The 115,343-nt window shown below is 41.7% G+C and carries 108 protein-coding genes, 1 tRNA gene and 1 pseudogene (2 of these 110 cut by a window edge); 64 read left to right on the forward strand and 46 right to left on the reverse strand.

The features are described from left to right. A protein-coding gene (locus CQ839_RS05230) for a leucyl aminopeptidase (RefSeq protein ID WP_103667225.1) crosses the window boundary here: on the forward strand, positions 1–407 show its final stretch. The gene continues 1,123 nt to the left of window position 1, outside the view; 407 of the gene's 1,530 nt are visible here — the last part of the coding sequence; the start codon falls outside the window, past its left edge; the stop codon is at positions 405–407. A 29-nt stretch (positions 408–436) separates the two neighbouring features. Here CQ839_RS05230 and CQ839_RS05235 read toward each other — a convergent pair whose 3' ends face one another. Further along, positions 437–949, reverse strand: a complete 513-nt coding sequence (locus CQ839_RS05235; protein WP_258040630.1) for a gamma carbonic anhydrase family protein — start codon at positions 947–949, stop codon at positions 437–439. Positions 950–1,026: 77 nt separating this feature from the next. Here CQ839_RS05235 and CQ839_RS05240 point away from each other — a divergent pair, with 77 nt between their 5' ends. Then, the gene (locus CQ839_RS05240; protein WP_103667226.1) at positions 1,027–2,832 is read left to right on the forward strand and encodes an ABC transporter ATP-binding protein; all 1,806 of its coding nucleotides are present in this window, start codon (positions 1,027–1,029) and stop codon (positions 2,830–2,832) included. Between the two features lie 113 nt (positions 2,833–2,945). Here CQ839_RS05240 and CQ839_RS05245 read toward each other — a convergent pair whose 3' ends face one another. From CQ839_RS05245 to CQ839_RS05255, 3 genes are all read right to left on the reverse strand, one after another. Next, positions 2,946–4,778 (reverse strand): polysaccharide deacetylase family protein, encoded by a 1,833-nt coding sequence (locus CQ839_RS05245; protein WP_258040631.1) that lies wholly within the window; start codon positions 4,776–4,778, stop codon positions 2,946–2,948. A 205-nt stretch (positions 4,779–4,983) separates the two neighbouring features. After that, entirely contained in the window at positions 4,984–5,823 is an 840-nt protein-coding gene (locus CQ839_RS05250; protein WP_103667228.1) for a YdcF family protein, read from the reverse strand. A 206-nt stretch (positions 5,824–6,029) separates the two neighbouring features. Further along, the gene (locus tag CQ839_RS05255) at positions 6,030–6,344 is read right to left on the reverse strand and encodes a hypothetical protein (RefSeq protein WP_103667229.1); all 315 of its coding nucleotides are present in this window, start codon (positions 6,342–6,344) and stop codon (positions 6,030–6,032) included. Between the two features lie 846 nt (positions 6,345–7,190). Between CQ839_RS05255 and CQ839_RS05260 the strand changes: the two genes are divergently transcribed. The 9 genes from CQ839_RS05260 (at position 7,191) to purL (ending at position 19,299) form a co-directional block, all read left to right on the forward strand. Continuing rightward, positions 7,191–8,483 (forward strand): response regulator, encoded by a 1,293-nt coding sequence (locus CQ839_RS05260; protein WP_103667230.1) that lies wholly within the window; start codon positions 7,191–7,193, stop codon positions 8,481–8,483. A gap of 231 nt (positions 8,484–8,714) precedes the next feature. After that, on the forward strand, positions 8,715–9,074 hold the full coding sequence (locus tag CQ839_RS05265; protein WP_103667231.1) for a response regulator transcription factor: 360 nt from the start codon (positions 8,715–8,717) through the stop codon (positions 9,072–9,074). 69 nt (positions 9,075–9,143) lie between these two features. Further along, entirely contained in the window at positions 9,144–9,503 is a 360-nt protein-coding gene (locus CQ839_RS05270) for a response regulator transcription factor (protein ID WP_103667232.1), read from the forward strand. Between the two features lie 4 nt (positions 9,504–9,507). Further along, positions 9,508–10,020: a chemotaxis protein CheW gene (locus CQ839_RS05275; protein WP_103667233.1), complete on the forward strand. Its 513-nt coding sequence runs from the start codon at positions 9,508–9,510 to the stop codon at positions 10,018–10,020. Positions 10,021–10,080: 60 nt separating this feature from the next. Further along, complete coding sequence (locus CQ839_RS05280) at positions 10,081–12,396, forward strand: methyl-accepting chemotaxis protein (RefSeq protein ID WP_103667234.1); 2,316 nt, start codon at positions 10,081–10,083, stop codon at positions 12,394–12,396. Between the two features lie 64 nt (positions 12,397–12,460). Next, positions 12,461–15,376, forward strand: coding sequence for a hybrid sensor histidine kinase/response regulator (locus CQ839_RS05285; protein WP_103667235.1), 2,916 nt, complete (start codon positions 12,461–12,463; stop codon positions 15,374–15,376). 48 nt (positions 15,377–15,424) lie between these two features. Further along, the gene (locus tag CQ839_RS05290; RefSeq protein WP_103667236.1) at positions 15,425–15,940 is read left to right on the forward strand and encodes a chemotaxis protein CheW; all 516 of its coding nucleotides are present in this window, start codon (positions 15,425–15,427) and stop codon (positions 15,938–15,940) included. A gap of 130 nt (positions 15,941–16,070) precedes the next feature. After that, positions 16,071–16,838, forward strand: coding sequence for a Uma2 family endonuclease (locus tag CQ839_RS05295; protein ID WP_103667237.1), 768 nt, complete (start codon positions 16,071–16,073; stop codon positions 16,836–16,838). Between the two features lie 148 nt (positions 16,839–16,986). Continuing rightward, positions 16,987–19,299: a phosphoribosylformylglycinamidine synthase subunit PurL gene (gene purL / locus CQ839_RS05300; protein WP_103667395.1), complete on the forward strand. Its 2,313-nt coding sequence runs from the start codon at positions 16,987–16,989 to the stop codon at positions 19,297–19,299. A 150-nt stretch (positions 19,300–19,449) separates the two neighbouring features. Here purL and CQ839_RS05305 read toward each other — a convergent pair whose 3' ends face one another. Continuing rightward, entirely contained in the window at positions 19,450–20,490 is a 1,041-nt protein-coding gene (locus CQ839_RS05305) for a glucokinase (protein ID WP_103667238.1), read from the reverse strand. Between the two features lie 62 nt (positions 20,491–20,552). After that, a complete protein-coding gene (locus tag CQ839_RS05310; protein ID WP_103667239.1) occupies positions 20,553–21,233 on the reverse strand; it encodes a HEAT repeat domain-containing protein in 681 nt (226 codons plus the stop codon). A gap of 447 nt (positions 21,234–21,680) precedes the next feature. Between CQ839_RS05310 and CQ839_RS05315 the strand changes: the two genes are divergently transcribed. Continuing rightward, positions 21,681–23,315 carry an iron uptake porin gene (locus CQ839_RS05315; RefSeq protein WP_103667240.1) on the forward strand — a complete coding sequence of 545 codons (1,635 nt, stop codon included), beginning with the start codon at positions 21,681–21,683 and terminating at the stop codon, positions 23,313–23,315. Between the two features lie 153 nt (positions 23,316–23,468). Here CQ839_RS05315 and CQ839_RS05320 read toward each other — a convergent pair whose 3' ends face one another. Beyond that, positions 23,469–23,885: a hypothetical protein gene (locus CQ839_RS05320; RefSeq protein ID WP_258040632.1), complete on the reverse strand. Its 417-nt coding sequence runs from the start codon at positions 23,883–23,885 to the stop codon at positions 23,469–23,471. A 238-nt stretch (positions 23,886–24,123) separates the two neighbouring features. On the opposite strand from CQ839_RS05320, the gene CQ839_RS05325 reads away from it, so the two are divergent. From CQ839_RS05325 to CQ839_RS05335, 3 genes are all read left to right on the forward strand, one after another. Next, complete coding sequence (locus CQ839_RS05325) at positions 24,124–29,400, forward strand: hypothetical protein (RefSeq protein ID WP_146048700.1); 5,277 nt, start codon at positions 24,124–24,126, stop codon at positions 29,398–29,400. A gap of 114 nt (positions 29,401–29,514) precedes the next feature. Beyond that, positions 29,515–30,288 (forward strand): imidazole glycerol phosphate synthase subunit HisF, encoded by a 774-nt coding sequence (gene hisF / locus CQ839_RS05330; RefSeq protein ID WP_103667243.1) that lies wholly within the window; start codon positions 29,515–29,517, stop codon positions 30,286–30,288. A gap of 72 nt (positions 30,289–30,360) precedes the next feature. Beyond that, a complete protein-coding gene (locus CQ839_RS05335; RefSeq protein ID WP_103667244.1) occupies positions 30,361–31,344 on the forward strand; it encodes an FkbM family methyltransferase in 984 nt (327 codons plus the stop codon). Between the two features lie 54 nt (positions 31,345–31,398). On the opposite strand, the gene CQ839_RS05340 is transcribed toward CQ839_RS05335, so the two are convergent. After that, the gene (locus CQ839_RS05340) at positions 31,399–33,015 is read right to left on the reverse strand and encodes an NAD(P)H-quinone oxidoreductase subunit 4 (protein ID WP_103667245.1); all 1,617 of its coding nucleotides are present in this window, start codon (positions 33,013–33,015) and stop codon (positions 31,399–31,401) included. Positions 33,016–33,389: 374 nt separating this feature from the next. On the opposite strand from CQ839_RS05340, the gene CQ839_RS05345 reads away from it, so the two are divergent. The 6 genes from CQ839_RS05345 to CQ839_RS05370 all read left to right on the forward strand — a co-directional run bounded on the left by CQ839_RS05345 (position 33,390) and on the right by CQ839_RS05370 (position 37,605). Further along, positions 33,390–34,571 carry an aspartate aminotransferase gene (locus tag CQ839_RS05345; protein ID WP_103667246.1) on the forward strand — a complete coding sequence of 394 codons (1,182 nt, stop codon included), beginning with the start codon at positions 33,390–33,392 and terminating at the stop codon, positions 34,569–34,571. Positions 34,572–34,633: 62 nt separating this feature from the next. Further along, positions 34,634–35,485 (forward strand): prolipoprotein diacylglyceryl transferase, encoded by an 852-nt coding sequence (gene lgt, locus CQ839_RS05350; protein WP_103667247.1) that lies wholly within the window; start codon positions 34,634–34,636, stop codon positions 35,483–35,485. Next, a complete protein-coding gene (locus CQ839_RS05355; protein WP_103667248.1) occupies positions 35,482–36,108 on the forward strand; it encodes a DUF2232 domain-containing protein in 627 nt (208 codons plus the stop codon). Before lgt ends, CQ839_RS05355 begins: the two co-directional genes overlap by 4 nt. A gap of 171 nt (positions 36,109–36,279) precedes the next feature. Then, positions 36,280–36,612 carry a helix-turn-helix transcriptional regulator gene (locus tag CQ839_RS05360; RefSeq protein ID WP_103667249.1) on the forward strand — a complete coding sequence of 111 codons (333 nt, stop codon included), beginning with the start codon at positions 36,280–36,282 and terminating at the stop codon, positions 36,610–36,612. Then, positions 36,605–36,880: a hypothetical protein gene (locus CQ839_RS05365; RefSeq protein ID WP_103667250.1), complete on the forward strand. Its 276-nt coding sequence runs from the start codon at positions 36,605–36,607 to the stop codon at positions 36,878–36,880. The genes CQ839_RS05360 and CQ839_RS05365 overlap by 8 nt, the downstream gene beginning before the upstream one ends. Positions 36,881–36,918: 38 nt before the next feature. Next, a complete protein-coding gene (locus tag CQ839_RS05370) occupies positions 36,919–37,605 on the forward strand; it encodes an HAD family hydrolase (RefSeq protein ID WP_103667251.1) in 687 nt (228 codons plus the stop codon). A gap of 53 nt (positions 37,606–37,658) precedes the next feature. Here the strand turns inward: CQ839_RS05370 and CQ839_RS25055 are convergent, their stop codons facing one another. From CQ839_RS25055 to CQ839_RS25635, 7 genes are all read right to left on the reverse strand, one after another. After that, complete coding sequence (locus CQ839_RS25055; RefSeq protein WP_181016115.1) at positions 37,659–37,832, reverse strand: hypothetical protein; 174 nt, start codon at positions 37,830–37,832, stop codon at positions 37,659–37,661. A gap of 562 nt (positions 37,833–38,394) precedes the next feature. Further along, on the reverse strand, positions 38,395–39,069 hold the full coding sequence (locus CQ839_RS05375; RefSeq protein WP_103667396.1) for a triacylglycerol lipase: 675 nt from the start codon (positions 39,067–39,069) through the stop codon (positions 38,395–38,397). 63 nt (positions 39,070–39,132) lie between these two features. Continuing rightward, positions 39,133–39,336 (reverse strand): hypothetical protein, encoded by a 204-nt coding sequence (locus CQ839_RS05380; protein ID WP_103667252.1) that lies wholly within the window; start codon positions 39,334–39,336, stop codon positions 39,133–39,135. A gap of 5 nt (positions 39,337–39,341) precedes the next feature. Continuing rightward, positions 39,342–40,238: a glycosyltransferase family 2 protein gene (locus CQ839_RS05385; RefSeq protein WP_103667253.1), complete on the reverse strand. Its 897-nt coding sequence runs from the start codon at positions 40,236–40,238 to the stop codon at positions 39,342–39,344. A 290-nt stretch (positions 40,239–40,528) separates the two neighbouring features. Further along, on the reverse strand, positions 40,529–42,151 hold the full coding sequence (locus CQ839_RS05390; protein WP_103667254.1) for a glycosyltransferase: 1,623 nt from the start codon (positions 42,149–42,151) through the stop codon (positions 40,529–40,531). A 303-nt stretch (positions 42,152–42,454) separates the two neighbouring features. Next, positions 42,455–43,174: a ribonuclease III family protein gene (locus CQ839_RS05395; RefSeq protein ID WP_103667255.1), complete on the reverse strand. Its 720-nt coding sequence runs from the start codon at positions 43,172–43,174 to the stop codon at positions 42,455–42,457. Then, positions 43,158–43,472: a hypothetical protein gene (locus CQ839_RS25635; protein WP_258040633.1), complete on the reverse strand. Its 315-nt coding sequence runs from the start codon at positions 43,470–43,472 to the stop codon at positions 43,158–43,160. Before CQ839_RS25635 ends, CQ839_RS05395 begins: the two co-directional genes overlap by 17 nt. Between CQ839_RS25635 and CQ839_RS05400 the strand changes: the two genes are divergently transcribed. The 13 genes from CQ839_RS05400 to CQ839_RS05455 all read left to right on the forward strand — a co-directional run bounded on the left by CQ839_RS05400 (position 43,465) and on the right by CQ839_RS05455 (position 55,983). Further along, positions 43,465–44,565: an ABC transporter substrate-binding protein gene (locus tag CQ839_RS05400; protein ID WP_258040634.1), complete on the forward strand. Its 1,101-nt coding sequence runs from the start codon at positions 43,465–43,467 to the stop codon at positions 44,563–44,565. The genes CQ839_RS25635 and CQ839_RS05400 overlap by 8 nt on opposite strands. Before the next feature lie 304 nt (positions 44,566–44,869). Further along, the gene (gene ebsA / locus CQ839_RS05405) at positions 44,870–45,262 is read left to right on the forward strand and encodes a type IV pilus biogenesis protein EbsA (protein ID WP_103667257.1); all 393 of its coding nucleotides are present in this window, start codon (positions 44,870–44,872) and stop codon (positions 45,260–45,262) included. A gap of 155 nt (positions 45,263–45,417) precedes the next feature. Beyond that, positions 45,418–45,681, forward strand: coding sequence for a hypothetical protein (locus CQ839_RS05410; protein ID WP_103667258.1), 264 nt, complete (start codon positions 45,418–45,420; stop codon positions 45,679–45,681). A 192-nt stretch (positions 45,682–45,873) separates the two neighbouring features. Next, a complete protein-coding gene (locus tag CQ839_RS05415; RefSeq protein WP_103667259.1) occupies positions 45,874–46,314 on the forward strand; it encodes a hypothetical protein in 441 nt (146 codons plus the stop codon). Between the two features lie 39 nt (positions 46,315–46,353). Further along, on the forward strand, positions 46,354–47,226 hold the full coding sequence (locus tag CQ839_RS05420) for a hypothetical protein (RefSeq protein WP_103667260.1): 873 nt from the start codon (positions 46,354–46,356) through the stop codon (positions 47,224–47,226). Positions 47,227–47,420: 194 nt separating this feature from the next. Next, entirely contained in the window at positions 47,421–48,353 is a 933-nt protein-coding gene (locus tag CQ839_RS05425) for a hypothetical protein (RefSeq protein WP_103667261.1), read from the forward strand. Between the two features lie 37 nt (positions 48,354–48,390). Further along, positions 48,391–49,647 (forward strand): glycoside hydrolase family 19 protein, encoded by a 1,257-nt coding sequence (locus CQ839_RS05430; protein ID WP_103667262.1) that lies wholly within the window; start codon positions 48,391–48,393, stop codon positions 49,645–49,647. 58 nt (positions 49,648–49,705) lie between these two features. After that, positions 49,706–49,840: a hypothetical protein gene (locus CQ839_RS25640; protein WP_258040635.1), complete on the forward strand. Its 135-nt coding sequence runs from the start codon at positions 49,706–49,708 to the stop codon at positions 49,838–49,840. A 15-nt stretch (positions 49,841–49,855) separates the two neighbouring features. Continuing rightward, positions 49,856–50,437, forward strand: a complete 582-nt coding sequence (locus CQ839_RS05435; RefSeq protein WP_103667263.1) for an AAA family ATPase — start codon at positions 49,856–49,858, stop codon at positions 50,435–50,437. 65 nt (positions 50,438–50,502) lie between these two features. Then, positions 50,503–51,069, forward strand: a complete 567-nt coding sequence (locus CQ839_RS05440; protein ID WP_308455510.1) for a type IV pilin-like G/H family protein — start codon at positions 50,503–50,505, stop codon at positions 51,067–51,069. Between the two features lie 167 nt (positions 51,070–51,236). After that, complete coding sequence (locus tag CQ839_RS05445) at positions 51,237–51,887, forward strand: type IV pilin-like G/H family protein (RefSeq protein ID WP_103667264.1); 651 nt, start codon at positions 51,237–51,239, stop codon at positions 51,885–51,887. Positions 51,888–52,003: 116 nt separating this feature from the next. Further along, the gene (locus CQ839_RS05450; RefSeq protein WP_103667265.1) at positions 52,004–54,151 is read left to right on the forward strand and encodes an O-linked N-acetylglucosamine transferase, SPINDLY family protein; all 2,148 of its coding nucleotides are present in this window, start codon (positions 52,004–52,006) and stop codon (positions 54,149–54,151) included. Continuing rightward, on the forward strand, positions 54,151–55,983 hold the full coding sequence (locus tag CQ839_RS05455; protein WP_103667266.1) for a tetratricopeptide repeat protein: 1,833 nt from the start codon (positions 54,151–54,153) through the stop codon (positions 55,981–55,983). Before CQ839_RS05450 ends, CQ839_RS05455 begins: the two co-directional genes overlap by 1 nt. 45 nt (positions 55,984–56,028) lie before the next feature. Here CQ839_RS05455 and CQ839_RS05460 read toward each other — a convergent pair whose 3' ends face one another. Together CQ839_RS05460 and CQ839_RS05465 are read right to left on the reverse strand one after the other, a co-directional pair. Further along, on the reverse strand, positions 56,029–56,610 hold the full coding sequence (locus CQ839_RS05460; RefSeq protein WP_103667267.1) for a bifunctional 2-polyprenyl-6-hydroxyphenol methylase/3-demethylubiquinol 3-O-methyltransferase UbiG: 582 nt from the start codon (positions 56,608–56,610) through the stop codon (positions 56,029–56,031). Then, positions 56,597–57,649, reverse strand: a complete 1,053-nt coding sequence (locus tag CQ839_RS05465; RefSeq protein WP_219817726.1) for a glycosyltransferase family 1 protein — start codon at positions 57,647–57,649, stop codon at positions 56,597–56,599. The genes CQ839_RS05460 and CQ839_RS05465 overlap by 14 nt, the downstream gene beginning before the upstream one ends. Before the next feature lie 180 nt (positions 57,650–57,829). On the opposite strand from CQ839_RS05465, the gene CQ839_RS05470 reads away from it, so the two are divergent. The 3 genes from CQ839_RS05470 to CQ839_RS05480 all read left to right on the forward strand — a co-directional run bounded on the left by CQ839_RS05470 (position 57,830) and on the right by CQ839_RS05480 (position 59,472). Next, positions 57,830–58,150, forward strand: coding sequence for a methyltransferase domain-containing protein (locus CQ839_RS05470; protein ID WP_103667269.1), 321 nt, complete (start codon positions 57,830–57,832; stop codon positions 58,148–58,150). 113 nt (positions 58,151–58,263) lie between these two features. Beyond that, the gene (locus tag CQ839_RS25060) at positions 58,264–58,581 is read left to right on the forward strand and encodes a hypothetical protein (RefSeq protein ID WP_181016116.1); all 318 of its coding nucleotides are present in this window, start codon (positions 58,264–58,266) and stop codon (positions 58,579–58,581) included. Positions 58,582–58,638: 57 nt separating this feature from the next. Next, entirely contained in the window at positions 58,639–59,472 is an 834-nt protein-coding gene (locus CQ839_RS05480) for an FkbM family methyltransferase (RefSeq protein ID WP_103667270.1), read from the forward strand. A 36-nt stretch (positions 59,473–59,508) separates the two neighbouring features. On the opposite strand, the gene CQ839_RS05485 is transcribed toward CQ839_RS05480, so the two are convergent. Genes CQ839_RS05485 through CQ839_RS05495 form a run of 3 tightly spaced genes read right to left on the reverse strand, consistent with a single transcriptional unit; the run spans position 59,509 to position 63,365 of the window. Next, positions 59,509–60,405 (reverse strand): DUF2887 domain-containing protein, encoded by an 897-nt coding sequence (locus CQ839_RS05485; RefSeq protein ID WP_103667271.1) that lies wholly within the window; start codon positions 60,403–60,405, stop codon positions 59,509–59,511. A 5-nt stretch (positions 60,406–60,410) separates the two neighbouring features. Continuing rightward, the gene (locus tag CQ839_RS05490) at positions 60,411–61,997 is read right to left on the reverse strand and encodes an FkbM family methyltransferase (protein WP_103667272.1); all 1,587 of its coding nucleotides are present in this window, start codon (positions 61,995–61,997) and stop codon (positions 60,411–60,413) included. Positions 61,998–62,033: 36 nt separating this feature from the next. Next, entirely contained in the window at positions 62,034–63,365 is a 1,332-nt protein-coding gene (locus CQ839_RS05495) for a class I SAM-dependent methyltransferase (RefSeq protein ID WP_103667273.1), read from the reverse strand. A 130-nt stretch (positions 63,366–63,495) separates the two neighbouring features. Here CQ839_RS05495 and lnt point away from each other — a divergent pair, with 130 nt between their 5' ends. Continuing rightward, positions 63,496–65,043, forward strand: a complete 1,548-nt coding sequence (gene lnt / locus CQ839_RS05500) for an apolipoprotein N-acyltransferase (RefSeq protein WP_103667274.1) — start codon at positions 63,496–63,498, stop codon at positions 65,041–65,043. Position 65,044: 1 nt separating this feature from the next. Here lnt and CQ839_RS05505 read toward each other — a convergent pair whose 3' ends face one another. The 4 genes from CQ839_RS05505 to CQ839_RS05520 all read right to left on the reverse strand — a co-directional run bounded on the left by CQ839_RS05505 (position 65,045) and on the right by CQ839_RS05520 (position 70,881). Beyond that, on the reverse strand, positions 65,045–66,295 hold the full coding sequence (locus tag CQ839_RS05505) for a family 3 adenylate cyclase (protein ID WP_103667275.1): 1,251 nt from the start codon (positions 66,293–66,295) through the stop codon (positions 65,045–65,047). Positions 66,296–66,396: 101 nt separating this feature from the next. Further along, complete coding sequence (locus tag CQ839_RS05510; RefSeq protein ID WP_219817727.1) at positions 66,397–68,295, reverse strand: lipoxygenase family protein; 1,899 nt, start codon at positions 68,293–68,295, stop codon at positions 66,397–66,399. A gap of 82 nt (positions 68,296–68,377) precedes the next feature. Beyond that, positions 68,378–69,067: a response regulator transcription factor gene (locus CQ839_RS05515; protein WP_103667276.1), complete on the reverse strand. Its 690-nt coding sequence runs from the start codon at positions 69,065–69,067 to the stop codon at positions 68,378–68,380. A 245-nt stretch (positions 69,068–69,312) separates the two neighbouring features. Then, complete coding sequence (locus CQ839_RS05520) at positions 69,313–70,881, reverse strand: hypothetical protein (protein ID WP_103667277.1); 1,569 nt, start codon at positions 70,879–70,881, stop codon at positions 69,313–69,315. A gap of 133 nt (positions 70,882–71,014) precedes the next feature. Between CQ839_RS05520 and CQ839_RS05525 the strand changes: the two genes are divergently transcribed. The 5 genes from CQ839_RS05525 (at position 71,015) to CQ839_RS05540 (ending at position 73,769) form a co-directional block, all read left to right on the forward strand. Continuing rightward, a complete protein-coding gene (locus CQ839_RS05525; RefSeq protein WP_103667278.1) occupies positions 71,015–71,299 on the forward strand; it encodes a hypothetical protein in 285 nt (94 codons plus the stop codon). Between the two features lie 34 nt (positions 71,300–71,333). After that, a complete protein-coding gene (locus tag CQ839_RS05530; RefSeq protein WP_103667279.1) occupies positions 71,334–72,668 on the forward strand; it encodes an ATP-binding protein in 1,335 nt (444 codons plus the stop codon). A gap of 108 nt (positions 72,669–72,776) precedes the next feature. Beyond that, on the forward strand, positions 72,777–72,839 hold the full coding sequence (locus CQ839_RS25950; RefSeq protein WP_374937731.1) for a hypothetical protein: 63 nt from the start codon (positions 72,777–72,779) through the stop codon (positions 72,837–72,839). 16 nt (positions 72,840–72,855) lie between these two features. Further along, a complete protein-coding gene (locus CQ839_RS05535; RefSeq protein ID WP_374937732.1) occupies positions 72,856–73,080 on the forward strand; it encodes a hypothetical protein in 225 nt (74 codons plus the stop codon). Positions 73,081–73,424: 344 nt separating this feature from the next. Further along, the gene (locus CQ839_RS05540) at positions 73,425–73,769 is read left to right on the forward strand and encodes a hypothetical protein (protein WP_103667281.1); all 345 of its coding nucleotides are present in this window, start codon (positions 73,425–73,427) and stop codon (positions 73,767–73,769) included. Positions 73,770–74,527: 758 nt separating this feature from the next. On the opposite strand, the gene CQ839_RS05545 is transcribed toward CQ839_RS05540, so the two are convergent. Together CQ839_RS05545 and CQ839_RS05550 are read right to left on the reverse strand one after the other, a co-directional pair. Continuing rightward, positions 74,528–74,812 carry a type II toxin-antitoxin system mRNA interferase toxin, RelE/StbE family gene (locus tag CQ839_RS05545; RefSeq protein ID WP_103667282.1) on the reverse strand — a complete coding sequence of 95 codons (285 nt, stop codon included), beginning with the start codon at positions 74,810–74,812 and terminating at the stop codon, positions 74,528–74,530. Continuing rightward, positions 74,809–75,033, reverse strand: a complete 225-nt coding sequence (locus tag CQ839_RS05550; RefSeq protein WP_103667283.1) for a hypothetical protein — start codon at positions 75,031–75,033, stop codon at positions 74,809–74,811. Before CQ839_RS05550 ends, CQ839_RS05545 begins: the two co-directional genes overlap by 4 nt. A gap of 262 nt (positions 75,034–75,295) precedes the next feature. Between CQ839_RS05550 and CQ839_RS05555 the strand changes: the two genes are divergently transcribed. The 3 genes and pseudogenes from CQ839_RS05555 to CQ839_RS05565 all read left to right on the forward strand — a co-directional run bounded on the left by CQ839_RS05555 (position 75,296) and on the right by CQ839_RS05565 (position 75,818). After that, complete coding sequence (locus tag CQ839_RS05555) at positions 75,296–75,502, forward strand: hypothetical protein (RefSeq protein ID WP_103667284.1); 207 nt, start codon at positions 75,296–75,298, stop codon at positions 75,500–75,502. Continuing rightward, positions 75,475–75,612, forward strand: a pseudogene (locus CQ839_RS25955) (type II toxin-antitoxin system VapC family toxin); the annotation flags it as partial. The gene CQ839_RS05555 and the pseudogene CQ839_RS25955, both read left to right, overlap by 28 nt. 132 nt (positions 75,613–75,744) lie before the next feature. Next, positions 75,745–75,818, forward strand: a tRNA-Pro gene (locus tag CQ839_RS05565). A gap of 44 nt (positions 75,819–75,862) precedes the next feature. Here CQ839_RS05565 and CQ839_RS05570 read toward each other — a convergent pair. The 3 genes from CQ839_RS05570 to CQ839_RS05580 are packed head-to-tail and all read right to left on the reverse strand — an operon-like array spanning position 75,863 to position 78,101. Beyond that, positions 75,863–76,381 (reverse strand): rhodanese-like domain-containing protein, encoded by a 519-nt coding sequence (locus CQ839_RS05570; RefSeq protein ID WP_103667285.1) that lies wholly within the window; start codon positions 76,379–76,381, stop codon positions 75,863–75,865. Continuing rightward, positions 76,368–77,147: a sterol desaturase family protein gene (locus tag CQ839_RS05575; RefSeq protein ID WP_258040636.1), complete on the reverse strand. Its 780-nt coding sequence runs from the start codon at positions 77,145–77,147 to the stop codon at positions 76,368–76,370. The genes CQ839_RS05570 and CQ839_RS05575 overlap by 14 nt, the downstream gene beginning before the upstream one ends. A gap of 27 nt (positions 77,148–77,174) precedes the next feature. Further along, positions 77,175–78,101 carry a pentapeptide repeat-containing protein gene (locus CQ839_RS05580; protein ID WP_103667287.1) on the reverse strand — a complete coding sequence of 309 codons (927 nt, stop codon included), beginning with the start codon at positions 78,099–78,101 and terminating at the stop codon, positions 77,175–77,177. A gap of 674 nt (positions 78,102–78,775) precedes the next feature. Between CQ839_RS05580 and psbD the strand changes: the two genes are divergently transcribed. After that, positions 78,776–79,843: a photosystem II D2 protein (photosystem q(a) protein) gene (psbD, locus tag CQ839_RS05585; protein WP_103667288.1), complete on the forward strand. Its 1,068-nt coding sequence runs from the start codon at positions 78,776–78,778 to the stop codon at positions 79,841–79,843. Positions 79,844–80,061: 218 nt separating this feature from the next. Continuing rightward, on the forward strand, positions 80,062–81,453 hold the full coding sequence (gene psbC / locus CQ839_RS05590; protein WP_103667289.1) for a photosystem II reaction center protein CP43: 1,392 nt from the start codon (positions 80,062–80,064) through the stop codon (positions 81,451–81,453). 85 nt (positions 81,454–81,538) lie between these two features. On the opposite strand, the gene CQ839_RS05595 is transcribed toward psbC, so the two are convergent. After that, entirely contained in the window at positions 81,539–81,838 is a 300-nt protein-coding gene (locus tag CQ839_RS05595; RefSeq protein WP_094530228.1) for a 30S ribosomal protein PSRP-3, read from the reverse strand. A 60-nt stretch (positions 81,839–81,898) separates the two neighbouring features. Between CQ839_RS05595 and CQ839_RS05600 the strand changes: the two genes are divergently transcribed. From CQ839_RS05600 to CQ839_RS05615, 4 genes are all read left to right on the forward strand, one after another. Continuing rightward, on the forward strand, positions 81,899–82,702 hold the full coding sequence (locus tag CQ839_RS05600) for a TIGR01548 family HAD-type hydrolase (RefSeq protein ID WP_103667290.1): 804 nt from the start codon (positions 81,899–81,901) through the stop codon (positions 82,700–82,702). Between the two features lie 55 nt (positions 82,703–82,757). Further along, complete coding sequence (locus CQ839_RS05605) at positions 82,758–83,099, forward strand: MgPME-cyclase complex family protein (RefSeq protein WP_103667291.1); 342 nt, start codon at positions 82,758–82,760, stop codon at positions 83,097–83,099. A 91-nt stretch (positions 83,100–83,190) separates the two neighbouring features. Continuing rightward, positions 83,191–84,183, forward strand: a complete 993-nt coding sequence (locus CQ839_RS05610; protein ID WP_103667292.1) for a hypothetical protein — start codon at positions 83,191–83,193, stop codon at positions 84,181–84,183. Beyond that, complete coding sequence (locus CQ839_RS05615) at positions 84,180–86,108, forward strand: pentapeptide repeat-containing protein (RefSeq protein ID WP_103667293.1); 1,929 nt, start codon at positions 84,180–84,182, stop codon at positions 86,106–86,108. The genes CQ839_RS05610 and CQ839_RS05615 overlap by 4 nt, the downstream gene beginning before the upstream one ends. A gap of 80 nt (positions 86,109–86,188) precedes the next feature. Here the strand turns inward: CQ839_RS05615 and CQ839_RS05620 are convergent, their stop codons facing one another. Further along, positions 86,189–86,698: a GNAT family N-acetyltransferase gene (locus CQ839_RS05620; protein ID WP_103667294.1), complete on the reverse strand. Its 510-nt coding sequence runs from the start codon at positions 86,696–86,698 to the stop codon at positions 86,189–86,191. A 398-nt stretch (positions 86,699–87,096) separates the two neighbouring features. Here CQ839_RS05620 and grpE point away from each other — a divergent pair, with 398 nt between their 5' ends. From grpE to accD, 3 genes are all read left to right on the forward strand, one after another. Further along, positions 87,097–87,855 (forward strand): nucleotide exchange factor GrpE, encoded by a 759-nt coding sequence (gene grpE, locus CQ839_RS05630; RefSeq protein WP_103667296.1) that lies wholly within the window; start codon positions 87,097–87,099, stop codon positions 87,853–87,855. A 115-nt stretch (positions 87,856–87,970) separates the two neighbouring features. After that, on the forward strand, positions 87,971–89,830 hold the full coding sequence (gene dnaK / locus CQ839_RS05635) for a molecular chaperone DnaK (protein WP_103667297.1): 1,860 nt from the start codon (positions 87,971–87,973) through the stop codon (positions 89,828–89,830). A gap of 286 nt (positions 89,831–90,116) precedes the next feature. Continuing rightward, positions 90,117–91,085, forward strand: coding sequence for an acetyl-CoA carboxylase, carboxyltransferase subunit beta (gene accD / locus CQ839_RS05645; protein ID WP_103667299.1), 969 nt, complete (start codon positions 90,117–90,119; stop codon positions 91,083–91,085). Positions 91,086–91,134: 49 nt separating this feature from the next. Here the strand turns inward: accD and nagA are convergent, their stop codons facing one another. From nagA to CQ839_RS05670, 4 genes are all read right to left on the reverse strand, one after another. Beyond that, the gene (gene nagA, locus CQ839_RS05650) at positions 91,135–92,205 is read right to left on the reverse strand and encodes an N-acetylglucosamine-6-phosphate deacetylase (RefSeq protein WP_103667300.1); all 1,071 of its coding nucleotides are present in this window, start codon (positions 92,203–92,205) and stop codon (positions 91,135–91,137) included. Positions 92,206–92,634: 429 nt separating this feature from the next. Further along, positions 92,635–95,112 (reverse strand): dynamin family protein, encoded by a 2,478-nt coding sequence (locus CQ839_RS05660; protein WP_181016117.1) that lies wholly within the window; start codon positions 95,110–95,112, stop codon positions 92,635–92,637. Between the two features lie 148 nt (positions 95,113–95,260). Beyond that, the gene (locus CQ839_RS05665) at positions 95,261–95,479 is read right to left on the reverse strand and encodes a hypothetical protein (RefSeq protein ID WP_103667302.1); all 219 of its coding nucleotides are present in this window, start codon (positions 95,477–95,479) and stop codon (positions 95,261–95,263) included. A gap of 299 nt (positions 95,480–95,778) precedes the next feature. Continuing rightward, positions 95,779–96,882 carry an alkene reductase gene (locus tag CQ839_RS05670; protein WP_308455511.1) on the reverse strand — a complete coding sequence of 368 codons (1,104 nt, stop codon included), beginning with the start codon at positions 96,880–96,882 and terminating at the stop codon, positions 95,779–95,781. Positions 96,883–96,985: 103 nt separating this feature from the next. On the opposite strand from CQ839_RS05670, the gene CQ839_RS05675 reads away from it, so the two are divergent. Continuing rightward, positions 96,986–97,309 (forward strand): helix-turn-helix transcriptional regulator, encoded by a 324-nt coding sequence (locus CQ839_RS05675; RefSeq protein WP_258040637.1) that lies wholly within the window; start codon positions 96,986–96,988, stop codon positions 97,307–97,309. Between the two features lie 376 nt (positions 97,310–97,685). On the opposite strand, the gene CQ839_RS05680 is transcribed toward CQ839_RS05675, so the two are convergent. Both CQ839_RS05680 and CQ839_RS05685 read right to left on the reverse strand, forming a co-directional pair. Further along, positions 97,686–98,480 (reverse strand): carbonic anhydrase, encoded by a 795-nt coding sequence (locus CQ839_RS05680; protein WP_103667305.1) that lies wholly within the window; start codon positions 98,478–98,480, stop codon positions 97,686–97,688. A gap of 157 nt (positions 98,481–98,637) precedes the next feature. Then, complete coding sequence (locus CQ839_RS05685; protein ID WP_146048701.1) at positions 98,638–98,943, reverse strand: hypothetical protein; 306 nt, start codon at positions 98,941–98,943, stop codon at positions 98,638–98,640. A gap of 181 nt (positions 98,944–99,124) precedes the next feature. Here CQ839_RS05685 and CQ839_RS05690 point away from each other — a divergent pair, with 181 nt between their 5' ends. Beyond that, complete coding sequence (locus CQ839_RS05690; protein WP_103667307.1) at positions 99,125–100,510, forward strand: glycerol acyltransferase; 1,386 nt, start codon at positions 99,125–99,127, stop codon at positions 100,508–100,510. A gap of 184 nt (positions 100,511–100,694) precedes the next feature. On the opposite strand, the gene tsaD is transcribed toward CQ839_RS05690, so the two are convergent. Beyond that, entirely contained in the window at positions 100,695–101,720 is a 1,026-nt protein-coding gene (gene tsaD, locus CQ839_RS05695) for a tRNA (adenosine(37)-N6)-threonylcarbamoyltransferase complex transferase subunit TsaD (protein WP_103667308.1), read from the reverse strand. A gap of 192 nt (positions 101,721–101,912) precedes the next feature. Here tsaD and CQ839_RS05700 point away from each other — a divergent pair, with 192 nt between their 5' ends. Then, positions 101,913–102,488 (forward strand): Photosystem I reaction center subunit III, encoded by a 576-nt coding sequence (locus tag CQ839_RS05700; protein WP_103667309.1) that lies wholly within the window; start codon positions 101,913–101,915, stop codon positions 102,486–102,488. Between the two features lie 101 nt (positions 102,489–102,589). Next, positions 102,590–102,706, forward strand: a complete 117-nt coding sequence (locus CQ839_RS05705) for a Photosystem I reaction center subunit IX (RefSeq protein ID WP_103667310.1) — start codon at positions 102,590–102,592, stop codon at positions 102,704–102,706. A gap of 257 nt (positions 102,707–102,963) precedes the next feature. On the opposite strand, the gene gshA is transcribed toward CQ839_RS05705, so the two are convergent. The 3 genes from gshA to guaA form a co-directional block, all read right to left on the reverse strand. Continuing rightward, on the reverse strand, positions 102,964–104,109 hold the full coding sequence (gshA, locus tag CQ839_RS05710) for a glutamate--cysteine ligase (protein ID WP_103667311.1): 1,146 nt from the start codon (positions 104,107–104,109) through the stop codon (positions 102,964–102,966). 123 nt (positions 104,110–104,232) lie between these two features. After that, positions 104,233–105,402 (reverse strand): DUF3095 domain-containing protein, encoded by a 1,170-nt coding sequence (locus CQ839_RS05715; RefSeq protein ID WP_103667312.1) that lies wholly within the window; start codon positions 105,400–105,402, stop codon positions 104,233–104,235. A 248-nt stretch (positions 105,403–105,650) separates the two neighbouring features. Beyond that, complete coding sequence (gene guaA / locus CQ839_RS05720) at positions 105,651–107,201, reverse strand: glutamine-hydrolyzing GMP synthase (RefSeq protein ID WP_103667400.1); 1,551 nt, start codon at positions 107,199–107,201, stop codon at positions 105,651–105,653. A 240-nt stretch (positions 107,202–107,441) separates the two neighbouring features. Here guaA and CQ839_RS05725 point away from each other — a divergent pair, with 240 nt between their 5' ends. From CQ839_RS05725 to CQ839_RS05735, 3 genes are all read left to right on the forward strand, one after another. Beyond that, entirely contained in the window at positions 107,442–108,062 is a 621-nt protein-coding gene (locus tag CQ839_RS05725; RefSeq protein WP_103667313.1) for a DUF2808 domain-containing protein, read from the forward strand. Positions 108,063–108,262: 200 nt separating this feature from the next. Next, entirely contained in the window at positions 108,263–108,727 is a 465-nt protein-coding gene (locus CQ839_RS05730; RefSeq protein WP_103667314.1) for a YbjN domain-containing protein, read from the forward strand. Positions 108,728–108,785: 58 nt separating this feature from the next. Then, positions 108,786–109,520, forward strand: a complete 735-nt coding sequence (locus tag CQ839_RS05735) for a lipoate--protein ligase family protein (RefSeq protein ID WP_103667315.1) — start codon at positions 108,786–108,788, stop codon at positions 109,518–109,520. On the opposite strand, the gene CQ839_RS05740 is transcribed toward CQ839_RS05735, so the two are convergent. Continuing rightward, positions 109,476–110,078, reverse strand: coding sequence for a pseudouridine synthase (locus CQ839_RS05740; protein WP_103667316.1), 603 nt, complete (start codon positions 110,076–110,078; stop codon positions 109,476–109,478). The two genes, CQ839_RS05735 and CQ839_RS05740, sit on opposite strands and share 45 nt — an antisense overlap. Before the next feature lie 163 nt (positions 110,079–110,241). Next, positions 110,242–110,787: a CAP domain-containing protein gene (locus tag CQ839_RS05745; protein WP_103667317.1), complete on the reverse strand. Its 546-nt coding sequence runs from the start codon at positions 110,785–110,787 to the stop codon at positions 110,242–110,244. A gap of 194 nt (positions 110,788–110,981) precedes the next feature. On the opposite strand from CQ839_RS05745, the gene CQ839_RS05750 reads away from it, so the two are divergent. Further along, positions 110,982–111,740: an EAL domain-containing protein gene (locus CQ839_RS05750; protein ID WP_103667318.1), complete on the forward strand. Its 759-nt coding sequence runs from the start codon at positions 110,982–110,984 to the stop codon at positions 111,738–111,740. Positions 111,741–112,024: 284 nt separating this feature from the next. After that, positions 112,025–112,207, forward strand: coding sequence for a hypothetical protein (locus CQ839_RS05755; RefSeq protein WP_103667401.1), 183 nt, complete (start codon positions 112,025–112,027; stop codon positions 112,205–112,207). Between the two features lie 68 nt (positions 112,208–112,275). Here CQ839_RS05755 and CQ839_RS05760 read toward each other — a convergent pair whose 3' ends face one another. From CQ839_RS05760 to CQ839_RS05770, 3 genes are all read right to left on the reverse strand, one after another. Next, positions 112,276–112,650 carry a DUF1257 domain-containing protein gene (locus tag CQ839_RS05760; RefSeq protein WP_103667319.1) on the reverse strand — a complete coding sequence of 125 codons (375 nt, stop codon included), beginning with the start codon at positions 112,648–112,650 and terminating at the stop codon, positions 112,276–112,278. A gap of 2 nt (positions 112,651–112,652) precedes the next feature. Then, positions 112,653–114,275, reverse strand: coding sequence for an AAA family ATPase (locus tag CQ839_RS05765; RefSeq protein ID WP_103667402.1), 1,623 nt, complete (start codon positions 114,273–114,275; stop codon positions 112,653–112,655). A gap of 281 nt (positions 114,276–114,556) precedes the next feature. Then, positions 114,557–115,343 carry the 3' portion of a transaldolase gene (locus tag CQ839_RS05770; RefSeq protein ID WP_258040638.1) on the reverse strand. It continues 254 nt past the right edge of the window, so 787 of the gene's 1,041 nt are visible here — the last part of the coding sequence; its start codon lies off the right edge, out of view; the stop codon is at positions 114,557–114,559.

Below are 115,343 nucleotides of genomic sequence, written 5' to 3' on the forward strand. Positions count from 1 at the left end.
CCGATAAACTGGGTGTGGATGCGATCGTCGATCTGGCGACGCTGACAGGTGCTTGTGTGGTCGCTTTGGGCGAGGATATTGGAGGGATGTGGTCGATTGATGATGACTTTGCCGAGGCGATCGCTAAAGCCGCTAAGGATGCTGGTGAGAAATTCTGGCGGATGCCCCTCGAAGAACCCTATTTTGATCAATTAAAGTCAGTAGTTGCTGATTTTAAAAATACAGGTTCGCGGGCTGGTGGTGCGATTACAGGGGCTTTATTCTTGAAGCAATTTGTCGAAAAGACTACTGCATGGGCGCATCTTGATGTGGCTGGACCAGTCTGGACTGAGCGCGATTCTGGTTACAACAATGCTGGAGGCACTGGTTTTGCCGTTAGGACTTTGGTGAATTTAATCCTGAATTAAGTAAAAAGCGGCACATTGTGCCGCTTTTTTTACTGCACATGCAACAGCGATAACTGATAATAATTTTCTGCATGGGCGATCGCATTTTGTTGTTCCTCTTCCGAAAGCTCGCGCATCACCTTCGCAGGCACGCCCGTTACCACCACACCCGCAGGCACATCCTTAGTAACAACAGCCCCCGCCCCGACAATACTCCCCGCCCCAATTTTCACTCCTTCTAATAGAATTGCTCCCATCCCGATCAAGCAACCGCGCCCAATTTCTGCACAGTGAATCACCGCCCGATGCCCGATCGTCACATATTCACCAATTATCAAAGGTTGGTCAGGATCTCCATGCAAAATCGCTCCATCCTGAATATTTGTGCAGTAGCCAATATCCATGCGATTGACATCAGCCCTGATCACCACCTTGTACCAAATATTCACGCGATCGCTGAGATGCACATCGCCAATTACCACAGCATCACTAGCTATAAAAGCCGCGCGATCGCGATCGGGTGTAAGTAGTTGCGAATAGGGAAGATGCATATTATTAATCATTCATTAACTAGGAAAGCATTAAGCTCTCTCCTAATAATTCTCCTATAATAATGAATAATTCTGCCAGCTAATAATCTATGTCACAATCCCCCGCTTTAGCCCAAGATCCAGTCCAGACTGAAGATTTATTGCTTTCGGTGCGTAACTTACAGGTTTCCTTTAGGGGCGATGAAGGTATCGTCAAGGCAGTCAAAAATATTTCTTTTGATCTTGCCCAAGGACAAACCCTTGGCATTGTTGGTGAATCTGGCTCTGGCAAATCAGCAACAGCTTTAGCAATCATGGGCTTATTGGGGGAATCTGGCAAAATTACCAATGGTGAAGTCATATTTCGCCCCAGTGACGAAGTACCTCTTGATCTAGTGCGAGTATCGCCACAAAAAATGCTGAAATACCGAGGCGATCGCATATCAATGGTATTTCAAGAACCAATGACATCGCTCAATCCTCTATTTACCTGTGGCTATCAAGTCATCGAAGCGATTCGCTTACACCAAAAAGTTTCTAAGCAGGAAGCCGAGACACGCACGATCCAGCTATTTCAGGAAGTGCAGTTACCCAATCCTGAGCAATTAATAGAACGCTATCCCCACGAGCTTTCAGGCGGTCAATTGCAGCGCGTGATGATCGCGATGGCGATTTCCTGCAATCCCCAATTGATTATTGCCGATGAGCCAACAACAGCGCTTGATGTAACCGTACAGGCAACTATTCTCGAACTGCTAAAAGAGATTCAGAGATCGCGTCAGATGTCGATGATTTTTATTACTCACGACTTAGGGATTTTGGCAGCGATCGCGGATCATGCGATCGTTATGAATCAAGGAGAAGTCGTCGAAAGTGGCGATACACAAGCCATCTTCCAATCGCCAAAACATCCCTATACTAAGGGCTTAATCGCTTGCCGTCCTCAACCCGATCGCCAGTTACGCTTATTACCAACGGTGAGCGACTTTATGGAAATTCAAAATGGGCAAATGGTTGAGAAAGAACCCAGTGATTCTCGTTATTTAGAAGTTGTTCCCCCCGAAGAAACAGTTGCTCGTTTAGCGGAATTGCAAAAGCAAGCCCCAATTCTCTCTGTCCAGAACCTCAGAATCGAGTTCCCAATTCGTAGCATTTTAGGACTCAAAAAACGCTATCTAGTCGCCGTCAACAATATTAGTTTTGATGTCTATCGTGGCGAAACCCTTGGACTAGTTGGCGAGTCAGGTTGCGGTAAAACTACCGCAGGTAGGGCAATTCTGGGCTTGACCAATGGCGTGATGGGTTCAGTCAAATTTGAAGGACGGGAAATCTCAAAATTAAAAGGAGAAGCCCTACAAAAGTTACGCTGCGATCTGCAAGTTATATTTCAAGATCCTTACGGCTCACTAAATCCGCGTATGAGTGTTGGCGATGCGATCGCTGAGCCATTAATCGTCCACAGCCATCAAGAACGCTTTGAGCGTTATCGCAAAGCTGAAGCCAGAAGAGAAAGAGTCGCCTATTTACTAGAGCGCGTTGGTTTAACCAAAAGCGCGATGCGCCGCTATCCCCATGAGTTCTCTGGTGGTCAGCGGCAACGTATTTGTATTGCGAGAGCCTTGGCACTTAATCCCAAATTAATCATTGCCGATGAACCTGTTTCTGCTCTTGATGTATCGGTACAGGCCCAAGTTCTCAACCTATTAAAGGAACTACAAGCAGAATTTGGATTAACTTATATTTTTATTTCCCACGATCTCGGTGTAGTTAAATTTATGAGCGATCGCATTATGGTGATGAACAAGGGCGAAATTGTCGAACTGGACACCGCTGAATCCATCTACACCAATCCTCAAAAGCCATACACCCAAAAGCTGATCAGCGCCATTCCCAAAGCTTTAGTTTTTTCCCCTTAAATAAACTATTTATCCCAAAGCAAAAAATGGCGCAGCCATTTTTTGCTTTTAGAACCCTTTCTGGGTTTGGTTTTCAATTCACAAAAGCGCCGTCACACTTTTGTGAATTGATATTATGGATTTAAGCTCACTGGGCAATTAGGCTTTTCAGCAGTTTCCACAGGAGCGGGATCGGGTGGTAAAAGTGCCACAATGTGCGGAACAGGTCGAGGCTCGTAAGCCATGACTGACTTGCCCCGATAGGCAAGCGATGCACTTGCGCCAGAGTCGAGCATGACTACATCTCTCAACCCAGCTTTCGCCAAGATTTTCCCTAAGCCGACGGAATCGATCATTTCCATAGTTACGCCGATTGTCGGTCTACCTGAACGATCAATTCCCCAAAAAGCGCGATCGCGACTTGCGTCAAATCCATAAAGCTTACCAAAGGATTCTGCTGATTGTGGTTTACCATCGCGGACTAGCCAACCTGCGGCGACAAAGGCATCAGTGACATCAGGCAATTCTGCTCTTACAGCTTCTAGAGAAGTGTGCTTAGCGGCATTAAAGGGAATGAATTTGACTGTCGTAGGGCTAATCAAAACCAGAGGACGACCATTGAGAAGGGGGTTTTCGCCTTTATTCCCAGTGTTAAAAACTCCTGCATAGCTGGAAAACTGACTCATTACGGGTCCAATCATCGTATTGCCATCAATACGTTCGAGGGAGAAAAAGCCGCCATCAACCGCCGCGATCGCATTGGGAGTCATGGCAAGAATCTCAGCAACCTGAGCGCGTTTATCAGCATGAGTTGTGACTGCGCGGCCGCCATGTACAAGAGTAAGTGGCAGTCCATCAATAGTAACAGTGCGCTTCTCTACAGGAGTAGTAAAATTGATTACTCCATTACTTACTGTTGGCAAAAGTGAAACTTGACTTGCAGAGGTTCCTCCAGAAGCTTGCTCGATCGCTTCACTAAAACGTGATTGACCAAAACGCATAATAGACATCAAATCTTCTGATTCATTAGCTGAGCGCTCTTGACGAGGATCGAGGCTCATTGAAAGTGCGGCTTTATAACCAACATCCTTAACTTTGTCCTTGGCTCGTTCCGTAAATTCTCCTTCAGGATAAGTGAAGTAATCTATAGGAATCCCTAATTCTTTTTCAAGTACTTTCTTCGATTCCAACACTTCTCGTTCAATTTCAGAATCGCTCAAGTTCTTCATGTTTAAGTGATTAACTGTATGGGAAGCAACGGTGATCAAACCACTTTTTTGCATTTCCCGAAGTTGATCCCATGTAGCTTTAGGTTTTTTCCCACCTGTGCCGACAAAGCGAGTGTGAACAGACCATACTGCTGGATAGTTATATTTTTTTAGCAGTGGAAACGCATATTTGTACTGTCCGACATAGTTGTCATCGAAGGTGAGCAATACAGGCTTCTCTGGCAATTGCGCACCTGTACGCAGATGATTAACCATGCGATCCATCGTAATCGGTGTATACCCACCTTCTTGGAGTGTTTGAAAATGTTTTTCGAGATCTTCAGGTGTGACATCCCAATCTACGTCTTTTACCGCAGTGATGTCGTGATACATGATGATCGGGATTTTGGCAGTACGGGCGCGATCGCTGATTTGAGGAAATGGGGCGGGGGTAAAACTAGCGATCAGATCAGCATTAATACTGCTGCTCAGACTTGATAAAACTGGTAATGGGTCGTTGGCGATCGCATTGATCGATCTGACCTGATAGAGGGAAGCCGTCACCGACTCCAAAGCATTGTATTGACAAAAGGCTCGCGATTCATTACTTGCAACAGGATTCGCAGGGTTTAAAGCTGATTCATTTGTGGCTGTGGCTATCTCCGTAGAGGATGTTCGGGAGACCAATCGCGAAGCGATCGCTGCACCCATGCCAGTTCCGAGGGCAGCTAATCCCAGCACGAGCCAAATCGTGTTCATGCTGCTGCTATTTTTGCCGTTGCCCCTGCTCATAAGGATTTATAAATTTTGTGATATTACTAGCGCCTATTTAATCAGAGAGCCATCATGTGCACAAGTACCTACGGTAAATGGTGGTATTTATTACGTTGAAATCAAAAGGCAAGTTTTCTTAAAAGTGCTGCTTTGCAGGACTTTTAAGAAAACTTGCCTTTTCTTTTGGCAGTTAAGCCCATCCTGCTAATTGATAAACAAGTAAGCCAATGTACTCTTTGATCGCATTGGTGGAGTTTTTGAGCGCATCCACACTTGGCAATAACTCAAGTATTGAGGCGAAACCTTTGTTGTTGTCATTTTGCACCGATAAAAAGTCAGTTGGGACAGCAATAGACTCAACGCCGACTTTCCGAAATATTTCCATCGATCTCGGCATATGCAGAGCCGATGTTACTAGCAATATTTTATTGATTCCCTTTTTAGCAAGGATTTCCTTTGTGTTAATCGCGTTATCGCGGGTATTAAAAGATTGCGATTCTTGGATAATGGCATCAGAGGGCACACCCATAAATTCAGCGATCGCAGCCATATCCTCGGACTCAGGGTTACCGCCCTCGCCTAACCATTCGGCTCTGCCACCAGTGACGATCATTAAGGGAGCCTTGCCCTGCTTATAGAGCCACGAGCTATACAAAATGCGATCTCCAGCTTCATTGACCTCGTACCAAGGTCTCGGCGCTATGCGTGGTCTTGTACCGCCGCCCAAGACTACGATTGCTTCAGCTTTGGGGATATCCCCATTTGGCAGATATTGCCATTCCAGCGATCGCACTAACCACTTAGAAAAAATTTCATTGCTGCTTAACAATAAAATTACTAGTGCGATGCCTATTAGGGTTGAGGCAAAACGATTTTTTTTAAATAAGCTGATTAATTTACTAGAGTTACTAGCATTACGCGATCGCTTGGTTCTCCATAACAAAATTACTAAGGCGATCGTAATTAATAGACTGGATAATCCAAGTGGATAAAAAAACAGAGGCAAAAGTTTCGATAAAAAAAGCGACACAGTTTTAAGACCATTTGTTAGGGTTCTATATTTTAGTAATCCTATAGCAATGTAAGCTTTGCTTAGGACTTAAAACCCAAATTAATAAAGGCGGAGCTTCGCTCCGCCTTTATTAATTTGGGTTTTGATTTGTCCTAGCTATCTCTTACATTGCTATAAATCATTAACAGTGACGACGCAAAGGATGAAACAGATTCCAGCAATTCTCATAATGAGAATTGCTGGTCAGTATCGAGATGGAATCCCAAATCGGCTCGATTCTGGTTCCATCCCAAGTTCGCCGAGTTGAAGAAAGCGATCGGATATTGGGAAAGTGATACCGTAATTGGTTGCAACCATTCGGTTATTGTGTTTACGAATGTTGACAAAGCATCGAAGTATTTACTTGCTGGTTTAGCCCAAAAAAGACGATGACAGAAATAAATAGAGTGAGGGAAAGTGAGGACTAAACTCTTTATTTCTGCAAAACCAGCATTCCTAAAGACGAGGGCATTTGATAATCGAAGAGATCCTGCTAGCATGAGAAGTTGTCTGAAAGCATAAAACTAGTGTCTTTCTTCGCCAATTTGTATCATTCATAGGAGCGTGGATTGGATGGACATACAAAAGAACTAACTAGAGGGTTTTATCCCAAAAGTATAAACTTCAAAATAGTGAAGATAGATTATTCCTAAAAGATAGTGAATTTGATGAATCGCCAACCGAGAAAACCTCTTGGTCATCTCTCCCTTGTGAAGTATTTTTTGCTTCATTAGAACCCATTGCAGTTCATCTTTGAATTGGCGTTGTTCGATAGGAAAAACTATTTTGATCAGCCAAATGGCTTAAATATTGCGGCTTGAAAATTGAAAACTAGTAACATTTAGACTAGGGTAACTGCATATATCCATGAATATTTTGCTTGGGTTTGTCTTTGAGGTAAGAATAGCTTGATCCTAGTATTTTATGGCTGCGATTTTCATAATAAATGCATGATTAAAACTTTATAAAATCATTTTTTGTTTCGCATCCATTTTTGTTGAAATCTTTGCCTGGCAAGTGTTTATGGCTTGTTTGTTAATCGTTCGGAATGTATAGGGTTGCTTTACAGGAAATATTGCCTTCGATGCTAAATTCCTTGTATGCAATTGTTTCCTGTCATGACATATGTCTTACTCTTATTAAGGTTTTGTTGAAATGTCTGCAAAAAAACAATCAACTAATTTTAATTTCGACGAGAATATGCTTTAATAACTATTAAGGGGAATTAGAGATGCCTTAATTAAAAAGATTAACGCATGGTTAAATACAAGTTGACAAGGTGCGAAGTTATACTAGCTAGTAGGATTACGATCAAAGTTCATACCTAAAAATCGGCAATTAATGTTATGCGTGCTGGGATAGATTTAGATGAAACGTGTAAAGAGCACGAGGAATCGGCTCGGAACTTATTAAAAAGTTTAGAGCTAAGTAGATCTGGATGTGTATATGTTGTCCGAGATCGCATTCGTTGGTCTTTCTATATTGATCGCGGGAAATTGGTCTATGCTTCCCACTCATTAGATAGTTTTGAAAGATTAGAAAGACACCTACGAAGTTTAAGTCGCGAAGTTCCTGAACTGAACGACAAATTGCGATCTCAGCTTCGGCTAATGTTTGATGACCCATCTCCAGATAATGCGAAGTACAAAGTTACTAGCGAAATTCTTTGTATTGAATATCTTGCAATTTTGTGGCTAGTTGATGAAAACTATCTGTCAAAACCTATTGCTGGGAAACTAGTAGCACGGATCATCCAAGAAGTTGTCGAAGCATTCTTGTGTTTGCCAGAAGGTGATTTTGAGGGTATCTATTATGAACACTTTTTGAAAGAAACTTATTGCAGCTTATCGATTGATCGGATTTTAGAAGTTGTGACGCAGCGACTTCAAGCTTGGTATAAATTTGGACCGATGATTGTTTCCCCCTACCAATGTCCCTATTTAGTCAGCCAAAAAAGTGCGGAAAAACGGATGTCGGCTGATACTGTACAGCGACTTGGGCGAGTTTTACGTGGTTTTAACTTCTGTCAGTTGGGTGCATTATTCGGTAAAGATCCATTGGCGATCGCAAAGCAACTCGCTCCCCTTATTAGTGATGGCTCCATCATATTGAGAGAGCCTTTATCTCCTTTTGATATGTTGCCGCACACCTATTATCTGGCTCCTGCCGAAGAGCAAGAAAATATCGAAAAACTTTCAAAATCTTTTGTGAATGTAGCTAGTTTAGGTGGAGATATAGCTGGGATCTCACAGATTTTTCCACAACAATCATCAAAAATCTGGAAGATAGCCTGTATTGATGATAGTGAATCAATGCTCAGTATGATCAGCACTTACTTAGGTAGTGAAGATTTTCAAGTTACGTTGATTCAAGACTCCATAAAAGCTTTGTTGAAAATCACTTCTATTCGTCCTGATTTGATTTTGCTAGACATTGGAATGCCCACTGTTGACGGCTATCAACTTTGTTCTCTAATTCGTAAATCTTCGGTTTTAAAAGATATTCCCATTGTGATGGTGACTGGTAATAAAGGATTAATTGATCGCGCACGAGCGAGGATGTCAGGTGCTACAGATTATTTGACCAAACCATTTGTCAAAGCCGACTTACTGAGAATGATTATGCGTCATTTGATGTAGGTATTTGTGTGCATGTTTGTGGCAATATTTAAGCCTCCATTAATTGCTGGTTTTGCAGTAATTAAACATCAGGAATCTGAAAAGGCATTGCTTAAATGTGGTATCTTTATATTCTATATACTAAGATTCATGAGTTTGCTCAAATACTAGGATTATTACAAAAAAGTAAAATCCTATCTGAAAAAGCCACTAGTTAATAACGAACAAAAAAATATATAGGGAGAATGCATTATGACGACAGTTCTTGTAGTTGAGGATACTGCTTCTGAGCGGGATTTGATTGTTGGTTATTTAGTGGAAGGTGGCTATAAAGTAATCAGTGCAAGTAATGGGCAAGAAGCCCTCAAAGAAATCGAAGGAAAGAGACCTGATGTTGTGATTACAGATTTGGTCATGCCAGGAATGAGTGGATTAGAGCTATGCCGCAGTTTGAAAAAAAATAATGAGACGAAGGATGTTCCAATTGTGGCCTGTACTTCTAAAAATCAAGAGCTTGACAAACTATGGGGCATGAAACAAGGAGTTAATGTTTATATTACTAAGCCGTTCTCTCGTGAAGATATTTTGCGGGCGATGCGCTCTGTTATATAGATACCTATACCTTGAGCATTGTGATTTATCCGTTTTTATATATTTTTATATAGTAAGGAGATTTAGAAATTGATTATAGTATTGGTAGTAGAAGATGTCTCTTCGGAACGTGAATTGATTTGTGAGTATTTGCGTCAGGGTGGATATTCTGTGATACACGCTTGTGATGGTAATGAAGGCTTAGCAAAGTTTGAGTTAGATAAACCTGATATTGTCATTACCGACTTAGTAATGCCTGGAATGGGTGGGCTTGAGCTTTGTCGAGCCATTAAAAAAAATACTCCAGCTAAAGTGCCTGTAATTGCATGCACCAGTAAAAAACAAGAAATTGATCGTTTATGGGGAATCAAACAGGGGATTGATGTTTATCTCACTAAGCCATTTACAAAAGAGGAGATTTTGCATGCAGTGCAATCGCTAGGAGGGTAATGAAATGTCCGACTTAATGATCGAGCTACAGGAGGAACGAACACAGGCGATCGCAGGATTGCCACACCTCAGCTTGCAAATAGAGCGAAATGTGATTGTGGCGGTACAACTCAAATATGTGCGTGAAACCTTAGTGCTAGATGCCGATCGCTTTACGCAAATGCCTAACGTTAATGCTTGTTTGATGGGTTTAGTTGAGCATCGCAGTAATGTCTTTTGGGTGCTAGATTTACCTCAGGCTTTGGGGTTTGCACCGCTTGATTCCACCTCGATCGCTACCCATATCGCCATTTTACAAATCGGAGGTGCATTTCTGGGGCTAGGGGTGTATCGGATTGGGCGAGTGTTGCGGTTTGCCGAGACAGAGATTGTATCGCCCTTAGAATTTCCGCAGACAAATATTCCCATTGAGTCCGTACCATTTTTGCGTGGTTGTCTCCTCAATGCTGAAGGGGCTAATAAAAATCTGTATGTTTTAGATGCAGAGGCGATCTCCAGCCATAACTTCACTGTGTAAACTGGATTTCTTTTTTCTTTTTTCTTTTAACTTTTTCCTTGAACAACGGAGCTTTAAATCATGGTTCTCGATTCACGTTCTCGCATTGATAGCTCTGATGCAATCAATAGCAATGATACATCTTCTAATAATGGAATAAGCAATGAGTCGGTGGGTATAGTGGATTCATCTATATCTATACCTGTGGCTCCAGCAGCTAAAAAGAATTTCAGTGGAAACTGGTGGAATTCTCTAGGTTTGCAGACAAAGACCACAGTTGTATCTATTGCTGCGATAACAATTCCTTTGATTGCCTTGGGTGGATTTGCTTACTTCTATGTTGGACAAAAAATTACTGACACTGTCAAACAACAACAAGCTGATACTGCCAATGCATTGGTTTATCGGGTTGCCTATTTCATGCGAGATCGATATGCAGATATTCAAGTTCTTGCCAAACTTTCATTCTTAACCAATTCAAAGATACGAGAAGCTATCCCAATATCTGAACAGAAAGATATTTTAGATGCCTATATCAAGAGCTATCTGATCTATGACAGTATCGCTGTGTACCGATTGGATGGTTCTCTGATGCTTGATGTGAGCCCAGAACCACCACCCGCTAATATTTCTAAACGATCTTATTTTCAAACGGTTCTGTCAACTGACAAGCCATACATCAGTCAGCCTGAACCTTCTGTCGTCAGCAAGAAAGTAAGTTTCTTTATTGCTGCGCCAGTTAAAGATGCAGTCACAGGTAAAACTATTGCTGTGATTCGGACAAGAACGCAGGCATCTGAGCTTGAAAAAATTATTAAGGACTTTGGTTTGGGTAACGGGCAGTACCACTTATCTGAATCCGATGGTTCGTTCTTTATCGCCAAAGAAGAGGGGAAAGTTGGTCGTCAGCTAAAAACCGATTTTCCTGCACTAGCTTCTATCATTGCAAAGCGTGAAATTGATGTGGCAACTTCTGTTGACGGCTTTTCTAATAAAGAACAATTTGTCGGTTATGCACCATTGCCAAAATTGGACGGGCTACCAGATCTGAAGTGGGAAGCGATAATGACAATTGATACTAACGTTGCACTTCAACCTGTACAACAGTTGCTTTTAATCTTGATAGCAGCAACAGGTGTGGTAGGGATATTGGCTGCGGCATTGGCGATCTTGATCGCCCGACGCGCCACAAAGCCTCTAATCGATGCAACTGATGCGGTAGTCAAACTTGGGAAAGGTAATCTTGAGACTCGCCTCACCGTAAAAGGTGAAGATGAGATGGCGCAGTTGGGCGACAACATCAACTTGATGGCGGGTCAGTTGCAAGAATTCATTTCGCTCCAAGAAGAGCAAACTCGACAATCTGCTGAATTAGCAGAAAAAGAACGTCAGCGGAGTGAGTTAATTCAGCGAGAGTTAATTACACTACTATCTGATGTTGAGGGTGCGGTGAGTGGAGACTTGACCGTTCGCGCTCAAATCTCGGAGGGGGAAATTGGTATCGTTGCCGACTTTTTTAATGCGATCGTGGAAAGTTTGCGGGACATTGTATCGCAAGTAAAAACTGCCACTTTGCAGGTAAACTCCTCAGTAAATACCAACAATGAATCGATTCGCAACCTAGCTAGTGAATCAACCCTACAAGCCGAACAACTTGATGATGCGCTGCAATCTGTAGAAGAGATGACTGATTCGATTCAACAGGTGGCAAGTGATGCTAAGGAAGCATCTGATGCCTCCAACTTAGCAGCAACTACAGCAGAAACTGGTAGTATCGCGATCGAGCAGTCAGCAACCAGTATCCTGCAATTGCGTCAAACCGTTGCTGAAACCACCAAAAAGGTAAAACGTCTCGGTGAAGCATCTCAACAGATTTCTAAAGTTGTCGTTCTAATTGACCAGATTGCGCTAAAAACAAACATGTTGGCGGTGAACGCCAGTATTGAGGCGGCGCGTGCGGGTGAAGAAGGTCGAGGCTTTGCGGTAGTTGCGGAAGAAGTTGGCGCACTTGCTGCCCAGTCAGCAACGGCAACCAAAGAAATTGCACGGATTGTCGAAAGCATCCAACAAGAAACTAGCGAAGTAGTCGAATCAATGGAAGCAAGTACATTGCAGGTTGTTGAAGGTACGAACAAGGTCGAAGATGCACGGAAGAGTTTGAGTCAGATTGTGGATGTGGCGAGGAAGGTAAACGAACTCTTCCAAGGCATTTCGATCGCAACAACTTCGCAGGTAAAAACTTCTCAGTCAGTGAAGCTGGTTATGGAAAATCTCTCTACCCAGTCTCAAAGGTCTTCAGCTACTTCCCGTGAAGTATCAATCGCCCTCCAAGAGACGGCGGACGTTGCTAGTAAGTTACAAGCTTCAGTGGAAACCTTTAAGGTTGATGCGGCATAAAGTTTTTGAGACCTGTGATTTGCGCAGGTCTCAAAAATAATTTTAAAAATTAGTAGAGGTCGATATGGCAACTAATACATTAAGCGATCGCGAATGGGAAATTCGATTGCTATTCCTTGATGAAGTTAAAGACTTTTTGTCGGATATTGAGACAGAAATCATTGGCTTAAGCGATCACGGGTTGCAGCGATCGGCCCTCGATAAGATTTTACGGGCAGCTCACTCGATGAAAGGTGGTGCAGGGATGATGGGCTTTATGGCTCTAAGTGAACTCGCTCACCAATTAGAAGACTTTTTTAAGATTTTACAAACTGGTAACAAAAAGGCGACTCCTGAGGTCGAAAGCCTATTCTTTAGTGCGATCGATAACATGAGGAAAACGGCTAGTATTCATAAGCAGCGAAAAACTCCTGATGATGCTTGGTTGCAAGAATTTGCCAATCCTCCTTTCAAACATTTGCGCACAATTTTAGGCGAACTAACGGCTCAAGATGAAGCGAATATCCTCTCTGAAGAATCAGGTGAGGATATTCGGGTAATCATGTTTTCGACGGAAGTAGATGCTTCTTTGGAGCGGTTGACTGCTGTCCTAGCTGATCCCACATCTAATGTACTGCGGGAAGAGTTTGAACTTACCAGTCAAGAATTTGGTTGTTTGGGAGAAATACTCGAACTTCCTGCATTTAGCTGTCTTTGTGCAGAAATTAGCACTGCCTTAGCATCAAAAAAACATAATCTTCACGAAGTGACAACGGCGGCTCTGGAAGCTTGGCGACGATCTCAAGCCCTTGTTTTGGTTGGTCAGTTTCAGGCTTTACCTGAACATTTTGATGTCGCCCTCTTTTTAGATTCAGATGCAGGATCTCTCAATTCTTCTAGCATAGTAGAGGCTAACGCAAAATTATTAGATAGTGTCTTTTTGCATGAAGAACAAATAATTGGTCTGGAAAAATCTGCGCTAGATCTAGAGGATATTCAAGATTCAGGCAATGATGATGATACTGTAGGCAATGACCTTGCTAAACCTGACGAAAATCTAGATGCTACGATTCGTGTTCCTCTCCGACAGCTAGAGGCACTTAGCGATCGCTTCGGTGAGTTGAATGCTGAGCGTAGCGGACTACGTATGCAGCTAAAACGAATGCGAGATCTGGTGCAACTTTTAAATACACGAATGCATGGCTTAGAGCAATCTAATTCTCAATTAAGAGATGCATATGATCGAGTGGCGACCTCCTCTGAGTCACTCCTTCCTGTAAATGCAGTAATCGCATCCGAAACGCCTGCCAGTATTAAAGGTGATCGTTTTACCAGTCAAGATCCAAATAAAGAAGTGTTTCTCCCCTATGCTAGTCGATTTGATCTACTAGAAATGGATTCCTATAGTGAGTTACATATACTATCGCGGGAAATTATGGATAGTGTTGTGCAGTTACAAGAAGTTTCCAGCGATTTGGACACAGCTTTAACTGATACGGAGGGTACTGAGCGTGAGTTGGGACGTGCATCGCGACAAATGCAGACTGCGATCGAGCAAGCGAGAATGCGAATGCTCAGTGAGGTTTTAGGTCGATTCCCCCGTTTGCTAAGAGACTTGTCATTGACACATGGCAAACAGGTTGAACTTGTCGTGCGTGGTAGTTCAACTTTAGTTGAACGATCGGTTTTAGAAGTTTTAGAAGATCCGCTTTTGCATCTGATTCGTAATGCCTTTGATCATGGCATTGAAACGCCAGAAGCGCGTATTGCTGCTGGTAAGCCACCAAAAGGAAAGATCGAAATTGCCGCAGGTTATCGTGGTAACCAAACCGTAATAACCGTCAGCGATGATGGCAATGGTGTTGATTTTGCCAAACTACGCGATCGCGCTTTGCAGATGGGATTAAGCGAGAGTGATCTTGATGGCTCTAGTGAAACTGAACTATTAGAGTTGATTTTTGAAGCAGGATTTAGTACCGCCGATCGCGTGACTGAGCTTTCAGGTCGTGGCGTTGGTATGGACGTGGTGCGCTCAAATTTGAATATGATTGGTGGCAGCGTCCGTGTCGAAACAGAAGCTCAACAGGGGACAACTTTTGTCTTGACAGTGCCAGTATCTCTCTCAATTGCCCGAGTACTTCTATTTGAAAGCAATGGTTTACAGATGGCAATTCTCACTAGTGCGGTTGAAGAAATCCTCTTAATTAAGGATGCTCCGATCTATACTGTTGCTAACCAAGAGGTGTTAGATTGGGAAGGCTATTCTGTGCCTTTGTTGAAATTAGGCGATCGCCTTCACTTCTCGCGTCCTCAATCTCAAGTTGAAACTGAAAATCGCCCGATTGTAGACGAACCTTTAATGCTAGTTGTGACACGCAATAACGTTCCCTTCGGATTGCAAGTGGATCGCTATTGGGGTGAACAGGAAGTAACCATTCGTGGTTTGCAAAGCCCGATCCCAATGCCGACTGGGTTTATGGGTTGCGCTATTTTAGGTGGTGGGAAGCTTGTGCCACTGGTGGATATTGACAACTTACTCACTTGGTCAATTGCTGATATTGATGTACCTCCCAGCAAAACACTCACCTTACCATCAGAGCGAAGAGATCGGCGCGTTACCGTGCTTGTCGTTGACGATTCGATTAACGTACGCAGGTTCTTAGCGATGACCCTAGAAAAATCTGGCTATCGGGTTGAACAAGCTAAAGATGGGTTGGAAGCAATGGAGAAGTTGCGGAAATTGCAAACATTACCTAAAGATTCCAAAGTCAGTGCGGTGATCTGCGATATCGAAATGCCCAGACTAGATGGATTTGGCTTCTTAGTCCAATCTCGTGGAGATGATGATTGCAAAAATATTCCTGTGATGATGCTCACGTCTCGAAGTGGCGCAAAACATCGAGATTTAGCAATGCGTCTGGGAGCTTCCGCGTATTTCTCAAAGCCATTTAAAGATAATGAGCTCCTACAAACGTTATCTCAGCTTATACATTCAAAATGAGCATTGCCTACCCTACTTGGATGATTACCAATTACCAGTTACCAAATTATGCCAGCCATTTCTTCTCTGCGATCGCAACGACTTTCAGAACTTCGTGCTGATATTGGAAAGCAATATGTTGCTTTTCGCTTACGTCTTGCTTGGTTTATTCTGCCAATTGAATCGATCTATCGCGTAATTCCGCTTGAGAAACATATTCCTAAGATTACCCTTGTAGGACAAAATGTGCTGCTAATCGATCTTGGGAAAATACTATTTGGTCAAACTAAAGTACAAGTAAGTAATATTCCTCAGCTAGTTGTCAATGGAGCGATCGTATCTTCAAAGCCATCATTGATTATTGTTTGCAATCAAAATAAAGATTTAATTGGCATACTCAGTAATTCTCAACCTGCGCTTCAAAAAGTTTCTCAAGATCTAATTGTCCCGCTTCCTCCAACCTATAGCGAACGATGGAAAGTTGACTTTATCAGCTCCATGACTCTTCCTTCTAAGGATCTCCCTGCTTTATTTGCAATTAATAGCGATCGCCTTATTTCAACTGTCTTACAAAAGAACAATTAATCCAAATTCTTTTTGTCTTTAAGGGCTTTGAATACTCACAATGGCAACGCCATTGTGAGTATTAGTATTATTGCTATACTGGACTCCAGTTAAAGTAAATCACTGCAACTTTTTTGTTGAGATCAATTTTATGATTCTCCAAATACCATCCACCAAAACCGAGCCAACAATTACTTGGGAATCTTTGCCCACCGATTTTGTTTTACCTGACGATCCTGTGGAGAATATTCAACAACCAACCCTTGCGGCGGCGCTTACCGATGCGTTAGGAGCAGCAAGCCTCATCCAATCAGAAATGCTCATTGGCTCTAACTTCGGACTAGTTGCCACGATAAATAACAAAGCCGTTGTCAAAGCTCCTGATTGGTTTTATGTATCCAAAGTTTATCCTGTTACAAAGGGAACCGTCCGTCGCAGTTATACTCAAAATCTGGAAGGTGAGCCTGTTAGCATTGTTATGGAGTTTCTATCTGAGTCAGAATGTGGTGAATTCTCGGTAAGATCGACTCCTCCTTATGGCAAGCTTTATTTCTATCAATACATTCTACAAGTACCGACTTATGTCATCTATGACCCTTATGAGCCCAGTTTGGAAGTGCGCTGTTTAGAAAATGGGAAATATAATATACAGGAGCTGAATTCCCAAGGGCAAGTATGGATTCCAGAGCTAGAATTATTTTTAGGAATTTGGTCTGGAGAAAGATTAGGACAGTCTATGAATTGGTTGCGTTGGTGGGATCGCTCAGGTAACTTGCTGCTATGGAGTGCAGAACAGTCAGAACAAGAGCACCTTCGTGCTGAGCAAGAGCGCCTTCGCGCTGAGCAAGAGCGCCTTCGCGCTGATAAGTTAGCTGCTAAGTTACGTGAACTTGGTATTGATCCTGATGCTTTAACTTAGATTTAATGCTGTTGCGATCGCTATACAACCCATAAAAATAGGAGTAGTGCATCGCGCTACTCCTATTTTTATGTCGAAAATTAAGTTTGACTAGTAAAATCGATATTGACCGCCCAAGATTTGTCGCACGTTAACTATGACCGCAAATATCATTACCAAATTTTCTCCAGCCGAAATCAAGTCTGAAGGCTTGACCCTTGATGAGTATCAGATGATTTGCGATCGCCTTGGTCGTGAACCCAACAAAGCCGAATTGGGGATGTTTGGCGTGATGTGGTCAGAGCATTGCTGCTACAAAAATTCGCGCCCGTTACTTAAACAATTTCCGACCACAGGCGATCGCATTCTCGTGGGACCTGGAGAAAATGCAGGCGTAGTCAAGATTACCGATGATATTGCCATCAGTTTTAAAATCGAAAGCCATAACCGTCCCTCGGCAGTTGAACCTTACCAAGGTGCTGCTACAGGTGTAGGCGGTATTTTGCGCGATATTTTTACGATGGGAGCGCGTCCCGTCGCGATTTTGAATTCATTGCGTTTTGGCGAACTTTCTGATCCTTGGGTACGTAGTCGCGTCAATGGCATCGTTAATGGTATTGCTGGTTATGGCAATTGTATCGGCGTTCCAACTGTTGGTGGCGAAGTTTATTTTGATAAAGCTTATAACCGTAATCCTCTCGTCAATGCGATGGCGATCGGGATTATGGAAACCAAGGAAATCGTCAAATCGGGAGCTTCAGGCACTGGTAATCCTGTGATCTATGTTGGCTCCACCACAGGGCGTGATGGCATGAAGGGAGCAAGTTTTGCTAGTGCCGAGATCTCCGACAAATCTGAGCAAAGCCGTTCGGCAGTACAAGTGGGTGATCCATTCCTTGAGAAATCTTTAGTAGAAGCTTGTTTGGAGGCTTTTAAAACAGGCGCAGTAGTTGCAGCGCAAGATATGGGTGCGGCGGGTTTGACCTGTTCCACTTCCGAAATGGCAGCAAAAGGTGGCGTTGGTGTCGTCCTCGATTTGGACAAGATTCCTGCGCGGGAGACGGGAATGACTCCCTACGAATACCTGCTCTCTGAATCGCAGGAACGGATGCTCTTTGTCGCCCATAAGGGAAGGGAAGCCGAACTCATTGAAATTTTTGAGCGTTGGGGACTTCATGCAGTTGTTGCTGGTGAAGTTCTTGCCGAGCCAATTGTGCGAATTCTTTGGCATGGTGAAGTTGCTGCGGAGATTCCTGCGACAGCGTTGGCAGATAATACACCGATTTATCATCGTCAGTTAGCTGATACGCCTGATTATGCGAAGAAAGCTTGGGCTTGGGATGAGAAAGCTGCGATCGCCTCTTTTCCCCCTATTAATCCCAATGATGCGCTTTTGCAATTACTCGATACGCCTGCGATCGCATCCAAAGCATGGGTCTATCGCCAATACGATCACCAAGTGCAGAATAATACGGTCATCTTTCCTGGGGGAGCTGATGCGGCGGTGATTCGTTTGCGTAGTCAAGGCTTTGGTGTTGGCGAACTAGGAACGGCGGCATCTCAAATTGATTCTCTTGTCGGTGTCGCTGCCACTGTCGATTGCAATGCCCGTTATGTCTACCTCGATCCTTATGAAGGCGCAAAACTTGCCGTTGCAGAAGCGGCGCGGAACCTCTCTTGCGTTGGTTCTGAGCCGCTATCAGTAACAGACAACTTGAACTTTGGTAGTCCAGAAAATGCGATCGGTTATTGGCAACTGCACGAAGCCTGTCGTGGAATTGCCGATGCTTGTCGTGAGTTGTCAACTCCTGTAACTGGCGGGAATGTATCCCTCTACAACGAAACCATTGATGCTGAAGGTAATTCCCAACCGATTTATCCTACACCTGTAATCGGTATGGTGGGCTTAGTGGAAGATGTGACCAAGGTTTGCGGTCAGGGTTGGCAATCCGTTGGTGATGCGATTTATCTACTTGGTAGCGATCGCTCTAGTCTGGCTGCTTCTGAATATCTCGCCTCAGTTATTGGTGAAGTCACAGGTCGCCCTCAACCTGTAGATTTTGAACTAGAGCGCCAAGTGCAATTTGCTTGTCGTCAAGGCATCGCTCAAGGTTTAGTGCAGTCAGCCCATGATTGTTCTGAAGGTGGTCTTGCCGTCGCGATCGCAGAATCATGCATTTCTGGCAAACTCACAGCGCAGATTCAGTTAGCCAATGCTGATAACAGTCACCTTACACAAGTCCTCTTTGGTGAAGGCGCAAGTAGAATAGTTGTGTCTGTGAAACAAGGCGATCGCACTGCATGGGAAACCTATCTCACCAGTCAACTGGGCAATAGTTGGCAACATATCGGTACGGTAAGTGATGCAGATAGTGATTTGGGGATTAGGGTTGGAGGAGAGAAGGCGATCGCAGTATCTCTATCTCTAATCACCAAAAACTTTAATGAGGCAATTCCAAAACGGATGGGACATACTTTATAAAACGCAAAAAGAAAAATCGATCGCGAATCGGTCGATTTTTCTTTTTGCGTTCCTTATTACGGTTTTCAAATGAATGCAGTACAGAAAGTAGGGGCAATTCATGAATTGCCCCTACTTTTTTGTGCCATACTCAACTGAAAACTGCAATAGCTACCTAGCAGCAAAAAGCATGGCTCCAATTAGTCCAACTTCAGGATTAAGCACAATATGAATCGGAATGTCGTCTAACACGGGGCTGATTCGACCCTTACTTTTTAAAATCTGCAAAAATGTTCCATCCTGAAGCAAAGGCAATATTTTGGGAGCAATGCCGCCCGCAATATACAAGCCACCATTAGGAATTAATTTCAAAGCTAAATTTCCCACTTCGGCTGCATAAGCCGCCACAAACATTTGCATCGTTTGTGTGGCTATGTGATCAAGATTAGTTTCGCTATTAATTCCCAAATTTGTTAACGCCGCATTGGCGATCGCCGCCGCCACATCAACATTAAGATCACCTGCTTCCCATAGCTTTACTTTCTCAGCTAGTTCTGCTGATTCTGGAGAGGTTTGCCGATCGCGCAAAAACTGATAAATTGCCACAATTCCAGTCCCCGAAGCTACTCTCTCCACCGATACGCGATCGTGACGCTTTTGCAAATATTGCAATAATTCGATTTCCAGAGCATTTCTGGGCGCAAAGTCTGTATGTCCGCCCTCAGTCGGGTAAACCTCATAGCGATCGCCATTCCACCCTAGATATGCTTCACCTAAACCTGTGCCCGCTCCAATAACTCCAATCGGCGATCGCTCTACCACACGCCCATCTTGTAAAGTATGCAAATCGTGGGGCTGTAATCCTAAAACTCCATAGCCCACTGCTACAAAATCATTGATCAAGCTTACGTTGGCAATATTGAACTCTTCGGCAAGGCGATCGCTATCAAATGACCAACCGAGGTTAGTTAATTGCGATCGGCGATCGCGCACTGGGCCAGCAATCCCAAAACAAGCTGCTGATAACGATGGCAATTCACCTAAATTTATCTTGGCAGTTTCGATAAACTCGCGCAAAACATCAGAGAAACTAGCATAATTAGCACCAGCAAAGCGCTGCTCGTATAAAACTGTAAGCTCATCAGAATTTTTTTCGGCAAAACGCAAAAGAGTCTTTGTGCCGCCAATATCACCAGCCAAAATCATCGTCATTATTATTTCCTTACCTAATCATCAAAGAAAGTATCTAAGGATCTGTTTTGCCGATCTTTATACTAGTTGGTCGTAAGTCGATCGATCGCATATTGAGCCGCCGCCGATACCTGAGGATGAGCATCTTTAACGAGATAATTCAGAGCTGATAGACTTTTATCACATCTCAAATGTCCTAAAGCTTCAGCCAAACGTTGTCTGGTTAGCCAATCATCAGACTGAGCAAACCGCAAAATTTGATCGACACATCGCAAATCACCCACTTCACCCAAAGCTGCGATCGCTGCTTGATGCAACATCGTTTCTTCACTATCTAGGGCTTGAATGAGGGCATCGTAGGCACGCACATCGCCGAGATTTCCTAGCGACACTGCTGCGCTAAAACGGACAAGCCACTCAGTATCCTCATAAAAAGCGCGTAACAATGGCTCCACAGCGCGATTATCCTGAAGATACCCCATTGCCCCAGCCGCATCAGCGCGAATCCCATAATCATTCTCAGTTTCTAGAATTCTTGCTAAAACTGGAAAGCAGTCCTCTGTATGCTTCAAACCTAGAGCAAATACCGCCATTGATCTAATCTGTAAGTTCTCATCATCAATTACTTTTAAAATTAGCGGTACAGCCTCATCGGGCGTTAAATCTCGTAAGGACACTAAAGCACGAAGGCGATCGCGAGAATTGTCACTGTCTAGTTGTCGAGCAATATTGCTTAAATCTGGGTTTTGATTGGCAAAAGACATAAAAAGCACATGTTAAAACTCTAAGTATAGCGATCGCTTATTTGTTTGAAACAATCTGAATCTAGAGAGCAGCAATTCATCTCAACTATCATCTTTAGTTTTGGTAATAGTAAAATTTTGCCGATTCAAATTACGCCGAGGTCTTTAACTAAAAGATGCTAACATCACAAAAATTGCTATTTAATGAATATCTTATTCTCAAGATAACCCGATCGGAGGACAAAATATTCAAACTAGGTATGCTATGATACATCACAATTAAGGTTTGATGTAGCTAAAATCTAGCAACATTCGTAATAGTAGTCAGTTATCTTAGATTTAATCTGTTATTATAGATTTACTAAAGTTAACTTAGATTATGTCGAAAGCACTAAGGGTTGAAAAATCCTAGCTAATTACACAAATCAACGCAAACTTAAAAATTTAACTCTCGTGAGGAGTGGAATAATGAAAAAAGTATCTTTGAATCTAGCTGGCAGCCTAAGTCTATTAGGTGTTATTGGTGCAGTCGCCGCAACCCCTGCATTTGCTGAAACGACTACAAATGTTTCACAAGTTAGCCAAGCTATGAGCAGCGATCCAGTTGCTCAAAACGTAACTTCAGTATCTCAACTTAGCGATGTTAAGCCAACTGACTGGGCTTTCACCGCACTCCAATCCTTGGTAGAGCGCTACGGTTGTATCGCTGGCTATCCTGACAGTACTTTCCGTGGTAGACAAGCAACCAGCCGCTATGAATTTGCCGCAGGTTTGAATGCTTGTTTAGACAAGATTAACGAAATCATTTCCGCAGGTTTGGCTGACAAGGTTAGCAAAGAAGACCTCGCTACCTTGCAAAAGCTTCAAGAAGAGTTTGCTGCTGAACTAGCAACCCTTCGTGGTCGTGTCGATGCTCTTGACGCTAAAGTCGCTAAGCTCGAAGCTCAACAGTTCTCCACCACTACCAAGCTTTCTGGCGAAGCAATCATGTCCGTCCAAGGTGCTAGTGGTAATTCGGGAACTACAACCAGCACAAATGTTTTCGTATCTAGCCGCGTTCGTCTAGACCTCAACACCAGCTTCACAGGCAGCGACTTGTTGAAGACCAGACTAGAAGTTGGTAATGGCGGAACAACTAATATTCCTGGAGTATTTGGTGCTGGTACAACTACTGGAACTACTGGTGTTGCTAGCAATATCGGCTTCCAAACTTATGGTCAAGACTATACAGGTCTAAGCTCAACCTTTACACTTGCCAAATTGCGTTACGACTTCAACCTTGGTGATGCGCGCATCTCTATTGGACCTGTAATGCACGCTTACGATCACATTGATACCAACTCATTTGCTAACAACGAAGCTGTTGATTTTGCTTCTACCTTCTTCATCAACAATCCTTTGATGGTTTTGGTGAATGGTCAAACAGGTGGAGCTGGTGCAGCCTTTGACTGGAATCTTGGCAAGAGCGCTTTCACAATTCGTGGTCTTTATCTAGCAGGTAATGCAAGTAGCCCTACAGCTACAGGTGGAGCTACTGGTGTAAACCGTGGTTTATTTGGTGATGCTTACCAAGCAACTGGTGAATTGGAATTTGCTCCTAAGAATGCCGCTGGTGAAAAACCTTTTGCCATCAAGCTTCAATACACCAACGGTGCTGTAAACAATGCCAACATTAACGCTGGCGGCGTAAACGTTGAGTGGAAGTTTGCTAAGGGTATTGCTATCTTTGGTCGCTACGGATTTGGTACAATTGACAACCGTGGTGTTGGTGCTACTACTGCTGGTTATACAGCTGGACTATTCACTGGTACTGGTGGTATCCCAACTACAGCAGGCAACTTGAGCCCTCAAACTTGGATGGCTGGTTTTGCTTTCCCTGATCTTTTCAAGGAAGGCGCAATGGCTGGTGTCGCAGTTGGTCAACCTTTTATCGATAGAAGCGTTGGCAACTCAAGCCAAACCAACTTGGAATTGTTCTACAACTTCCCAGTTACCAGCAACATCCGCATCACTCCTGATGTTCAGTTTATCTTCAATCCTAATAACAACAGCACTAACAGCACCATCTTCGTTGGTACTCTAAGAACTGTATTCTCGTTCTAATCTCCAAAAAAACATGTGTTGCAAAGCAACACATGTTTTTTATAAAAATAAGGCTAGCGCATTGCGCTAGCCTTATTTTTTATTTACTGATGTTACGTAGAACGTAGATGATAGACTTTCGCGATCGCAGAAAGTCCTTCCATGTAACATCAGTTATTTGATGCCAATTAGTGATTTTGCCATCGGAAAATAGGTTGCCCATATTTTGGGATCGGGACGGCTTGCCCAGTCGCGACGGGAAACAATCAATTGCAAGATAATGGCAGCTTGATCTTGGTTTAGATTTTGAGCTGTAACTTTGACCGATACATCAGAGACAAGTACATCACGGTCAAATGTCCGTTGAGCCGCCGATCGCGCTAGTATTTCAGCTTTACGTGTCATCACCGTAAACCCCTCATCTTGATTCACTAGCAGCCGAATATCGACCTCACGCCGTTCAGCAACCGCGCTACTTGCGATCGCCATAGTTGATAAAGTCGCGATCGCAGAAATAAGTAAGTAGTTAGTTAATCTACGAAATGGCGGAGCCATTGAAAAAGTCGGAGAAACATGCGATTTGTTTTTCATAGTCATCTTCGCCAGAAACTCACAAAAAAAAATATAGAAAAATCGCCAAGATATTAGCAAAAAACTGGGAAAGATGTGTGCTATTGTCTGCTAACAAATTTGGCTTTAGAGTGTAGCTCATTTAAGAGCCAATTTGCGTACTAATTTTAGTAATCTTTGGATTTATAGCACTAAGCAACATAAATCCAAAGATGATATCCCTTTATCTTGTCGTTATGGAGGTCTTGCAGGGGGCGTTATGTCAAAAGTTCTGATTAGTAGTTTGATCGATCAAATCAATACATTATTGAGCCGCCCAGTAGGATCAGTATCAAGGAAGCCATCTTCAGAGCTGATCAACCAGAGGGAGCAGCTAAAACAGATGCGATCGCATCTTGAAGGACTAACTGATGACTCACATTTGGGTGATTTAGAGCCGCAATATCAAGCTTTAGTAACGCACTTGCAAGAAAAAAGCCATCCTCATAATGACCAAAACAATCATCTGGGAAGTGAACCATCTAATCAAAATGACGCAAAAACAGCAGAATTCAAGACAGACCTATTTAAAACAGATAAACTAGAAGCATTGCCACCCCTATTAGTTAGCCCAGTAGTTAGCAACTTATTTGGCGCTGAATCTTACTTGACAAAGGAGACTAGCACAATGACGAATGGCACACCTGAACCAAATTCTACATTTGTCAACGATCGCATGATTGCTTCGCTCCAGCAAGCAATTCAACAGACATTGCAACAGGTTGTTAAAGAGTCAGTCCAGCAATCGGTGCAGCAAGTAGTCAGTCAAACTCTCGCCGTCGAAAGGGCGCTCATGGTAGGAGAAATTTCGGCGAGTTTAAATAAAATTGTTGAGTCCCAGCAACGAGCGCAAATAAGTCAAGAATTAATTACTTTAAATCAACAAAAACAAAAGTTAAACGCTGAAATCTCACAGCTTGAATCGGATCGTGTGAATTGGATGAAACAGTTTCAAGAGTTTCAAACTAATCAACAGGAATCATTAGATCGATCTCTAAGCTCAGTTAATAACTACATGCGCGATCAGATTTCTGACTCGTTGCAGCAAACTATGGCGGGAACTCTTGCTAATAGTGTTAATCAGGCGGTCGCCAAAACGCTCAATGATAATTTAGTCAACCTATCCTCTGCTACTGGTAGCCCATTAGTTGATCCTCAACAGGAAGAATTTGCCAACAAAGTACAGGAACAAACTGATCGTTTTTTGCTGCACCTCGACGAAATGTTTAACACCACATTTCGATCGCTAGAGCAGGAAATCCAAGGATATCAAACATCAATCGCTGCCAAGCTCGGTAATATCGAAACCCTTGAACAAAAGGGTGAAGCTTTAATTAGTGCCTTAGTTGATAGGATTAGTCAGCAGACTGTTCAACAGCCGCAAAATTCTGCTGAAATATCTCCATCTGCCACCAATATATTTCCTGAATTACCAGATGATATTCCAATCCAATATCTAGAAACTTTTACAGAACCAGCTGATGAGGAATTGATAAATGCTTTATTAGCTGGCAATAAATTTGGCGAAGTGGATGAAGTTGAACCATTTGAAGCATCAACTATTGAGGCTGAGCTTCTTGAAGTTGTGACTAATGATGATATAAATAGCCAAACTGAACTGGATAGTATATTAAGTAATAATGAGGAGCACCTGTTCGAGGAGCCAATTGTTGAAATGCAAGCTGATCCATTAATTGATCTGGCTGGCTTCGGTACAAGTATTATTCTCGACCCTCAAAGCGCGATCGCAGCTCGTGAGTTAAATCCCGATTTTGATTTAGAGGCGGCGACCCAAATAGTCGAGAGATTTGATGCCCCACGCACTCGAATGCAGGAGAATGAAGACGAAAGCAATAATTTTGATATACTCTCATTAAATTTTCCTGTTGAGGAGATAGTCAGTGAATCTGGGGAATTAATTGATGATCCTGAACTTCTGCAATGGTTGGAGGAAAGTGATAATCGACCTAGCCCAACCACTAATATTGCTGAAGTTTCTCCTGATGAGGATCTACTGTCATGGCTAGGTAACGAAGCCCTCGATATGACTAAACTACCTATCCAGAGAGAAGAGCAATCACTAATGTTCAATAGTTCGACATCTGAACATGAACTAGAAGTTTTTAATTCTTCTCAACTTTCTGCTGTCTCGTCAGTTGATATAAATTTAGACACAAACGTTGATAGCCCAGATAGTCCAGATGGTCTAGATAGTCTAGAATCCAAAATTGAGCAACTTTTAAATAATTCTAATAATGATCAAGCTGATGATTCTGATGAATCACTGATTTTACTGAATAGTAAAATCAGTGATTCGGTTTTTCCAGAATGGGAGGATTCACTAGTTAATGATCTTAATGCCGATCTAGAGCTCCTTGATGCTGGTGGAGTTGGAGCAGATCCACAGATTGCTGCTAATCTTGATCAATTTATTCGTAATACACCCTACGCTTTATCCAATTGGGATACTGAAGAATCTCAAGCCTATCCGACAATCATTGAGGTTTCAGCCAAAGAATCAAGTGGCAAAAATGTCAACCAATCAGAGATTGGTGAATTAGAAGTTCCACCAATTATAGAAAACCCCAATGCCTTATTTATTGATCGATTTGCCGACTCCTTTGCTGATCGCGAAGATATCTCAGAGGTTAACGTAGATATTGTCGATTTACAGCTATCTCCTTTTACAGTTGAATCCAATGATATTCCTGAAATTTTTGATAATCCTGATTCTTTGTTTGACATAAAAACGGAAGATCATATTTCAGGAATAGAGTTACCTTCTTCTTCTGATTTGGTATCCAATTTGGTTCCGTCTAATGTTGATGATATGGATGCAATTTTTGCAGAAATAATAGCCGAAAATGCAGCTAAGCACTCTCAAAAAGCACCATTTACAACTAGTGATGAACTTGACGAATTGTTTTTGCCGCTTGAAGCTAGCAATAAGGCAGCAATCATCAATGCAAATTCAAGTTTTGATGATGAAAGTGATCTTGACACGCTTTTATTTGGGTTTGATCCCGCAACTGAATTAGAAGAATCTGATACAGTCATGCAAACTATAACCAAAGGAGATTCTGAGGAAATTGATTTTGGTGCGAAGACGATGTATCAGCCTCTTTCTTTTCCTGAAACGATGGAATCCATTGAAGAACAATTAGATACAATTATGCAAGGCTTTGCACATGAAGAGTCGATGGATTTTATTGACTCTTCGGCACTGACTGAACTTGAGACTAGTAAAGAAGTTCCAAGAGCTTCAGGAAATCATAATACCAATATTAAGAAAGAAGAATCTGAAGATGATTGGACTATAGCACTAGAGAATCTCGAATCCAAACTAGTGCAGCCAAATACAAGTCCAAATATAAGTAAAGATGATAATTATTCTAGTTCTGAAGCTTCAGAGTTATCAGCGGATGAGTTTTTTGCTTCTTTAGAATATGAAAAGCTCGATAGTTTAGCAAATACGATTGAAAAAGCTATCCCACCAAGATCTCCAGACGAAGTCTTGATGGATGCGATCGCTGATTTCATCGATTTCGAGAATATCCCTGAGGATGAGGAAGACGACCTATTGCTCAATGAATTTGCAGATGCTCAAAGGGATGCTCCGAGTAATGTTGCTGATAATGAGTGGGAGAATTTATTAAATGATTTGAACTCATTTAACTTTAACGAGCCATTGCTTGATGATATGCGTGAGCAGCTTGGGTTGTCATCAGTAGCGCCAATTAGTGACACTAGTGAAAATGTCTTCGATATTGACTCACTGGTATTAGAATCACGAAGCGTGGCTTTGATTCCGGCACCACCTGAGAAAGAAGTTTATAGTCTTGATGATACTTGGGTTTTAGGCATTGATGTCGGTAGTTCCGCCATAAGGGCAAGCTTACTTAATGCTGACACTGGTCGAGTGTATTCTCTATATTTTGATGATGCTGATGAATTGGTCTGCAAAATTGTTTGGCAAGCAGATCAAAGCTTAGATGATCCGATCGCTAAAGATATTCGGACGATCTCTAAGCGATCGCAGAATGCTGGACTAGAAGATGGCGAAGTTGCTCTTGCCCATTTCAAACAGTTTCTCAAACTTGGGTTACCCTATCGCGGTGTAAGTACTTGGCAGCCAATCATCCAATGGACTGATCACAGTCAGGTAAGCCTGCGTTGGTTAATTGCTGCTTTCAAAAACCTTCTGGAGCAAATCCAAACTAGAGCTAATCATCCAAAACTGCCTGATGTTGGTTTGATTTTGTTGAAGCTCAGTGGGGTTGTTTTTGGATATCCTGCCAACTGGTCTGATACTTACATTCTCAATATCCGCGAAGCAATTCTTAAATCAGGATTAGTTAATCAAGCTGAGCAGGTGATGGCAGTCGATCAATCGATCGCTCCCGTTTTATCTCTGCTTCACGATCAGAAAATCTCACAGGAAGTTACGCTTTTAGTTGATGCAGGTGCAATTACAACTAGTCTCTGCCTGACCAAGGGGCTTAGTCAGACTAAAGATCGCTCCAAACTACATATTCGCAGTCTTGACTATGCTGGCATTAGCATCAGTCAAGATATTGTCGTGCAATTGTTCTATCCGCATTGGCAGTTGATTACCAATCCTAATCGTCATCTCTGCAATTTTGATCGTCTCAGCTTGCCAGAGATTGGTGCTTCTGCACCACAGCAAAGAATCCTCCTTCAGCAATATTTGTTAAGCTCTGACCTTGGTCAAAAGATGTTGGAGTTAGCCGATCGCGTTAAAGTCGCATTTGGAAGAGACGTAGGTGTCGATAGTTGGAATGAGGAACTGATGGGACAACCGATCGTTGTTTTGCGCCGTGAGCTAGAAAATTTGATTTTGCAACCATTTACCCAACGACTCAATCGCGAACTCAATTCTATTCTCAGTAATGTGGGCATTCTAGGTGAAGATGTGCATCAAGTTTTGTTGCTAGGTAATACTATGCATATTCCCTTGCTATCACGTTGGCTATCCCAAAAATTGCCTAATGCTAAGATCGACCCATTAGAGGCTTCGGCATTGGCAAACGGTTTAGCTGTATCGCCGCTTTATCCAAATTTCCAAGATGTTGCACGCCAGCAATATTCTGATTACTTTCTCTTGCAAGAGATTTGTCGCCTCAACCTCACGCAATCTGTTAATCCTAATCAACTACTTCAACAATTACAAATGCGCGGGATTAATATCAAAACATGTCGCGATCGCATTTTGAGTATCCTGCAAGGTGATTTGCCAGAAGGTTTATTCCCTTGGCAAGAGCCAGAGAACTCAGTGATTTTAGAGGATCCGACGCTTAGCAGTGACTTATTTGCAGGTCGATTGTTTGAGTTGGAAACTGATGGCACATATCAGCCCAATGTGACTAAATTCCAGCAGTTGCGTGTTTATTTACAAGCGATTATTGGCAATATGAGTCAAACGCTAAATGAGCCTCTCGTTTTTCCTGAGATCAAAACCTTGGCGATTGCCAAGTAAAGATGAAAGGCAGCGCTTCGCGCTGCCTTTCATCTTTTTGGTTTAAAGAATCGCGATCGCAAAGCGCTGTAAAATATTCATTCTTGCTGTGATTTTGGGAAATTTGAAGAGCTTATGCTAGCGAAACGCATTTTGCCTTGTCTAGATGTAAAAGCAGGTCGAGTCGTCAAAGGCATCAACTTTGTCGATCTTAAGGATGCTGGCGATCCTGTGGAACTAGCTCAGGCTTATAACCTTGCAGGAGCCGATGAACTGGTATTTCTTGATATCACAGCCACCCACGAAGATCGCGGCATTATTTTGGATGTGGTCTATCGCACTGCCGAGCAAGTATTTATTCCACTCACAGTGGGCGGCGGTGTGCGAAATATTGACAATATTCGCGAACTTCTGCGAGCAGGTGCGGATAAGGTGAGTATGAATTCAGCGGCAGTAAATGATCCAGATTTAATTAATCGCAGTAGCGATCGCTTTGGTAATCAGTGCATTGTTGTGGCGATCGATGCCAGACGGAGGAATGATCCTAATAATCTTGGCTGGGATGTGTATGTACGGGGTGGGCGTGAAAATACAGGTATTGATGCGCTCTGGTGGGCACAAGAAGTAGTTAGGCGCGGCGCTGGTGAAATTTTACTTACTAGTATGGATGCTGATGGGACAAAGGCAGGTTATGATCTGGAACTAACCCGTCAAGTTGCAGATTTAGTGGAAGTTCCTGTAATTGCTTCAGGTGGTGCGGGTAATTGCGAACATATTCTCCAAGCAGTGACTGAAGGTAGAGCTGAAGCAGCTCTGTTGGCTTCGTTACTTCACTATGGCGAACTAACGATCGCTGAGATTAAAGATTATCTAAGTGCTAACCAAATTCCTGTGCGATCGCTGCATTAGGAGTTTGGTTGTGGCGCGGCTTTGCCGCGCCACAACCAAACTGGTTCTATTTCAAGAGATCGAAAATTTTTTATGGCTACAAATTCTCCCATGGCGAAACTAGAAAGCAAACTAGATCAACCCGATGATTGGCTATACGATCGCTCAGTTTTAGGGTGGGTGCTCAATCCGACCCTTAGCAAACAGTTACCGTTTCTATATCGCATCTTCAGTTTGTACTGTAAGTTGTATTTTGGTCTCACGGGCAAAAGCTATCTCAAAGGTGGCAGAGAATTATTCAGATTTCTCTCAAATATTTTCTATCGACTCTCGCCAGACCAATACCTAGAACTAGAACTATCTGGCTATCAAGTATTTCTCAATCCAACTGATATGCGCCTCTTTCAAGTGGTGAATGAGCTAGCTAGTGGAGATACCGATACGCGAGTTTTATCACAATTACTTTCTGAAGGTGATACTTTTCTGGATATTGGCGCAAATCATGGGAGCTTTGCGATCGTGGCGAGTAAGATGGTTGGAGCGAATGGTTTTGTGCTTGCCGTCGAGCCTCAGCCACGCTTAGCCAAAGCTTTAGAAAAATCTTTGACGGCTAATGCGCTCTGTAAATTCCAGATTCATAATCTCGCAGTTGGCGATGCTGATGGAGAAATAGAATTATTAGTGCCAATTGGGACATCTGGTTCAGCGGGAGTATTTCCTGAACATTCGGCAACTCATCAGTTCAATGCGATTAAGGTTCCAATTAGGCGGTTTGATGACTTAGTAGACTGGCAAAAATTTACTGGCAAAGTTTTACTAAAACTTGATGTAGAAGGTAGTGAATGTTCGTTTCTCTCAGGCGCAAGCAAAATGATTGCTTTTCTAAAGCCAACTCTAATTATTGAAATTCATCCTACTAGTCTCAAGGCAGCAGATACAACGGGAGATAAGCTGAAGGAATTATTGCAAGCTCTTGGCTACAAAAGTTATACAGAAATGAACGATAGCGATCGCACTTTTGCGCTGCAAGATTTAAATACTGATGTCCAAAGGAATGTTGTGATGAAGATGGAATAGATCAGAAACAAGAGCGATAAAACGCTCTTGTTTATCTGTGCAGAATTCCTAACTTTATTCAACAATCCCCAAAATTGTTTGAGGATTTGCGCGAGTTAGTTGCGGAGCAATCAATCCTGAAGAATAAAGATGAGGATTGGTCTGAGCAACTAAACTAAAGGCATCACGAGCTTGTTCAGTTACCGCAACAGTTTTTACGTCGTATGTCTGAGTTGCCAATTTGGGATAAAACCCGATCGCGACAATCGGCACAAGCAAGCAAGCGGCAATAAATACTTCACGAGGTTTCGCATCGCTAACATACTTATCTAAATGCAACGCGAGATTCGGTTGACCATAAAAGACTTGACGCAAGGTCGAAAGAAGATAGATCGGTGTGATAATTACGCCAACTGCTGCTAAACAGATCATCACGATCTTAAAGTTAGAGGCATACACATCGCTGGTAGTGATACCCAGAAAAATATTTAACTCACTCACAAATCCGCTCATCCCAGGAAGGGCAAGAGATGCCATCGCCGCTGCTGTCATCAGGGCAAAAGCCTTAGGCATGATTTTGGCGATACCGCCCATTTCATCCATCATCAATGTATGAGTGCGATCGTAGGTTACTCCAGCGAGGAAGAATAGAGCAGCTGCAATTAGTCCGTGAGAAATCATTTGTAGCAATGCACCACTTACACCCAAATCATTAAATGATGCTAATCCAACAAGGATAAAGCCCATGTGTGAAATCGAAGAATAGGCTAGGCGACGCTTAAGATTTTGTTGAGCGAATGCTGCCATTGCGCCATAGACAATGCCAACTACTCCTAAAACTGCAAGCAAAGGCGCGAAGTAAACATGAGCATTGGGCAACATTTCAATGTTGAAACGTATTAGTGCATAGCCGCCCATCTTCAGCAATACCCCAGCTAATACCATCGATACTGGTGCAGAGGCTTCCCCGTGAGCATCTGGCAACCAAGTATGCAAAGGGAAAATCGGCAACTTTACCCCAAAAGCAATTAAGAAACCTGCATAGGCGAGTAACTCAAAAGCGATCGGATACTGCTTCATCCCCAATTCAGCCATATTAAATGTCGTCGTATCCCCGTAAAATGCCATCGCTAAACCAGCGACCAGAATAAAAATCGAACCTAATGCAGTGTAGAGAATAAACTTTGTCGCAGCGTAAAGACGCTTCGGCCCACCCCAAATTGAAATCAGCAGATAGACAGGAATCAATTCTAATTCCCACATGAAGAAAAATAATAATAAATCTTGGGCTGCGAATACCCCTATTTGGGCACTGTATAAGCAAAGCATCAAGAAATAGAACAGTCGCGATTTTTTAGTAACATTCCAACTTGCAAAAATGGCTAGGGTTGTAATTAAGCCTGTCAATAAAATTAGCGGCATCGATAAACCATCAACCGCCAAAGTCCAGTTCAAACCAAGTTGAGGAATCCAAGCATAGTTTTCTGACATCTGGAATGATGCTTCATGGAGATTGTATTGACTCCAGAATGCATAGACCATTAAAGACAATTCAATAAATCCTACTGCCATGGAGTACGATCGCACATTCTTGGCATTACCGTACTTGTCAGGTATAAAAGGAATCGCAAAGGCTGCTACAAGTGGTAACAGTAAAATAGTGGTAAGCCAAGGAAATTCTGCAACAGACATGATGAGGATAAATACTTACTCGTTAGTTCAATTGTATTAAGAATTTGTAAACTTGTGTTAAGTCTTTTGATATAAAAGTTAATAAATTATCAAATCGTTCAAATAGACTCAAAGCTATACCAGAAGTCATTTTCTAGGATATACACTGACATTCATCTATAAATTGTCATCTAAATAGTGAATATCATCGCTTTATTACTATCGTTAAGCCTCAAAACTGGAAATATCAATTTGTGCTCGTTCTAGTTTCTCTATGACAGTGCGATCGCGAGACAATTTCTATTAAGATCAAATTTCTATAGCACTTATGCAAGAATCGCACTCACAGAGTGGGAATCTTGCAAATCAACCCTTATTACGTTCTCACAACACAAATGAAGACTTGGCTCAAACCTGCTCACCGACTAGGAAAACTCCCTCCATACGTTTTTGCCCGTCTAGATGAGTTGAAGTTACGAGCGAAAGAGCAAGGTCTAGATTTGATCGATCTTGGTATGGGCAACCCCGATGGTCCCACCCCTGAACCAGTAGTCGAAGCCGCGATCACTGCTTTACGCAACCCTAAAAATCATGGCTATCCACCTTTTGAAGGGACGGCTAGTTTTCGTCGGGCGATCACTGACTGGTACAAACGTCGTTACAATGTCCAACTTGATTCTGAAGGCGAAGCATTACCTTTAATTGGCTCTAAAGAAGGTTTAGGACATTTAGCGATCGCCTATATCGATCCTGGTGATCTGGTACTTGTACCCAGTCCTGCTTATCCTGCCCATTTTCGGGGCCCGTTACTAGCTGGCGGTGATATCTATGAAATGATTCTCAAACCTGAACAAGACTGGCTGATCGATCTATCGGCAATTCCCGAAGAAATCGCCCAACGCGCCAAGGTGATGTACTTCAACTATCCCGCAAACCCTACTGGTGCAGTTGCACCGCGAGAATTTTTTGAAGAAGTAGTCGCCTTTGCTAAGAAATACGAGATTTTATTAGTACATGATCTCTGCTACGCCGAACTAGCTTTTGACGGCTACACCCCTACTAGTTTGCTGGAAATCGAAGGTGGCAAAGATGTGGGTGTAGAATTTCATACTCTCTCAAAAACCTATAATATGGCTGGCTGGCGTGTTGGCTTTGTAGTCGGCAATCGTCACATTATTCAAGGTTTACGCACCCTCAAAACCAACCTCGATTATGGGATTTTTTCAGCGATTCAAGTGGCGGCGGAGACTGCCCTACAATTGCCTGATACTTATTTAGAGGCTGTGTGCGATCGCTACAAAGAACGCCGTGATTTTCTGATTTCGGGGCTAGCCGAACTCGGTTGGGATATCCCCAAAACATACGCCACCATGTATCTCTGGATTCCCGTACCTGTGGGGATGACATCTGCTGACTTCGCTTTAAAAGTTTTAGAAAGTACAGGCGTAGTCTTCACCCCTGGCAGTGCTTTTGGTCAAGGTGGCGAAGGCTATGTCAGAATTAGTTTGATCGCTGACTGCGATCGTCTTGGCGAAGCACTCAATCGCCTCAAGCAATCTGGAATACGTTACAAATAGATATAAGGTGTGGGGCAAAGCCCCACACCTTATATCTGAATTACCCAAGTAAAAAGGAAAAAGTGTTTAATCTGTTGCCTCTTGCTTTTGAATTTACATCTCCAGGTCCGATCGCTTTTGAGGTTGGTTCACTTTCGATCCGTTGGTATGGATTGCTAATCGCTTCGGCAATTATTTTGGGGACAGTGCTAGCTCAAAAACTTGCTGAAAAGCGCAATGTTGATCCAGAACTAGTTGGAGATCTGGCGATTTGGCTGGTAGTTGGGGCGATCCCCTGCGCTCGTTTTTACTATGTTTTGTTTGAGTGGCATCGCTTTCAGACACAAGAATGGTACAAAGTATTTGCCATCTGGGAAGGCGGCATTGCTATTCATGGGGCGATTATTGGTGGTGCGATCGCGGCAACTATATTTTGCAAACGCCAAAAAATTTCCACATGGCTGATGGCTGATATCATCATGCCTGCGGTGATTTTGGGGCAAGCGATTGGACGTTGGGGTAATTTTTTCAATTCTGAAGCCTTTGGTAGTCCTACGGATTTACCTTGGAAATTATTGATTCCTATCAATCGTCGTCCTCCTGAATTTGTCAACGAGCCATACTTTCACCCTACATTTTTATATGAATCCCTGTGGAACATCGGTGTATTTGCAATTTTAATCTTTGCCTTTCTGCGTTTTCCTAAGCTTAGGACTGGCACGATCACGATGATCTATGCGATCGCTTACAGCCTCGGCAGATTTTGGATCGAAGGTTTACGCACCGACAGCTTAATGGTAAGTGGGCTTCGCACAGCACAGATGGTTAGTCTGGCTGCGATCGTTGTAGGTATCTTTGGCTTAATTTGGCTATACGGATTGCGCCGTCGGTTTCCTGACACCACTCCTAAAGAAATAACGTCCGAAAACCTATGACCAAATTGCCGCATACCGATCCTCGCGAAATGGTGGAAACTGCATTCCTTGCTAGTACCACCGCCATGTTGTTTCTAATTAATTTTTACTTTCCCCTTGGTCCATTGCTGAGAATGCTGTTTCCATTGCCAACCGCTTTAGCATATTTACGATGGAATAGTCGCGCCGCATGGATGTCAATGGTCGTAACAGCATTACTTTTAGCAATTTTGATGGGACCAACCCGTAGCATTCAGTATATTGTTCCGCATGGTTTAGTTGGTGTCACATTGGGATATCTATGGAAACGAGATTTTCCTTGGTCGGGTTCGCTGAGTATTGCGACAATGATTGGCTCAGTTGGCACAGCTTTTCAGTTTGCTTTTTTATCAGTTTTGATGGGTGAAAACGTCTGGAACTATTCGATCGCACAGATTACAGGACTACTCAATTGGTTGATGCAGCTTTTCGGGTCACTGGAACAGCCAGATTTTGCGACAATTCAAATTTTTGCGATCGCAGCGATTATCTTTAGTAACTTTGCTTATCAATTACTAGTTCATTTAGTCGCTTGGATTGTGCTTGATCGCCTTGGTAATCCCATACCCAGCCCACCCAAATGGATAGAATCTTTATTAGCTTAAACAGATAATAAGCACTTAAACGAGTTTTTACCCCTTAGCATCAGCATGGCTGAGACAATCTTTGGAAAAACTTAATTAATTGACACAATCTCGAATAAGAAATTATACTCATTAGTTAACCGCCAGAATGCGTATAGTTCTGAAATATTGGCGCAAATCACTTTCGTTACCATGACCAACCCTGCCGAATCAAATCAAACTGTAATTACAAACTCATCAATTGCTCTATCTGAAAGAGAGCTGCAAGTGATTGAACTAGTAGCTGGTGGCTTAACCAACCAAGATATCGCGATCAAACTAGCGATCAGCAAACGCACTGTAGATAATCACATTAGCAATATTTTAACAAAAACGAAAACTGATAACCGAGTTTCATTGGTACGTTGGGCTTTACAATGGGGTAAGGTTTGCATTGATGAAGTTAACTGCTGTATAATCGGTACGCATCCAGATGGCAATGTTTTAGATGTAAAAGATTTGGGGCAGGAATTAGAAAGTGCCTAGTGGGGAATTAGTAATTAATCGTTGCAAGATTGTTTACAATCCTGATATTACGCTAGCTATGTATCGAGAGTTAGCGTCTCATATTGAACAAATTGTTGATGTTAGCTCTGAATTGTTTTGGCAAGAAAGTACTGAATTTAGTTATTTGGGTAGTCAAATTGGTGGGATGTGGCTTGTCTACCCGCAATCACTTACTACGCAATCCCAAATTTTGATAAAAGATATCTTAAATCATTACGGAGATTGGACATCTGATCCCAAAGAATAAAAAAGTGCGCTAAGCGCACTTTTTTATATTAAAAACTTATGAGAAGACGTATATTTACCGATTTTGATGGTCCAATCATGGACGTATCTGAACGATACTACCAAGTTTACTTATATTGCTTAGACAAAATCCGTAAGCCCGAACAAGTAATTACGACTCTATCAAAGTCAGAGTTTTGGGAATTGAAGAGATCGCAAATACCTGAAAAAGAAATCGCAAATCTATCAGGCTTTAAAGATGAAAAGCAATCCGTCGCCTTTGCTCACCTTCGCCGCGCCACTGTTCATACAGATCCATATTTTTCTTATGATTGCCTGATCGACATTGCAATCCCAGCATTAGAAAAAGCTCAACAGTTAGGGATCGATCTAGCAGTGATGACTATGCGTCGCCGTAGAGAACTCGAACCTGTTCTTGATAGATATAACTTAAGACGATTTTTTCCTAGCGATCGCATCTTCTGTCTGGACGATGACTATGTGAAAACAGTCGATATCCAAGACAAACCCAAATTAATGAAAATTGCTCAAGATACTCTGCCAGAGGTAGAGAAGCAGTGGATGATCGGTGATACCGAAGCAGATATTATCTCTGCTCAAACTTACCATGTTCCAGCGATCGCTGTACTTAGTGGCATCCGTAACTACATTCAACTACAAAAATATAAGCCTCATCAAATCGTTACAAACTTAAGTTGCGCGATAAATGAGGTTGTAAGCCTATAAAAGGAACAAAAGTATTGCTCCGCAATGCTTTTGTTCCTTTTATAGGCTTTGGATTACATTCCCCCTAAGAACTCTTGTTTGGCAATTTTTACCATCATTGCTTGCTGCCCTAAATAAAGCATATGTAGCTCAGTTAGCAGTTGCTTAGCTGAATCTATATCAATATTTTGGATCTGCTGGCAAAACATCATATGGGTAAATTGCTTTTCGACAGGTAAGTCACTCATAAGTACCTCATTTACAAATCAATCGATGACACTAAACTATGACAATAACTAACGCTTTGAAGTTGCTTACGACCAGATATTAGTCACTGTGTCAACATAACGTAACATTACTTTAAAGTCACTAAAAAAACTGTATCATGATAAACATTTTTTCTAGATATACCCAAAGAAATATTTTCTACAAAAAGTCATAAAGGTATTCCTTATGATAGCTATAAGCAAATATATGGTTGCTAGGGCTCTAGTTAAAACACAAAGCCCAAAACTTCTCTGATTTTTACATGCAAAAAAAGAGAGGGCAGCTATTAGCTGCCCTCTCTTTTTTATTAACTGTAACCAAAAGAAAAAGCCTAGGTTACTTTCCCTGTTTCGTTCCTAGGCTTTTTCTTTTGTTCGCTCCTCACACCTCTATACTATACATCCCTCTTTCTAAAATGTCTACTAGTTTGTCGAGCAATATAGGGGATTTTCGTAAGCCTTTTGGCTGATATTTGTACTTATATTCGCTTTTTATAGATATATCCACCCATCTAGAGGAGTCGCTTGGAGTTCCCCATTTGGGTTACAGATATTTTGCCCAAATATCAACCACCTCTTGAGAGCCATACCATTTACCAGATCGCGGCGAGTGATAGACCCCATCGATCGCAATATTCGTAGCGCCATCTAAATATGCAGCCTCAATCGGAATAATGCCATCGCCCCATGCATCTCCCTGACCAGTGGTCAGTTCATAGCTGCTATAGGCTAGCCATCTTTTGGGCGTAGATTTTTTGCCTTGTACTGATTTCCCTGCAATACAGATATATTCAATGTCGTCATAATAAGCGTCAGGATAATTATCATTGACAAATCCTAAGTTTGGTAGTGACCAAGGTTCAAGACTGCGTTGGGGCGTGCCTAGACAGATTAGCTTGGCTACTTTGGGTCTTGCATCCCAAACTTTGTCGTAATAGGGGCGATCGCCGAGATAAATCCGTGAGAGCCAGCCCCCTGCGGAATGGGCAATAATATTTACTTTGGATGCGCCAGTTTTGGCTAATTCCTGATTTACGGTTTGGTCAAGTTTTTCTAAGATGGGGGCGATCGATCGCCCGCCTAACGTTGGAAACCATTCCCACCATTTCAAAGGAACCACCGTTGCTGATAAATTTCTATTTTCTAATTTCTTAGCGATCGGTATGTAATCGGCTGCCCCCGCAAGATATCCCTCAAGAATAATATTTGGAGTGGACATATAAATCACCATAAAAAAGTAGAGATGTCGCTAAGCAACCTCTCTACTTTAAATCGCAAAGTGCTAAATTTCATCAGGTCGTTGACTGAGACAACTACCGCCGCGTGCCGCATTGCGAAAAGTTTGTACCGCTTCAACGGTATTAATATGACCACAGTATGGGCAGTAAACCTGTTCGCCAATTTGTGGCTCGATGTCAGCCCGACTCCACCATTTATGGCAGCGATCGCAATGAAAGTGATAGAGAAATTCGAGAGAAACTTTCATAGGCTCTACTGTTCTTCTCTATAGGCGGCGTATACGCCCTTGACGTTGTACCAATTCAAGAAAATTCTAGCTATTTCTAGGGCTAATTGGGGTTTGCCTTGGTCAATCAGCCATTTTAAAAGCGGACGTAACGATCGCTCGTTTAGCGAACCACCCAAGGACAATGCCCCCCAAAGAAGCACATGCAGCCATGTCATCTGAATCATCATTCTGACTGTCCATGTTGGATGCTTTTTGTAAAAAACCACACCCATACGTCCTCGTTGAGCTTCGACATCGACAAGACGTGGTAATTGCTCAATCGTAAAAGCAGGATGCCAATGATAACCAACAGCATCGGGACATTTAATTAATTTTAATCCTAAATTTTTGAGGCGTACACCTAGCTCTAGATCTTCCCAGCCATACTGACGGAAACTAGTGTCAAACTTTCCTGCTTTGATCAGCCAATGCTTGGCGATCGCCACATTACCAGTCGCAAAGAAAGCAGTGGAAATATCTTGGATTTTAATTTTCTCAGAGGTCGGATTATCAAAATTATTAGTATTAATTACTAACCCATAGGTAAAGGCGCGATCGCTCTTGGCTAGAGCCTTGGCATGGGCTGACAAAAATACTGGCGTAACGACGAGGTCGCTATCGATAAAGACTATCGTTTCGCCTAATGCCACATCGATTCCTGTATTTCTAGCGATCGCTGCGCCTTCATGGTTTTGCAGAAATAAACGCACATGAGGAAACTCATCTGAATGGCTTTGTAAAAAGTCTACCGTGCCGTCGGTGGAGCCATCATCAACTACTACAACCTCATAGGGCTGCGTAAAATTCTGTGCTTCCAATGCTTGCAAACACTTTTGCAATATCGGTAAGCGATTATACGTCGGGATAATAATTGACCACATATTTGACCATTATAAAATTAGAGGAGGCTTCCCGCCCTCTAATTTGAATTACAACAGCAACTCTCATTTTAAAAATCAGTTTTGATGAAAGTCTGACTTTGGCGGACTTTCATCAAAACTGATTTTCAGAGTTTTCAGCAATAGGACAATAGGGCGCTGAAAACTCTGAAATCAGTTTCATAATGAGAATTTCTGGAATTACAAGGATAAAAGGGCTTAAAGCATACTTTACAAAATCCTAATCTGCCAGTTAAGAATGCGTTACAGCGCTTGGATCTGGCCTTAGCTAATTAATTACGAGATTGTTGCCAATATTGCCAGAATGTAAGCCCACCAACATAGCCATAGCTCACCGCATATAGCACCATAAATGGCAAGGTTATATATAGTCCTTTACTGAGCGCTAACCCTGAAGCGATCACGCTATAAATGCACAAGCCAAGCTCGATTCCTGCGGTGGCATCAAGGGGGATTTTGTAAGCTTTATTTTCCCAGCGATCGCTCTTATGTTTGATATCAAACTTGGGTGTGCGCCGAAAATTTGCACCTGTATTCGATAAACCAGCAAATACGGCGCGGCTATTGCTCCAAGAAATACCCGTGCCAAGAACTGCTAGTAGGAAAATACGACCGAGGCGGCGATGCCAAGACTTCGGATATAACTCGCGTTGGGCATGGAAATACAAAAATGGGGGGCCAAAAGTTGCAGGAAGCATAAAGATTGACCAAATACCCTCAAAGGATATTCGCAAAGCGATCGCATCATCAGGCGTAATCAACATCAGAGGTATTGAAAGTAATACCAAAAGCAGCATCAAAGGATGCGCTGAATATCCTGTCAAATGCATCGAGGCTTGAAATTTTACTGGCAGACTAAGATCGGCTTGCCAAATTTGGAAAATTAATTTCTTTGCACATTGAATGCTACCCTTTGCCCAGCGAAATTGCTGTAATTTGAAGGCAAGCATGGCAACAGGCAACTCCGCAGGCGCGACAATATTATTGTCATAAACTACTTGCCAGCCTTTGAGTTGAGCACGGTAACTCAAGTCCATATCTTCAGCTAAAGTATCGGCGTGCCAACCACCAGCATCAATTATTGCCTTACGATTCCAAATTCCCGCCGTACCATTAAAGTTTAAAAAATAGCCATTATTGGATCTGGCTTGCTGCTCGATCGCAAAATGTCCATCAATTCCTGTCGATTGCAACTTGGTAAGTAACGAATATTCAGAGTTGATATGTCCCCAACGAGTCTGTACAACTGCGACTTTTGCATCGGGAGACTCGACATAATGCCGAATAGTATCCTTGAGCCAATTTACCGAAGGAATAAAATCAGCATCAAAGATGGCAATGTAATTCCCTTCTACAAGCGGCATCGCATCTTGTAATGCTCCTGCTTTGAAGCCAGATCGATTGACTCGATGGACATATTCGATCCAAAAGCCCTGATTTTGGTATTCTTGGACAGTTTCTCTGAGAATCGCTTGTGTATCATCAATGGAGTCATCAAGCACCTGAATTTGCATTCGATCGCGCGGATAGTCCATTTGACAAACGGCATCTACCAAACGGCGCGAAACATAGCGCTCATTAAAGATTGGTAGCTGAACGGTGACAATTGGTAAATCTTCTAAGGCGATCGCATTATGCTCAGTTGGATCGACTGCCAAAACATAACTGCTAAAGCCATTAGTTAGCGGCTTGTCGAGGCGAAATTTTTCAAAGTTATCAAAATTATTGACAGCGATCGCGACTGAACTTGGCGATGGCAATGTTGCAGCTTGAGCTGTTTGGAATTCTCTAGCAGGATTGAGCTGCGGAAAAACAAGCTGTTTCCGAAGAGAGAGCTTGGGCTTATGGACAGCAGTGAGCCAATAAGCATTAAGCCCATAAAGTAGTAGCCACATTGCTGCCACAGCATTTAGGGCGGCTAGGATCGATATTAGTATCAGAATGACTCTTGACTCCTTCTTACCACACGAAGCACTAATCTTAAAAATTGATCAGACGAGCGAAATTAGCACACTAAGAAATATTACGATGCTTATCCTGTATTTGCAGAGAAATTTATGATTTGCCGCTAAGTATTTATACACCTATCCGTAAATTTTAATAGGAAAAACAAAAAAAGGTCGCGAAGCGACTTTTTTTGTTTTCCTAAAAATAAGAGAGGCGGCGTGTTGCGCCGCCTCTCTTATTTTGGTTTTTAGCTATAACTGAGACATCTGTTTTAGGGCGATGGCTGCTGCCTCTTGTTGAGCAGCTTTAATGCTTTTGCCTTGACCTTTGCCCCAGCAGCGATCGTCAAACCATACTTCTACGCAAAAAAGACTGTTAACTGCATCAACATTGCGATATTCAGGTAACCGTTTCCAGCGTCCTTGAGTTAATTCTTGTAGGGCAACTTTGTAGTTTCCTAAGGCAGGAATCGCCAATAACGATTCGGAAAAACGAAGCATATGTGGATCGAGCCATTTGCGAATATAGGCTAAGTCACAAGTCGCAATATATATTGCTGCCATTAATGCTTCAAGGGCATCCGCCAGCAGCGATCTCAAAGCCTGAGAATCATTCCGCGCTGCATTAGAAACCACGACATATTTTTGCAGCTCATAAATACTGGCTATTTCGGCTAGGGTTTTGTCACTGACAAGATGCGATCGCAGAGCGGCTAAGTCCCCCACTTTGCGATCGCCATATTGCTCTTTTAAAAACAAACTCACCGACAATCGCAGCACGCTATCGCCCACAAACTCTAATTGATCGTTGTTGTAAACATTTGAGAAACTGGGATGTACCAAAGCTTGATCGATTAATAGCCAATCAAATCCAGCGGAATTGACTCGTTCTAGGGTTGATTGCTCTAGCCCCATCCGCTCTAACAAGCGGACTAATTCTCTTTGGCGGCGTGGATCAATGGTAGATGTCATGAGACTTTGCAGATACTTTTGCAGATACAATTACAGCAACTTCGTAAATATGATCGTAGTCCATCGTAACCATGACTAAAAGGTTTTTCTCTACACTCTGTCTAGCCCTGCTAGCAACAGTGACCACAATTTGGATTGTGGCTTGCCAGCCTAGTACTACAGTTACTGACTCTAAAACCACCTCTGCCACATCACCCGCAACAAGCTCAGGTGGTGGCGGCGTTAAAGACACCTTACGTTTAGGTGCATTGTTACCGATCACAGGCGATCTATCCTCGATTGGTTCGCCAATGATCAAATCGATTGATTTTCTTGTAGAAACAGTCAACAAATGCGGTGGTGTACTTGGGAAGCCAATCACTTACCTTAAAGAAGATGATCGCACCGATCCACCAGCAGGTGCTGAGGCGATGACTAAACTCGTTAAAGTGGACAATGTTGGTGCTGTTGTTGGTTCATTTGCCAGCAGTGTATCTACGGCTGCTCTTGCGATCGCTGTTCCCAATAAAGTCGTGATGATCTCGCCAGGTAGCACTAGCCCAGTCTTTACCGAACGTGCTAAAAAAGGTGAATTTAATAGTTACTGGTATCGTACTGCCCCACCTGATACATACCAAGCTTTAGCTTTGGCTAACCTTGCTTATAAAAAAGGAGCGAGAAAAGTTGCCACCCTAGTAATTAATAATGACTACGGTGTTGGTTTTGAGAAAGCCTTTGTGGAAGCCTTTGAAAAACTCGGTGGCACAATTGTCAACAAAAGCAAACCAACCCGCTACGATCCTAAAGCAACGACGTTTGAAGCAGAGGCTAAGGGTGCATTTGGCAGTAAGCCCGATGCTGTTGCGGCAATTCTCTATCCCGATTCTGGCGGTGCGGTGATAAAGGCAGCTTTTGAGCAGGGATTGACAAAAGATGTCAAAATTTTGCTCACTGATGGGGTTAAGACCGAAGACTTTCCTAAGCTAATTGGTAATACCCCTGAAGGTAAATTAATTTTGGCAGGTGCGATCGGCACTGTGCCTGGTGCTGATGGTAAGTCTCTTGCCGAATTTACTAAGACCTACAAAGAAAAAACTGGTCAAGATTTGGGTGCTTTTGTTCCCCATTCCTATGATGCAGCAGCTCTAGTTGCGATCGCTGCTGAAGCTGCCAAAGACGGCACTGGAGACGGCATCAAGAGTAAAATTCGTGAAGTTGCTAATGCGCCTGGTAAAGAAGTCACTGATGTTTGCGAAGCAATCAAGCTAGTCAAAGCAGGTACAGACATTGACTATCAAGGTGCTAGTGGAAATGTTGATCTAGATGAATATGGCGATGTCAAAGGTAGCTATGACGTTTGGGAAGTCCAGCCCGATGGCAAAATTACTGTAATTGATCGCGTTTCTCCTTAAATTAAACGTCCTTATCCCAAATCACAAAAGTGTGCTGACACTTTTGTGATTTAAAAATCAAATGTTCGCTTAGCAATGCTCATGTAAAAAATTGGTTTTTGGAAATCAAGCCTGTGCACTTTCCAAAAACCAATTTCAGATTTTCTAACGCCGTAGGCGTTAGAAAATCTGAAATTGGTTTCACAATAAGAATTGCCGATGGTCGCTTAATCTCATTTGGGCGAACATTTAATTAAGGCAAAAACCTGCTAATCTTTTTTGTAAAAATTCACAGCAATACATATCAATAAAGGCGCTAACATCTATGGCGATCGAACTTAAAGCTGCTCCACCGCAAGAAGTTTCAATCTACATGCCCTATTATCGAGAGCCTAACAAGCGTCAAGCTCTCCCCTATGCCATTTCCCTATACAAACAAGGTGAAATTACAGGCGAGCGCCATGTTGAAGGAAGCTCCCCCATATCTTTTATGGCAGTATGGCGCGTGGCAAACTTGCCGTCTGATCTGGCATTATGTCGACTGACCTTCGATGGTGATGCTGACATGAGCTATGAAATGACATTGGAAAATTCAGAATTTGTTGGCTATTTAATTGAAGTTGTCTCAAATATTCGTGACAAGGGTTACGTTGATTTCCCCCAAATTTTTTACAGTAAGCTATTTCGACTTAAGCTCTCTAGTGCGGAAGGCAATTAAATCTTTTGCTAATTTTTGCTCATATAGCAACCCAAAAAATATCAACTCATGTATAATCCTTAGCTCAAATCTTGCTAAAAAAAACAAAGTCAGCTAAAGTCCTGATGCAGCTTTTTATAAGGCAAAAGAATAGTCAAATTTAAGGGGTTTATATTGTGTCATATGCCGCCCAGCGCCTTGAACAAACTGAGAGACAGCCAGAACCTGTAGTCAAAAAAGTAGATCCGATGATTATCAGAGCTGCTAAGCAGATTTATCGTTACTATGCTGATTCCTATGCCGCGCAACTACCACGACCTATGGGAATAGCTATCAATCGCATAGATATGACTGGCAAACTTATTTATTCTCAACTGATTTTGCTGCCACAAGAAAGCTTTGTGCCAATGGAATTAATTGAGCTATCTGACTATCATTAAATTTGTTTAGTGATTTCACTTAAGTTACTTTTGTCAAAACTAATTTGCAAAAGATTTGTAGAAAACTTACTTATAAAATATTTTAACAAAAGATTTTATTGTGAAAAAGTCTATGTTTAAGTGCTTAAAATAATAGTCAGTTATCTGTCTTGATCAAAACTTATCAGGATTTTTATACGTTAGGTATCATTTATGACTTACTCAAGTTCTTCGTCGGTATCAGTAACAGCGTCGGTGCGTTTTCAAAGCAAGCTCAAAGAAACCAAAAATTTTGGTGATGCTTTGATTGAAATCTTTTCTGATCTTGTGCAGTTAGAAATTGTGACTTGGGTTGCCCATGAAGGAGATACGACCCATAAAGCAGGTAATCGCTTAAAGACAAAGATTAATCTGATTGATGGTGATATTGAAAATGAGCTAGGGGCAGATTTTTTGCAGGGCTCTCCCTATGCGGAGCTACGGGGCTTCCATGAAATTCAAGTTGAGAAGGGTTCAGAGACGATCGCGAATAATCTCAAAACTTTGGTAGATATTGGTCAAAAGGTAACAGGGCTTTTAAATGGTGAAAGTGAACCAGAACCTGAAGAAGATAGGGCTAGCTTTAGCAGCGATCGCATCTTTAGTCGGGTCTAGTTGCGTCTAGTTTATGCGACCTGTCACTGAGGAATCTGTATGCGAGATCTGGCTACAAATAATAAAAGTAATGCCGCAGATGATGCTAATCAGGTTAAAGCTGATAGTAACAAGCCTGTAAAGAAATCTTCGGAATTAGTGACTAATGCTTCTAGCATTGCAGCATCGCCCAAAAAAGATGGTGCTGGAGAAAGTACTACTCTTAAGAAGTTTCGGGAAACAATCAAAGATGTTTTAGAAGAAATTACTTCGCTGGAAGTGAATACACTGATTGTTAGACAGATTCCGATCGCAAGGTTTGATGCAAGAGAGTTTTACTCTAATCTGATCGAAAGTATTATGCACAAAACTGAAGCAGGGCTGCATGACACCAGAAAATCTTTGCTTGAACGTAGTAAAGAGCTGCAAAAGAAAGGTTCGACGGTTTCTCAGGCTGAGCTAGATTGGTATAACCAAGATTTAGAAATCTATAAGCAAGCTGAACGAACCTTTAGAGAGCGACAAAATTTGACTGACCCTCAGCAAAAGGAGCAATTTGAAAATGAAAAAGCCTGTTATGAGCAGCTAGCTAGTAAAGTGTTGTCGTTGGATATTCCTAAAGATGCTGACGGTCGAATTATCACTGATGCGCCGATGATTCGATATTTCCGCACATTATGGGAATTTGAGCAATCAATTTTGAATGGTGAACAAATTTATGCTCAGACTAAATTTGAGCTTGATGGTGATTTGACCAATAGATTTCTTGATGATTTGTTTGTCCCCACCAGAAGCAAAATTGATCCGAAAATGGCAAAACTTGTTTTTGATTTACATAATCAAGCAGTCGAAAATGCTCAGAAGCAATGGACGGGCTTGATTACGACTTGCGTAAATCTAGTCAAAGATTTGATCCCATTCAGAGATAAATAGTCGTTATAGCCCTTGCTAATCTTGTGAGGACACAAAACCTGAATATGAATTGAGTCACTTCGAGACGCAACGAGCTTCTTAGGTTTTGATTTATTAAGTTTAAGTAGATGGACGCAACATGACAATTTTGAATTGATGATAAGAGTGACCCTTACACCAATTCAAAAATCTACAAATGATTAAAAAATGGAGTTATGGTGGTTACGCCTGATTGGTTGGCTGTTATCGATGACGAAATTAGTTTGTGGCTTAACCCAAATGTTCTTGCCCAGATTGATCTTGATACTCAGGGAATAGCAGTTGGCAGCGAAATCATTTATAGAGTTAATAGTCAGGAATTATTGCAAGTATTAGCCTCTTGTGTGGGTATAGCGGCAAGACAGCAAGGGGCGATCGCAATTTGGACTTATTACACTAGCAATGTTGGTGATGTCCCTACAACAACTCCATCACCAATATTACGAACTTTGATGAACATAGATGGAGATCTTAGTCAAAAAGTCTGTCAAGACATCTTGCAGCATCCTGAAGCTGATCGCATTTTACAAGCGCATGGGTTGATGATTGGTCAAATTTCGCGACAATTTTTAACGGCGATAACTGATTACGTTGAGCAAAAATTACGCCCCTTTACGATCGCTGCTGTATCTTTTGCCACGACCATCACATGGTGTGAGCCATTGCAAAATCTTGGTAAACGCCTGAATTTGCCAGAAAGTTTTAGTGCATTTTTAACCAGTCAATGTTGGCACATGGCGATCTCTGCTCCAATTGTGGTCTTAATGATTTGTTGGATTTCTGCCAAACTGAATCTGACATTGCCCACATTGCCCAAGCTGAGCCAGAATTTTTTTAAGAATTTACTCCAGCTTTTAGAAAACCAATTTTTTCGACTGATTGCGATCGCAGTTGTCATAATTTTATTTTTGTGCTGGGCGACGATCAAAGTGGCAAATCTCCAAAATGCTCATTTGAATAGTCTGATTCCTATAATCGAATCTTATTTAGAGCCATATTTACCCATTGCGATTGTCAGTTTACGGAAATTGATCGTCACTGGACTAGGCAAAATCTTTTTCCGCTATCCCTTCTTTGTGAAATTGATTTTTGGGCGTTTCATAAGATGATGGTGTTACGCAAAGTGGAAATTACTCGATAAAGACCATGAAACAAGTTGAGATTTGGCGATCGCAAGCCGCAGCAACCCTTGCATTTCTAGTTCCCAAAATTGTCGGCAGTACAATCAATGAAAAAGATGGACTGGTGGATGATCTGGTGCGAGTACTCAATAACTTACCCGCACGTCCAGAAACTCGACAGCCCTATGCAGGTATTCTTCCAGCAGCCGATTTACCAACATGGCGCAGTCGGGCAGCCTTAACCCTTAAAGCTTCAGTGCCGAGGATTCCCGATGTTGAAGGTAGTGTTTTTGATGGGGCGATCGATGATTTGATCCGCTTTCTGCGTAATTTGCCAGCACGTCCGACAGGGCGATCGCCCTATGCAGGACTTTTCCCTGCTGCGGATCTGGCAACATGGCGCAAACAAGCCGCGCAGACTTTAGTGGCAGCGATCGGTAATATTGTCGATCCTAAGCTCAATAGTGCTGATGGCAAAATTGATGACTTGATTCGGGCGATGAGCGGATTGACTTTGCGTCCAATTTTACGAAAACCCTATGAAGGTCTTTACCAAGCGCCAAACCTGACCGAACATCGCAAGTTAGCGGCGCGACGCTTAGATCAATTGATTAGGGGACTTAAAGATGATTTCAATGCCAAAGATGTACTAGTTGATAGCACGATTCGAGTTCTCAATAATTTGCCCGCACGCAGCCTTGCTCAAGAACCCTATGAAGGCTTATATCCTCGTGCTCCTGAAGTTGTGACTTCTGGGCTGATTACCCAAGAACAACTCAGTGCGATCGCACCCTATTCTCGACGCGATCGCCTTGAGAAATTACTGCCCCACCTAAATACGACCATGCAGCGCTATGCAATTACGACACCTCTCCGCAAAGCGCATTTCCTTGCTCAAGTGGGACATGAGAGTGATGGATTTAACACTAATGAAGAATATGCTTCTGGTGCAGACTATGAAGGACGACGAGATCTCGGCAATACACAATCGGGTGATGGTGTTCGCTTTAAAGGTCGCGGTTTGATCCAAGTTACTGGCCGAGCAAACTATGCTGATTGTGGTCGAGCTTTGGGCGTGGACTTGATTAATAGTCCTCAGCGTTTGGGAGATTTCGATCTCGCTTGTCTCAGTGCAGGTTGGTTTTGGGACACTCGTGCACTTAATAATCATGCCGATCGCGATGATATCCTCACGATTACAAAAATCATCAATGGCGGTACTAATGGCTTAGCCGATCGCGAATCCTATCTAGCCAGAGCAAAGCGTGTATTGGGAGCTTAACCCAAAAGATAAAAGGCGGTGCTTTGCACCGCCTTTTATCTTTTGAGATTATGTTTTAATGGATGAATTATGTACAGGTTTTGGCGAGGAAAAATCCATGAATCTGCAACCTCTAACATCTAAAGAAGCGATCGCGCCAGAGATAGACTATCCTGACAGTCAGATTGCCTTGCCGAACGTTTACGAGCTTTAGGTATCGATCCAGACGATGTTTAAACCTAATAGTAATTTGGGCTTATGTGGCGCACATCGCACTGGCAAAACGACTTTGGCGATCGCGATCGCATCCCATCTAAATATCCCCTTTGTCCGCACTACCACTAGTCAAGTTTTTGCGGATTTGGGTTTAGACCCTGCCGAACCGATGGATTTTAAGACCAGGCTATTTGTGCAGAATCATGTTCTAGATGCTGCCGAGCAGGTTTGGCAAAATTCAGCAGTACCATTTGTTAGCGATCGTACTCCGATTGACATGATCGCTTATACCCTCGGAGATATCCAAGGCAAAACCGAGGTTGACTTTGATTTGCTCAGTCAATATATAGATCGCTGCTTTGCTAGTACCAATCAATTTTTTCAAAATCTTGCCATCATTCAACCAGGCATCCCACTTGTCTATGAAGATGGCAAAGCAGCTCTAAATGCTGCATATATTGAGCATATTAATGTTTTAGTGATTGGGCTATGTAGTGATTCGCGTCTCAAAGCTAATGTATTTTGTAATGCGCGAGATGTGATCGATCTAGAAACTAGAATCCTTAATATTTTGGAATATTTTGAAGCGCTGTAAATCTCTGGAAACTGGGTAACTTGATCTAAGGGAAAAGGATACAAGTTAGTCATAGGTATGGGACAGTGGACTTCAGGAATTTAGAATTTATCGTTGGTTTATGGCTTCGCGATCGCCGTTTTAGTAAACCTCAAGACTCAGAAGGGCAGGGCTTTACATTAATTGAGTTGTTAGTTGTGATCGTTATTATTGGTTTGCTAGCTGCGATCTCGCTCCCTTCATTTCTTAACCAAGCCAACAAGGCACGCTTTGCAGAAGCTAAGACTTACATCGGCACGATGAGTCGGCTGCAACAAGCCTATTATCTGGAAAAAAGAATATTTGCTGATGATATAGGCAAGCTGAACTTGGGGATAAATACATCGACATCAAATTTTACTTATTCAGTGATTAAGGGTGATATTAATGGCAATACTACCCCATTCCAGTTAGATCAAATTATAACCAATGCTGCAACGCCATCATCCACAACCTTAAAGGCTTTTGTTGGCGTTGTGGGGATACCTGGGGTCGTCAGAATAGACACCGTTTTTTGTATTGCCAATGATCTTAATATTGCTATCCCTCCTGGATCGCTTAATGCCACTTCACAAACTATGGTATGTCCGCCCACCTTTTCGCCAGCCGAATAAAAACTTAAAAACAAAAGCTAAGTCAGCACAAAGTGCTGATTTGGCTTTTGTTTTTAGCAATCAAAAAATATTTTTTCTTTGAGTGATAGCATCTTGTTTTTTTGTGGGTAAGTTACTTTCACAACCCAACTAGTTAACTAACTCGACATACACGGGAATAAAGAATTATGAAATCTGAATTCAAGACTAAGCTCATTCAACACATCCTCAACAAGAAGAATGGCGAAAAGGGCTTCACCCTGATCGAATTACTCGTAGTTATCATCATCATCGGTATCTTGGCTGCGATCGCGCTTCCTTCTTTCCTCAACCAAGCTTCCAAAGCTCGTCAGTCTGAAGCCAAAACCTATGTAGGTTCCATGAATCGTTCTCAGCAATCTTACTATTTGGAAAAACAACAGTTTGCCCCTAACCTCACCACATTGGCAGTTGGTATTGCAAACAAAACTGAAAACTACGGTTACGGTGTGGCTCTAGCTGGTGCAAAAACTGCAACTGGTACTAACCAAAGTGTTGCTAATTTTGGCGCTCCTTTTAACGCTGTAACGGCTGGTGGAGGTACTAACCCTGACACCGTAACTGGTAATGCTGCTGGTGCTATCAAAGCTTATGTTGGCGGTGTTAACATCGCAACACCAGCAGGTACTAATGAAGCTACTACCCTAGCCATACTTTGTGAAGCTCAGCTTGCGCCTGTAAATGGTGGTAACGCTGGAAGTGCGGTTATTGCTAACGCCCCAACCTTTTCTACAAATGCTGTTCCTGTATGTGCTGGTGCTCCTACAACTGGCGGTACGAACTTCGCTCCAATCAACTAGTATTTTGGGCTAAAACTTATACCCTTATCTTTGATATTCACTGTTCTCAGCGAAACAAAGATGAGGGTATTTTTAATTTATTTACTTTATCAATTTTATCTTTGGCGTACATTTCTATGAGAGCAGAGTGGCAAAAATCTTTACGAAATAATAGCTACGCCCAAATCATTCAACTTTGTGAACAGGGGATCATTGTAGATCCAAGTTCTAATATCAACTACTGGTATTTGGGGTTAGCTTATTTTTTTAATGGAAATGAGGACTTAGCTAAAACTATATGGAGCTCGCGCTTAGAGGGTGTTCTCCATGATGATTTATCAATTCAAGAACTTTGCGAAATTTTAATCCAAGAAGCCTTAGAGCAAGAACAGATTCAAAAACATGATATCGCACTAAAAATTCGTCGGCAGATAGCTCACATATCACCACAAAATTTTGATAACTTAGTTCAGATTGTTTATCTATATTTACAACTTAAAATATTTACTTTAGAAGTTTTACAAGAACTCAACTTATTAGATTTAAATCGATTTGGCACTGTCAATTCTAGTTCTTTATTTCAGCTAATACAGAATATTCTATATTCACCTCTAGATGAGGAAAAGTCTTTAGATTTTGTGTCTTCTCTGCTGCCTTATGCTGAAGACAAAGAAGGTTGCATTAATATGTTGCTCTATGTAGCACCAAAAGCTAAAAAATTAGAAACATCAATGAAAATAATTGATATGTGCTTACAGATTAGTCCTAATAGTATTGCAGTATTAGGCTGTGCTGTCCAGCTTTATATCAACAACAGTTGCTATGACAAAAGTATAAAAATTGCTCGTGGTATTGTGTCAATCGCTAAAAATCTTACAGAAAAGATTGTGGCGACCCACCTACTTTTAGGAGCATTAATGAGTGCAGGTGGTTATTGGCAAGAGGCTCAAAAAGCTTTTGCTGACTATCAATACTTACTAACAGAACTAGTTGACCAAAATCCTATTGATATTCCTATAATTACCCGCTCATATCTCTGTCTGTCATTTTTTTATAATCCCTATTTTACTGATACGCCTCGAATCACTCGCCCTATTCAAAATCAAGTTCTAAGTCTATTTCAGGCTAATATTCAACACTCTAATCCGACCCAAACATATAAACATGATCTAGTTAAGCAAAAAGGCAAGAAACTAAAAATTGCCTACCTTTCTACTAATTTAAGAAAACACTCTATTGGATGGCTAGCTCGATCCTTATTTCAATATCATAATCACAACGACTTTGAAATTTATGGTTATTTTCCAGAATATCAAGATAATAAAGATTTTCTACAAGAATGGTACATTAGCCAGATGGATACAGCCTATAAAGGCTGGGGGAATGAATTAAAAGTTGCGGAACAAATTTACAACGATGAGATTGATATATTAATTGATCTAGAAAGTTCTACTTCTGGGGCTTGTTGCAATATAGTAGCCCTTAAACCGGCTCCTTTACAAGCTACTTGGTTAGGTTGGGACGCTTCTGGGATACCTGCAATTGATTACTTTATTGCCGATCCTTATGTATTACCAGAAAATGCTCAAGAATACTACTCAGAGAAGATTTGGAGATTGCCACAAACATATATAGCTGTTGATGGTTTTGAGACTTCAGTCGCTACTCTACGCCGCAGTGACTTAGATATTTCTGGTGATGCTATTGTTTATTTTAGTTCTCAAAAAAGTTATAAACGTCACCCCGATACAGTGCGATCACAAATGCAAATTATTAAGCAAGTACCAAATAGTTACTTCTTAATTAAGGGAATTGCTGATGAAAAGACCATGCAAGAGTATTTTTATGAGATGGCGGAGTTAGAAGGGGTAAACTCTGATCGCCTCAGATTTTTACCGTCGGTTAGGTCGGAACAAGAACACAGAGCTAATATGGCGATCGCTGATATAGTTCTGGATACTTATCCATACAATGGAGCTACAACCACAATGGAAACCTTATGGATGGGGATTCCATTGGTCACAAGAGTAGGAGAACAATTTGTAGCACGAAATAGTTATGCCATGATGATGAATGCTGGAATTACTGAAGGTATTGCTTGGAGTGATGAAGAGTATATTAAGTGGGGTATAAGATTTGGCTCAGAACCAAATTTGAGACGAGAAGTATCATGGAAGCTGAGAGAATCTCGTAAAACTTCATCTCTTTGGAATGGTAGACAGTTTGCGAAAGAGATGGAAAAAGCTTATACAGAAATGTGGAATATCTACTTGCAGAGAAAATAATGACAGAAATAGCTTTTAATTATTTAACAGAAGGCAAATATGCCGAAGCGGCTAGTCTCTACGAAACTGCGATCGCTTCCGAACCTGATACCAAGTCTAACTATTGGTATTTGAGCTTATGTTATTTGTTCCAAGGGAATATAGAAGAAGCCCAGATGGCTTGGTGGGTAACTCTAGAAGAGGATAGCCCCTATACAGATGACTTTACAGAGTTTTTGAGGCTCTTTGCTACAGAGTTTGGACATAAGTTAAATAAATATGACTTTGCCATACAAATATTAAAGGCAAGTATCGAGTTAGAGTCCGAGAACATAAACTTACTAAGAGATCTCGCTCGTTTCTATCGCTTCACATTGCAATATGACAATTGTATTGATGTAGCTAAAAAATATTTGTCGTTAGCTGAGGATTTACCTGATCGTATCTTTGCAAACCATTTAATTTTGCATTCCCTCATGACCGCAGGTAGCCAGTGGGACGAAATATTTTCTACTAGCGATCAACAAATATCATTACTGCGATCAGTAATAAAGCAGAACCCCATTGCTATTGATCCTGTAGCGACAAATCGACTATTTTGCTCTACATTTTTCCTAGCATATATTCAAGATGATCCAGTAAATAATCGACTACTTCAAAATGAATTAACTAAAATCTGTCAGAACAATTTGAGACTGTATAAGAAACATGAAGTAAGTAAATCACGATCAATTAAATCTGGCAATAAACTCAAAATTGGATACTTATCTCATTGCCTTGGCAAAAATTCTGTAGGATGGCTATCTAGATGGATATTCCAACACCATGATCACGAAAAATTTGCTATTCACACTTATTTTATTTTAGAGAAATCTAATGTAACTGATTCCGTCAAAGAGGCGATTGCTCAAAATTCTGATAAATACTATCAACTAGGGTATGACGCTATAGAAATAGCTCAAAAGATCCATGATGATGAGATTGATATACTAGTTGATCTCGACAGCATTACCCTAGATATTACCTGTGAAGTCATGGTAATGAAACCTGCGCCTATACAAGTAACTTGGTTGGGGTTAGATGCATCTGGCATACCTGCCATAGATTACTTCATTGCCGATCCGTATGTGTTACCAGAAAATGCTCAAGATTATTACTCTGAAAAAATCTGGCGATTACCTAGTACTTATATCGCAGTAGATGGATTTGAAGTTTTGTTCCCAACTCTCCACCGTGATCAAATTGATATCCCTGAAGATTCGATTATTTATCTCTCAGCCCAATCAGGATATAAAAGACATCCTGATACGGTAAGACTTCAAATGCAGATTATTAAATCAGTACCTAATAGCTTTTTACTAATCAAAGGACTTTCAGATCAAGAAAGTATCCAAAGCTTTTTTAAAAAAATAGCAACAGAAGAAGGGGTTAATAGCGATCAACTCCGTTTTTTACCAATGGTTGGCGGAGAAGCCGAGCATCGAGCAAATCTGGGAATTGCTGACGTAATTTTAGATACCTATCCATACAATGGCGCAACTACTACTATGGAAGCTCTATGGATGTGTATTCCTCTAGTTACCAAAGTTGGAGAACAATTTGCTGCGCGTAATAGCTATACCATGATGATGAATGCAGGAGTTGTAGAGGGAATTGCTTGGAATGATCAAGAGTATATAGATTGGGGTATTCGACTAGGTACTGATGAAGATTTGAGAAAGCAAGTATTTTGGAAATTAAAAGAATCTCGTAAAACTTCGCCTTTGTGGAATGCTGAGCAGTTTACTAGAGATATGGAATCAGCTTATGAACAAATGTGGGAAGAGAAGAGAGTATTTCATTTTGGAAAATAATGTACCTTGTGTTTACCTTTATTGCCTACTGCATCTTTAGCCCCATCAATGCGTGTATGGATTTCTAATTAAGAAAACCACATCGAATTCGTACTCCCAATTGAAGTGGCGATAACATGTAAATCCACTAAAAACATCTAAAATGTCCTGCAACTTAAAATCATATAAATGATATGGGTTATAATGAGTAGTCTTTTTTGATGGATACGTTAGGATCGCATGATCGATGCCATTGCGATCGCAAAATTTTGATAATGTGTATTTGTCAGCAATATGCTCAATTGTCTCTACAGAAATTAGCATGTCGATTTTCTTTGGTGATACCCATTCTGAAATATCTGCTTGGTAGAACTTAACTTTTTCACTTTCATATTCTTTTGATGCGAAATCAATAATGTCCGAATTAGAATCAACGCCAATTGTGGATTTAACATCAGGATTTGTAGAAAGTAAGTAGCTACCATAGCCACAACCACAAGCAGCATCACATACTACGCCCTTTGCAAACTGACGTAACAAAGCATATCTTTCAACATGTCTTTGTACACGGATCTTTTGCTCAATCTCTAGCAATTCCGAACGCTCGAGATATATATGCTGGTCTGCTTTGGGGTTAGGTAGATTCATTAAGTTTCCTCTGATTGATATCCATGATTATTTCATCCCATATCTTGTTAAAAATCCCTTCCCAATTATGTTCTCTAAATATCTGCTCTCTTAGTTTCTCGCTACGGAATAACAATTCTGATTCGGGTAGATTTAACGCCCATTCCACAATTTTCTGGTTTTCTACAGGATCTTGAGTCAAATAAATTGCATATGGACTGGAGAATCCACTCTCAGGCGTTATAAGTGGAATTAATCCTCTAGCGCAGTTTTCTAGAATTGTTGTAGATTGGGCATCCATCCTAGCTGTATGAATATAAAAATCACAATTTTCTACAACCCAATCGTTAAATTCAGGATCACTATTATCTACACTACCTATAAAGTTGAAAACATATTTCGGATTTGAGTCTATTTCCAATAATCCGATAGGACTGTCAATGTTGTAACTGGCTACATGAAGAATAGCGTCAATATTTTGTAACGTTTGGCATGTGAGATCAAATCCTTTGTAAACATCTAAGTTACTAATATGTAAGAGTTGACGTTCGCCAATTAAATTAAATCTCTTTTTAACCACAGGTAAATTTTGGGCTGCAAGTCCCATATTGCAATGTATCAGTTTATCTTTAACCTTAGACTGAATAGAGTTGTCATTTTTCTCTAACGTACGCTTAATCCAAATGTCTCCACATAGTGCAAATATCTTTCGCCCAGCCAGAAGTTGAGATTCGATATATGGCATATTTTCCAGCCACACGGATGGGAACTCTGGTACCCAAGGTGTAAATAGGTAAGTGTTGGGATGGCAATCGTCAGAAGAACTTAGAGCGTTGTCCTTAACCCAGTTACGCAAAACCTTTCCATTTTTAGATTTATCTATAGGGGTTCGACTATCCCATGTAGGTTGTCCAATTAGTATATCGTCTGGGGACGTGGTTACTCTTCCTGCTAGCCAACTTGACTGATGAAAAGCAATTTTTTGGCTTAGATAGTATTCTCCCCACTTAGCGATCTCTAGACTAGAGGATTCATAATGTTTATAGCTTTCTTCGCTCATGTGGTAATCACACCAAAGAAAATGCAACATTGCTGTATTGACTCGTCAGATTATTACTGTGGCAATTCTAGCATTGCCAGTAACTTCAGTAAACTATCTTTTTACTTCCTGCTCAAATAGTTTCGGAGACTCTCTTTGCGTTATAACTTACTAAGATCTTTATGCATTTAGAAAAAATCAGTGAAATTACATATTGGTGGACAAGAAGCTCATCCTGACTGGAAAATTTTTGACGTTGAAAGTCGTCCAGAAGTAGATTATGTTGGCGATGCTGGAGACTTAAGTCAGTTTGAAGATGAGTCAATTGATGCGATTTATGCTAGCCACGTTCTAGAACATTTCTATCATTCTCTTCATAATGAAATGATATTTACACTAGCGGAGTGGCATAGAGTCCTCAAAAAAGGTGGGCAACTTATGATTAGTGTCCCTGATCTAAGGATTTTAAGTTGGCTCTATTCCCGACCTGACATTGATGTAATGGGTGCGACCTCCACTTGATAACCCCTTGCTACGCATAGATCCTGAATTCCCCTAACTCAGGGAATAACCTTTGAGTCAATTCGATGAAAGCTTTACTGGGCAAAGATTTTGATGATTTGAGAAGGTGCCAAATGAAGGTCGCACCCGATGTAATGGCGCGAATGCACCTCATGCGAATTATGTTTGGTGGACAGATAAATCAGTTTGATGTTCACAAAGTCGGCTTTGATTTCGACATCTTGTGCTTGTATTTAGCAGAAGTTGGATTTGAAGGCTGTACTAGAGTAGCTGAATTTAATCTATTTAATGATTGTAGTAACTGTGGAATGCTGAGCAGTTTACTAGAGATATGGAATCTGCTTATGAACAAATGTGGGAAATTTATACGCAGTCTTGTGCAACCTAAAATAAGATTTATCCGAGTTGTTACTGATGGCAAAAGCCATTAATAATGAATAGTATATAAACTACAACAGGAGCTTTTAATTTTGACAGAGGCAATACAAATGCAACTAAAGGCTGATAGTAGTGATTTTTTAGGGAGATTTAGAGAGGTCGTCTCAGATCCACTGAACCTTGTTATTCAGAGAGACCCTCGCGCTGGCTTTGTGGAATGCGGTTATGTTTATCTTCATAATGGATTAATGGTTCCAGTCATGGGTCCTCATGCCTATTATGGAGACTTTAGTTCAATTCTTGTCATAAATCGCGGCGTTCATGAACCGCTTGAAGAGTTTGTCTTCCAAGAAGTACTAAAACATCTTCCGACTTCGCCCCTCATGCTTGAACTCGGTGCTTACTGGGGGCATTATTCTATGTGGCTAAAGTTGGCTCATCCCGATGCTAATGTACATCTAGTAGAACCAGAATTACAAAATCTGAATGCAGGAAAGCATAATTTCGAGCTAAATGGATTCACTGGCGAATTTATTCAGGCTTTTGTTGGACATAATCATTTTAGTGTTGATCAATATTTAGCAGAAAAAGGTATCGAGAAAGTTACTATTCTTCATTCTGATGTGCAAGGCTATGAAGTAGAAATGCTCAATGATTGCGTCAAATCTTTAGAGAGTAAAACCATCGATTATCTCTTTGTTTCAACTCATTCCCAACAATTGCATCTTGAGGTAATCAATCAGCTCAAAAATTTCGATTATAGAGTTGAAATATCTTCCGATTTTGATTATGAAACCACTTCTTGCGACGGCTTTATTTTTGCATCTAGTCCTTTGATTGAACCAATATTCAAAGAATTCATGCCAATGAGTAGATTGCAGATTTCAGAGTCTCAGCCTGATTTTTTGGTTGATTATTTGTTGAATTTATTGTTGGCTAACTAAATTAACGGTGCGATCGCAATTTATTTGATGACGAGATCAAGATTGCGATCGCAGATTTATTTCGACTGTAGCCATGCCATCTAACCAAATCTCCAAATCAGCCATGCCCTTAAAATCTAGCAAAGCCTCAGCAAGATTCTCGATGTCAGTAATTGGTAGCGATCGCACTTTTTCTTGTTGTGTGATCGAGAGTTTCCCACAACGTCGGTTAAGAAGACGTAGCACTATTTCAATTTCTTCTTCTTGGCGACCAATTTTTCGACCAATTTCCCCCCCGCTCTGCTGACCAATTTGGAAAACTTCTTGGTAAAAACGTGTTTGAGTTACATCCGCTTCTTTAAGATTTAGCATCAGTCTTACCTCTTCGATACTCAATTGTGGAAATTTATTTATTGGTATAGCCTCTACCAAGTCCAGGCGCATCCGAAACTCTGCTGGAGTATTGCTATTTCTCAATACCGCCTGAGCTGAGTCAGGTGTTTCTTGCTCTGAAACAACCAAAAGCCGCAGCAAAGATAAATTTGGACTTAAATCTACCTCATCAATTAGATCTTCTAAGTAGAGTCGATGCACCCAAGTATCTAGCAAAATCTGATAAGGTGACTCAGTACCTAAATCTTGACTACGGCGGCGCAAGATTACTAATCCGCGCCAAGGTCTAGTAACTTTATACTGTCGTAAGTAAAGAAATATTCCTGCAAAGAACCGACTATAAAAGTCAGCGTCACTTTGCATTTGCGCTTCTAAAAATACCAATGGCAAGCTCAGATCATCAGAAATCGGAGTGAGCAATCCATCTAGTCGAAGTTCCGTCTCTTTAACTACTGGCGCACTGTAGTCAAATTCGCAGTTTGCAGGAATATCAGGCACTAACTCTGAGATTAAATCAGGTTGAGATAGAAAGATTCGATAAAAAAGTTTGTCAGTTTTCATTCCGCTTATTGCACAATGCTTTTCTGAGGTAAAGCGATGATATTCAGGCTACCCTGAAAGTCAGCATTTACATCAACAGGAATTAGCTTCTGTAAATATGGCTGATACCGAAACAGTTTATAACCGATGCTTCTCAAATAATCTGCGACAGGTAAGTTACTGCCTTGATGTCCCGCAATATTTTCATAGAGGATGATCGGTGCAAACTCAGTGAGAATGTGATCGCACCCTCTCAGAACTTGTAGTTCATGTCCCTCAGCATCAATCTTGAGAAAATCAACTCGACTCACGCCATATTGCTCAATAAGACTATCCAAGGTAAAACACTCAACTTCTTCAAAGCTACTGGCATCTCTAGTGCGTCCTTCCTCTTCAGAAATTAGTTCATTAAGCTCACTCGCAGAACTAAGTGATAATTTCGCAGTGCCAATGCGATCGCTTGCGGCTCCTGCACAGACCTTTACCCAATCTAGCTGATTAACTCGGCAAGTTTCACTGAGGTACGCTACACACTGAGAAAATGGTTCTACAGCCAAGACTAAACCCGTTGAGCCGACCCTTCGAGCCGAGCTGAATGTATATACCCCAGCATTTGCCCCGACATCAATCACCGTCATTCCTGCCTGAATCCCATTGCGCCAAAACTCAATTTCCTGCTCAAACCAGTCACCTTGAGCAACTAAAACACTGGTGACAATGCTGCGAAAGTTTGGCTCTACCGCTAAGACTAAATCTTCATCAAAAGCAACATAGGCGATCTCACTGTCCACAGGGAGCTTAGTCCATTGCCATGCCGCCGCATCGCTATTTTGCTGTAAACAAATGTCATGCGCTGCTTCTAGCCAATACTTAGCGGTATTTAAATCACCAATACTGCGATAGCCCAGATGAAGTGCTTGTAAGATTGGAGCATAATCTGGAGCCAGTCGTCTAGCATGGTGTAAATGGATAATTCCTTCAACCTGACGACTCATCAATTCGGCAATGCCCAGCATTAAGTGTACAGTGGGACTATCTGCAAAAAGCTGATTAGCCAAGCGCAAGAATCGAATTCCAGAGGCGTTGTAAAATACAAACTGCGATCGCTTTAAAGCTTCCGCTAGCAACATTAAGATTTGATCATAACCATTATTGGCATTGAGAATCAATTCAAACTCTAGAGACTCTCTAGCAGATGTAGGTAAATAAACTAACCCTATGGCAATGCTTTGAGAAGATGTATAAATAGGTTGCAATACATTAATGGCAGTATTTAGAGCTAGCTGGATTGCCTTGTCATTTTCTGCCAACATACTTTGAATAATTACATAGTGAGCAGCACAATGTGGACTTTGATTGAGGCTAAACCCTCTTTCTAACTTCTGCATTGCAGTCTGAAGTAGGCTAGCTCTTTCCTCTACATCTTCCGATTGCTCTGCTTCAATTAAATCGATAACAGCTAAGTTATTCCAATCCAGAGAAGTCTCAGGACTATCCCAGTTAGTATTTTTGAAAATCTCTTCAACTGATGACAAAATGTTGGCATCAAGATCAGGATAGTGTCTGAAAATATATTCAAGATAGAGATCGCTAGGATCAGAGGCTAATTTCATGACTAAATCCTTTGTAAAAAAATATAAGATAAATATTTAGTGAGCTTGAAGTTCTAGCATGAGGTAGTCCAAGCTTTCTAGGGACTGTACTGTATTTTGGACTAACTGAAAAGCTTTCTGCTGATCTATAGGCTGCAAAGTTACAGGATCTACAGGTCTAAACTTTTTCCAACGCTCAACCAAAGAGATCATGGTCTGTGGTGCATCCAATAGAGGCAACAGGCAAGTAGCCATTGAGCTATCAATCGTGACAACTTGCATATGAGTTGATAGATACTGATTAAGACTAAAAATCCCACAATCAGTAATACAAGTAACTAGATCCTTTTTAAAATTGGAAGTATTTAATTGAGGATGTAGACAGACTTTCGCTGTCTGCCAATCGGTATCACTCCATTCACTAAAAGGAACAAAGGTTTGAATTTGTTGAGGATGACCACACCAAAAATCTAATAACCGATGAATTGGATGGAGTAATTCATACATTTGCAACCGATCTTCAATCGATAAATCTGGTAAACTCATCTCCAAAAAGACAGGTAAATTATTTGCTTCTTTAAATAAATCTCTAAAATCCCATTCGCGCCAATTCACCATACTGATAAATTCTAGATCAGCTAACTTCAGCGAAGTAAATAGATCGGCGATCGTATAACCCTTATCCCCTTGGAATAGGTGATTCATCAGAATATCTTGTTTACTTTCTTGTGCCGAGTATTTAGGATTCCAAGTTTGAGATTTTAGCAAAACATTATCTTGTAAAGCTTGCATCGTCTCAACAACAATCTCGATCTCTAGATCTTCTGGATTTCCATCCAACAATCCCATCATTCCAAACATTTTTTGAGCGCGAAAAAAGCTAGTTCGCTGAATGGAACTATGTAAATTGCTGCGAATGATGCCATCAGGTTTTAAGACTGATTGCATAGACTTTAGGGCAGTCGCAGGTTCAGGAAAAAGATATAGCAATTCATCGCAATTTATATAATCAAATTGATAGCCTAAAGATGGTAATTCTTCGAGTGATGCGACAATAAATTCTACATTGTCAAACTCATTATGTTCTAAACGTTGTTCTGCTAACTTAATTGACTCGGCGGATATATCTACTCCAACTATTTTTGCTCCTGGGTTTGCTTCTGCTAGAACTAGAGATTTATATCCTGAGCCACATCCTGCATCTAGAATCACTTTCCCTTTAGTATCTATAACTTTTTGATCTCTTAAGTAGAAAGAAGTTACTAAATTGTGAATATATAGCTCATTAGGATTGTCTTTCGGCGACTTTTCAAGAGGGATTCTAGGATATGGGCTACTGTCAAACTGTTGACGTATTTTATCTAGTAGGTCGGATTTAGGATCAGTCATGTAAAGTTACTCTTGATCTTCTGAGGATTTTTTATTGCTTTAATAAATGCGATCGCATTGTAGCAGACTGCTATTCAGGAATAAATGAGAAAATTGTAGAATTACAGTACAAAGATTATTTGGCGTTTCTATGCGAAATTTGCAAAATCTCCTGTTTGCCGCTCTAGGTGGGGTACTGATGGGACTCACACCTGACCCATTTAGTCAATGGTGGCTAGCATGGATCGCCCTAATCCCACTTTGGATGCTGGCTCAAAAGCTGAAAGTCAAAGAGGCGATCGCAATGGGGGCGATGTGGGGATTTTGCTATCACGGTATGGCGTTATTTTGGATTACGACGGTGCATCCGATGGAATGGATGGGCGTGCCTTGGTGGACAAGTTTTTGGATTGCCACATTGGTTTGGTTGTTGATTACGAGCTGGGGTGCGGTATTGTCAGGCTTATGGGCTGCGGGAATGTCATTGTTCACGCAGAAGCTCAATGTAACTAGTCGGGTAGTTATTGCTTGTGCGATGTTTAGCGGACTAGAAACCGTGTGGAGTTGGGGACCACTTTATTGGACGGCGCTAGGGTTTACCCAGAGTCCCCATGATTTGCTATTGCTACAAATTAGCCGTATCTCTGGGCAGCAGACTATGACTGCGGCAATTGTGGCTATTAATGGATTATTTGCCGAAATTCTTTTACATAGAACTTGGGCTGAAAGACGACGCTATGCGATCGCGGCGATTTCTTTGCTAATTGCGATCGCGGGTTATGGTTTGTGGGAAATGCAAGGCGATCGCATGGCAAGTAGCAATAGGCAAGCGATCAAAGCAGGAATCATTCAGGGGAATTTCCCTAATGCGCTCACGGTCAAACCGAGAGGATGGGAGATCGCAGTTAATAACTACACTAAAGGCTATGAAAAGCTGGCTCAGTCAGGGGCTGAGATGATCGTTACGCCTGAAACTGCGATTTCTTTTCTCTATCCAAATTATGATGCCCGTCGCGAGCCGTTTGATCTTGCTGTGAAGAAATATCGCGTTCCTGTCTGGCTGGGAGGTTTCGGCACAACTCGCAATCCCAATGCCGAAGATCCAAATAATTATACTAATAGTCTATTTTTGATTGATGGCTCAGATAAGATTCTCGGTCAATATGACAAAGTGCGGCTTGTCCCAGTGGGAGAATATATTCCCTTTAAGCCAATATTAGGAAGTCTGATTAAACGCTTATCGCCGCTTAGAGGCGAAGTCGATGCAGGATCGAGCGAACAACTCGTTGATACGCCGTGGGGACGTTTCATTGTCGGCATTTGCTATGAGTCGGCATATCCCGCCACTTTCCGTTTTCAAACCGCCGCAGGTGGTAGGTTAATTTTATCTGCTTCAAACAATTCCCACTTTGCTTCCTATATGTCGGCGCAACACCATGCTCAAGATGTGGCAAGAGCAATTGAAAGCGATCGCTGGGCAGTTAGAGCTACTAATACTGGCTATTCTGGCTTTGTTGACCCTAATGGGCGCACAATTTGGCTGTCAGACGTGAATACTTATGAAACACATATGGAAACAGTTTATTTAAGAGACACAAAAACTCTATATGTACTGTGGGGTGATTGGTTGACACCTTTGCTTTGTATTAGCAGCATTGCCATTTATACTAAGCATCGTCTTACAGAAGATTTTGGTTGAATTACCCTTCATAGGAAGTTAGCTCTACTCCAGAAATACTGTACTTAATTTCTTTAAATCCACTCACATCTACTAGAGCACGCATCGATGTACTCAAATATAGTTTGCCAAATTTGCCTTTGTCTTGAGCCATCTTGGAAGCTACATTAACAGGGTTTCCCGCTATATCTCTAGTGCCAAATGGTAGATTAAAAATAAGAACTTCGCCTCGATCAATTCCTATCCGACAAGTGATATCTTGTGCTGCGAACTCTTGGCGAAATGTTTGGGCAAATTTTACCGCCGCGATCGCATCATCAAAAGCGTAAATTCCTAACGAGCTAACCACTTTAATTTCCGTGCCAGATGTTGCGTTTAGCAGTCGCAAGCCAATATCTTTCATTAATGCTGAGAATGAGAGTTGATTAAACATGGAAACTTCATGGGCTTCCACTAATTCATTTTTACTCTCGATCATTACTACTACTTTGTTTTGAATATACTTATCTACCAATGCATGAGCAAAATCTTGGTCGGTTAGTCGAATTTCATATTCCAATAAATCGGCATAAAAATCTTCAGAATAGGGGATTGGATAACGTTGATCGTTTGGCTGTAATCCTGATAATCTCTCGCCATCCAATACTCGATAAATATTGCCAATTTCAGTTACTAAATCATCACGTTTCTCAATAGTGAAGTTGTGATTTGCTGGCAGGCGATCGCATATGGCTTGACTGATTAAGATCTCTCCACCACAGGTATGATTCTCAGCAATTTCTTCGATCTCATCTGCTTCTGCTCCATACAAACCACCACTAATCGAATAGAAATTACCATAATGAGCCCCAATCCCAATTTTGATTTGACAACTGTTAGCGATCGCATCTTGGATCGTTAGGAGTGTGGAAACAAGGGTAGATGCACTAAGGGAATCTGGATAGAACATTTGTGTATTGTCCGCTGCCCAAATCCCTACACTTTCTCCTCCGATCGCTTTCCCATAGCCATGTAAAATCTTTTTCGGCTGGTTGATGATAGCCAGAATCTCTAATAATCCCTTTTGCTGAGTCAGCTTAGTTAGTCCAACTGAGTCAGAAGATACACTATATCCTTGGACTTTGTGACTCTTAAGTATTTGTAACGCATCCTCATAGGTTTGTTCGCTGCTCAACCATTGCTCAACCAATTTCAGTGGCAGTGCACCAATAATATCCTGCGTGATATCAAACAGGTTTGTGGAATAGCGTTTTTTGCTGAGCTTTTCTATCATTGAAGCCTATTAGTTTTAGGTATATATCACGTTGCTACAACGCTTTTTACTAAAATCTGAACCAGAATAAAACTTTCAAAAAATTTATTCTGGTTCAGATTTTAGATATTAATACTTTGAGGAATCCGTGATGGTCTCAAATAGTTATAGTCCGTAACTCGTTTTTCATTACGAGACTTGATTGTTGACTCGATCGCCTTTAACTGATCTTGGAAATCGAGTAGGGGCTGCTTAATGCGATCGTCATTGAAATAACTAGGCCCATACTCACCCAAGGTCGTGTAATAGACCGAACCAAGAATATAAGTCATCGTCAATTGGCTCTTAGCCTGATCGATAGGAGGCAACATTGCAAAGAAATCTGCCTCGCTTGCACCTGTGGTTGAAGTTGGTGCAGGGGTATAGCCAGCTAGAGGAAATGCGGGAGCATAAACCATCAAGTCGCCTTGGGGGAAGTTCACCGCCGCATGTTGAGCACTACCAGTAAAGATTAGTAGAGTTACAGCATTGACTAAATAATCAAAAGTGCGAATCTGTCCACTCTGTCCGAAACTAGTTACGCGACCACCATTGTCAGAAATGATTTCCTGTGCCCAAGCTTGCAGTTCCGAATCTCTAATCACATCATTGTCATTGAAGTAATAGATCGATAGATAGCTTTTAACCCAAGTTGAAATAGCATCCCAAACTAACAAAGCATCATCGCGATAGGGATAGTCTGGCAATAGGTTTGGATCATCAACTCCTCTCTTCTTCAAAGCTACAGGCAATATCGCCTCATCAAAGTTATAGGTTTTTACACCCTGAACTGAAAGTGCGCGAGACGAAGTAATCGTGCCTGCTAATAGACTATCAATGGTTCCACCTGCATTAATCAGTCCTGACTGAGCCGCATCATTAATCGCTAAAGTCCCTTGAAAATGTGGCTTTAGTAAAACATATAGAGGATGATTACTGGCGAGTTGGCGATTAGTAGCGATCGCAAAAGGCTCGATAAATAGATGAGTTCTACCCAAATGACTAATTAGTTCATGGTAATTAGCATCGGCAATTTGGACAACAGTTTTTGCTAGCATCCAGTTTGGCTCATCACCAGCTTGACAGACAAAGATGGGATTAGTATTCGGATCTTGTCCTAGTTGAATGGCGATCGGAGTCAGGCTCTTTTTCCCTTTAGGAATCGCAAATAGAGCTAAAGGTGCGTTGATATATTTCTGTTCTGATTTAGGGAAAGTGCCGCCTGCGATCGCGGTTAGTTCTACATAATCAGCCAAATACAAACGCCCTTCTGCTCCTGCCGCAGCTAAAGAATCACCAGCCAAAACCTTCTGGAATTGCGCCTCAGTCAAGGGGAATTTGGCATCCAAAGCCTTAACCTTTTGAATCACTAGAGGATTAAAGCCAGCAACGCGTAACCTTGCAAATTCTGAATTGCTCTTAAAATTTTGACTGATTGCAGGTAGAGGAATAATCCAAAAAAGATTGTTGTATTCTTGAATGTTTGACCCTTCTAAATCAATTGGCTCATCTTCAAGAATTGTTGGCAATTCGGACAATAGTTCTATTAATGCATTTTCAGACTGAGACATGCTAGCTTCAAGCAAACGTTTTGAGAAGTCTAGTTGTTGTGCTTTAGATTTCTCTTTGTCAATGAATGCCGAAGGATTAGCTCGATCATTTAACAAAACTTTGACCACTACCTTCCCAACTAATAATCCCCAAGATAGAGAAAATCTCTCATTCTTGGGAACCTTCTCTACCATTGGCAATGACTCAATATAGGTGTAGTTATATTGATAGAGTTGCCTAGATTGATTTAGAGATGCTTGACGCTGAGTAGTTGCGGGATCATTCTGAGGCAACAGCGGGTATTTGCTTGACTGCGATCGCCTTGATATTAAATTGGCTAAGTCTGTTAACTTAGCCGAAACGAAATTTAATACTCTGGCAACACCACTCAAAAGCGAGAAGATCATGGATGCACCTTGAAATCTATACATCCATATATAAAACCTGAATGGTTTAATTAAGATAAATTTTTATAAATAAAAGATAAGGCGGCGCATCGCGCCGCCTTATCTTTTATTTAACTAGTCCTGCTCTGAGAGCACGGACGGCGGCTTGAGTGCGATCATCAGCGCATAGCTTGTTCAAAATATTGCGTACATGGGTTTTGACAGTGCCCACTGTGATGTAAAGGCGCTCAGCAATCTCGGCATTGCTATTGCCATTGACAATCTCAGATAGCACTTCTAGCTCACGCTCAGTTAATGGCGTAGCGGCAAGGACTTGCTTGTAGTCTGCCTCAGCAGCATCAATTTCTACGGTTGCTTCACGGCGACGTACCTGCTGCAAGACAATACTTGCGATCGCAGGATCGATCCATGAGTTGCCCTCGGCAGTTAGCTTCAGCGCTTGCACTAGATTTTCGGAGCTAATATCTTTGATGCAGTAGGAATCTGCTCCAGCGGCAAAAGCGGCTAATACGGTTTCTTGGCTATCGGTCAGCGTCAAAATTAAAACTTTAGTGGCACGTCCTGCATCAGTAGCCGCTGCCTTGATTTGGCGAGTTACTTCTACGCCATCCATATCAGGCAAGCCCAAATCAACGATCGCTACATCTGGATGTTGGCTATTTACCAGAGACACACCCTCTGCGCCCGTGGCAGCTTCGCCAACAAACACGAGCTCTCCCTGCTGTTGCAAGGCGATCTTCATGCCCATACGGGTCAGGTCATGGTCTTCAATCAGGACAACACGAATCGAACTCATAAGCATTTTTGCAGATTGTGCATAGTCTGTATTGATACCAGAATCTCATAGAAGGGGCATTAAAAATACTCAACTTAAGATTAACAGTGCTATAGGCAATGTTAAATCGTTCAAACTATCAATCGAATCTATAGCAACGTAAGAGATAGCTAGGACTAATCAAACCCCAAAAGATGAGTAGCGGCGCTTCGCGCCGCTACTCATCTTTTGGGGTTATTGCTATATAATTCCTGCACCAACAACCATTAGTTTTTCCCAACGACAAAAGCAGAGTCGATACTTTGGTTATATTTTGCACCGCTCTTGGTGGTTTGATTGATCACAATTCCATAGGCTGCATTGTAATCAGCTTTTAGCCAAGGTGAGCAATAACGACCAACAGGCAAAGTGTAACTATTGCCATTAACTTTCGCTCCCTCATTAGGCTCTAGTTTTGGTGGAATTTTGAAAGTAACTTTGCGCCGTTTAACATAATCGCCAGCGACTACACCAGTTGCCGATTGCTTACTAAAACATTCCACTTCGATTTGTGTCTCTTTGAGCAATTCGCGTACATTCCCGCGATCGCTAAGTATTAATTGATTGTCAGTGCCAACACCTGAGATTTTTTGCAATTGGAAAGAACTAACACGATCTGGATTAAATCCGCCTGTAATCTTTACCACTTGAAGATTATTCTCAGGAATAACTTGATATTCCAATGTTCCTGGTAGTTGGTATTCAAGCTCTGCATTCTCATTGAGGACATTTACCTTTGCCCCAATTTCGACTCGATCAACTCCTAAAGCCGCAGGAGTTTCTTTTGCCGCCCAATCAAATCGATAAAAAAGCCGTGCCGTATCTTTGAGATAGGTGTATGTATCTGGCACATCAGAGCTAGCACGGAGTATGCGTGTCAAGCCACTTCTCTCAACCCAAATGTTTTTGATGAGTCCCACTTTTTTGCCGATCGCTACTCCTAGGGCGGTGCGATCGCTTGTAATTTCCGCAGGGATATCTAAACGTGGTACAAGCGTAATTTTTCCATAGGTGCCAGTTTTTCCTTCAAGACCGTTGTTACTTGTCAGTCCATCGCGACCACTTTGACAAGAATAAGAAGCGCTACTGGATTGTTCCTTTCTACTGCGATAGACCCAATTACCATCATCACTAGGAGTTTTTGAAGATGAAAAAGTATTTTGCAAAATATTTCCCACGACATCACTTATGAATTCGCCGCCTGATGTGGAGCAAACTCTCGAATGGCTAGAATAATGTTGCCAATCAGCATTGGCATCTTTTGCCGATCTGCGCTCAATTTCTGTAGTACAGGTTGTAATTGTCCAAGAAGTTTCTTGGCAGTCACAACCCTTGCCGCCGAGAGCGCCGCGTCCATTACGCCCACCCTTTCCGCCATTGTTACGGATTTCGAGCATCTGGAGCGCTGCAATATCAGTGTAAAAAATAGTGGCATTGCCCCCACGTCCACCATTACCGCCATTACCGCCGATGCCCCCACTACCACCAGATGCACCTATTAGAGAGAATTGAGGCCGACGAGGCTGCTCACAACTACTAGCCGATCGCCCTGCAATTCCATCTTCAGCATCTTCACCTATTGTCCCCGTGAGATTATAAGCAGCAGGTTTCCCATCACCAACAATTTTGATGTCTTGACCATCTCTGCCATTGCGCCCATCTCGACCGCGATTGCCATCCTCTCCAGTAAGTCCAAAAGTGTTTTGAGCGATCGCTGAAAAGCTTACTAAAGGTAAGGTCAGAATGGCGATCGGTAAAGCATGGATCACAAACTTGGGAGATAGAGGTTTCCACATATGCTAAAAACTTTGAAATTACTTTATTTTGTTGACAGTATCACTACAGGCTGAGTTCCTAATATATTCTAGAAATCTGCACCGCCTAACCTAAACTTAAAATAAAAATCATTAAATAAAAATCATTTGTATTATGCCTGCAAATCAAGGTCAACAATTAGAAATATATAGTAGTAACCATCCTCAAGAAGTTTTACTGGTCAAGCTAAAAATTGATGATGAACTTGATGAAGTAATGATTTTTAAAGGCTTTTCAAGCTCCTTGATGCGATCAACAGCCTTTGATCCCGATGTGCCAGTGATTAGCGATCGCGCCGAAATATTGAGCATCGATCGCCTCGCCGCACCCTATAAGCCAAATCAGCCTAACTATCTCCAACAAGGGATAACATGGGAAGAGTTCTTTGCTTATTTGTGAAGTGCATTCCTCGCGAAATTAACTTGATGTAGATATGCTTGAAGAGACGCGGCAATCGATTTATACAAAGCAAGTGAGAATCGCCTCATTATTGCTTTACCAAAATGTTTTGGAGCAAGAAGCATGGGAAGCCTATGTAAAGTTATTGCATAGCCTTGCCAACTTCGCTTTAGATGGTCATGAGAATAGCTCACGGAGACTTAGCTATTTATTTGCCTATGGAAGATGGTTCCGCGCGATCGCATCAACAGGCTACAACTGGCGAGACTATCTGATTTCGCAAATTTTGACTTCTGACAATCCCTTTAGTCAGCAAGCTCAAACCACAGAATTTAAGTTGTTATCTCAATCATTGGTCGCTGCCGCCAAGCATGATCTCCAAGTCCTAGAAGAGATAAGTCTTTGGGGCGGAGATAAGCTAGTTGATTGTATAGAATCTTTTGGCGATCGCCCTGTGACCTTGCAATTGTCAGAAAGTAATATATCGAGACTTTCGGAAGTTAAGCGATCGCTGATTCTCAAATTTCAATCCACCGATGACTGGACGCAACTCCTGCCAGAGTTAGCCAATTATTACAAACATTCAGGCACAGGGATATTTACTGATTACGATGCATTCCGTTGGTGCAAAGGTCATCTTGAGGGGATTGCCTATCCTGATTTGGTTCAGCTATCCGATCTAATCGGCTACGAGTCACAAAGACAGACTCTGTACAAGAATACAGAAGCTTTTTTAGCTGGCTATCATGGGTTGCATACCTTGCTCTATGGCAGTCGCGGCACGGGCAAGTCTTCGATGGTTAAGTCATTGATGTATGCTTATCGCGATCGCGGTTTACGTCTAGTCGAAGTTGCTAAAAATGATCTTAAAGATCTGCCCATTATTGCCGAGATTCTGCGTCAAGTTCCACAGAAATTTATCATTTTTGTCGATGACTTGTCCTTTGAGGAAGAGAGCGAAGACTATAAGGCTCTCAAGGTAGTTCTGGAAGGAAATCTTTCTGCACAACCCAATAATCTTTTGGTTTATGCAACTTCCAATCGTCGTCATTTATTGCGTGAATATTTTAGCGATCGCCCTAGCCTGAGAGATCTTAGTGATGGTAAAGAGGTCAATCCTTGGGACACAATGCAGGAAAAGTTATCTCTAAGCGATCGCTTTGGCTTAACTCTGACATTCCTGCAAGCCGACCAAGAAATCTATCTCAAAATTGTGCATCACCTCGCAAAGCGTGCAGGTATTGAATTGCTAGATGATGATCTCAATTTTCGCGCCTTGCAATGGGCTACTCGCCATAATGGTCAATCGGGACGTACTGCGCAGCAGTTTATCGATTTTTTGCAAGCAGATTTAGAACTTAAGCGTTGAGATGTAATGCGATCGCATCTTTAATCTCTGTGAAAGTAAGGTGCGATCGCCTAATTCACCGAAATCTTTACTATAGAAGGGACTCGATTGCCGTTGTATTTTGCAGAGATGAAAATTATTAAGGGTGAATATCATGTCATTCCACGCACAAAACCAAGCGAAGTTATCTAGTTGGAAATTTATTGAAATGTGGATTGATCCTAGTTCTGATCTGCCCTATGTTTTGATGTTGATTGGTGATATGGATGGAAGCTATACACTTTATGACCCAACTGAGGGGTATCAGGTGGTTTATTCGGCGCGTGACTATGAGAAGGTGAAAGATTTTCTGTTGGAGGATGAGTATGTGCAGATTCGCGGCAGATATCAAGAAAATGCTGAAGCACGGAAATCTGAGCCTGTATTTGTTTAGGCGCGATCGCCTCAATCTCGATTCCGATCTGAATTGAAATATGTACGAATTTCATTCAAGCGATCACCCATTCATTTCATGGATAAAATCGCTTGCTTTCTGACAGGTTTATGAGTGTGGTGATCGCTTATTCATTTCAAAAAAAATTTGCGTTACATTTCATTAACGCACCCTACTAAATTGTCTTCAAGACAATGCTCGAACTCGCGAAAATGTAGATAAAAAAGGCGGCTCGATGCGCCGCTTTTTTATCCAATAACTTACCTAATCTAAGATATAGGTAATGGATTAGATTAAACACATTTTGTAATAGTATACTTTTTATGTAATCTTCTAAGTTTTTTATGAAATATATTGCTTCAAAAAATGAGATTCTTCACTTAACTCAGGATTCATACTCATTTGGTGAGACACTCTGTGGGCATAAGTATGACTGTAATGAAAATTGGGAGGAAGTTGACTCAAGTCAAACATGGTGTTATCAAACTTGTAAAAACTGTGAACGTATTCGAGATATAGCAGAGAATTATTCAGAGACTAAGTCTAATTCCGAGGAGCAGGATAACTACTTGTCTAATAATCAATATTCGTCTAGCAGCAATTCTTTCGACGGAATCAAATTATTAGTTGGTGCTGGAGTGTTTGTATGGGGAGTTATCACACTTTTGTTGCCACGCAATAAAGATTAGCTTTATGCCTAATCAATTTAACAACTCTCGTTCAGTTGGCACTGGACTGTTAAAGAGGGATGAGTCGCTCAAAGTATTTCTGGTCAAGCTTTTCACGGTTTTGCAGTCAATCACCATAAATCCTTACTGGATAAGCCTTACAACCATTTATCACTTCTTTAGAAACCAGTGCCGTTCAGTTCTGAAAGCTAAGTACAAATTTGATTGTATTGCGCTATCGCTAAATTTGCAATTTCTCTAACCAATCTAGCTCCTCCTCATATTCTTGCTGTGTCACATCTAATTTAAATAATATGGACACAAAAAGTTTCATTTTCGCTTTGTTGACATTAATTGCTTTGACTACACCTATTCGCCAACAAAATTTTGCTCCTGTTGAATCAAGCAAAGATACCTTGTCAACGCCCACTATCAAGTCTGAAAAAAATAGTTTTTAGGCTTTTACTTGTTAATAGAGTTGCAGCACGATGTACTGCAACTCTATTTTTATGCTTTGTTAGAAGGTAAGGAGACTTTAATATGTAGTTTCAGTGACTAGTTATCAAGCAGAACCTTTTTGAAAAATTAATAATTTAGCTGTATTTTTCAAAATATTCATGAATTGTGACTTCAAATAAGGAAAACAATCAATACCTCTATCAACTTCGAGAGCATAGAAAGGTGATCGCCTTTATGGTTGTTGAGATGTGATCGCAGTTTGATTTTGAGATTTAGGCGATCGCCTTGTGATGTGGTTATTTGAGTTGCGATCGCTAAATTTAATAAACCTCATCATGAGAGCCTATGTTTAACAATAAAATCGCATCCAGATCGGATTCAGCTTTTTGCACAAACTCAAACAAAATGCGATGGTTATAGTCTACAGAACAAGCCCAAATATCTGAGAGATCTCCAACCAGTTTATGAGTTCTCAAACTTGGATGATAAGGATCTTCCGCTAGTTGCCGCAACGTCTTTTCAATTAAAGGGCGTAGTTGTGGACTTTTGCGAATTAGACGTTTAAAAGCTCGCTGAGATTTAGCAGTCCAATCAATATTTCTCAACTATCCAACTCCGCCAAAAAATCATCAACAGAACCAGATTTGAATTTACCTTCACGATACTCCTGCTGAACCTCTCGAACTTCTTTAACAACTTGCTGCCGTTGACGCAACTTCAAACGATTATTCAACACGTCAATTAAAGCAGCTTGATCGTCTAAAGACAAAGCATCTATGGCATTGAGAGCTTCTTGAAATAGAGATGTTTTTAAGGCTTGACTCATAGGATTATTTATGAAAGTTTACTCTATAACCTCGGTTGTCATTATACTTCAGAAAAAAGCGATCGCCTTTACTGCACTTATTCAAATAGTGATTTAGCTGCAATCTCATAAACCAAGCATTTGTTTAACATCATTTAAAGCGATCATCGCGGTTTTACTTCCATCAAATAGCGATCGCCTTATGACGTGGTTATTGGAAAGGTATTGTCCCAAACAATTCAAAACTGTTACTCTAGCAATACGTTACTGGTGCTGTAAAACTATGAAACTACAAATTCAAGGCATTAAATCAGGACAAACGATTCAACTTTTAGATATAGTTAATATTCCTGATGGAACAGTATTACTAGAAATTGAAGTAGACAAACCCAGCGATAAAAGCGCAAGACTAGCAAGACTAAATCGTATATTTGGTGCATGGCGCAACCAGCCAGACATTGACAAATTGGTAAACCTACAGGCGAACTAGATGCCATGATTGCTGCCGTAGCGCGATCGCGTCATGATCAGGTAGTTACGAATAACACAAAGGATTTTATTAATATTTCTGGTTTAGGGTTAGAAAATTGGATCATTTAGCGATCGCCTCTTATTGCATTGCTTCAAATAGCGATCGCCCTTTGCTCTGAAGGAGATTCTTGCATTGAAATTTTAATATAAAAAATAATTTTGTATATTTAGCGCTTTGTGTAGTAACATAGATATTCGCAACGGGATGTAGCGCAGCTTGGTAGCGCGCCTGCTTTGGGAGCAGGATGCCGTAGGTTCGAATCCTATCATCCCGACTTAAAAAGAAAAAAACTGAGAAGCGTCATAATATGGCGCTTTTTTATTTGGCTGGCAAAACTTGTAGATCCTGCGATCGCGTAAATTGTTTGCGCCATGCGGTAATGCCGCCTGTCAGAGTTATCACTTGATAGCCGCGATCGCTGAGATACTTATTCGCTTTAACTGATCTCATCCCCGAAGTACAGTACAAAACTACTGTTGGTTTAGCTTGATGCTTCTTTTCATAGCGTTCCACAATATTCTTAACCCTTTGAATACCTGCCTCACCTTCAATTTCGGGTAATGGCACAAGCTCACTATTAGCAATGTGATCCTCTGCATATTCGTCTGGCGATCGCACATCAATTAAAACTACAGATCTGAGTTTGCTACTAGCCAACTCCTCAACAGAAATTTGCGGCGTACTAAAGCTTTGCAAATACACTGGCAAGCTCATTTGATGTTGATATGCAACGATGCTCAAAATCTCAGCAGTAGCAACTAGTAATGAGCCAACTAAGGCTAAGGGTATCAAATATCTACGCTTAGAGACAAATTCCTGAAAATCACTTGTCTGCATTTTTCTTATGCCAATTTTTAAACGGATAAATTAAATGATTAAAATAATTTGTTGTGGTATTTAATTTGGTTCCATATTGTTTTGGTTGTTCATTCTCAGGCATGTACAAAGTCCCAAATATATAATCAAGAATTGGTAACTGTACAGCTAGATTTTGAGCGCTTTTCTGTGGATAGCGATCATGATGCCAACTATGAAATTCTGGTGTAGCAATAATCCATTTTAAAATCGGAAACTTCACTCGAACATTGGCATGGATAAAAAAGGCGATCGCGCTTGAAAAAATTATATAAATCGCCAAAGCCTCTGATGAAAACCCTAGCAAGTAAAGGGGAATCATTTGGCAAGCCTTCGTCAAAATCTGCTCAAAAGGATGGACACGTACTGTGGCAAGCCAATCAATATGAGTAGAGCTATGATGGATTGCGTGAAATTTCCATAACCAAGGAACAGTATGCAATAGTCGATGAATAAAATAAAAGCACAAATCGCCAATGAATATAGCGGCAGTTACTTGCAAAATAAGGGGCTGTTGACCGACGAATTTAGACAATATCGGTATTGATCCTTGGCTCATCAATACAAATACAATTAATAGTTTTGTTGTGCCATGACCAATGAAATAACCTGAAAAATAGTAACAAAGATCCGTGAACCAACCTTCACGTAATAGTTTTTGGTGATGAGCCGCTAATACTTTCTCAATCGGTACGAATACAAAGACAAGGATTAGTATTCCTTTGATAACATCAGGGATTTCCATCATGATTCCAATCACTAATTCTGCGCATGGTTAAGTATTTACAGGTATTTGTTCAATCTCTGAATTAATTTCAGGCTTTTTAGCGATCGCCTCATTTACATCCATAGAAAAACCTTTAGGAAACTTGCAATTCTTAAAAGTTGCACCATACCAATCCACACCTTGCAGATTTGCATCTAAGAAATCACAATTTTCTAAATTTGCATTTACAAATCGCGCATTTTCTAAATTTGCTCCACGAAAAGAAGTCATTGCAGCCATTTTGACTTTTGTAAAATGTAGATTAAAAGCCTTGGTTGCCAAAACAGCAGGCAAAAGTGCAAGTACTGCAAATAAGATTGCATAGTGAATTTCGTGATGTTTGATCCAGCTATAGCCAGCCGAAATTGCAGACGAAACTCCCACTGCCATCCATACCATACCCACTGCGATCGCCCCTTTTTTATAGCCCAGATATAGCCCAAACAGAGACATCACAAACGCGGCAATCATCACACCTATACCGACCACCGTCAAAGCTGTAGAGTTAATGGCAGCGATCACCATTAACCCAATTAGTCCCATGTATACATAGAAGATCTTTCTTCGAGACATTGCGGCAGCCGTCGCAAAGGCAAATATCCAAACAAAAGGATTTGTGATCCACCCATAGGGATTTGCGACTTCACCACCACACCCAACTAAAACAAGTTGTCCTAAAGTCCACGCAGCTAATCCAAGGGGAACGCCAAAAATGATATGCAGCGACATTTGCGTGATCTGCTTTTGGAAATTCTGTTTATCTCGACTGATCGCAGTTTCCGAGAAATCAGCACCCGCTAGATTTGCCCCTCGAAAATCACAACTTTTCAATCTTGAGCCTGTAAAGTCAGCTTCCTTTTCTTCGCCTTTACGAAATTCATTCTGAAACGATTGATTCTGAAAATCACGATAGCGATAATTTACATTGTTATCCATCGGGTAACCTCTTGGTTAAGTTAGTTTAGCGAGACAGCTAATTTAGCGCTACAGTTCCCTCAGCACATGTTGGAGTCCCATTTTGGAGAAATGGATTTGGTAGCTTTTGCTTTACACCAGTTTTGGGAGATTCACAAAGAATAGTGACCGTAGTTAGCTCTTTTTCTGCACTTGGCTGTGATCATGATCAAGCTCTAGCTGTTTAAGTTCAACTTGTCTAATCATGGCTATTACCTGTGGCTGCAAATTCTTGTTTCAATGATATTGCACTGCTTTTTAAGATAAAGCTGCGATCTCGATCGCCTGTTTTGATGAGACTCATTACAAATCTTTTCCTAATGTCTATAAGTACAAATACTTAGACTATTAATATAAAGATCGAGATCAATCTTGTCTCCTTAAAGCATTTTTAGAATCACTGGATTTAGTGCTGCTATATTGTTAATTAAATATATTAATTTATTAGCAACTATCTCCAAAGAGATAGTTGTAAAGCTCCTTAACATTTTTTTAATATTTGTTGTCGGATGGAGATCCTTTAAGAGCTTAGCTAAAAACCTTGCCTAGACAGGCTTTGGAGTTCTTAAGTATTTTGTAAGAAGGCAAACGTAAAGATGTGTTAAGCTGATTTAAAATCCATATAAATACTCGTAGTTAAAGCAGGATTTAAGATTATGACCATTGCTATGGGCAGGTCGCAGCAAGTCGAAAGAGGATGGTTTGATGTCATCGACGATTGGCTAAAGCGCGACAGATTTGTATTTATTGGTTGGAGTGGCTTATTGCTATTCCCCACCGCATTTTTATCTATTGGTGGCTGGTTTACTGGCATCACCTTTGTATCATCTTGGTATAGCCATGGTTTAGCTTCTAGCTTCCTAGAAGGCTGCAACATCTTGACCGTTGCAGTATCTTCTCCACCTTTAAGTGTTGGACATTCCTTATTGCTTTTGTGGGGCCCTGAAGCACAAGGCGACTTCACTCGTTGGTGTCAAATTGGTGGCTTATGGACATTCCTCGCACTTCACGGTGCATTTGCGTTGATCGGCTTCATGCTGCGTCAGTTTGAAATTGCTCGTCTAGTCGGTATCCGTCCTTATAATGCGATCGCATTCTCTGGCCCTATTGCCGTATTCGTATCCGTATTTTTGATGTACCCCTTGGGTCAATCTGGTTGGTTTTTTGGCCCAACCTTCGGCGTAGCTGGTATCTTCCGCTTCATCTTATTCTTGCAAGGTTTCCACAACTGGACTCTGAATCCCTTCCACATGATGGGCGTAGCAGGTATCCTTGGCGGCGCATTGCTCTGTGCAATTCACGGTGCAACTGTTGAGAATACATTGTTCCAAGATGGTGATGGTACTAGCGCAAACACTTTTAAAGCTTTTAACCCAACTCAGTCCGAAGAAACCTACTCCATGGTTACCGCTAACCGCTTCTGGAGCCAAATCTTCGGTATTGCCTTCTCCAACAAGCGTTGGTTGCACTTCTTCATGCTATTCGTGCCTGTAACTGGACTATGGTTCAGCAGCGTTGGTATTGTAGGACTAGCATTGAACTTACGTGCCTATGACTTCGTATCTCAAGAAGTTCGCGCCGCAGAAGATCCTGAATTTGAAACTTTCTACACCAAGAACTTGCTTTTGAATGAAGGTATCCGTGCTTGGATGGCTCCTCAAGACCAACCAGCTGAAAGATTTATCTTCCCTGAAGAAGTATTGCCTCGCGGTAACGCACTATAAATTTGAAGCTAAAAAAATTGCTTGCAGCTTATTGCAAGCAATTTTTTAAGGATAATTGCAAAATTTAGCTATCAGAAATCAGTACGGTTCTACTAGTTTTTGGATTATGATGAATTTCATCAAACTTCTAAACGTTAGCAGTTAACAAGCTGATAGCTGATAGCTTAAAAATTATTTGCACTTTAAACCTATAAAAAACTTTCTGGAGATAACCTCTCGTGACGACGACCATTAACTTAAACTCGCTTGGAGTGGGTGGACGTACACAGGATACATCGGGCTTTGCTTGGTGGTCTGGTAACGCAAGACTCATTAACCTTTCTGGCAAACTGCTGGGCGCTCACGTAGCTCACGCTGGTTTGATCGTATTCTGGGCTGGCGCAATGACTTTGTTTGAAGTCGCGCATTTTATTCCCGAAAAGCCAATGTACGAGCAAGGCTTTATCCTTCTTCCTCACATGGCAACTCAAGGCTGGGGCGTTGGTGCTGGTGGTGAAGTTGTAGATATTTTTCCATACTTCGTGGTTGGTGTTTTACACCTTATTTCTTCGGCAGTACTTGGCTTTGGCGGAATCTACCATGCCTTGCGTGGCCCTGAAGTCTTAGAAAACTATTCTTCATTCTTTGGTTACGACTGGAAAGACAAGAACCAAATGACCAATATTATCGGGTATCACCTGATAATATTGGGTTGCGGTGCATTGCTACTCGTATTTAAGGCTATGTTCTTTGGTGGTCTCTACGATACATGGGCACCTGGTGGTGGAGATGTACGTGTGATTACTAACCCTACGATTAATCCTGTTGTCATTTTTGGCTATGTTTTCAATTCACCCTTTGGCGGCGAAGGAAACATTATTGGCGTTGACAATCTTGAAGATGTAGTTGGTGGGCATATTTGGATCGGTTTGATCTGTATTAGTGGCGGTATTTGGCATATCCTTACTAAGCCTTTCGGTTGGGCTCGTCGCGCCCTTGTTTGGTCTGGTGAAGCTTATCTCTCTTACAGTCTTGGTGCATTGAGCTTTATGGCTTTCATTGCTACCTGCTTTGTATGGTTTAACAACACAGTTTATCCTAGTGAATTCTTTGGACCTACTGCTGCTGAAGCTTCTCAATCTCAAGCTTTCACCTACCTTGTTCGTGACCAAAAGTTAGGTGCAAACATTGCAACCTCTCAAGGTCCTACTGGTTTAGGTAAGTACTTGATGCGTTCTCCTTCGGGCGAAATCATCTTCGGCGGTGAAACCATGCGTTTCTGGGATTTCCGTGGTCCTTGGTTAGAGCCTCTTCGTGGTCCTAACGGCTTGGATATCGACAAACTTAAGAATGACGTTCAACCTTGGCAAGTACGTCGCGCTGCTGAGTACATGACACATGCTCCTTTGGGTTCTTTGAACTCAGTTGGCGGTGTTATCACTGAAATCAACGCGGTAAACTTTGTTTCTCCTCGCTCTTGGTTGTCTACTTCGCACTTCGTATTGTCTTTCATGTTCTTGGTTGGTCACCTATGGCATGCTGGTCGTGCTCGCGCGGCTGTTGCTGGCTTTGAAAAGGGTATTGATCGTAAGGATGAAGCTGTACTCTCGATGCCTGATTTAGATAAATAACTAATTAAGATGTGCTTTGTCACATCCTATAAAAAGAAAGGCAGTGCTAAGCACTGCCTTTCTTTTTTGTTTTTTGCGATAATTACTAGTTACTACCAGTAAATATGACATCAGGGAATTTACCTTGAGCTTCTGTCATGGGGCGATTTTTGCCCTCTTGTTGCCAGTAATTAATTACTTCGGTTGCCTTATTTAAAATTTCGATCCGATCTTGATCGGCAATCCAGGGCTTGCTTTCCATTTCTGTTTTAAGTTGATCCCAAGCATCATCACGGGGCCAAAAGAAATACTTGGTGAGAGGGCTGAAACCTTTGCCAACGACTTGATCGACAGCAAGAGCTACATTATTTTCTAACCATAAGATTTTTAGAATAAACTGGGACAATGCTACCTACCTCCAAGAAAAGTTAAATTACATATTAAAGTAGCGATCTTGCAATATAACATGATTGAAGCCTCTAAAGTTGATTTAAAACTATCAAGTACAAGTATTTTTGTGTTTGATATTGATGGTGTGATTCGCGATGTATCGGGCTCTTATCGCCGAGCGCTAGCAGATACGGTTGAATATTTTACAAATGCAGCTTACCGCCCTACTTCTGAAGAGATTGACGAGTTAAAAGCTGAAGGCGTTTGGAACAATGACTGGGAAGCATCGCAGGAGCTAATCAAGAGATATTTACATCGCATAGACAAGGAGTTACTGATACCCTATGAAACGATTGTGGAATTCTTTCAGAGTCGTTATCGGGGTAGTAATTCTGACTGGTCTGATGGATATATTGCGACTGAGCCGTTGATCGCGACGGCAGAATATTTTCGGGATTTGACGATCGCAGGGATTGGCTGGGGATTTTTTAGTGGGGCAACAAGGGCTTCAGCTAGTTATGTCTTGCGTCGTTTGGAAATTGAGTCTCCTGTATTGATTGCTATGGAAGATGCTGCGGGTAAACCAGAGCCCACAGGACTTTTACTGGCGGTCAAGCAAATTGAGCTTAGGGGGGATAAATCTGCAAGTATTGTTGTCTATGTCGGTGATACGGTGGCGGATATGCTGACGGTGGTGAAGGCTAGGATTTATGATCCAAATTATCAATATTTTGCTGTTGGTGTGATTCCGCCACATGTGGCGGAAGATTTACGCGATCGCTATGCCGCGTTACTCAGAGAAAACGGTGCTGATCTTGTTTTGAATAATGTTCTAGAGCTAACGTCACAGCTTAATCTATTGCAAAGTTTTATAAGTTAAATAAGCGCTAACATAGATCTGGCTTTACAAGCTATTACCTTGTTAAGAAAAATTTATGTCAGATTCCCAGCAATATTATTTCGTGGCTGCTAGCCGTAAGTATTTGTGTGAAGACGAAGGGAAACCTTTGGGTGAGACGCTATCGGAGCGTCGGCGCAATTTTGAAGCACGCAATAAGGAAATAAATTTTTGGTTGATTGAGCAACCTGCTTTTTTGGAAGCACCTGAGATGGCGAGTATTAAAAAGCAAATTCCTCAACCTGCGGCGGCAATTATCACAACCGATCCAAATACAATGCGTTGGCTAAAGCTAAGACTTGAGTTTGTTGTCACGGGTGAATTTACAGCGCCAAGTGCTTCAATTCCAGAGCCTTTAGCTTCTTTAGCGCTTGTGTAGTCAAGATAAAGTGGCTTTAACGACCTAGTCTTAAGATCCAATAGAAAAGCCGCCATTTGGCGGCTTTTCTATTGGATTAATGTGCTAAGGTGTGACCTTAAATTTGCTGATCAAATTGCCGATCGCTACAGATATTGTGTTTAGATATTTTTGCAATAACTCTTCTTCTAGCTTGCATTCTCGATATGAGTATGCAAAGTTTGGCTTTAAGTCGATCGCTACCAATGCTCGAAAATATGGCGATCGCAGTTTATATAATTTACCTGCCAATCCTGAGTTACAAACTTTAGAATCAAAAAAATTACAAAAAGAATCACTAAGAAAATCACATTTTGATGTTGATCTGATTCAAAGCTTTTCAGTTCAGAAAGCAGGTAACGCGATCTCCGAATGTGAAGATATTTGGAATTGTGTAATACGTAATCCAATAGTGTCGATCGCTTTATCGGATGGGGCAACTGAGTCTTCATTTACAAGAGAATGGGCAAGGGCATTAGTTACGGCTTTTACAGATCGCCAGTTACCTTGGCAAGAGGTTTATGCTTGTTCCTCAACTTGGCTATTACCATTACGAACAGCTTGGCAGCAATGGTTAGGTCAGCAGGAATTGTCTTGGTTTGCTAAACGTAAGGCAGGTGAAGGGGCTTTTGCGACCTTTGTGAGCTTGGAAATGTTTGCGGATTTAAGTTGGAAATCTCTGGCTGTGGGAGATTCTTGTTTGTTTGTGGTGCGCGATCGCACTTTGCAAAAAAGTTTTCCTTTACATAATAGTCACGAATTTAATAATCGTCCAAGGCTGATTGGAACCAATGTAAAGGCGGCGAATATTAATATTTCGCAAATTCATGGAGTTGCAAAATGCGGAGATCACTTTTATTTAGCGACCGATGCGATCGCCTGTTGGATTTTCAAGCAAATTGAAGCAAATCAAGATCCTTGGGTAAAATTAGAACAGATCAGGACACAAGATTTGTTTGAAACATGGGTGGATGAATTGCGTGATCACCATGAAATAGCCAACGACGATACAACCTTGCTATGCCTCAAAATTCAGGATGCAGCAGAAGTGCATTGTGAGTTATGACAGATATTCAATCTTGGCCATTAAATATTGACTTTACGATCGCGGTGCAAAATCCCCACCTCTGCTTTGTCGATCCTGAGCTTAAGCAAGCAAGCACTGCCAAAAATTCGCGAGGACGAGTCTTGTTATGGTCGGGGAATTTCGCCACCGTCTACAAGCTTACTAAAGGAAATCGCTCTTGGGCAGTGCGTTGCTTTACGCGGATTCCCCAGTCAGATGTGCAGCAACGATATAGGTTAATCAGCGAATATCTCAGTCAGCATCCAATTCCTTACTTAGTTGATTTTGAATTCCTGACTCAAGGAATCCTCGTCAAAGGCGAATGGTATCCGATTCTGAAAATGGATTGGGTGCAAGGCTCAGAATTAGATCGTTATATTGGCGAATATATTGATGATTCACAAGTTCTATTGCGTTTAGATCGGCAATTAAAACAACTGCAAAAAGATCTGCAACAGGTAGGGATTGCCCATGGTGATTTGCAGCATGGAAACATTATGGTTGACTCTGAGGGAGAGCTAAAGCTGGTTGACTATGACGGCATGTATGTTCCCGCATTGCGAGGTGCTCCGCCCATTGAGATCGGACATCCCAACTATCAACCACCGATGCGCTCTTCTAAGGACTTTAGCGATCGCCTAGATGAATTTTCTTTTGAGGTGATTTCCCTGTCACTTAGGGCTCTAGCAAGTCAGCCAAATCTTTGGGAGACATTCCATGAAGATAATAAAAATTTGATTTTTCGGCAAAACGATTTTCAAGAACCTGAGTTGTCACCAGTGTTTCAGTCAATCTCCAATATCCCTGATGATGAAACCCGTGAACTATGCGATCGCCTAATCCGCCGATGTCATGGCAAAGATCAGCAAGACCAATCTGAGCAGCCATTACGAAAAGACAAAATAGTTACGCAATATAAGATGTTTTTAGTTTTGGGAGTATCTGTATTCGCTATTTTAGGCATTATTTTTTGGCTGGTTAAAACAAACCTATCGCAACCTCAACCTACCGTAACCAACATTCCTACAAATGTGCCAGTAAGCTCTCCTTCTCCCACAAATTCCCCCACTCCCGTCGCTGTAGCAACTCCAAAATTAATCCCAATCACAGCTGCAACTTTACAAGCTAAATATGCTGAAGGTCAGCGCGATTTTCGCTATGTGCAGTTGACTGGCAATCAAGGCGATCGTATACAAGGTCAGGACTTTAGCAATATTAACCTCAGTGGTTCTGTTTTAGAGAGAGTAGATTTGCGCCAAGTCATCTTCAAAAATGCGAATTTGAACGGTATTAAAATTGTTAAAGTCGATCTCCGAGGCGCAGATCTTAGTAACGCAAGTCTTGTTGACGCAAACTTAGCTTTTTCTAATCTGACTGAAGCAAATTTATCTCAAGCAAATTTATTGCGGGCAAACCTATCACAGTCCAAATTAGTCTCAGCGCTTTTACCAAAAGCAGAGCTAATGAAATCAAATCTGAGTGAAGCTGATCTCAATTCAGCAAATCTTAAGGGAGCAAATTTATTGCTTGCCAACCTCCGCAAAGCCAATTTAGTTAAGGTAAATCTGAGTGAGAGCAATTTAAGTGCCGCTAATTTGAGTGAAGCTATTTTAGATGAAGCCAATTTATCCTCGGCAGATTTGCGATCGGCGGAGCTACACTTGACCAATCTCTCTAATGCAAATCTGAGTTCTGCGAACCTGACAGCTGCGAAACTAGTTCTGATCGAGTTTTCAGGGACAAATCTTAATGGGGCAAATTTTCGCAATGCGATCGTTGAAAATATTGGCAGCATCGAAGCCGCAGATTTTACTAATGCTGTAAATCTTGCTCCTAATATTCGTAAATATTTCTGCTCTTTGGCTTCTGGCAACTCTGCTGAGACTGGGAGCTCTACAAAATCAACTCTTAATTGTTTGCCATGAATCAACATAAAAACCAATATTTTTTTCAGGGGTGGCTACGCCACCCCTGAAAAAAATATTGGTTTTTATATAAGCGATCGCTATTCGCATTCTTGGAACTCGAATCGGTATTTGACGATTCCACGACAACCATCCAAAGCGCTATTTTTCAATTCTAAGACCATAAATACATCATCTGGAACTAGGTACTCACACTTTAGTCCCTTTTCTTTTGCGGAAATAAATCCGAAACGTGAATAGTATTCTGGATATCCCAACACCACCACAGCTTTGCATCCTAAATCAGAGCATTTCTCTAAACTATGTTTAATCAATAGAGATCCAATTCCCCGCCGTTGATATTGAGGCAATACTGCTAATGGTGCTAATCCAAGAATCATTAATTCTTCAGAGCGTTTTTCGTCGATCGTAACGGGACTAAAGAAAATATGACCAACAATTTGTTCTGATTCTATAGCAACAAAAGAAAGTGTATTGTCAATTTCCCTTAACTGATCGACTAAGTTAGCCTCATTCTCTCGTCCAAAGGCTGCGATATTAACCGTACGAATTGCATCTATATCTTCTGGACGTTCGTTTTGAATTTCCATCAGTTTAGGTAAATAAAATAGTCCCTTAGATAATATGTCACGGCGATCGCCGTGACATCAGCAGTTCTCATTATGAAAATCGGTTGTTTGAAAGCCCGCCGTTGGCGGGCTTTCAAACAACCGATTTTGGTGTTTCCAGCGCCTTCGGCGCTGGAAACACCAAAATCGGTTTCATAATGAGAATTGCTGCCGTGACATATATTTAGACCTATCAAAAAGTAAAAGTGATAAAAGGTAATTACCATTACTTTTTGGTTTTATGTCACCAACTGCTATACGTTGTCTCTGATAAAGAGTAAAATCGGTATAATTGACTAAAATCGTCAAAATTAACACTTAAATTTTAACTCTTAGCAATTTACTGCTAGTCTAAAAAGCGCTAAAAGAGTATCACTGTAATGATCGAAGAAGAAAACAACCTAATTTCTGACGACCTCATCGACGAAGATGATGAGGTACTTGAGTCTCGGCTGCAACAACTTGCAACCGAAGAATTAAATCAAATCGCAAACCCAGAAACATCTATCCCAGAAGGCTCTCAAGGATCTGCGACTACAACTAGCGAATCAAAACCTGAAGTAAGTAAAGCAAACGCCGCCGCCGCCGCAACGCTAGACAAAATTAATGGTTTGATCGCTGAGTCAACATCACTTAGAGAGCAGCTAGACGATCGCAAACAGCAATACTTACGGCTGTATGCCGACTTTGAGAATTTTCGCAAACGTACAGAGCGCGATAAAGAAGAGCAAGAAGGCACAATTACAGGCAAGATTCTCAAAAAAATCTTGCCTGTAGTTGACGATTTTGAACGGGCGCAGTTACAAATTTCACCAAAAACAGATGGTGAAGCGTCAATTCACAAAAGTTATCAATCGGTATACAAACAGTTACTCAAATGCCTCAAAGAGACAGGTGTAGTAAGAATGGAATGCGTCGGTCAAGACTTTGACCCTAATTTTCATGAAGCAATTATGCAAGAACCCTCGACTGAATATGGCGAAGGCATAATCACTGAGGAATTACGCCCAGGATATTTAGTCAGCGACGATCGAGTTTTACGTCATTCTCTGGTTAAAGTATCATCTGGGAAAATCGATGGCGATGATAGTGCATCTTCTGAAAATGCTACCGAAAATAGCTCTGGAGAATCCAACTAAAATAAATATTTCAAGATTGCGATCGCGATTGCATCTTGAAATGCATTATTAGGGTACATTATTCAGAAATTCATTAAGCTAAACTTTAAAAAAGCTTTTAACGGAACTGGCGAATATGTCGAAAGTAATTGGGATCGACCTTGGTACGACAAACAGTTGTGTTTCTGTTTTAGAGGGTGGTAAGCCTGTTGTCATCTCTAGTGCAGAGGGAGGGCGAACCACACCTAGTATTGTCGCTTTTGTCAAAGACAGCAGCGAGCGGATTGTTGGGCAGGTTGCTAAGCGCCAATCTGTTACCAACTCAGTAAATACGGTTTACAGTATTAAGCGGTTTATTGGTCGTAGCTGGGATGAGACTGAGCAGGAGCGTAGTCGCGTTCCTTATACTGCGGTCAAGGGTAAAGATAATACCGTAGATGTCCAGATTGGCGATCGCGCTTATACTCCCCAAGAAATTTCGGCGATGATCTTGCAAAAACTGAAGCAAGATGCCGAGAACTATCTAGGTGAAGAAGTGACTCAAGCGGTTATTACCGTACCCGCTTATTTCACTGATACTCAGCGCCAAGCAACAAAAGACGCTGGGGCTATTTCGGGCATGGAGGTTCTGCGGATTGTCAATGAACCTACAGCAGCGGCTCTCGCCTATGGTTTGGACAAGCAAGATCAAGATCAGATTGTTCTAGTGTTTGACCTTGGCGGTGGAACGTTTGATGTATCTGTTTTACAGCTTGGCGATGGTATTTTTGAAGTTAAGGCAACCTCAGGAAATAATCACCTTGGTGGTGATGACTTTGACGCGATGATTGTGGATTGGCTAGTTGCTGACTTTAAACAAAAAGAAGGAATTGACTTAGCCGCTGACAAAACCGCTTTGCAGCGACTCAAAGAAGCTGCTGAAAAAGCCAAAATTGAGCTTTCTAGTGCCCCTTCAACCTTAATTAGCTTGCCATTTATTGCATCTGATGCCACTGGCCCAAAGACCATTGAGCTAGACTTTACCCGTTCCAAATTTGATGAGATTACAGCATCTTTAGTCAAATCAACTCTTGAGCCAACAGCTCAAGCTCTTAAAGATGCAGGGTTATTACCGAAAGAAATTAATCGAATTATTTTAGTTGGTGGCTCCACCCGTATTCCTTCTGTACAAGATGCGATCTCCAGATTTTTTGATGGTAAAAAACCAGACCAATCGGTTAATCCAGATGAAGCTGTAGCGATCGGCGCTGCTGTCCAAGCGGGGATCTTAGGTGGCGAGGTTAAGGATCTCTTATTGCTAGACGTAATTCCTCTTTCAATCGGACTAGAAACTCAAGGAGGTGTATTTACTAAAAACCTAGAACGCAACACCACAATTCCTACTAGCAAGTCCCAAATTTTCTCCACCGCCGTTGACAATCAATCGGCTGTAGAAATCCATGTCCTCCAAGGTGAACGGGCGATGGTAAAGGACAATAAGAGCCTCGGCAAATTTGAGCTAGAGGGTATTCGTCCCGCACCTCGCGGTATTCCGCAGATCGAGGTTTCCTTTGATATTGATGCTAACGGTATTCTCAAGGTGTCAGCGCGAGATATTGATACTGGGGTTGAGCAAAGTATTAGCATCACTAATACGGGTGGATTGAGCCCTAGTGAAATTGAGAGAATGCGGATGGAAGCTGAAGTCTATTCTGAAGAAGATGAGGCTCGCCGTGAATTAGCGAATATGCGGAACCAAGCATCTAACTTGATTCGCACAGTTGAAGAAATCCTCAGAGACAATGGCCCTTCGGTCATCACTACAAGTTTGCGCGAACCTACGCTAAAAAACATGGAAGCTCTCAAGAATTTATATGAAGCTGAAGAAGCCACCTATGAAGACTTACAAACTGCAATTAAACCGTTACAGCAATCCCTATTTGAAGTAACTCAAACAGTTGAGAAATACTCCCAAGTTGAGCGGGTCAAGCAGAAACCGAGCGACAGCTTAGAATAAAACTGAATGGCGATGCTTTTGCATCGTTCTAGCAATTCTAATTTTAAAAATTGGTTTTTTGAAAATCAGCCACAGACTGATTTTCAAAAAACCAATTTTGTATTTTCCACCGCAAGCAGTGGAAAATACGAAATTGGTTTCATAATGAGAATTGCTGACACCGCTCTTCAGTTTTACTGCGATCGCAAAGCGCTGTATGATGACAGAGTTATACTTGTATTTTTGGCTACAGTTGCCAGCTGTCAACATTGGCAACTAAAGCTTATTTTGTAAACCGTGAGCCGCTATGTCACTGTTTGATTGGTTTGCTGAAACCCGCTCCCGCGCAGGTGAAGCTTATCACCGCAAAACTCCTAATCTGAATCAAAACTCTCAAGAACGTGAAATTCCTGACGGTTTGTGGCACAAATGTTCTAGTTGTGGTGCTTTAACCTATGTAAAGGATCTAAAAATCAATTTGATGGTTTGCCCAGAATGTGGTCATCACAATCAGGTTAATGCTTATGAGCGTATAGCTCAGTTGATTGATTCTGGTACATGGCAGGAAATGGATCCAGATTTAACTTCTTGTGATCCACTAGGTTTTAAAGATCGTAAGCCTTATATAGATCGCATCAAAGAATATAAGCAAAAAACTGGTTTAAGTGATGGGGTGATCACTGGAACTGGCAAGATAGATGGATGTGATGCTGCAATGGCAGTAATGGATTTTCGCTTTATGGGCGGCAGTATGGGATCGGTAGTAGGTGAAAAAATCACCCGTATGCTAGAAACTGCTACTGCAAAACGCTTTCCTGCTTTGATATTTTGTGCTTCGGGTGGAGCACGGATGCAAGAGGGGATTTTGAGCTTAATGCAGATGGCGAAGACTTCGGCAGCTCTGGAGCGTCATCGACAAGCTAATTTGCTTTATATCCCCGTTTTGACAAATCCCACTACGGGCGGCGTGACTGCGAGTTTTGCCATGCTCGGCGATATTATTTTGGCGGAGCCCAAAGCTTTGATCGGGTTTACAGGTCGGCGCGTAATTGAGCAGACTCTCAAGCAAAAAATTCCCGATGGCTTCCAGTCATCAGAATATTTGCTCGATCATGGATTTGTAGATGCGGTTGTGCCAAGAACAAAGCTGAAACAAAGTTTGGCGATGATTTTGAAAATGCATCAGCCGCAAGAGTTAATTGCTAATAATCAAAATCTTAATGGTGCTACTCAGTCTGTAACCCATGCTATGTCTGATAGTTCGCTAAGCTTATGAATCAATTTTTGAGTGGCGCGGCTTCGCCGCGCCACTCAAAAATTGGTTTTTAGTTAACTTCACAACCGAACGAAGTATGGACATCTTTAAAGTCAGGGGTCATAAATTCGGGAGCCATAGGAGCCATAGCGCAAGAGAACGAGTAGCTACACCAAGTGAGCCTTTGAGGCGCATCTTGATCGATTTCAAGATTTATGGCAAGGCGTGGAGAGTCGATCGCTAATTTAATAGCATTTTCTGGCTCACAAACTCCCCACTCGATCAGATTATTGACTGCGTTGATTAAGGGCAGTGTTGTACCTGAGAGCGTGCCGTCGGGTAATCTGGCTGTACCATTTTGAATCGTTATCTGGCGATCGTCCCAAGGATAAGTACCATCGGGCAAACCAAGGGGCGCAAGGGCATCACTAACCAGAAAAATTTGTTTTTTCATCCTATAGATTAGTTTGATCATTTCGGGCGAAACATGAACTCCATCTGCGATTAACCCGCACCAAACCCGATCGCTTAAAATTGCTTCGCCTAATAAACCAACATCACGATGATGCAAACTTGGCATGGCATTAAAGGCATGAGTGACCATTGTTGCGCCTTGCTCGATCACCACTCTCGTTTGCTCAGCATTGGCTGTAGAGTGTCCTAAACTGACGATGATATTGCGATCGCATAAATATTTAATGGTTTCGCCCGTGGGATCGAGTTCGGGCGCGAGGGTGACAAGCTTAATAAATTTGGTGTAATGACCTAATACCTGCTGCAAGGTATTGAGATTAAGCGGTAATAAATGTTGCTGAGGATGTGCGCCCCTTTTGTCAGGATGAAGAAATGGCCCTTCAAGATGTATGCCTAAAATTTTGGCTTCGAGAGAATTAGGATTTTGCTTTTGATTGGCGATCGCTTCAGCTAGAAAAAATAGCGATCGATGTGTTTGCTCGATAGATGTAGTAACAAGTGTAGGCAAGAATCCGTCTAGCCCTTGTTGATATAAAAACTGGCAAATCTCAGGTAAATTAGCTGCGCGATCGCAATTTAGATCGTTAAAAGGAATTCCTAATGCTCCATTAATTTGGAGATCGATCGCTCCTTGAGTAGAACAGATGATTCTGCGTAAACCTGTCATGATAGTTTCAACGAAGTGGGTAGTTAGAAGCGATCGTCTCTTGAAAGACAAATGAATTGTATGGATTTTGAAATTTTTTAGCTATGCTAACTTAATTATGATGGTTGGGAGCAGGTTAGGAAAATTTACCAAGAAAGCGATCGCGAAGAATTTTTTACTTCTGTGGAACAGTTTTTATTCAGTACAGGCTATATACAGAATAGCTATAGCCATCAAGGTTAGACCAAAACTAAAACTCAAGAGAGAATGGCAGCGCGAAGGGCAACTCGCTCTTGGGTTTTATCTCTTGACTTGACCTTGATGGCTATAACTTAAGAAGAGCATAGAAATAAATCTAACTAAGCTATCGAACCTTGCTTAACTAGTTAGAACATGCGACTAATTAAAAATTTACAGTGATTTGTTTGATCGGAAATCACTGTAAATAATTCATGATACTAATTCTATCTCATCGATCGCAACTGATTCAGCCTCAATGACATCGATTGCAACTGTTGGCACAACAGACAAATCGGATTCGCTGATGACTGGTAACTTCTTGCGAGACAATTGCATTGCTTCTAAACAACCATTAATGTTAGAAACTGCTGCGTTGTAAGCATCAATATTTTGCTTAATGTCACCTTGCAAGCGGCGATTGTTATCAATCTTAGATTGAGCTTCCTTCTCAAGAGTTTGCGCCAGATATGCACGAGCGCGATCGTACTGCTGCAAAATCTCATCAGCTTGTTTCTCTGCACCCGCAAGTAAATGCGTATTGAGAGTTTGATTGATCGTCTGGCGGAAAGTCCGAATTACCGTATCCTTGACTTTGAACTCAAAATCCAGCTTTAAAAGTTGGCGAATTGCTGGTTCAGACTCGATCATGCTCTGATAGTCATAGCCACGGCATACCAGTTGCAAAGTTTGCTGCAATTGCCAGAATCCCGCAGTTCCTTCCGCATAGAAGGCTGGACGTTCTCGCACGTAGCGATCGCATTCCGTCTTAGCTTCATTTACCAATGCATCAGATGCCTTAACCATCAAGCTGTGTAAATAATTCTCCGTGCCGCCATCGTTACCGAGCAAACGATAAAGTTCCAGATAATAGTCGGTCTTCTTGATCTTCTCAATCAGATTTTGGAAGAAATTGGTAATAATTTCTTTCGAGCATTCCACCAGAACATCCTCTAGCTCATTTGCCAAAAAATAGAAGCCCTCAGTCAAAATTCCCATCACAGGAACGACAGAGTTACGGCGATGACTGGCTTGAGCGCGTTGATGCACGACAGCAACAGAAAAATCGACAATCAGTTCATCTAAACGCCTAACCATTTTGGTTTTGAGTTTCAAATAATCAGTTTCTAATGATTCGTTGCGATCGCTAGCCACCGCGACATTTACTTCTTTGGCAATATCTTCGTAAAGGCGATCGCCAATTTCTTTGAGATCACGACTGAGCTTCTGTAACTCCTGCGACTTAATCGCTTCAATATCGCGAGGTTGGCTTTCGAGTTGTAGCCAAGTTTCTAGATAAGACTGACGCAGCGCAATACAAATCGGCTGCAAATCATCGGCAAGATCAGCAAACAGTAAAGGCCGCTTCTCAGTGGTTAAATAGCGAGTAATCGCCGTGCGAAACTCTTCAATGCCACTATCCTTAATCAATTGCCCGATTAGCCCCGTACCCAACCCACCGAGTAAGCGCACATACTTCTCATTCTTCACATTCGTTTCTAAAACGCTGTAAGGAATTGGGAACTTGGTAATATCCAGCTTGCCAGAAACCAGACAGTAGCTATTGAACTCATTGACAAACTGTGGCGTGCCTTCCTGACCGCCCACTGACTTTACACTTTCGACAAATACTGAATCTAAACCAAAGCGATCGCTAGCACTTGTGTTTTTAATCTGGCTACCATAGAAGCCAAGCAGACCGCTGGTTTTATAGATTTTTGAGCTATTGCGAAATTGAGTGTTGATCGTATTTTGCAGGCGATCGCGCAACTGGTCATTAGTCCAAGTCTCATCAATGCGATTGAATACATAAAACACGCGATCGCGAATCCCTGCATTATTTTGCATTTTTTCGCTAAGTTCTGTTTCTTCAGAAGTCATTTCCCCTGTAGCTGCTGTCTTGAGAACAAATACCACTGCCGAAGTGTCGGGATGTTGAATCTTGTCAAAGGTTAAAGCTGCATCTTTTTTGACAGGTGCATCAATCCCTGGGGTATCGATAATCACATTGCCATCTTCTAACAGTGGATGATTGCAATAATATTCCACCCGTTTGAGAACTGCACTATTTGCTCCACGTCTTGCATAGTCAGCAGCTTTTTTAAGGTTGTCAAAACCAAACTGTTCCATTGAGTAAGTGGCATTAGCAACCGAACTAATGCGATCGCGGTTATTGGTAAAGCCTTCTAGCAAAAGATTCAAAGCATCAGCATCTTTGGCTCGTTTTGATTTACTCTTACCACCTTCTTGTTCGATTACACTGAGAGCCAAGGTTTGTAACTGCTTGAGTGCCTCAGGTTGATTAATATTAGTGGGCGCAACTTGTCCAATTAGCCGAGAAAGTGCTTGAACCTGCTCGCGTACTTCCACTTCACTCAAGAAAGTTAATACAACCCGTTCTTCCCCAGTTTTGGCAAAGGCAATTTTACATTCCGTCCCCGTAGCATGTCCCTCGGCGCTGTAAAGCAATTCCCGCTCTAGCAGCGCGTTAATTAGCATTGATTTACCTGCGCTAAAAGCCCCCGCAAATACAATCTCAAAAGTCGGTGCGATCGCTTTCCTTAACGAAGACTGAACAACGCTACCATCCTGCTGCGATCGCAAATTTGGCTCCTGCTGCAAAAGTTGTAAGATGGCTTCAACTTGCGCTTGTAAATCCTGACATTGTGGAAAAAGAGTAAGCAGAGTCATGCAAGCAGATCCTTGATTTAAGAGAATTTAACGCTGTAACCTAAATATATCATGTATACATCCGTTAAATTACAGCAATTTAACAGACGTAAAAAGAGAATGGCGGTGCTTTGCACCGCCATTCTCTTTTTAGTTTTATGAGGATAAATCAACGCATTAGATAAGGAGTTCGTGGTTTGTTTTCCTCGTCTTGGTAATTGCAGATATTAGTTTCTGAACGATGGATATATTCAACTTCTTCAGTGGAAAGCACAAGTTCTAGATATAGTTCTCCCATCCATACACGAATTTTGCTGAGTTGAAAGAAAAGCTGAAACTGTTGATCACTCAGTAATTCTTGGGTTCTGGCTATTTGTGTAGGTGTCATAGTAGTCCCCCTCGATCTGGATAACATTTTTGAATATCACTATTATCGAGGCGATCGCAAAATTCGTTTGTGATGCAAACAATGACAGCATAAGGATCGCCAACACTCAAAATCACGATTGCAATTACAGCAATCAACGATCTAGATCATTACAGAACAGTGATCTGATGAACTAATTAGAGTTCTACGATAAAAAAAGGAACCAATTGTTTGTGGTGCGGCTTTGCCGCATCACAAACAATTGGTTCCTTTTTTTCGAGAAAAAGTAGAGAGTTCGCTTTGCGAACTCTCTACTTTTTTTATAAGCTTGGATAGTCTGTATAACCTTTCTCATCGCCTCCGTAGAAGGTATTTCGATCAGGTGTATTCAAAGGTGCATTAGCGGCAAAACGTTCTACTAGGTCTGGGTTAGCGATGTAGAGACGACCAAAGGCAACCAGATCAGCCGCACCAGATGCGATCGCAGCGTTTCCAGTCTCAAGGGTATAACCACCCGCAGTAATAATCGTGCTATTAAAAATCGGACGGAAGAAGTCAGCACCAAGATCGGGTTGATCTTCAGCAGAGCCAAATCCTTCGACTCTGGGCGCAACTAAATGCAAATAGGCAAGATTAAAGCGGTTTAATTCCTTAACTGCATACCCAAAAGTCACAGCGCGATTGGAATCATACACACTGCCAAATGTCCCGCTAGGAGATAGTCTCACGCCGACGCGATCGCTACCCCATACATTTACAACTGCTTCAGTTACTTCTAATAACAATCGAGCACGATTCTCGACAGAACCACCATAGATATCATTGCGCTGATTGGTATTGTCTTGCAAAAACTGATCTAATAGATATCCATTAGCACTATGAATTTCTACTCCATCAAAGCCAGCTTCCAGAGCATTTTTTGCCCCAATTCGATATTGCTCAATAATTTGAGGAATCTCTTCTAATTCCAAAGCGCGAGGCGTGACATAAGGCTTCATGCCTGTATAGGTAAAGACTTCTCCTTCGGGTGCGATTGCTGATGGAGCGACGGGCAATTCTCCATTCGGCTGAAAATCTGGATGCGAAATTCTACCCACATGCCAAAGCTGTAAAAAGATTTTGCCACCTTTTGCATGAACTGCCTCCGTTACCAAGCGCCAGCCTGAGACTTGTTCATCAGAATAAATTCCTGGAGTATTCGGATATCCTTGACCCTGTGGACAAACCTGCGATGCTTCTGTGATTAGCAACCCTGCCGAAGCCCGTTGCTGATAATGCAAGGCATTTAAAGCTGTGGGGACGTTGCCAGCAGCAGCGCGATTGCGAGTTAAAGGAGCCATCACAATCCGATTTGGCAATGTATAACGACCGAGCTTAACCGAGGATAGAAGAGGAGCGCTCATAGGGATAATGTGATGTTGCATAAATTTCCATTGTTCGATTATATGCGAACAATGGAAATTTATGCAACATTGTGGGATAATTTAATTTAGTAAAACGGCTTTGCTATTTTTGCTAAATTAATATTTGCTTGCTAATCCTTTTGTAATGCGTCAATATCAACATCCCGATCGCGACAATATTTCTTTAACCGATGTCCTCTACGGACTCAGCGATCCAACGCGCTTACAAATTGTCAAAATGTTGGCAACCAAAAAAGAGATTACCTGTGGCGAATTTTGTTTGGAAATGAGCAAATCCACTCAATCTCACCACTATAAGGTTTTGCGAGATACAGGGCTCATGTATACGCGATTAGAAGGGACTCAACATTATAATTCTCTACGTCGCGAGGATTTAGATGCAAGGTTTCCTAATTTACTAAATTCTATTTTGGATGCAATCAAGTAGAACCTTTACGAAGTGCAGGTTTTGTTAATGTCATTAATGATTCGCGCCCATAGATATAGAACTGTAGATACAAGGGGCAGAGCATTCCCACAGAAATTTATGAATTTTTAGGCAATCTTTTTTTTGGGAATGCTCTGCCCAAAACCTTGCAACGTAGGGACAAATTATCTGCAAAAGCAAAGAGGGCATAGCATTTGCGGATCAAGATTTCTGTGGTGATTTGTAAAATTGTGGCGCAAATGCTATGCCCCTACGGTCTTTCAGAAATAAATTGCTGGGAGCGTAAATCAATCAAAACCTTAATTTATATTTTGTTTGATTATCGGATAAATTTGCGTGGCAAGATAATTAAAGACGGTGCAAAGCACTGTCTTAATTATCTTGCTGATCCGCGATAGATGCGATTAGCTTGCTCAGGAGACATCCATGAAGGTAAATCTCCCGCATTTTTAGTTTCTACTTGCTGTGAACCATTCTGATACGCCGATGGAATGGGAGGAGCATCAGTATGAGTAAAGTTTTCACTTGACGAGCCGTTGGGATTGGCTAACAAGGTTTGCGGAACCTCAAAATCATCGGTCTCAGGATTGTAGGCGAGGACTTCACCTGACTCAATGTCATAGATCCATCCATAGATGGACATCTTGTTTTGATGCAATTTAGAGCGAATTACGGGATAGGTTTTTAGGTTTTCGATCTGGGTGACGACGTTCTCTGCCATCGTGATCGCCATCAGTTCTTCACCTTTAATGTCAGCATAATTTTCTTGAATTAAGCGGCGAGTTGACTCAGCATGTTGCAGCCATTCATAGACCAAAGGCATCTCGGTTCTTAGTTTTTCTAACTTGAGCAACCCTTTCATCGCCCCACAGTTAGAATGCCCACAGATAATTACCTGCTCGATCCCCAGCGCATGGATCGCATATTCGATCGCAGCGCCTTCACCACCATTAGCAGCACCAAAGGGCGGCACTAAGTTTCCAGCATTCCGAATTACAAATAGTTCGCCCACACCTGACTGGGTAATGAGATGCGGCACAATCCGCGAATCGGAGCAGGTAATAAACAACACACGCGGCTTTTGTCCATCGGCGAGTTGTTCAAAAATCTCTTGATTGGCAGGGAAATAGGACGATTGAAACTTGTGTAAACCCTTTAGTAGCTTTCTCATAAACCAGTGTTGACCTTGGATGCCGCAATTTATCGCTTTATTGCTTGTGTGTATTGCTTACTGTTTAGTGTATAGCGCTTTGCGCTCCAGAAAGTGAAATGGGGCGCGATGCGCCCCATTTCACTTTCTGGGTTTAATTAAAAAAGCTTTTAATTTTTTACACTTGGGGAATCGTGCACCACATCGATCGCGTCAACTGAAAGCCAAGCTTTACCGATAGGAGATCGCCATTGATCAGGTATTGATAAGTTTTCTTTAAAATTTCATGAGTGGCGCAGTATATTCTTGCCACTGCATATTTGCGATTAGGAAGTAATACGCGCAAAAGTAACATCGTGCCACTTGACCATGCGATCGTCCTAAATTTGGTGTTTCTCTTTGGGGCAATCCATTGAAAACGCCTGCCACTAGCTCGCAAATACGCGCCAAAATCGCTCATTACCACAGGTATATTTGTCAGCATAGAGTTTATTGATCAGCTCAACCAAAATAATTATAAAAATATTTAGAAATATTCATCTATTGTCCTTCAAAAATCAATAGCTCTTTGGCTGAAATGATTATTTAGTTTGTAAAAAAAGCTAAAATCGCGGAGATACGCTTTGCGTGTTTTAATTCGTATTGCTGTACACACAAAGGAAATCATGGCAGTAGATCTGACTCGCGTTCAACCACCTCTCAAGGTTTATCCGCCCAAAGCCAATAAATTCATATTAAAAATCATACGAATATTAACGCCATTTTGGTTGCGGTGGCAATGTGGCATCAAGCAGATTGAAACCCGCTATATCGATCGCCTTGTTGAAGCTACAAAAAAGTTTCAGGATGGCAAAGCTCGTTATATGCTTGCTTTTCGGCATCCCACCACGGATGATCCCTTTGCAATGTTGTATCTGCTTGCCTACGCTGTGCCAGAAGAGGCAAGAGATATGGGCATCAAGTTAACGACATTGCCCCATAGTGGGTTTGTGTATGATCGCGGCATTTCTCTATGGGCAGGAGATTACGTCAATTGGTTATTTCCAGCATTAGGAGGGATTTCCATTTTTCGCGGTAAGCTCGATCGCCTTGCACTAAGTTGGATGCGCAAACAAATTACGCATGGTGATGTGCCTCTCTCGATGGCTCCTGAAGGTGGTACAAATGGCAAAAGTGAAACGGTTGCTGAACTAGAACCAGGGATTGCTCAGATTGGATTTTGGGCTGCTGAGGATTTGCTTAAAGAAGGGCGTACCGAGGAAATGTTAATCATTCCTGTGGGGATTCAATACGAATATTCGACTCAGGCTTGGGGAAAAATTGATCAAACAATCATCACGATTGAAAAAGAATGTGGAATTAGTAAACCCGCGATTACACCTGATAACCGCTATCAAAGACTTTACGATTTGGGTAGTTACCTAGTGAAATGGGTTAGCGATTATTACAAAGCTTTCTATGGCAACTATGCCAAAATTAACAGCGAAAATACCAATCCCGATAATTTAGCAGCGAATTTGGAGGAACTAGCCGATCGCATTTTGAGTGTTGCGGAAATGAGTTTTGGGATCAAGGCAAAGGGTTCACCAATAGATCGCTGCCGCCGCCTCGAACAGGCAGGATGGGATCGGATTTTTCGTAATGACATTAATGATATTGAGAAATTATCTGGAGTGGAGCGTGGCTTTGCTGATCAATTAGCACTCGAAGCTAGCTATAGTAACTGGCATATGCGAATCGCTGAAAGTATCATCGGTGTCACCAGTGACTATGTTCGCCAGCATCCTAGCCCTAGTCGCTATATCGAAGTTTTGAAATTAATGTGGAGCGTATTACAGCGTGTCACCGAGCGAAATCAAGATTCTGCTTTTAAAGAAACCCCTAATTTTGGCGATCGCAAATTAACGATCTCAGTTGCCGAACCTTTATCAGTGTCAGAGCATCTAGCCGAATATCAATCTAGCCGAGCCGCCTCTAAGGAATGCACCCGCAAACTCACTGAAGATATACATCGTGCGATGAAAGATTTGGTCGTGCCATCGGCTATATAGCTACAGTCACTTGTCTTATGGCAAATCAAAACCCAATAATTGATTGGCGGCGCTCCGCGCCGCCAATCAATTATTGGGTTTTATACCAAAACACAAAGTGGCTGCGCCACTTTGTGTTTTTAAAACCCTTACAGGGTTTGGTTTTTAATTCACAGAAGTGTTGTCACACTTTTGTGAATTGGTATTATGTATACAAGCTTTGGCAATCTTCGAGATTGAGGCGCGATCGCGTTGCAATATTCATTGACGAAGTTTCGCCACGAGCGAGATGAATAGCTCCTGCACAGCCAATCATTGCTGCATTGTCCGTGCACAAGCTCAAAGGCGGAAAAACTGCCCGAATGTCATGCTCTGCGGCACTGGTCACAAGGCGCGATCTTAATGCGCTATTTGCAGCCACACCGCCAACTGCCACAATTGTTGAAAGATTATGCTCGATCGCGCATTTAATCGTGCGGGTTACCAGAGCAGTGGCAACGGTTTCTTGAAAACTCGCGGCAATATCGGCGATCGGTAACTCTTCGCCATTGGGGCTAAGTTTTTGGGTTAAGCGCAATACTGCGGTTTTTAAACCACTAAAACTAGAGTCATAAGGGAAATCAGGAATGCGCCCTTGCGGTAATTTGTAAGCCCTGGGATTTCCCGCGATCGCGATCTTGTCAATTGCTGGCCCCCCTGGATAGCCCAAACCGAGTAATCGCGCTACTTTGTCAAATGCCTCACCCGCAGCATCATCGCGAGTTTTGCCCATTACCTGATAGTCGGTATAGTCCTTGACTAAAATAATGCTGCTATGTCCCCCTGAAACTAATAGACATAAAAATGGTGGCTCTAAAGTTGGATCAGCCAATAAAGCCGAACAGATATGCCCCTCAAGGTGATGCACCGCTATCAAAGGCTTTTTATGTAACATTGCCAAGGTTTTTGCCGCCGTCACACCGATCATCAGCGAACCAATCAGCCCTGGTGCAGTCGTCACCGCAATCCCGTCAATCTCAGCCCATGTTTTGCCAGATTCGCGATATGCCTGCGCGATCGCAGGATTAATTGTCTCTACATGTTGCCGTGCTGCAACCTCAGGTACAACGCCACCATAAAGCGCATGGGTTAAAATTTGCGATGAAACCACGCTACTGAGAATTTGGCGATCGCATACAACTGCCGCCGCAGTTTCATCACAGCTAGATTCGATCGCAAGAATAGTTGGCATTTCTAAACAAAATTAAGATGATCTAACTGCCGCAAAGCGGCAGTTAGATCATCTTAATTGATAATTTACTTTACAGGATGTGAAGATTGCTTTACCAAGGCGCGATCGCTGATATAGGATCTGAGGCTAAGTTCTCAAACGAAAATCTCGTTATTTTTGCCTATCTTATCAAAGGTAAATTAAGGTCAGTCCATGAAAAGACTTTTTGCTCTCATTCTAGTTATTAGCCTGTGGTTTGGCATTAGCCTTGCTGCAACCCCTGCTGCATATGCAGAATTCTCATTCAATGCTTTGACTCCTTGTGCAACCTCCTCTGCTTTTCAAGATCGCTTGACAAGTGAAGTTGATGGTTATACAGCCCGTCTAGCTAATTTCAAAGCTGGTAGCGGCCCTGCTGAATACCTCAAAGGTAAAATTGCTCAAACCGAAGCTCGTTTTGCAAAATATGCTAACTCTGGCTTACTTTGCGGCGAAGATGGCTTACCTCACTTGATCAGCGATGGTCGTTGGAGTCACGCTGGCGAATTCACCATTCCTGCCTTGATGTTTCTATTCATCACTGGTTGGATCGGCTGGGTTGGTCGTGCTTATCTGATTGCAATTCGTAAAGATCCAGCAACCGCAGCTCAAAAGGAAATCATCATCGATCTTCCTCTTGCTATTAAATGTATGCTGACTGGCTTTACATGGCCTCTTGCTGCACTCAAAGAGTTTGGCACTGGCGAACTGTTGGCTCCTGAAAATGAAGTTACCGTTTCGCCTCGCTAGTTTCTAAATCTAGCGATCGCTTTGCTAACTTTTCCAGAGTGTTGTGACAAGTGTTTTAGTACTCTGGGAAAAAATCAAAACTATCTAAAAGGAGAACTCCATTGAACGGCTTTTTATCTTCTGCTCCTGTCTTGGCTGCTGTATGGCTTACAATCACCGCTGGTGTATTGATCGAAGCTAACCGCCTATTCCCAGACACCTTGACATTTCCTTTCTAAATCTCTAACAGTTTTAAGTTATGGGCAATGCTCTTAACTTACAGAACAGAGATTTAACAACAAAAAAGAGATAGTACGCTTAACGTACTATCTCTTTTTTGTTTTCTGGATTATTACAGCAATCAATGATTCATACCAAAACATAAAATGGCTTAGCCATTTTGTGTTTTGGTATGAATTGGTATTACAGCGCTTTGCACTCAAATCCGAATCAATCAATTTAAGGATTTAGAGAGCGCAAGGCACTCTCTAAATCCTTAAGACAATAACAAAGCATCTGCTAGTTCTTTATCCATTTGTTCAGCAGAGGCGATCGCATCGGTCATGATTTGTCTCGGACTAATGCCATTGTGATAAGCCGCCAACCAACGTTGAGCTTCATTACCTTGATCGAGAATCTTTTGTAATGGCGATAGGAAACACCAGACTCCATTATCCTTAGCACGCGATCGCAACTCTTCGTAGAGATTAGAAATCCATTCCCTTGCAGTGATTTGTTCGCCAGTTTGCCAATGGGTCAGCACTGCATCAAGGCTATTAATCGCCGCCGCAACTTCATTTTGATCAGCGATCGAGGCAAGTTCTTCAGGCGTGAACTTGGTTGCATGAGGTGCAATGGGATCGAGGGATGAACCAATCCCAGCTTCGAGAAATTGATTGAGACGCATCTCTAAAAGAGCCGTGATCGCTAGTAAGGCGATGGGATCAATCACTAGATCAGATATCCGCAATTCTAAACGGTTGAGATTATAGGGACGATTATCACCATTTGGACGCACAGATGACCAAAGGTGACGAACATTTTGCATAGTCCCTAACTGTAACTGCTGTTCTGTCCATTCCACAAAATGACGATGATTGCTAAATAATGGAACTAGTTTTGGTGTCTTGGGAAACATCTGCCATCGTGAAGAATGAAAACCAGTGGCTTTGCCATCAAGAAACGGAGATGAGGCGCTAAGAGCGAGATAAAGCGGTGCTTCCAGACGGATCAACCGACAAGCGGCAATTAGTAACTCTAAATCAGGAATGCCGACATTAATATGAATACTTGCTGTAACAACATTAGTGCCATAGGTCTGCTCAATGTAGGTGTGATAAGGATTTTGTGGATCAGAGCGATAGAAATGATCGACACCACCCAAAGCAAGAGTACTTCCTGGCATCAAAGTATAATCGCCTAGCGATCGCAAATAGCTACGTAGTTTTTGGCGTGGTTCTACCAATGCCATTAACAACGGCTCGTATTTATGAAAAGGCGGCGTAATGTATTCAACATTGCGGCTGTCTGGTTCGCGCACAAACCCATTCAGATTAGCCACAATGCGATCGCTAAAACCTACCACATCCCCCGTCGGTGTAGAGGTGTAGATTTCTACTTCAAAGCCTTTTGATAAAAGCACGGGAGGTTTCCTTTTGCTATAGTCACTATGTATTAAGCCTACCGTGCAATGCGATCTCTTTAAAGATGCCTTAGGACATACAAACTTCGCCAAGCTTAGAAAGGAGTGCAAAGTTCTTCTTAACTAACTTTTCATAAGCTCTTTCATATTTTTGGCGGCTAAGGCATAGCCACCATCGGCTCCATCGACAAAATGGACTTGACGACCATCGCGCTCAAAAACTAAGCAAGTCATGAGAGCGCGATCAGAAACATGAAAGCCATACACCAAACGACCTTCTTGAAACTTCTTTTCTAAATATTCAGTTAATTTTTGGCGTTGTCTGGTTCTGCCAGAAATAACCATTCGCAATACATCATCAAATTTTTTGAAGTCAGTCGCTTCTGAGACAATCTGCTTATAATCTCCCCAATTCAACGTCCCAGTTTTAATATTAAATGTTATAAAAAATAATCCCAACAAATTGATCAGCCGCAGTTTCCACAAATACAACTTCTTTTTTAACCAACTCTGAGATGCTGCAAAAACCTGCGTTTCTGATGATAAATTCTTTGCCCGAAAAGCAAGTTGTAAATTCTCAGATATGACGGGATTACATTCTACACCTTGTCCATAAATTCGCTCAATTTGGTTAATAACTTCACGATAGAGAATATCAATCTGGCTTTGACTTGGTGCTGTCACAGATATGATCAAACTAAGAATCTCTTCATGACGTGTGGGAATATCTTGCCATCGGCATTCTAAGCCAGAGAAATTGGCGATCGCATAGGAATTTTGTTGCTTAGGGCTGTACAAGACCGTTGTCGCTTGATCCTTAACCAAACGTGTTGCGTAGCTGATGCCTCCACCTCTGAGGATCGCTTGAACATAGTTGTCGGAGATTCGGAGCTTCGCAACTTTAATGTCATAGCTTGATGTAATAGCCTCAAGTGGGACAATTCCTATGCGTAATTTAAGATTAAATTCATCTGCGGCTAATTTCTGCACAGCCAATAATGCTTGCTCTGCTTCTGGGATAAACTTTGATGGAATGAGGATAGATGCGCCATCACCACCAAATACAAAGGGAATCTCCAGCTCTCCAACTATATTCAAAATTACAATAATGGAACAAGCGCCTAAGAGATTAATATCTTTGTATTTGCCATCTGCGATCGCCTGTGTTGATTCCTCTATATCGGTAATGATTGCCGCCCAGTTGTTAGGAACTGCGTAGAAATTCTCACTATGAGTAATATCTGCAAAATTCTGAAGAACAGGTAGATCGGCATAAAAATTTTCAGTATTCATGGTTATTCGTTGATATTCTTAAATATTCATGCCTATAAACCTGAATACGAGCGAAATTATCTCTATTTTATCAATAAAAAATAGACAGGTATAACCGCCAGTTGGCTGTCATACCTGTCTATTGCACTTTGTTCATCTCTAAAATGCTATGGCTTCCTGAACAAAATTTGTTATAGCTGTCGCTAAAAAACAGTCATAGAGGTGCGGCGCTTTGCGCCGCACCTCTATGACTGTTTTTTGATTAGGGTTTATTCCCATTCAATAGTGCCAGGTGGCTTAGATGTGATATCTAACACTACGCGATTGACACCTTCCACTTCATTGACAATGCGATTGGAAATAGTTTCCAATAAATCATAGGGAACTCTTGCCCAATCCGCAGTCATTCCATCTTCACTGGTGACTAGACGCAAAACTATAGGATGGGAATAGGTTCGCTTATCGCCCATCACACCCACGCTGCGAACTGTGGGCAATAGTACCGCAAAGGCTTGCCAGAGATTATTATATTGACCTGCACGATTGATCTCTTGGCGCACAATTAGGTCAGCATCTCTCAGAGTATTCAGGCGATCGCTAGTAATGTCACCAATAATCCTGATTGCCAAACCAGGCCCTGGAAATGGCTGGCGCTTGACAATTTCTTCGGGAAGTCCAAGAGCCGTCCCCACTTTACGCACTTCATCCTTAAACAACTTGCGAAGTGGTTCTACTAAAGTAAAGCGAAGATTATCAGGTAAACCACCCACATTGTGATGACTCTTGATCTTGACAGCAACACGTTTACCAGTGACAGGATCAGCGTTAGTGTCAGCCGATTCAATTACGTCTGGATAAAGAGTTCCTTGAGCGAGGAAATCAAACGGGCCTAATCGCTGTGATTCTTCTTCAAAAACATTGATGAATTCACTCCCGATTAACTTCCGTTTCTGCTCAGGTTCGGTAATACCCTTAACTCTTTCAAGAAATCTTTCACGAGCATTAACATACACAACATGAATGTGGAACTGTTCTTCAAAAAGTTTGACTAGACGCTCTGGCTCTAGCTTGCGCATGAAGCCTTGATCGATAAACATACAGGTGAGCTGATCACCGATCGCCCTATGCAATAAGAAGGCAAGTGTTGAAGAATCTACACCACCTGACAGTGCAAGTAAAACACGCTTATCGCCAACCTGAGCACGAATTTCACGAATTGAATTTTCGATAAATGCATCGGTCGTCCAACTTGGCTCACATTTACAAATGTGATAAACAAAATTGCGAATCATCGCCATACCACCTGCGGAATGTACTACCTCAGGATGGAACTGGACACCGTAAAGATTTTTTTTGTGATCAGCGATCGCGGCACAAGGAGTATTCGCCGTGTGAGCTAAAATTTCAAATCCTTTGGGCAATTCAACTACTGAATCACCATGACTCATCCACATGGTGATGCCCGTATCTACATTAGTAAGCAAATCGGTGGGATCGTCAATTTGTAATTCGGCTTTGCCATATTCCCCATGGTCGGCAAGTTCGACAGTGCCGCCGAGCTGCTTCGCCATCAGTTGCATCCCATAGCAAACACCTAAAACAGGTATACCTAAATTAAAAATTTCAGGATCGCATTGAGGAGCGCCTTCATCATAAACAGAGTTAGGACCACCTGACAAAATGATCCCTTCAGGATTAAGCTTCAGCAAGTCTTCGGCTGAGATATGATAAGTTAGAACTTCAGAATAAACTTGCGTCTCACGGATACGTCGAGCAATTAGCTCTGAGTACTGAGACCCGAAATCAAGAATCGCAATCATTGAACGACTAATTATTTTGTCTGTGGTACTTTCAGGATCTGAGCTAGATGAATTTATACTAGATGAAAGCGCACCTTCAAGATTTAGTACGACATTCGACGATGTTGGAGGGGAAGAAACCACAGTAGATACCTCTATCTTAGATGAGATAGCGTTTAATGCGATCGTAAGGCTTTCGGTAAGCCTATCGCTGCGAAAAAAGTAGCTATTCCTACAATGCTAGCAAAATGGTACGTACTTATGGTGAAAAAAACGCGTAAAAAAGTTGTGACTGCGATCGCATTGCTACCAATTCTTGCTCTGCAAGTTTTTGGAGGTAGCAATCAAAATCTTGTTTCTAGAGATTTTCTAACTCCTTCAGCAGAAGCAGTGCAGTTACGCGATGGCAAAACCTATTTTGTGCAATTGCCATTTCTTTTGGGTGCAGAGACGACTATAAATCGCATCTATTCTTGGAATGCGACATACTACTTTGCGATCGCTTTACCTCAAAATATGGGTGAGCCTCTACAAAAGTTAGAAATTGCTCAGACAGAAGGTTTTGACAATGTTGATTTTTATAGCAATGAAACAATTGCTTACTTACAATCTTCATCAGGTGAGAGAGTTGCGATCTCTAGTAAAACTGAAGTTTTGCCAAGTCAAGATCGTGATCGCCAAAAAGTCACAATTACTTTTAATCCACCAATTTCTGCGAGTAATGAGCTTAACAGTAAGCTAGTAGTTGGACTTCGCCCAGTCCGTAATCCTCGCTACGATGGCGTTTATCTGTTTGGAGTGACCGCATTTCCACAAGGCGATCGCCCAAATTCACAATTCCTTGGTTATGGCAGATTAAGTTTCTACGATTTGCGTTACTAAGTATATGAAACCGATTTTGTGGTTTTTAGCACCTGCGGCGCTAAAAACCACAAAATCGGTTTCATATGCGAGTCCACCGACGGTGGACTCGCATCAAAACCGATTTTTATAATGAAAATTGCTGGAGCTGAGAGGGTGTTTTATGAAAAACATTAACGTTTGCTATACACTATTGGCAGATAGTAACTAGATATTTAACTATGACCTTCACAACAGAATCGCCAATAACTCCTGTAGAAGCAGAATCTAGTTTTGCACCACCAACCAATCACATTGTGCAAACGATCCAAACTGTCATCGCCAGTATGGATGCTGAAAATTCGGCTCTTGAAAACCAGACCGAGGATACGTGGAAATTTCAATATGGCACTGTAGAAGTAGTTGTCAACATTACTGGAACCGAGCCTAATGATACCTTCACTGTTTTTTCGACTGTACTTGCTGCCCCATTTAAAGACGAAGCAAAAATGACACGTTGGCTTTTGGAAAAAAATGCCGCTGACACATTTGAAGCTCGGTATGCGATCCAGAATGATCAAGTTTTGGTGTTGTGCTCACGCTCTGTTGAGGATCTTTCACCTGCGGAAATCTCACGGATCATCACGATTGTGGCAGCGATCGCCGATGAAAATGATGAAGTATTAAAAGAAAATTTCGGCGTTTAGAACTCTGTCTTATTAAGAAAGCACCGTTTGTGTGCTTTCTTGTCATTTTTATAAATTCATGAACAAACTATGGGAGCTTCTTCCTTATTCTGAAATATCGGGAAAGCTACAAATGGCTCTTGACAATTCTTTGCTTGATCGCCATAGCCAAGATCCTCAATCGCCATCGATTTTAAGATTTTATCGCTGGAGCCCATCTGCGATTTCCTTAGGGTTTAATCAAAAGCAATATCCTATTCGCTGGAATGAGATTGCAAAAAAAAATAATCTCGACATCATTCGTCGTCCAAGTGGGGGGCGAGCTGTGCTTCATCAAGGAGATCTTACTTATACATTGATCACCAGTGCTGATATTGGTGGTGATCAAGTGGGTGATTTTGAAGATAATACCTTTGGAAGAAAGCGATCGCATCGCGAGATCTATGAATATATCAGCGGATTTCTAATTCAAGGTTTTTCTAGGTTGGGAGTTAATCTAACCTATGGAAAAGCAGGACGGGGCTATATCCATAATCCCAGTTGTTTTTCCACGGCAACCAATGCGGATTTAGTAATTGCTGATGGACGTAAACTAATCGGTAGCGCTCAAGTCTATCGTCATAATTCAGTTTTGCAGCATGGATCAATCTCGATCAATCCAAATTACAAGTTACTAACTGAGCTATTTCAAGCAGAAGTACCGATTGTTGGTTACCAAGAACTGGCATGGAATAACCATAAAGACATAACTACAAAACTTGTAGATGTTCTATCTCAATCGGCGCGGGATTACTTTCAAGCGGAGTTCTTGTAGTTCCGATTGAGTCAAATTTCGCCATTGTCCGACATGAAGATCTACCAATCTTAGATGAGCGATCGCCACACGTACTAGACGTAAAGTGGGAAATCCTATTGCTGCTGTCATCTTTCTAACTTGACGATTTTTTCCTTCTGTTAATTTCAGTTCTAACCAAGCTGTGGGAATACTGGCTCGAAAGCGAATGGGCGGCTGTCGCTCTGGTAAATCTGGCTCAGTATCTAATAAATTAGCGATCGCGGGTTTAGTTCGATATCCTTGGAGCATGACACCATTGCGTAACTGCTCCAAGGCATCTTCCGTGGGAGTTCTTTCTACCTGTACCCAATAAGTTCGTGAATGTTCAAACTGGGGATCGATTAAGCGATGCTTTAATTGCCCATCATTAGTCAGAAGTAATAACCCTTCGCTATCAAAATCCAATCGACCTACTGAATATACTTCAGGGATGTCAATATATTCTTTTAATGTGGGGCGCGGGGATGCACTGTCATCAGTAAACTGACAGAGAACACCATAGGGTTTATAGAAAAGAATATATTGGCGATCGCTCATAAGTTTTTTGAGAATAAAAAAGCTCGCGCCGCGAGCTTTTTTATTCTATAGCTATAGCCAATCAAGTCAGGACATAAAACCCAAAAGAGAGTTGGGGCGCGAAGCGCCCCAACTCTCTTTTGGGTTTTGACTTTGTCCTAATATTGCTGACGATAGCTATAAACTAGCGTTGAGGCGTACCAAACACCTGTACCCAATAATGCCGATAGCGAGAATTTGGTGCATTCTCATATCCAAAGCCAATCTCAGTAAATTTGCTATTGAGAATATTGGCGCGATGCCCAGAACTATTCATCCATTGTCGAATTGTGCCTTCAGGCGTAGCTTTACCAGCAGCAATATTTTCGCCTAAAGCAAAATATTTATAACCATTCCCCTTAGCTCGATCTGCCATACTTGAACCATTCAGCCCAGTATGACTAAAGTAGTTATTTCTTGCCATATCTCCCGCATGGGACTGAGCAGCTTTTGTCAATTGTGACGAAAGCTTAAGGGGCGATAAGCCTACTTTTTGGCGCTCTAAGTTAGTTAGCTTGAGCAACTCAGTTTCAAAACTGACCCGATTAGTACTTTGACTTATATTAGTAGACCGTATTGGTGAAATCTGGTTTTGTTGTTTGGCTAAAGATGTCGCATTCAAATTAGGCGCGATCGCAATTGCCCCCCCAAACACCAAAAGGCCACAACAGGCTAAAAAAGTTGATTTCATAAAATTTAGTTACGAAACTTGTGAATAAATACAGATGATTATTGACTTTTCCGTCCTTTAAGGGTTCCCATATTAAAGAACTTAAATAGCAGACTAAAAAATATTGATTTTTAAAACTACTCCTTTATCAGGGAAAAATTAGAGGGGCGCGGCTAAGCTTAAAAAAGTATGCAAAAAATATAAGGTAGATCTAAATGACAGAAAATCAAGAACATAAAAAAATTGGTTGTGCTGAATGTACGACAGGTGCTGGTTTAGGATTTGACTTTACAATGGCATTCCAGCCAATTGTTAACACGACTACCAAAGAAATTTTTGCCCAAGAAGCTCTCGTCAGAGGGCTGAATGAGGAGCCTGCGGACGATATTTTAGGACGAATCAATGATGAGAACCGTTATCGCTTTGATCAAGCTTGCCGAGTCAAAGCAGTTCAGTTAGGGGCAAAGCTGAATATTAAATCTTTTCTTAGTATTAATTTCTTGCCAAATGCTGTGTATCGTCCTGAATTATGTATTCGCACGACCCTTGAGGCAGCCGAAACCTTTGGGTTTCCCGTTGACCGTATCATCTTTGAGATTACGGAAGGAGAGAAAATCAAGGATCATGGGCATCTTCGGGAAATTATTCAGTACTATCGACAACAAGGTTTTTTAACGGCGATCGATGATTTTGGGGCTGGTTACTCAGGACTAAATTTACTAGCTGAGTTTCAAACAGATTTGGTCAAGTTAGATATGGGCTTAATTCGCCATATTGATCAAAACAAAGGTCGCCAAGCGATCGTTAAAGGAATCGTACAAGTATGTAATGAGTTAGAGATTAAAGTGATTGCTGAAGGTGTCGAAACCTATGAAGAGCTAAGTATTCTGCAATCTTTTGGGATTGAGCTTTTTCAAGGTTATTACTTCGCTAAACCTAAATTTCAAAACCTAGCGATTCTAAACAATTTATAGATTTATTAGGATCGCAGAATTTTAGAGTCTGCTAAGTACTTCAGTACAATTAAATATAAAATTGAAAAAGCTGAACTGCCTACTAAGAGGGAAGTTCAGCTTTTAGAAGTGTTTTTTAATTATGCTGATGTACTCATTGAGAGCATGATCTCCCTTAATATAAATTGACATTCATCCAATGTTCCAGTATCGATATATCACTCTATTTATAGATGACGATCCCCTTTCGTCAACCTAGTGTGAGATATCGAAAGATTAAACAATGTAGAATTCAAGTATTAAACATGATTCATCAACTAGCAGTTCGCTTAGGTGTGTCGTGTGTGTTGCTCGCAACCTTGCCCCTTGCTACAGACGAAATAGTTAAGTATGTTCAAGCTCCTCATATCTTTTCAGGAATTGGGGCGATCGCCTCATGCGTTGGAGCCTGTGTGCCAGTTTTAACCCTGTTTCGCAATTCTGACTAAGTACATTTTTCTTTAAAACCCAATTAATGAATATGCGTCGCTTTGCGACGCATATTCATTAATTGGGTTTAAGCCCATCGACCAATCACAATTCTCACAGTTCCGTCTTCTAATATTTCTTGCTGCTCGATCGCAAATCCCTGTTGAGTTGCACTTTCTAGAACCGTTCTAGCCGCATATTGCTGATTAAGTTCCCCTAGAAACTCCTCGACATTCATTGCTAAGCCCCACATGTCAGCAATGAGTTCATAGCGATCATCTACTTTCCTAAAGCCGATGTCATAGGCATTAGGCATGGGGATCACATATTCGGCTGTAGTAGCATCGCCAAGATATCCGCGCACTAAAGTATTTTGCTTGACGGGATAGCCCAGCGATTGTAAGGCTTGTTCTAGCAAGTCACCATTTTTGATTTCGATGGCGATCGTGGTGAAGTGGGACATAGTTATTCCTCTAAGTTAATTGCAAACTTACGAAGTTCTTGAAGCAATTGCTCATCGTTAGATGCGGTACGTGCGCCCGACTCTGCCGCCCATTGTTTAAGGGATTCAATTTGTTGAGAGGCGATTGCCGCTAATGGTACTGTCTCCTCGATCGCACTAATAATATCTTCCGTGGTGAAATCTTCGCGGTTGCCAGTACTACCTCGACCAAAGGCTCTGTGGATGCCATCGATGATTACTTGCTCTATTTCCGCGCCGCTAAAATTTTTGGTATGTCTGGCTAATAAAAATAAATCAAATTCACGCAATCGACTGGGGCGCAATTTTTGTAAATGTACCTTGAAAATTTCTTGGCGTTCAGACTCAGTAGGTAAATTCAAAAAGAAAATCTCGTCAAATCTACCTTTTCGCAAAAGTTCGGCTGGCAAAATCCTTACATTATTAGCAGTTGCCACAATAAAAACTGGGGCTGTTTTTTCCTGCATCCATGTGATTAATGTCCCAAATACGCGCCGACTTGCCCCAGAGTCACCATCGACAGAAATACTCGCATTACCAAAAGCTTTATCGATCTCATCAATCCACAAGACGCAGGGCGCAGTTGCTTCAGCAAGTTGAATCATCTGCCGCATCCGACTCTCGCTTTCCCCGACAAAACTTCCAAATAGCCTCCCGATATCAAGACGCAATAATGGTAATCGCCATTCATTTGCGATCGTTTTTGCCGATAGTGATTTACCAGTGCCTTGAATGCCAACCAATAAAACACCCTTTGGCGTGGGAATGCCGTAACGTTTTGCCTCTTCTGTGAACGCATCTCGACGAATTCGCACCCATTGCTTGAGATTGTCTAAACCGCCAACATTTTTTAGCGATTCATTAACCGTAAAAAATTCTAAGATGCCTGTTTGCCTGATTGCTTGCTGCTTTTCAGCAAGCACCGCGTCAATATCTGAATCATTTACTTGCTCTTTTTCTGCGATCGCCTTAGCTAAAACTCGTTGAATACGTGTACGGCTTAACCCCTGACAAGCCTTGACCAATTGCTCCCAAGCTAAGTTTGACAAATTGAGTTTATTGGACGAAATCTTTTGTTTGATTAAATATTCGATTTCCGCGATCGCAGGTAAAGGAAAATCGATAGCTGTGATTTCTTCGGTTAATTCGGGCGGAATCTCTAGTACATGGCTAGTTAGGGCAATTGTGCGGCGATCAAGTTTGAGATCCCGTGCCAAATTTTTAAGTTCACGAATAATCGGAATATGGCGATCATGGTGGGGATATTTCAGGATTGGATGCAAATCCCGTAATACATATAAAACATTGTCATCATCCTTAGATGCCTTATCTCGTTGAGCAATTCGTGATAGAGCTGCCATCACCGATCCTTTATCAGTGTTATTGTCACTCCAGCCTCTTGCTATATCCCAAAACAAGATCCTGCGGCTAGGGCTAGATTGCAGGACGACCTCTATCAAAATATCTTCGACTGGCTCTTCTTCGGCTGTCACTATATATATGAGTGGATATTTGGCGCGGAGCAATAAATCAAACTGCTCTATCAGAGCTTGATAAACTCTACTTTTGCTTAAAAATATCGGATCTATTGGCAATTGTGGCGACATATTGGCAAGTATAACAATAAGCAAAGTAGGGCGGGCATTGCCCACCCTACCCAATTTTTTAGGTGGAGTCTTGTTATAAGTACTTGCGCAAAATAAATTACCCAAAGCCATAAAGTTCCGCCCCGCAGGGACGGAACTTTATGGCTTTGGATGTGTAATTAATTATGCCTAGCTACTTAACAATTGTTGAAAGGGCGACTACACTTTCGACAATTAAAAAACAAGCCCAATAAGGTTTTTGGATTCTCAAGATGGCAACACCATTTTGAGAATCCAAAAACCTAGACTGCGGCGAGTACTGGCTCTTCGAGTTTGGCTAGTCTCTCAGTTAGTAACTCCTCTAAGGTGACGAGCGCTTTGGAGAAACCTTTGATGCCTTCATCAAGTTTTTCGGATGCCATGCGATCGCTTGCGTGCATAGCAGCAAAAGTATTCTTATCCATCGGAATCTCAGCTATATCTGACTGGGCTGCGATCGCGGGATCAAGTTTGCGTACCAGTTTACTTTGCGTATGATGCAGCTCATCTAGCAAAGCAGGAGAAATTGTTAACAAGTCGCATCCAGCTAGTTCGACGATTTCGCCCATATTGCGAAAACTCGCACCCATAATTTCAGTTTTATGTCCAAACTTTTTATAGTAGTTATAAATTTTTGCGACTGACAATACACCTGGGTCTTCGGCGGCTGGATAGCTATCACGACCTGTATCTTTTTTGTACCAATCGAGAATCCGTCCCACAAATGGCGAAATTAAGGTCACTCCCGCTTCGGCGCAGGCGATCGCTTGGTGTAACCCAAACAACAATGTCAAATTGCAATGAATCCCTTCTTTCTCCAGTGACTCCGCCGCTTTGATCCCTTCCCAAGTTGAAGCGATCTTGATCAAAATGCGATCGCGAGAAATGCCATGAGCTTCATATTGCGAAATCAAGTAATGCGCTTTTTCTAGAGTTGCGTCCGTGTCGTAGGACAACCGTGCATCCACCTCAGTCGAAACTCGCCCTGGGATAGTTTGTAAAATCCTCATGCCGAAAGCGATCGCCAAGCGATCAAAAGCAAGAGAAACC

The organism is Pseudanabaena sp. BC1403, from assembly GCF_002914585.1.
In the GTDB taxonomy this organism is placed as follows: Bacteria; Cyanobacteriota; Cyanobacteriia; order Pseudanabaenales; family Pseudanabaenaceae; genus Pseudanabaena.

Excerpts from the sequence above, each read along its gene's own strand:
- CQ839_RS05525 (WP_103667278.1), top strand. The coding sequence starts at position 71,015 with ATGCCTGCAAATCAAGGTCAACAATTAGAAATATATAGTAGTAACCAT.
- CQ839_RS05285 (WP_103667235.1), top strand. The coding sequence starts at position 12,461 with ATGGCAACTAATACATTAAGCGATCGCGAATGGGAAATTCGATTGCTA.
- nagA (WP_103667300.1), bottom strand. The coding sequence starts at position 92,205 with ATGACAGGTTTACGCAGAATCATCTGTTCTACTCAAGGAGCGATCGAT.
- CQ839_RS05235 (WP_258040630.1), bottom strand. The coding sequence starts at position 949 with ATGATTAATAATATGCATCTTCCCTATTCGCAACTACTTACACCCGAT.
- lnt (WP_103667274.1), top strand. The coding sequence starts at position 63,496 with ATGCGAAATTTGCAAAATCTCCTGTTTGCCGCTCTAGGTGGGGTACTG.
- CQ839_RS05550 (WP_103667283.1), bottom strand. The coding sequence starts at position 75,033 with ATGAGTCAAGCCTTAAAAACATCTCTATTTCAAGAAGCTCTCAATGCC.
- CQ839_RS05715 (WP_103667312.1), bottom strand. The coding sequence starts at position 105,402 with ATGAATACTGAAAATTTTTATGCCGATCTACCTGTTCTTCAGAATTTT.
- CQ839_RS05700 (WP_103667309.1), top strand. The coding sequence starts at position 101,913 with ATGAAAAGACTTTTTGCTCTCATTCTAGTTATTAGCCTGTGGTTTGGC.
- CQ839_RS05480 (WP_103667270.1), top strand. The coding sequence starts at position 58,639 with ATGCAACTAAAGGCTGATAGTAGTGATTTTTTAGGGAGATTTAGAGAG.
- CQ839_RS05765 (WP_103667402.1), bottom strand. The coding sequence starts at position 114,275 with ATGTCGCCACAATTGCCAATAGATCCGATATTTTTAAGCAAAAGTAGA.
- CQ839_RS05460 (WP_103667267.1), bottom strand. The coding sequence starts at position 56,610 with ATGAATCTACCTAACCCCAAAGCAGACCAGCATATATATCTCGAGCGT.
- CQ839_RS05680 (WP_103667305.1), bottom strand. The coding sequence starts at position 98,480 with ATGAGAAAGCTACTAAAGGGTTTACACAAGTTTCAATCGTCCTATTTC.
- CQ839_RS05735 (WP_103667315.1), top strand. The coding sequence starts at position 108,786 with ATGAACAAACTATGGGAGCTTCTTCCTTATTCTGAAATATCGGGAAAG.
- CQ839_RS05275 (WP_103667233.1), top strand. The coding sequence starts at position 9,508 with ATGTCCGACTTAATGATCGAGCTACAGGAGGAACGAACACAGGCGATC.
- CQ839_RS05465 (WP_219817726.1), bottom strand. The coding sequence starts at position 57,649 with ATGAGCGAAGAAAGCTATAAACATTATGAATCCTCTAGTCTAGAGATC.
- CQ839_RS05685 (WP_146048701.1), bottom strand. The coding sequence starts at position 98,943 with ATGCTGACAAATATACCTGTGGTAATGAGCGATTTTGGCGCGTATTTG.
- CQ839_RS05325 (WP_146048700.1), top strand. The coding sequence starts at position 24,124 with ATGTCAAAAGTTCTGATTAGTAGTTTGATCGATCAAATCAATACATTA.
- CQ839_RS05580 (WP_103667287.1), bottom strand. The coding sequence starts at position 78,101 with ATGGATAACAATGTAAATTATCGCTATCGTGATTTTCAGAATCAATCG.
- CQ839_RS05740 (WP_103667316.1), bottom strand. The coding sequence starts at position 110,078 with ATGAGCGATCGCCAATATATTCTTTTCTATAAACCCTATGGTGTTCTC.
- CQ839_RS25640 (WP_258040635.1), top strand. The coding sequence starts at position 49,706 with ATGGATGAATTATGTACAGGTTTTGGCGAGGAAAAATCCATGAATCTG.
- CQ839_RS05755 (WP_103667401.1), top strand. The coding sequence starts at position 112,025 with ATGATTCATCAACTAGCAGTTCGCTTAGGTGTGTCGTGTGTGTTGCTC.
- CQ839_RS05400 (WP_258040634.1), top strand. The coding sequence starts at position 43,465 with ATGATCAAATCGATTGATTTTCTTGTAGAAACAGTCAACAAATGCGGT.
- CQ839_RS05455 (WP_103667266.1), top strand. The coding sequence starts at position 54,151 with ATGACAGAAATAGCTTTTAATTATTTAACAGAAGGCAAATATGCCGAA.
- CQ839_RS05600 (WP_103667290.1), top strand. The coding sequence starts at position 81,899 with ATGATTGAAGCCTCTAAAGTTGATTTAAAACTATCAAGTACAAGTATT.
- CQ839_RS05660 (WP_181016117.1), bottom strand. The coding sequence starts at position 95,112 with ATGACTCTGCTTACTCTTTTTCCACAATGTCAGGATTTACAAGCGCAA.
- CQ839_RS05420 (WP_103667260.1), top strand. The coding sequence starts at position 46,354 with ATGCGAGATCTGGCTACAAATAATAAAAGTAATGCCGCAGATGATGCT.
- CQ839_RS05555 (WP_103667284.1), top strand. The coding sequence starts at position 75,296 with ATGAAACTACAAATTCAAGGCATTAAATCAGGACAAACGATTCAACTT.
- CQ839_RS05605 (WP_103667291.1), top strand. The coding sequence starts at position 82,758 with ATGTCAGATTCCCAGCAATATTATTTCGTGGCTGCTAGCCGTAAGTAT.
- CQ839_RS05360 (WP_103667249.1), top strand. The coding sequence starts at position 36,280 with ATGACCAACCCTGCCGAATCAAATCAAACTGTAATTACAAACTCATCA.
- CQ839_RS05240 (WP_103667226.1), top strand. The coding sequence starts at position 1,027 with ATGTCACAATCCCCCGCTTTAGCCCAAGATCCAGTCCAGACTGAAGAT.
- CQ839_RS05415 (WP_103667259.1), top strand. The coding sequence starts at position 45,874 with ATGACTTACTCAAGTTCTTCGTCGGTATCAGTAACAGCGTCGGTGCGT.
- CQ839_RS05690 (WP_103667307.1), top strand. The coding sequence starts at position 99,125 with ATGGCAGTAGATCTGACTCGCGTTCAACCACCTCTCAAGGTTTATCCG.
- CQ839_RS05280 (WP_103667234.1), top strand. The coding sequence starts at position 10,081 with ATGGTTCTCGATTCACGTTCTCGCATTGATAGCTCTGATGCAATCAAT.
- CQ839_RS25055 (WP_181016115.1), bottom strand. The coding sequence starts at position 37,832 with ATGAGTGACTTACCTGTCGAAAAGCAATTTACCCATATGATGTTTTGC.
- CQ839_RS05430 (WP_103667262.1), top strand. The coding sequence starts at position 48,391 with ATGAAACAAGTTGAGATTTGGCGATCGCAAGCCGCAGCAACCCTTGCA.
- CQ839_RS05425 (WP_103667261.1), top strand. The coding sequence starts at position 47,421 with ATGGTGGTTACGCCTGATTGGTTGGCTGTTATCGATGACGAAATTAGT.
- CQ839_RS05245 (WP_258040631.1), bottom strand. The coding sequence starts at position 4,778 with ATGAACACGATTTGGCTCGTGCTGGGATTAGCTGCCCTCGGAACTGGC.
- tsaD (WP_103667308.1), bottom strand. The coding sequence starts at position 101,720 with ATGCCAACTATTCTTGCGATCGAATCTAGCTGTGATGAAACTGCGGCG.
- CQ839_RS05665 (WP_103667302.1), bottom strand. The coding sequence starts at position 95,479 with ATGACACCTACACAAATAGCCAGAACCCAAGAATTACTGAGTGATCAA.
- CQ839_RS05750 (WP_103667318.1), top strand. The coding sequence starts at position 110,982 with ATGACAGAAAATCAAGAACATAAAAAAATTGGTTGTGCTGAATGTACG.
- CQ839_RS05745 (WP_103667317.1), bottom strand. The coding sequence starts at position 110,787 with ATGAAATCAACTTTTTTAGCCTGTTGTGGCCTTTTGGTGTTTGGGGGG.
- CQ839_RS05355 (WP_103667248.1), top strand. The coding sequence starts at position 35,482 with ATGACCAAATTGCCGCATACCGATCCTCGCGAAATGGTGGAAACTGCA.
- CQ839_RS05385 (WP_103667253.1), bottom strand. The coding sequence starts at position 40,238 with ATGTGGTCAATTATTATCCCGACGTATAATCGCTTACCGATATTGCAA.
- CQ839_RS05290 (WP_103667236.1), top strand. The coding sequence starts at position 15,425 with ATGCCAGCCATTTCTTCTCTGCGATCGCAACGACTTTCAGAACTTCGT.
- guaA (WP_103667400.1), bottom strand. The coding sequence starts at position 107,201 with ATGATTGCGATTCTTGATTTCGGGTCTCAGTACTCAGAGCTAATTGCT.
- CQ839_RS05515 (WP_103667276.1), bottom strand. The coding sequence starts at position 69,067 with ATGAGTTCGATTCGTGTTGTCCTGATTGAAGACCATGACCTGACCCGT.
- CQ839_RS05670 (WP_308455511.1), bottom strand. The coding sequence starts at position 96,882 with ATGCAACATCACATTATCCCTATGAGCGCTCCTCTTCTATCCTCGGTT.
- CQ839_RS05315 (WP_103667240.1), top strand. The coding sequence starts at position 21,681 with ATGAAAAAAGTATCTTTGAATCTAGCTGGCAGCCTAAGTCTATTAGGT.
- CQ839_RS05760 (WP_103667319.1), bottom strand. The coding sequence starts at position 112,650 with ATGTCCCACTTCACCACGATCGCCATCGAAATCAAAAATGGTGACTTG.
- CQ839_RS05310 (WP_103667239.1), bottom strand. The coding sequence starts at position 21,233 with ATGTCTTTTGCCAATCAAAACCCAGATTTAAGCAATATTGCTCGACAA.
- CQ839_RS05495 (WP_103667273.1), bottom strand. The coding sequence starts at position 63,365 with ATGACTGATCCTAAATCCGACCTACTAGATAAAATACGTCAACAGTTT.
- accD (WP_103667299.1), top strand. The coding sequence starts at position 90,117 with ATGTCACTGTTTGATTGGTTTGCTGAAACCCGCTCCCGCGCAGGTGAA.
- CQ839_RS05265 (WP_103667231.1), top strand. The coding sequence starts at position 8,715 with ATGACGACAGTTCTTGTAGTTGAGGATACTGCTTCTGAGCGGGATTTG.
- CQ839_RS05370 (WP_103667251.1), top strand. The coding sequence starts at position 36,919 with ATGAGAAGACGTATATTTACCGATTTTGATGGTCCAATCATGGACGTA.
- CQ839_RS05395 (WP_103667255.1), bottom strand. The coding sequence starts at position 43,174 with ATGACATCTACCATTGATCCACGCCGCCAAAGAGAATTAGTCCGCTTG.
- CQ839_RS05520 (WP_103667277.1), bottom strand. The coding sequence starts at position 70,881 with ATGTGGAAACCTCTATCTCCCAAGTTTGTGATCCATGCTTTACCGATC.
- CQ839_RS05620 (WP_103667294.1), bottom strand. The coding sequence starts at position 86,698 with ATGGAAATTCAAAACGAACGTCCAGAAGATATAGATGCAATTCGTACG.
- ebsA (WP_103667257.1), top strand. The coding sequence starts at position 44,870 with ATGGCGATCGAACTTAAAGCTGCTCCACCGCAAGAAGTTTCAATCTAC.
- CQ839_RS05530 (WP_103667279.1), top strand. The coding sequence starts at position 71,334 with ATGCTTGAAGAGACGCGGCAATCGATTTATACAAAGCAAGTGAGAATC.
- CQ839_RS05335 (WP_103667244.1), top strand. The coding sequence starts at position 30,361 with ATGGCTACAAATTCTCCCATGGCGAAACTAGAAAGCAAACTAGATCAA.
- CQ839_RS05615 (WP_103667293.1), top strand. The coding sequence starts at position 84,180 with ATGACAGATATTCAATCTTGGCCATTAAATATTGACTTTACGATCGCG.
- CQ839_RS05380 (WP_103667252.1), bottom strand. The coding sequence starts at position 39,336 with ATGAAAGTTTCTCTCGAATTTCTCTATCACTTTCATTGCGATCGCTGC.
- CQ839_RS05505 (WP_103667275.1), bottom strand. The coding sequence starts at position 66,295 with ATGATAGAAAAGCTCAGCAAAAAACGCTATTCCACAAACCTGTTTGAT.
- grpE (WP_103667296.1), top strand. The coding sequence starts at position 87,097 with ATGATCGAAGAAGAAAACAACCTAATTTCTGACGACCTCATCGACGAA.
- dnaK (WP_103667297.1), top strand. The coding sequence starts at position 87,971 with ATGTCGAAAGTAATTGGGATCGACCTTGGTACGACAAACAGTTGTGTT.
- CQ839_RS05345 (WP_103667246.1), top strand. The coding sequence starts at position 33,390 with ATGAAGACTTGGCTCAAACCTGCTCACCGACTAGGAAAACTCCCTCCA.
- CQ839_RS05340 (WP_103667245.1), bottom strand. The coding sequence starts at position 33,015 with ATGTCTGTTGCAGAATTTCCTTGGCTTACCACTATTTTACTGTTACCA.
- CQ839_RS05445 (WP_103667264.1), top strand. The coding sequence starts at position 51,237 with ATGAAATCTGAATTCAAGACTAAGCTCATTCAACACATCCTCAACAAG.
- CQ839_RS05730 (WP_103667314.1), top strand. The coding sequence starts at position 108,263 with ATGACCTTCACAACAGAATCGCCAATAACTCCTGTAGAAGCAGAATCT.
- CQ839_RS05320 (WP_258040632.1), bottom strand. The coding sequence starts at position 23,885 with ATGAAAAACAAATCGCATGTTTCTCCGACTTTTTCAATGGCTCCGCCA.
- CQ839_RS05725 (WP_103667313.1), top strand. The coding sequence starts at position 107,442 with ATGGTGAAAAAAACGCGTAAAAAAGTTGTGACTGCGATCGCATTGCTA.
- CQ839_RS05570 (WP_103667285.1), bottom strand. The coding sequence starts at position 76,381 with ATGCAGACAAGTGATTTTCAGGAATTTGTCTCTAAGCGTAGATATTTG.
- CQ839_RS05510 (WP_219817727.1), bottom strand. The coding sequence starts at position 68,295 with ATGTATAGATTTCAAGGTGCATCCATGATCTTCTCGCTTTTGAGTGGT.
- CQ839_RS05260 (WP_103667230.1), top strand. The coding sequence starts at position 7,191 with ATGCGTGCTGGGATAGATTTAGATGAAACGTGTAAAGAGCACGAGGAA.
- CQ839_RS05435 (WP_103667263.1), top strand. The coding sequence starts at position 49,856 with ATGTTTAAACCTAATAGTAATTTGGGCTTATGTGGCGCACATCGCACT.
- CQ839_RS05295 (WP_103667237.1), top strand. The coding sequence starts at position 16,071 with ATGATTCTCCAAATACCATCCACCAAAACCGAGCCAACAATTACTTGG.
- CQ839_RS05390 (WP_103667254.1), bottom strand. The coding sequence starts at position 42,151 with ATGTGGCTACTACTTTATGGGCTTAATGCTTATTGGCTCACTGCTGTC.
- CQ839_RS05540 (WP_103667281.1), top strand. The coding sequence starts at position 73,425 with ATGAAATATATTGCTTCAAAAAATGAGATTCTTCACTTAACTCAGGAT.
- CQ839_RS05575 (WP_258040636.1), bottom strand. The coding sequence starts at position 77,147 with ATGATGGAAATCCCTGATGTTATCAAAGGAATACTAATCCTTGTCTTT.
- CQ839_RS05535 (WP_374937732.1), top strand. The coding sequence starts at position 72,856 with ATGTGGATTGATCCTAGTTCTGATCTGCCCTATGTTTTGATGTTGATT.
- psbD (WP_103667288.1), top strand. The coding sequence starts at position 78,776 with ATGACCATTGCTATGGGCAGGTCGCAGCAAGTCGAAAGAGGATGGTTT.
- CQ839_RS05450 (WP_103667265.1), top strand. The coding sequence starts at position 52,004 with ATGAGAGCAGAGTGGCAAAAATCTTTACGAAATAATAGCTACGCCCAA.
- CQ839_RS05485 (WP_103667271.1), bottom strand. The coding sequence starts at position 60,405 with ATGAAAACTGACAAACTTTTTTATCGAATCTTTCTATCTCAACCTGAT.
- CQ839_RS05375 (WP_103667396.1), bottom strand. The coding sequence starts at position 39,069 with ATGTCCACTCCAAATATTATTCTTGAGGGATATCTTGCGGGGGCAGCC.
- hisF (WP_103667243.1), top strand. The coding sequence starts at position 29,515 with ATGCTAGCGAAACGCATTTTGCCTTGTCTAGATGTAAAAGCAGGTCGA.
- CQ839_RS05255 (WP_103667229.1), bottom strand. The coding sequence starts at position 6,344 with ATGCTAGCAGGATCTCTTCGATTATCAAATGCCCTCGTCTTTAGGAAT.
- CQ839_RS25060 (WP_181016116.1), top strand. The coding sequence starts at position 58,264 with ATGAAGGTCGCACCCGATGTAATGGCGCGAATGCACCTCATGCGAATT.
- CQ839_RS05305 (WP_103667238.1), bottom strand. The coding sequence starts at position 20,490 with ATGACGATGATTTTGGCTGGTGATATTGGCGGCACAAAGACTCTTTTG.
- CQ839_RS05490 (WP_103667272.1), bottom strand. The coding sequence starts at position 61,997 with ATGAAATTAGCCTCTGATCCTAGCGATCTCTATCTTGAATATATTTTC.